Source organism: Erwinia sp. 009765445, from assembly GCF_058137865.1.
The window spans coordinates 140387-248828 of the sequence record NZ_JBYUWC010000008.1; the positions used below are offsets into that span (position 1 = coordinate 140387).

122 protein-coding genes and 1 pseudogene are annotated in these 108442 nt (G+C 54.9%); 90 read left to right on the forward strand and 33 right to left on the reverse strand.

Annotated elements, in window-relative coordinates:
- Positions 1–342: 342 nt before the first annotated feature.
- Entirely contained in the window at positions 343–2742 is a 2400-nt protein-coding gene (gene malP, locus AC3Y5R_RS10755) for a maltodextrin phosphorylase (RefSeq protein ID WP_489921335.1), read from the forward strand.
- Positions 2743–2751: 9 nt separating this feature from the next.
- Entirely contained in the window at positions 2752–4839 is a 2088-nt protein-coding gene (malQ, locus tag AC3Y5R_RS10760) for a 4-alpha-glucanotransferase (RefSeq protein WP_489921336.1), read from the forward strand.
- 55 nt (positions 4840–4894) lie between these two features.
- Here malQ and nfuA read toward each other — a convergent pair whose 3' ends face one another.
- Both nfuA and gntX read right to left on the reverse strand, forming a co-directional pair.
- A complete protein-coding gene (nfuA, locus tag AC3Y5R_RS10765; protein WP_489921337.1) occupies positions 4895–5470 on the reverse strand; it encodes a Fe-S biogenesis protein NfuA in 576 nt (191 codons plus the stop codon).
- Between the two features lie 58 nt (positions 5471–5528).
- On the reverse strand, positions 5529–6212 hold the full coding sequence (gene gntX, locus AC3Y5R_RS10770; protein ID WP_489921338.1) for a DNA utilization protein GntX: 684 nt from the start codon (positions 6210–6212) through the stop codon (positions 5529–5531).
- Positions 6213–6246: 34 nt separating this feature from the next.
- On the opposite strand from gntX, the gene bioH reads away from it, so the two are divergent.
- On the forward strand, positions 6247–7023 hold the full coding sequence (gene bioH / locus AC3Y5R_RS10775) for a pimeloyl-ACP methyl ester esterase BioH (RefSeq protein WP_489921339.1): 777 nt from the start codon (positions 6247–6249) through the stop codon (positions 7021–7023).
- Between the two features lie 174 nt (positions 7024–7197).
- Positions 7198–7467: a YdgH/BhsA/McbA-like domain containing protein gene (locus AC3Y5R_RS10780; protein ID WP_158780996.1), complete on the forward strand. Its 270-nt coding sequence runs from the start codon at positions 7198–7200 to the stop codon at positions 7465–7467.
- A gap of 60 nt (positions 7468–7527) precedes the next feature.
- Here AC3Y5R_RS10780 and AC3Y5R_RS10785 read toward each other — a convergent pair whose 3' ends face one another.
- From AC3Y5R_RS10785 to greB, 6 genes are all read right to left on the reverse strand, one after another.
- Positions 7528–8073 carry a YagU family protein gene (locus AC3Y5R_RS10785; RefSeq protein WP_489921340.1) on the reverse strand — a complete coding sequence of 182 codons (546 nt, stop codon included), beginning with the start codon at positions 8071–8073 and terminating at the stop codon, positions 7528–7530.
- Positions 8074–8182: 109 nt separating this feature from the next.
- Positions 8183–9874 carry an alpha-amylase family glycosyl hydrolase gene (locus AC3Y5R_RS10790; RefSeq protein WP_489921341.1) on the reverse strand — a complete coding sequence of 564 codons (1692 nt, stop codon included), beginning with the start codon at positions 9872–9874 and terminating at the stop codon, positions 8183–8185.
- Between the two features lie 77 nt (positions 9875–9951).
- Entirely contained in the window at positions 9952–12255 is a 2304-nt protein-coding gene (feoB, locus tag AC3Y5R_RS10795; protein WP_489921342.1) for a Fe(2+) transporter permease subunit FeoB, read from the reverse strand.
- A 13-nt stretch (positions 12256–12268) separates the two neighbouring features.
- Positions 12269–12493 carry a ferrous iron transporter A gene (feoA, locus tag AC3Y5R_RS10800; protein ID WP_158780990.1) on the reverse strand — a complete coding sequence of 75 codons (225 nt, stop codon included), beginning with the start codon at positions 12491–12493 and terminating at the stop codon, positions 12269–12271.
- A gap of 144 nt (positions 12494–12637) precedes the next feature.
- Positions 12638–14965: a Tex family protein gene (locus AC3Y5R_RS10805; protein ID WP_489921343.1), complete on the reverse strand. Its 2328-nt coding sequence runs from the start codon at positions 14963–14965 to the stop codon at positions 12638–12640.
- 94 nt (positions 14966–15059) lie between these two features.
- Positions 15060–15539: a transcription elongation factor GreB gene (gene greB / locus AC3Y5R_RS10810; protein WP_158785183.1), complete on the reverse strand. Its 480-nt coding sequence runs from the start codon at positions 15537–15539 to the stop codon at positions 15060–15062.
- A 303-nt stretch (positions 15540–15842) separates the two neighbouring features.
- Between greB and ompR the strand changes: the two genes are divergently transcribed.
- Positions 15843–16562 (forward strand): osmolarity response regulator transcription factor OmpR, encoded by a 720-nt coding sequence (gene ompR / locus AC3Y5R_RS10815; protein ID WP_001157751.1) that lies wholly within the window; start codon positions 15843–15845, stop codon positions 16560–16562.
- On the forward strand, positions 16559–17908 hold the full coding sequence (gene envZ, locus AC3Y5R_RS10820) for a two-component system sensor histidine kinase EnvZ (RefSeq protein ID WP_489921344.1): 1350 nt from the start codon (positions 16559–16561) through the stop codon (positions 17906–17908). The genes ompR and envZ overlap by 4 nt, the downstream gene beginning before the upstream one ends.
- Positions 17909–17983: 75 nt before the next feature.
- Here the strand turns inward: envZ and dcuC are convergent.
- From dcuC to AC3Y5R_RS10845, 5 genes and pseudogenes are all read right to left on the reverse strand, one after another.
- Positions 17984–19404, reverse strand: a pseudogene (gene dcuC / locus AC3Y5R_RS10825) (anaerobic C4-dicarboxylate transporter DcuC).
- Positions 19405–19659: 255 nt separating this feature from the next.
- On the reverse strand, positions 19660–21276 hold the full coding sequence (gene pckA, locus AC3Y5R_RS10830) for a phosphoenolpyruvate carboxykinase (ATP) (RefSeq protein ID WP_489921345.1): 1617 nt from the start codon (positions 21274–21276) through the stop codon (positions 19660–19662).
- Positions 21277–21636: 360 nt separating this feature from the next.
- Entirely contained in the window at positions 21637–22515 is an 879-nt protein-coding gene (gene hslO, locus AC3Y5R_RS10835) for an Hsp33 family molecular chaperone HslO (RefSeq protein WP_489921346.1), read from the reverse strand.
- Positions 22516–22537: 22 nt separating this feature from the next.
- On the reverse strand, positions 22538–22939 hold the full coding sequence (gene hslR, locus AC3Y5R_RS10840) for a ribosome-associated heat shock protein Hsp15 (protein ID WP_489921347.1): 402 nt from the start codon (positions 22937–22939) through the stop codon (positions 22538–22540).
- A gap of 140 nt (positions 22940–23079) precedes the next feature.
- Positions 23080–25221 carry an intracellular growth attenuator family protein gene (locus AC3Y5R_RS10845; RefSeq protein ID WP_489921348.1) on the reverse strand — a complete coding sequence of 714 codons (2142 nt, stop codon included), beginning with the start codon at positions 25219–25221 and terminating at the stop codon, positions 23080–23082.
- 409 nt (positions 25222–25630) lie between these two features.
- On the opposite strand from AC3Y5R_RS10845, the gene nudE reads away from it, so the two are divergent.
- Entirely contained in the window at positions 25631–26197 is a 567-nt protein-coding gene (gene nudE, locus AC3Y5R_RS10850; protein ID WP_489921349.1) for an ADP compounds hydrolase NudE, read from the forward strand.
- Positions 26198–26291: 94 nt separating this feature from the next.
- Here nudE and mrcA read toward each other — a convergent pair whose 3' ends face one another.
- Positions 26292–28847, reverse strand: a complete 2556-nt coding sequence (gene mrcA, locus AC3Y5R_RS10855) for a peptidoglycan glycosyltransferase/peptidoglycan DD-transpeptidase MrcA (protein ID WP_489921350.1) — start codon at positions 28845–28847, stop codon at positions 26292–26294.
- A 151-nt stretch (positions 28848–28998) separates the two neighbouring features.
- Here mrcA and pilM point away from each other — a divergent pair, with 151 nt between their 5' ends.
- The 12 genes from pilM (at position 28999) to trpS (ending at position 39181) form a co-directional block, all read left to right on the forward strand.
- A complete protein-coding gene (gene pilM, locus AC3Y5R_RS10860; protein ID WP_489921351.1) occupies positions 28999–29823 on the forward strand; it encodes a type IV pilus biogenesis protein PilM in 825 nt (274 codons plus the stop codon).
- On the forward strand, positions 29823–30404 hold the full coding sequence (locus AC3Y5R_RS10865) for a PilN domain-containing protein (protein ID WP_489921352.1): 582 nt from the start codon (positions 29823–29825) through the stop codon (positions 30402–30404). Before pilM ends, AC3Y5R_RS10865 begins: the two co-directional genes overlap by 1 nt.
- On the forward strand, positions 30404–30910 hold the full coding sequence (locus tag AC3Y5R_RS10870) for a HofO family protein (RefSeq protein ID WP_489921353.1): 507 nt from the start codon (positions 30404–30406) through the stop codon (positions 30908–30910). Before AC3Y5R_RS10865 ends, AC3Y5R_RS10870 begins: the two co-directional genes overlap by 1 nt.
- Positions 30900–31478 (forward strand): HofP DNA utilization family protein, encoded by a 579-nt coding sequence (locus tag AC3Y5R_RS10875; RefSeq protein ID WP_489921354.1) that lies wholly within the window; start codon positions 30900–30902, stop codon positions 31476–31478. Before AC3Y5R_RS10870 ends, AC3Y5R_RS10875 begins: the two co-directional genes overlap by 11 nt.
- Positions 31375–32640: a DNA uptake porin HofQ gene (gene hofQ, locus AC3Y5R_RS10880; protein ID WP_489921409.1), complete on the forward strand. Its 1266-nt coding sequence runs from the start codon at positions 31375–31377 to the stop codon at positions 32638–32640. The genes AC3Y5R_RS10875 and hofQ overlap by 104 nt, the downstream gene beginning before the upstream one ends.
- Before the next feature lie 389 nt (positions 32641–33029).
- Positions 33030–33551 carry a shikimate kinase AroK gene (gene aroK, locus AC3Y5R_RS10885; protein ID WP_158780954.1) on the forward strand — a complete coding sequence of 174 codons (522 nt, stop codon included), beginning with the start codon at positions 33030–33032 and terminating at the stop codon, positions 33549–33551.
- A 50-nt stretch (positions 33552–33601) separates the two neighbouring features.
- On the forward strand, positions 33602–34690 hold the full coding sequence (gene aroB, locus AC3Y5R_RS10890; protein WP_158780952.1) for a 3-dehydroquinate synthase: 1089 nt from the start codon (positions 33602–33604) through the stop codon (positions 34688–34690).
- A 95-nt stretch (positions 34691–34785) separates the two neighbouring features.
- Positions 34786–35814, forward strand: coding sequence for an SPOR domain-containing protein (locus tag AC3Y5R_RS10895; RefSeq protein WP_489921355.1), 1029 nt, complete (start codon positions 34786–34788; stop codon positions 35812–35814).
- Positions 35815–35937: 123 nt separating this feature from the next.
- Positions 35938–36759 (forward strand): adenine-specific DNA-methyltransferase, encoded by an 822-nt coding sequence (dam, locus tag AC3Y5R_RS10900; RefSeq protein WP_489921356.1) that lies wholly within the window; start codon positions 35938–35940, stop codon positions 36757–36759.
- 52 nt (positions 36760–36811) lie between these two features.
- Complete coding sequence (rpe, locus tag AC3Y5R_RS10905) at positions 36812–37498, forward strand: ribulose-phosphate 3-epimerase (protein ID WP_158780946.1); 687 nt, start codon at positions 36812–36814, stop codon at positions 37496–37498.
- Complete coding sequence (locus AC3Y5R_RS10910) at positions 37482–38159, forward strand: phosphoglycolate phosphatase (protein WP_489921357.1); 678 nt, start codon at positions 37482–37484, stop codon at positions 38157–38159. Before rpe ends, AC3Y5R_RS10910 begins: the two co-directional genes overlap by 17 nt.
- A gap of 17 nt (positions 38160–38176) precedes the next feature.
- Positions 38177–39181, forward strand: a complete 1005-nt coding sequence (gene trpS / locus AC3Y5R_RS10915; protein ID WP_489921358.1) for a tryptophan--tRNA ligase — start codon at positions 38177–38179, stop codon at positions 39179–39181.
- Between the two features lie 54 nt (positions 39182–39235).
- On the opposite strand, the gene AC3Y5R_RS10920 is transcribed toward trpS, so the two are convergent.
- From AC3Y5R_RS10920 to nirB, 4 genes are read right to left on the reverse strand one after another with little or no spacing between them, the layout of a single operon-like run.
- Positions 39236–39676, reverse strand: a complete 441-nt coding sequence (locus tag AC3Y5R_RS10920; protein ID WP_489921359.1) for a hypothetical protein — start codon at positions 39674–39676, stop codon at positions 39236–39238.
- Positions 39677–39725: 49 nt separating this feature from the next.
- A complete protein-coding gene (gene cysG / locus AC3Y5R_RS10925; protein ID WP_489921360.1) occupies positions 39726–41090 on the reverse strand; it encodes a siroheme synthase CysG in 1365 nt (454 codons plus the stop codon).
- Between the two features lie 58 nt (positions 41091–41148).
- Positions 41149–41475: a nitrite reductase small subunit NirD gene (gene nirD / locus AC3Y5R_RS10930; RefSeq protein ID WP_489921361.1), complete on the reverse strand. Its 327-nt coding sequence runs from the start codon at positions 41473–41475 to the stop codon at positions 41149–41151.
- A complete protein-coding gene (nirB, locus tag AC3Y5R_RS10935) occupies positions 41472–44006 on the reverse strand; it encodes a nitrite reductase large subunit NirB (RefSeq protein WP_489921362.1) in 2535 nt (844 codons plus the stop codon). Before nirB ends, nirD begins: the two co-directional genes overlap by 4 nt.
- Before the next feature lie 250 nt (positions 44007–44256).
- Between nirB and AC3Y5R_RS10940 the strand changes: the two genes are divergently transcribed.
- On the forward strand, positions 44257–45537 hold the full coding sequence (locus AC3Y5R_RS10940; protein WP_489921363.1) for a cytosine deaminase: 1281 nt from the start codon (positions 44257–44259) through the stop codon (positions 45535–45537).
- Between the two features lie 52 nt (positions 45538–45589).
- On the opposite strand, the gene tsgA is transcribed toward AC3Y5R_RS10940, so the two are convergent.
- Positions 45590–46774, reverse strand: coding sequence for an MFS transporter TsgA (tsgA, locus tag AC3Y5R_RS10945; RefSeq protein ID WP_489921364.1), 1185 nt, complete (start codon positions 46772–46774; stop codon positions 45590–45592).
- A gap of 272 nt (positions 46775–47046) precedes the next feature.
- Between tsgA and ppiA the strand changes: the two genes are divergently transcribed.
- From ppiA to argD, 4 genes are all read left to right on the forward strand, one after another.
- Positions 47047–47619: a peptidylprolyl isomerase A gene (ppiA, locus tag AC3Y5R_RS10950; protein WP_158780928.1), complete on the forward strand. Its 573-nt coding sequence runs from the start codon at positions 47047–47049 to the stop codon at positions 47617–47619.
- Between the two features lie 82 nt (positions 47620–47701).
- Positions 47702–48262, forward strand: a complete 561-nt coding sequence (locus AC3Y5R_RS10955; protein WP_158780926.1) for a putative adenosine monophosphate-protein transferase Fic — start codon at positions 47702–47704, stop codon at positions 48260–48262.
- Between the two features lie 33 nt (positions 48263–48295).
- A complete protein-coding gene (locus tag AC3Y5R_RS10960) occupies positions 48296–48871 on the forward strand; it encodes an aminodeoxychorismate synthase component II (protein ID WP_489921365.1) in 576 nt (191 codons plus the stop codon).
- Between the two features lie 87 nt (positions 48872–48958).
- Positions 48959–50179, forward strand: coding sequence for a bifunctional acetylornithine/succinyldiaminopimelate transaminase (gene argD, locus AC3Y5R_RS10965; protein WP_489921366.1), 1221 nt, complete (start codon positions 48959–48961; stop codon positions 50177–50179).
- A 77-nt stretch (positions 50180–50256) separates the two neighbouring features.
- Here the strand turns inward: argD and AC3Y5R_RS10970 are convergent, their stop codons facing one another.
- Both AC3Y5R_RS10970 and crp read right to left on the reverse strand, forming a co-directional pair.
- A complete protein-coding gene (locus AC3Y5R_RS10970; protein ID WP_489921367.1) occupies positions 50257–52329 on the reverse strand; it encodes a YccS/YhfK family putative transporter in 2073 nt (690 codons plus the stop codon).
- Between the two features lie 58 nt (positions 52330–52387).
- Positions 52388–53020, reverse strand: coding sequence for a cAMP-activated global transcriptional regulator CRP (gene crp, locus AC3Y5R_RS10975; RefSeq protein WP_017803012.1), 633 nt, complete (start codon positions 53018–53020; stop codon positions 52388–52390).
- 310 nt (positions 53021–53330) lie between these two features.
- Between crp and AC3Y5R_RS10980 the strand changes: the two genes are divergently transcribed.
- Entirely contained in the window at positions 53331–53735 is a 405-nt protein-coding gene (locus AC3Y5R_RS10980) for an OsmC family protein (protein WP_158780918.1), read from the forward strand.
- A 29-nt stretch (positions 53736–53764) separates the two neighbouring features.
- On the opposite strand, the gene AC3Y5R_RS10985 is transcribed toward AC3Y5R_RS10980, so the two are convergent.
- The gene (locus AC3Y5R_RS10985) at positions 53765–54634 is read right to left on the reverse strand and encodes a phosphoribulokinase (RefSeq protein ID WP_158780916.1); all 870 of its coding nucleotides are present in this window, start codon (positions 54632–54634) and stop codon (positions 53765–53767) included.
- A gap of 175 nt (positions 54635–54809) precedes the next feature.
- Here AC3Y5R_RS10985 and AC3Y5R_RS10990 point away from each other — a divergent pair, with 175 nt between their 5' ends.
- A complete protein-coding gene (locus tag AC3Y5R_RS10990) occupies positions 54810–55610 on the forward strand; it encodes a creatininase family protein (RefSeq protein ID WP_489921368.1) in 801 nt (266 codons plus the stop codon).
- A gap of 100 nt (positions 55611–55710) precedes the next feature.
- On the opposite strand, the gene AC3Y5R_RS10995 is transcribed toward AC3Y5R_RS10990, so the two are convergent.
- On the reverse strand, positions 55711–56610 hold the full coding sequence (locus AC3Y5R_RS10995; RefSeq protein ID WP_489921369.1) for a LysR family transcriptional regulator: 900 nt from the start codon (positions 56608–56610) through the stop codon (positions 55711–55713).
- A gap of 111 nt (positions 56611–56721) precedes the next feature.
- On the opposite strand from AC3Y5R_RS10995, the gene AC3Y5R_RS11000 reads away from it, so the two are divergent.
- From AC3Y5R_RS11000 to AC3Y5R_RS11030, 7 genes are read left to right on the forward strand one after another with little or no spacing between them, the layout of a single operon-like run.
- Positions 56722–57729: a BMP family protein gene (locus AC3Y5R_RS11000; protein WP_489921370.1), complete on the forward strand. Its 1008-nt coding sequence runs from the start codon at positions 56722–56724 to the stop codon at positions 57727–57729.
- A complete protein-coding gene (locus AC3Y5R_RS11005; protein ID WP_489921371.1) occupies positions 57726–59288 on the forward strand; it encodes an ABC transporter ATP-binding protein in 1563 nt (520 codons plus the stop codon). The genes AC3Y5R_RS11000 and AC3Y5R_RS11005 overlap by 4 nt, the downstream gene beginning before the upstream one ends.
- Positions 59272–60384 (forward strand): ABC transporter permease, encoded by a 1113-nt coding sequence (locus tag AC3Y5R_RS11010; RefSeq protein WP_489921372.1) that lies wholly within the window; start codon positions 59272–59274, stop codon positions 60382–60384. Before AC3Y5R_RS11005 ends, AC3Y5R_RS11010 begins: the two co-directional genes overlap by 17 nt.
- On the forward strand, positions 60381–61319 hold the full coding sequence (locus tag AC3Y5R_RS11015) for an ABC transporter permease (protein ID WP_489921373.1): 939 nt from the start codon (positions 60381–60383) through the stop codon (positions 61317–61319). Before AC3Y5R_RS11010 ends, AC3Y5R_RS11015 begins: the two co-directional genes overlap by 4 nt.
- A 3-nt stretch (positions 61320–61322) precedes the next feature.
- Positions 61323–61745 carry a cupin domain-containing protein gene (locus AC3Y5R_RS11020; protein ID WP_158780898.1) on the forward strand — a complete coding sequence of 141 codons (423 nt, stop codon included), beginning with the start codon at positions 61323–61325 and terminating at the stop codon, positions 61743–61745.
- Position 61746: 1 nt separating this feature from the next.
- Complete coding sequence (locus tag AC3Y5R_RS11025) at positions 61747–62508, forward strand: cysteine hydrolase family protein (protein WP_489921374.1); 762 nt, start codon at positions 61747–61749, stop codon at positions 62506–62508.
- Between the two features lie 9 nt (positions 62509–62517).
- Positions 62518–63903 (forward strand): amidohydrolase family protein, encoded by a 1386-nt coding sequence (locus AC3Y5R_RS11030; RefSeq protein WP_489921375.1) that lies wholly within the window; start codon positions 62518–62520, stop codon positions 63901–63903.
- On the opposite strand, the gene AC3Y5R_RS11035 is transcribed toward AC3Y5R_RS11030, so the two are convergent.
- Together AC3Y5R_RS11035 and AC3Y5R_RS11040 are read right to left on the reverse strand one after the other, a co-directional pair.
- Positions 63900–64118, reverse strand: coding sequence for a YheU family protein (locus tag AC3Y5R_RS11035; RefSeq protein WP_158780892.1), 219 nt, complete (start codon positions 64116–64118; stop codon positions 63900–63902). The two genes, AC3Y5R_RS11030 and AC3Y5R_RS11035, sit on opposite strands and share 4 nt — an antisense overlap.
- A gap of 1 nt (position 64119) precedes the next feature.
- A complete protein-coding gene (locus AC3Y5R_RS11040) occupies positions 64120–65112 on the reverse strand; it encodes a hydrolase (protein WP_489921376.1) in 993 nt (330 codons plus the stop codon).
- A gap of 85 nt (positions 65113–65197) precedes the next feature.
- Between AC3Y5R_RS11040 and AC3Y5R_RS11045 the strand changes: the two genes are divergently transcribed.
- The 5 genes from AC3Y5R_RS11045 (at position 65198) to tauD (ending at position 69427) form a co-directional block, all read left to right on the forward strand.
- Positions 65198–65800, forward strand: coding sequence for a LysE family translocator (locus tag AC3Y5R_RS11045; protein WP_158780888.1), 603 nt, complete (start codon positions 65198–65200; stop codon positions 65798–65800).
- 198 nt (positions 65801–65998) lie between these two features.
- The gene (tauA, locus tag AC3Y5R_RS11050) at positions 65999–66976 is read left to right on the forward strand and encodes a taurine ABC transporter substrate-binding protein (RefSeq protein ID WP_489921377.1); all 978 of its coding nucleotides are present in this window, start codon (positions 65999–66001) and stop codon (positions 66974–66976) included.
- An 11-nt stretch (positions 66977–66987) separates the two neighbouring features.
- Complete coding sequence (tauB, locus tag AC3Y5R_RS11055) at positions 66988–67755, forward strand: taurine ABC transporter ATP-binding subunit (protein ID WP_489921378.1); 768 nt, start codon at positions 66988–66990, stop codon at positions 67753–67755.
- Positions 67752–68582 (forward strand): taurine ABC transporter permease TauC, encoded by an 831-nt coding sequence (tauC, locus tag AC3Y5R_RS11060; protein ID WP_489921379.1) that lies wholly within the window; start codon positions 67752–67754, stop codon positions 68580–68582. Before tauB ends, tauC begins: the two co-directional genes overlap by 4 nt.
- A complete protein-coding gene (tauD, locus tag AC3Y5R_RS11065) occupies positions 68579–69427 on the forward strand; it encodes a taurine dioxygenase (protein WP_489921380.1) in 849 nt (282 codons plus the stop codon). The genes tauC and tauD overlap by 4 nt, the downstream gene beginning before the upstream one ends.
- Before the next feature lie 21 nt (positions 69428–69448).
- On the opposite strand, the gene AC3Y5R_RS11070 is transcribed toward tauD, so the two are convergent.
- Entirely contained in the window at positions 69449–71350 is a 1902-nt protein-coding gene (locus AC3Y5R_RS11070) for an ABC transporter ATP-binding protein (protein WP_489921381.1), read from the reverse strand.
- Between the two features lie 125 nt (positions 71351–71475).
- On the opposite strand from AC3Y5R_RS11070, the gene kefG reads away from it, so the two are divergent.
- From kefG to slyD, 4 genes are all read left to right on the forward strand, one after another.
- Positions 71476–72027 carry a glutathione-regulated potassium-efflux system ancillary protein KefG gene (gene kefG / locus AC3Y5R_RS11075; RefSeq protein WP_489921410.1) on the forward strand — a complete coding sequence of 184 codons (552 nt, stop codon included), beginning with the start codon at positions 71476–71478 and terminating at the stop codon, positions 72025–72027.
- A complete protein-coding gene (gene kefB / locus AC3Y5R_RS11080; RefSeq protein ID WP_489921382.1) occupies positions 72028–73833 on the forward strand; it encodes a glutathione-regulated potassium-efflux system protein KefB in 1806 nt (601 codons plus the stop codon).
- An 8-nt stretch (positions 73834–73841) separates the two neighbouring features.
- Positions 73842–74036: a YheV family putative zinc ribbon protein gene (locus AC3Y5R_RS11085; protein WP_158780873.1), complete on the forward strand. Its 195-nt coding sequence runs from the start codon at positions 73842–73844 to the stop codon at positions 74034–74036.
- 136 nt (positions 74037–74172) lie between these two features.
- Entirely contained in the window at positions 74173–74721 is a 549-nt protein-coding gene (gene slyD, locus AC3Y5R_RS11090; RefSeq protein ID WP_489921383.1) for a peptidylprolyl isomerase, read from the forward strand.
- Positions 74722–74784: 63 nt separating this feature from the next.
- Here slyD and AC3Y5R_RS11095 read toward each other — a convergent pair whose 3' ends face one another.
- Complete coding sequence (locus AC3Y5R_RS11095; protein WP_158780869.1) at positions 74785–75003, reverse strand: protein SlyX; 219 nt, start codon at positions 75001–75003, stop codon at positions 74785–74787.
- A 286-nt stretch (positions 75004–75289) separates the two neighbouring features.
- On the opposite strand from AC3Y5R_RS11095, the gene fkpA reads away from it, so the two are divergent.
- From fkpA to AC3Y5R_RS11305, 42 genes are all read left to right on the forward strand, one after another.
- The gene (fkpA, locus tag AC3Y5R_RS11100) at positions 75290–76129 is read left to right on the forward strand and encodes an FKBP-type peptidyl-prolyl cis-trans isomerase (protein WP_489921384.1); all 840 of its coding nucleotides are present in this window, start codon (positions 75290–75292) and stop codon (positions 76127–76129) included.
- 201 nt (positions 76130–76330) lie between these two features.
- Positions 76331–77053: a helix-turn-helix transcriptional regulator gene (locus AC3Y5R_RS11105; protein ID WP_158780866.1), complete on the forward strand. Its 723-nt coding sequence runs from the start codon at positions 76331–76333 to the stop codon at positions 77051–77053.
- Positions 77053–77439, forward strand: coding sequence for a sulfurtransferase complex subunit TusD (tusD, locus tag AC3Y5R_RS11110; RefSeq protein WP_489921385.1), 387 nt, complete (start codon positions 77053–77055; stop codon positions 77437–77439). Before AC3Y5R_RS11105 ends, tusD begins: the two co-directional genes overlap by 1 nt.
- Positions 77439–77798, forward strand: a complete 360-nt coding sequence (tusC, locus tag AC3Y5R_RS11115) for a sulfurtransferase complex subunit TusC (RefSeq protein WP_489921386.1) — start codon at positions 77439–77441, stop codon at positions 77796–77798. Before tusD ends, tusC begins: the two co-directional genes overlap by 1 nt.
- A gap of 7 nt (positions 77799–77805) precedes the next feature.
- A complete protein-coding gene (tusB, locus tag AC3Y5R_RS11120; protein WP_489921387.1) occupies positions 77806–78093 on the forward strand; it encodes a sulfurtransferase complex subunit TusB in 288 nt (95 codons plus the stop codon).
- A 124-nt stretch (positions 78094–78217) separates the two neighbouring features.
- Entirely contained in the window at positions 78218–78592 is a 375-nt protein-coding gene (gene rpsL / locus AC3Y5R_RS11125) for a 30S ribosomal protein S12 (protein WP_013204141.1), read from the forward strand.
- A gap of 96 nt (positions 78593–78688) precedes the next feature.
- On the forward strand, positions 78689–79159 hold the full coding sequence (gene rpsG / locus AC3Y5R_RS11130) for a 30S ribosomal protein S7 (RefSeq protein WP_008457106.1): 471 nt from the start codon (positions 78689–78691) through the stop codon (positions 79157–79159).
- A gap of 93 nt (positions 79160–79252) precedes the next feature.
- Entirely contained in the window at positions 79253–81367 is a 2115-nt protein-coding gene (gene fusA / locus AC3Y5R_RS11135) for an elongation factor G (RefSeq protein WP_158780855.1), read from the forward strand.
- 66 nt (positions 81368–81433) lie between these two features.
- Positions 81434–82618 (forward strand): elongation factor Tu, encoded by a 1185-nt coding sequence (gene tuf, locus AC3Y5R_RS11140; RefSeq protein ID WP_489921388.1) that lies wholly within the window; start codon positions 81434–81436, stop codon positions 82616–82618.
- Between the two features lie 165 nt (positions 82619–82783).
- A complete protein-coding gene (gene bfd, locus AC3Y5R_RS11145) occupies positions 82784–82978 on the forward strand; it encodes a bacterioferritin-associated ferredoxin (RefSeq protein WP_489921389.1) in 195 nt (64 codons plus the stop codon).
- An 84-nt stretch (positions 82979–83062) separates the two neighbouring features.
- Positions 83063–83539, forward strand: coding sequence for a bacterioferritin (gene bfr / locus AC3Y5R_RS11150; protein ID WP_158782208.1), 477 nt, complete (start codon positions 83063–83065; stop codon positions 83537–83539).
- 333 nt (positions 83540–83872) lie between these two features.
- Positions 83873–84184, forward strand: coding sequence for a 30S ribosomal protein S10 (rpsJ, locus tag AC3Y5R_RS11155; protein WP_001181005.1), 312 nt, complete (start codon positions 83873–83875; stop codon positions 84182–84184).
- Positions 84185–84216: 32 nt separating this feature from the next.
- Entirely contained in the window at positions 84217–84846 is a 630-nt protein-coding gene (gene rplC / locus AC3Y5R_RS11160; RefSeq protein ID WP_158782207.1) for a 50S ribosomal protein L3, read from the forward strand.
- Between the two features lie 10 nt (positions 84847–84856).
- Complete coding sequence (gene rplD, locus AC3Y5R_RS11165) at positions 84857–85462, forward strand: 50S ribosomal protein L4 (RefSeq protein ID WP_034899616.1); 606 nt, start codon at positions 84857–84859, stop codon at positions 85460–85462.
- Entirely contained in the window at positions 85459–85761 is a 303-nt protein-coding gene (rplW, locus tag AC3Y5R_RS11170; RefSeq protein WP_105595770.1) for a 50S ribosomal protein L23, read from the forward strand. The genes rplD and rplW overlap by 4 nt, the downstream gene beginning before the upstream one ends.
- Before the next feature lie 17 nt (positions 85762–85778).
- Entirely contained in the window at positions 85779–86600 is an 822-nt protein-coding gene (gene rplB / locus AC3Y5R_RS11175; protein WP_158782206.1) for a 50S ribosomal protein L2, read from the forward strand.
- A gap of 16 nt (positions 86601–86616) precedes the next feature.
- Positions 86617–86895, forward strand: coding sequence for a 30S ribosomal protein S19 (rpsS, locus tag AC3Y5R_RS11180; RefSeq protein WP_013204132.1), 279 nt, complete (start codon positions 86617–86619; stop codon positions 86893–86895).
- Positions 86896–86909: 14 nt separating this feature from the next.
- Positions 86910–87242, forward strand: coding sequence for a 50S ribosomal protein L22 (rplV, locus tag AC3Y5R_RS11185; protein ID WP_000447532.1), 333 nt, complete (start codon positions 86910–86912; stop codon positions 87240–87242).
- A 17-nt stretch (positions 87243–87259) separates the two neighbouring features.
- Positions 87260–87958: a 30S ribosomal protein S3 gene (rpsC, locus tag AC3Y5R_RS11190; protein ID WP_002919766.1), complete on the forward strand. Its 699-nt coding sequence runs from the start codon at positions 87260–87262 to the stop codon at positions 87956–87958.
- A gap of 12 nt (positions 87959–87970) precedes the next feature.
- Positions 87971–88381, forward strand: coding sequence for a 50S ribosomal protein L16 (rplP, locus tag AC3Y5R_RS11195; RefSeq protein ID WP_002438716.1), 411 nt, complete (start codon positions 87971–87973; stop codon positions 88379–88381).
- Positions 88381–88572: a 50S ribosomal protein L29 gene (rpmC, locus tag AC3Y5R_RS11200; protein WP_489921390.1), complete on the forward strand. Its 192-nt coding sequence runs from the start codon at positions 88381–88383 to the stop codon at positions 88570–88572. Before rplP ends, rpmC begins: the two co-directional genes overlap by 1 nt.
- Positions 88572–88826 (forward strand): 30S ribosomal protein S17, encoded by a 255-nt coding sequence (rpsQ, locus tag AC3Y5R_RS11205; protein ID WP_489921391.1) that lies wholly within the window; start codon positions 88572–88574, stop codon positions 88824–88826. Before rpmC ends, rpsQ begins: the two co-directional genes overlap by 1 nt.
- Before the next feature lie 284 nt (positions 88827–89110).
- On the forward strand, positions 89111–89482 hold the full coding sequence (gene rplN / locus AC3Y5R_RS11210; RefSeq protein WP_002919748.1) for a 50S ribosomal protein L14: 372 nt from the start codon (positions 89111–89113) through the stop codon (positions 89480–89482).
- A gap of 10 nt (positions 89483–89492) precedes the next feature.
- Entirely contained in the window at positions 89493–89807 is a 315-nt protein-coding gene (gene rplX, locus AC3Y5R_RS11215; RefSeq protein WP_020322770.1) for a 50S ribosomal protein L24, read from the forward strand.
- 14 nt (positions 89808–89821) lie between these two features.
- Positions 89822–90361 carry a 50S ribosomal protein L5 gene (gene rplE / locus AC3Y5R_RS11220; protein ID WP_013204126.1) on the forward strand — a complete coding sequence of 180 codons (540 nt, stop codon included), beginning with the start codon at positions 89822–89824 and terminating at the stop codon, positions 90359–90361.
- 13 nt (positions 90362–90374) lie between these two features.
- Entirely contained in the window at positions 90375–90680 is a 306-nt protein-coding gene (gene rpsN, locus AC3Y5R_RS11225) for a 30S ribosomal protein S14 (RefSeq protein ID WP_004160578.1), read from the forward strand.
- A gap of 30 nt (positions 90681–90710) precedes the next feature.
- Positions 90711–91103 (forward strand): 30S ribosomal protein S8, encoded by a 393-nt coding sequence (rpsH, locus tag AC3Y5R_RS11230; RefSeq protein WP_020322766.1) that lies wholly within the window; start codon positions 90711–90713, stop codon positions 91101–91103.
- A gap of 11 nt (positions 91104–91114) precedes the next feature.
- Positions 91115–91648 carry a 50S ribosomal protein L6 gene (gene rplF, locus AC3Y5R_RS11235; RefSeq protein WP_158782204.1) on the forward strand — a complete coding sequence of 178 codons (534 nt, stop codon included), beginning with the start codon at positions 91115–91117 and terminating at the stop codon, positions 91646–91648.
- Between the two features lie 9 nt (positions 91649–91657).
- A complete protein-coding gene (gene rplR / locus AC3Y5R_RS11240) occupies positions 91658–92011 on the forward strand; it encodes a 50S ribosomal protein L18 (RefSeq protein ID WP_004160572.1) in 354 nt (117 codons plus the stop codon).
- A gap of 14 nt (positions 92012–92025) precedes the next feature.
- Positions 92026–92526, forward strand: a complete 501-nt coding sequence (rpsE, locus tag AC3Y5R_RS11245; RefSeq protein WP_020322763.1) for a 30S ribosomal protein S5 — start codon at positions 92026–92028, stop codon at positions 92524–92526.
- A 5-nt stretch (positions 92527–92531) separates the two neighbouring features.
- Positions 92532–92711 (forward strand): 50S ribosomal protein L30, encoded by a 180-nt coding sequence (gene rpmD / locus AC3Y5R_RS11250; RefSeq protein WP_004160569.1) that lies wholly within the window; start codon positions 92532–92534, stop codon positions 92709–92711.
- Between the two features lie 3 nt (positions 92712–92714).
- Entirely contained in the window at positions 92715–93149 is a 435-nt protein-coding gene (gene rplO, locus AC3Y5R_RS11255; RefSeq protein WP_158782203.1) for a 50S ribosomal protein L15, read from the forward strand.
- 7 nt (positions 93150–93156) lie between these two features.
- On the forward strand, positions 93157–94488 hold the full coding sequence (gene secY, locus AC3Y5R_RS11260; RefSeq protein WP_124233601.1) for a preprotein translocase subunit SecY: 1332 nt from the start codon (positions 93157–93159) through the stop codon (positions 94486–94488).
- Between the two features lie 31 nt (positions 94489–94519).
- Positions 94520–94636, forward strand: a complete 117-nt coding sequence (gene rpmJ / locus AC3Y5R_RS11265; protein ID WP_020322760.1) for a 50S ribosomal protein L36 — start codon at positions 94520–94522, stop codon at positions 94634–94636.
- A gap of 136 nt (positions 94637–94772) precedes the next feature.
- Positions 94773–95129 (forward strand): 30S ribosomal protein S13, encoded by a 357-nt coding sequence (gene rpsM / locus AC3Y5R_RS11270; RefSeq protein ID WP_048917626.1) that lies wholly within the window; start codon positions 94773–94775, stop codon positions 95127–95129.
- Between the two features lie 16 nt (positions 95130–95145).
- Positions 95146–95535 (forward strand): 30S ribosomal protein S11, encoded by a 390-nt coding sequence (gene rpsK / locus AC3Y5R_RS11275; protein ID WP_034899652.1) that lies wholly within the window; start codon positions 95146–95148, stop codon positions 95533–95535.
- A 32-nt stretch (positions 95536–95567) separates the two neighbouring features.
- The gene (gene rpsD, locus AC3Y5R_RS11280; RefSeq protein WP_024966594.1) at positions 95568–96188 is read left to right on the forward strand and encodes a 30S ribosomal protein S4; all 621 of its coding nucleotides are present in this window, start codon (positions 95568–95570) and stop codon (positions 96186–96188) included.
- Positions 96189–96213: 25 nt separating this feature from the next.
- Entirely contained in the window at positions 96214–97203 is a 990-nt protein-coding gene (locus tag AC3Y5R_RS11285; protein WP_002919219.1) for a DNA-directed RNA polymerase subunit alpha, read from the forward strand.
- A gap of 40 nt (positions 97204–97243) precedes the next feature.
- Positions 97244–97630, forward strand: a complete 387-nt coding sequence (rplQ, locus tag AC3Y5R_RS11290; RefSeq protein ID WP_003850180.1) for a 50S ribosomal protein L17 — start codon at positions 97244–97246, stop codon at positions 97628–97630.
- Between the two features lie 111 nt (positions 97631–97741).
- Entirely contained in the window at positions 97742–98113 is a 372-nt protein-coding gene (locus tag AC3Y5R_RS11295; protein ID WP_489921392.1) for a DnaJ family domain-containing protein, read from the forward strand.
- Positions 98113–98535: a Zn(2+)-responsive transcriptional regulator gene (zntR, locus tag AC3Y5R_RS11300; RefSeq protein ID WP_489921393.1), complete on the forward strand. Its 423-nt coding sequence runs from the start codon at positions 98113–98115 to the stop codon at positions 98533–98535. The genes AC3Y5R_RS11295 and zntR overlap by 1 nt, the downstream gene beginning before the upstream one ends.
- Positions 98536–98590: 55 nt before the next feature.
- Positions 98591–98797, forward strand: a complete 207-nt coding sequence (locus tag AC3Y5R_RS11305; RefSeq protein WP_489921394.1) for an alternative ribosome-rescue factor A — start codon at positions 98591–98593, stop codon at positions 98795–98797.
- Positions 98798–98846: 49 nt separating this feature from the next.
- Here AC3Y5R_RS11305 and mscL read toward each other — a convergent pair whose 3' ends face one another.
- The 5 genes from mscL to def all read right to left on the reverse strand — a co-directional run bounded on the left by mscL (position 98847) and on the right by def (position 103626).
- Positions 98847–99257 (reverse strand): large-conductance mechanosensitive channel protein MscL, encoded by a 411-nt coding sequence (gene mscL, locus AC3Y5R_RS11310; protein WP_489921395.1) that lies wholly within the window; start codon positions 99255–99257, stop codon positions 98847–98849.
- 127 nt (positions 99258–99384) lie between these two features.
- Positions 99385–100761, reverse strand: a complete 1377-nt coding sequence (trkA, locus tag AC3Y5R_RS11315; protein WP_489921396.1) for a Trk system potassium transporter TrkA — start codon at positions 100759–100761, stop codon at positions 99385–99387.
- A gap of 51 nt (positions 100762–100812) precedes the next feature.
- On the reverse strand, positions 100813–102102 hold the full coding sequence (rsmB, locus tag AC3Y5R_RS11320; RefSeq protein ID WP_489921397.1) for a 16S rRNA (cytosine(967)-C(5))-methyltransferase RsmB: 1290 nt from the start codon (positions 102100–102102) through the stop codon (positions 100813–100815).
- 48 nt (positions 102103–102150) lie between these two features.
- On the reverse strand, positions 102151–103092 hold the full coding sequence (gene fmt / locus AC3Y5R_RS11325; RefSeq protein ID WP_489921398.1) for a methionyl-tRNA formyltransferase: 942 nt from the start codon (positions 103090–103092) through the stop codon (positions 102151–102153).
- Between the two features lie 24 nt (positions 103093–103116).
- Positions 103117–103626 carry a peptide deformylase gene (gene def / locus AC3Y5R_RS11330; RefSeq protein WP_489921399.1) on the reverse strand — a complete coding sequence of 170 codons (510 nt, stop codon included), beginning with the start codon at positions 103624–103626 and terminating at the stop codon, positions 103117–103119.
- A gap of 118 nt (positions 103627–103744) precedes the next feature.
- Between def and dprA the strand changes: the two genes are divergently transcribed.
- The 6 genes from dprA to AC3Y5R_RS11360 are packed head-to-tail and all read left to right on the forward strand — an operon-like array spanning position 103745 to position 107535.
- On the forward strand, positions 103745–104869 hold the full coding sequence (gene dprA, locus AC3Y5R_RS11335; protein ID WP_489921411.1) for a DNA-protecting protein DprA: 1125 nt from the start codon (positions 103745–103747) through the stop codon (positions 104867–104869).
- On the forward strand, positions 104841–105314 hold the full coding sequence (gene smg / locus AC3Y5R_RS11340; RefSeq protein WP_158782194.1) for a DUF494 family protein Smg: 474 nt from the start codon (positions 104841–104843) through the stop codon (positions 105312–105314). The genes dprA and smg overlap by 29 nt, the downstream gene beginning before the upstream one ends.
- Before the next feature lie 26 nt (positions 105315–105340).
- The gene (locus AC3Y5R_RS11345) at positions 105341–105898 is read left to right on the forward strand and encodes a DNA topoisomerase family protein (RefSeq protein ID WP_489921400.1); all 558 of its coding nucleotides are present in this window, start codon (positions 105341–105343) and stop codon (positions 105896–105898) included.
- On the forward strand, positions 105888–106460 hold the full coding sequence (gene tsaC, locus AC3Y5R_RS11350) for an L-threonylcarbamoyladenylate synthase type 1 TsaC (protein ID WP_489921401.1): 573 nt from the start codon (positions 105888–105890) through the stop codon (positions 106458–106460). The genes AC3Y5R_RS11345 and tsaC overlap by 11 nt, the downstream gene beginning before the upstream one ends.
- 5 nt (positions 106461–106465) lie before the next feature.
- Positions 106466–107287 (forward strand): shikimate dehydrogenase, encoded by an 822-nt coding sequence (gene aroE / locus AC3Y5R_RS11355; protein ID WP_489921402.1) that lies wholly within the window; start codon positions 106466–106468, stop codon positions 107285–107287.
- Positions 107284–107535, forward strand: coding sequence for a DUF1488 family protein (locus AC3Y5R_RS11360; RefSeq protein WP_489921403.1), 252 nt, complete (start codon positions 107284–107286; stop codon positions 107533–107535). Before aroE ends, AC3Y5R_RS11360 begins: the two co-directional genes overlap by 4 nt.
- Here the strand turns inward: AC3Y5R_RS11360 and AC3Y5R_RS11365 are convergent.
- Entirely contained in the window at positions 107511–108065 is a 555-nt protein-coding gene (locus tag AC3Y5R_RS11365; RefSeq protein WP_489921404.1) for a gamma carbonic anhydrase family protein, read from the reverse strand. The genes AC3Y5R_RS11360 and AC3Y5R_RS11365 overlap by 25 nt on opposite strands.
- Between the last annotated feature and the right edge of the window lie 377 nt (positions 108066–108442).

Here is a 108442-nt window from a genome sequence, read left to right on the forward strand (position 1 = left end):
TGTTATTGTTATTGTTATTGTTATTGTTATTGTTATTGTTATTGTTATTGTTATTGTTATTGTTATTGTTATTGTTACAGGCTTTCTATTTTTCTAATTAATTTTAACTATAGACTTATATGTCTTATTGATTTTTTTCTTTTTTTTATAGTGGGTTGTAATTTAGTTAATGGCCTATGAAAATGTTTTTTTATATGATAAGACATGAATTCAAAGGTTTCTCACGTTCAAAATTGAACTTTATCACTCTGCTGCGTGAGCATTTTTTTCTGTTCGGGTCTTAACTGTAAGTGTCCCAGCCCGTTTGCAATTCCCTTTCCCCTTTACGCAGAAGGAAGCGGTATGTCGCAGCAGAAATTTAACCCGGCACGATTTGAGGCGGCCCTGACGCGCCAGTGGCAGCATCTTGGATTATCTTCAGCCAGTGAAATGACTTATCACCAGTGGTGGCAGGCGCTCAGCGGCGCACTGGCTGAGCTACTGGCGGCGCTGCCAGTGGCCAAAGCGGCAAAGAAGCAGCGCCACGTAAACTACATTTCGATGGAGTTTTTGATCGGCAGGTTAACCGGTAACAATCTGCTCAACCTGGGCTGGTACAACGAGGTGAAAGCCGTGCTGGCTCAGCATCAGGTCGAGCTGAGCGAGCTGCTGGAAGAGGAGGTCGATCCGGCGCTGGGCAATGGGGGGCTGGGGCGGCTGGCGGCCTGCTTTCTGGACTCGATGGCGACGGTCGGACAATCTGCCACCGGCTACGGGCTGAACTATCAGTATGGCCTTTTCCGCCAGTCCTTTAATGATGGTCAGCAACGCGAGGCACCGGATGACTGGCACCGCAACAGCTATCCGTGGTTCCGTCACAATGCCGCGCTGGATGTGAATGTCGGCCTGGGCGGTAAGGTGGTCAAAAATGGCACCGGTTTTCGCTGGGATCCTGCGGTGACCCTGCGTGGCGAAGCATGGGATTTGCCGGTAACCGGCTATCACAACGGCGTTGCTCAGCCGCTGCGGCTCTGGCAGGCCACTCATGCGCATCCTTTTAATCTGACGCTTTTTAACGACGGCAAGTTTTTGCAGTCTGAACAGCAGGGGATCGATGCGGCGAAGCTGACGAAGGTGCTGTATCCCAATGATAACCATCAGGAAGGCAAGCGTCTCCGGCTGATGCAGCAATATTTCCAGTGTGCCTGTTCAGTGGCCGATATCCTGCGCCGCCACCATCTGGCCGGGCGAAAAATCGGCGAACTGCCCGACTATGAAGTGATTCAGCTGAATGACACTCACCCGACTATCGCCATTCCGGAGATGCTGCGCGTGCTGCTGGATGAGCATCAGATGGGCTGGGATGAGGCCTGGGCTGTCACCAGTAAAACCTTCGCCTACACCAACCACACGCTGATGCCGGAAGCGCTGGAGCGCTGGGATCAAAAGCTGGTGCGTTCTTTGTTGCCGCGCCACTATATGATCGTGAAAGAGATCAACAAGCGCTTCAAAAAGCTGGTGGATAAGCACTGGCCAGGCGATGAAGCTAAGTGGGAAAAGCTGGCAGTGCTGTATGACCATCAGTTGCGCATGGCTAACCTGTGCGTGGTCAGCGGTTTTGCGGTGAACGGGGTTGCCGCACTGCATTCTGAGCTGGTAGTGAAGGATCTGTTCCCGGAATACCATCAGCTGTGGCCGACCAAATTCCATAACGTCACCAACGGTATCACGCCACGCCGCTGGCTGAAGCAGTGCAATCCGGCGCTGGCTGGTTTGATCGACGAGACGCTGAACGTGGAGTGGGCTAACAACCTTGACGCGCTGAAAGGGTTAGAACCGTATGCGGAAGATGAGCACTTCCGCCAGCGTTATCGCCAGATCAAACATGACAATAAAGTCCGCCTTGCTGACTACATCAGGCTTCTGACCGGGATTGTGGTCAATCCTGATGCGATTTTCGACGTGCAGATCAAACGCCTGCATGAATACAAACGTCAGCACCTTGGTCTGCTGCACATTCTCTCCTGCTATAAACAGCTGCGCGATAATCCGGAGACGGACTTTGTGCCACGGGTCTTCCTGTTTGGTGCCAAGGCGGCTCCCGGTTATTACCTCGCCAAAAACATCATCTACGCCATCAATAAAGTGGCGGAGAAAATCAATAATGACCCGCTGATCGGCGACAGGCTGAAGGTGGTGTTTATTCCTGACTACCGCATTACGGCGGCGGAGCTGATGATCCCGGCGGCCGATATCTCCGAACAGATCTCCACCGCAGGCTACGAGGCCTCCGGCACCGGCAACATGAAGCTGGCGCTGAACGGGGCGCTGACTGTCGGTACGCTCGACGGGGCAAACGTGGAGATCGCAGAGCAGGTGGGACCGGAGAATATCTTTATCTTCGGCAATACCGTCGATGAGGTGAAAGCGCTGAAGGCCAGTGGCTATGCGCCGCTCAGGCTGCGCAAAAAGGACAAACATCTGGATGCCATTCTTAAAGAGATGGAGAAAGGTTTCTTCAGCGGCGGCGACAAACACGCTTTTGATCTGATGCTGAACAGCCTGGGCAAGGGCGGCGATCCCTGGCTGGTGCTGGCCGACTTCGCCAGCTACTGCGAAGCGCAGAAACAGGTGGAAGTGCTGTACCGCGATGAAGAAGCCTGGACCCGTGCGGCGATCCTAAATACTGCCCGCACCGGAATGTTCAGCTCCGATCGCTCAATCCGTGATTATCAGCAACGCATCTGGCAGGCAAAACGCTAGGGAGAGGCGATGGACAGAAAGAAGTTTGAACGGGAAGCCGCAACGGCGGGAATTGCCTCTGAGTACATTAATGCCAGAGGACAACCGGAAGAGGTCAGCGTCGAAGTTCGCCAGCGCCTGCTCGCCACGATGTCGGATGCCCGTAAGGCAAAACCCGGGCCGATCCCGCCCTGTAAGGTTTATCAGCGCAAGCGTTCGCTAAAGCTGGAAGTGGCGGGCAAAGGCGATTATCAGTGGCAACTGGTAACTGAGAACGGCCGTGAATACAGCGGTAAGGTGAACGCAGGCAGCGGGATCTCCCTGCCGTCAAACCTGCCGCTGGGCTACCATCAGCTGCAGCTCAGCCAGGCTAAAAAGCAGTGGAATTGCCGGGTTATCATCGCGCCAAAACGCTGTTACGAGCCGGAGCCGTTGCGGCAGGGAAAAAAACTGTGGGGCAGCTGCGTGCAGCTTTATAGCGTCCGCTCGCAAAGTAACTGGGGGATGGGCGACTTTGGCGATTTGAAACGTATGCTGGCGGAAGTGGCCGACCGGGGCGGGGCTTTTATCGGCCTCAATCCGATCCACTCTCTTTATCCCGCCAGCCCGGAGAATGCCAGCCCGTACAGCCCTTCCTCCCGGCGCTGGCTGAACGTGATGTATATCGACGTGGCAGCCGTGCCGGACTTCGGACACAGCAAGGCAGCGCAGCGCTGGTGGCAGCAGAAAAATACGCAGAAGCGGTTGCAGCAGGCACGTGATAGCGAATGGGTGAATTACGCGCTGGTCGGCGAGCTGAAAATGTCCGGGCTGCGCCACGCCTGGCAACACTTCAGTCTGCGTAAAAGTGACGATCCCACCCGCCAGCATTTTGAGGCTTTTATCGTCGGAGGTGGTGGCAGCCTCTACTGGCAGGCGGCTTTTGATGCCCTGCACGGGGCGATGCTGAAGGAAGATCCTGCACGCTGGGGCTGGCCGGTGTGGCCGCAGGCATTACAGGATGTGCACAGTGAAGAGGTGCAGCAGTTCTGCCGGCAGCATCAGGAGGAAGTGCGCTTCTGGCTATGGTTGCAGTGGCTGGCGAACCGGCAGTTTAATGAGTGCTGGCAGCTCAGCCAGCAGCGGGAGATGCCGGTAGGCTTATATCGTGATCTTGCGGTAGGCGTGGCGGAAGGCGGGGCGGAAACCTGGTGTGACCGTGAGTTGTACTGTCTGCGGGCTTCCGTCGGTGCGCCGCCGGATATCCTCGGGCCGCTGGGGCAGAACTGGGGACTTCCGCCGATGGATCCGCATGTGATGAACGTGCGGGCTTACCAGCCGTTTATTGACCTGCTGCGGGCCAACATGGCCAGCTGTGGCGCATTACGTATCGACCACGTGATGTCGTTGCTGCGCCTGTGGTGGATACCTTATGGTGAAACCGCCAATTATGGCGCTTACATCTACTATCCGGTGGATGATTTGCTGGCGATCCTGGCGCTGGAGAGCCAGCGGACTCAGTGCATGGTGATCGGTGAAGATCTTGGCACCGTGCCGGTGGAGATCGTCTCAAAACTGCGGGAAAGCGGCATCTATTCATGGAAGGTGCTCTATTTTGAACAGGAAAACGCTGACCGTTACCGTCCGCCCGCTGCATGGCCGCGCCAGTCAATGGCCAGCGCCACGACACACGATTTGCCCACCCTGCGGGGATTCTGGAGCGCTGGCGATCTGGCGCTGGGTGAACGGCTTGGCATCTATCCGGATAAGGCCGTGCTGCACTCGCTGTATCAGGACCGGGCAAGACAAAAGCAGGCGCTGTTGAAAGCGCTGCATCAGTATAGCTGCCTGCCGAAAAGCATCGGCAAAAAGGCCAGCCTGATGAAAATGACCCCGGATCTGAATCGGGGTATGCAGCGGTTTATCGCTGACAGCAACAGCGCACTGCTGGGATTACAGCCGGAAGACTGGATGGATATGGAAAAACCGGTCAACGTGCCGGGCACCACGGATCAGTATCCCAACTGGCGGAGAAAGCTAAGCCTGACGCTGGAAGAGATATTTGTGGATCAGAGGATTAACCGGTTGATCAAGGACTTAAACCATCGGCGTAAAGCAGGGGAAAAACAGAAGAAATAAGCGGGAAAAACGCCCGGTCAGGGAAATCCTCACCGGGCGCTGTATGGGCTTGCACTCAGTAGAATGAGTGCTCGCCGCGCTGGTGTTCCGTCAGGTCACGCACGCCTTTCAGTTCAGGGAAGGCGACCAGCAGCTCTTTCTCAATGCCTTCCTTCAGGGTGACATCGACCATCGAACAACCGTTACAGCCGCCGCCAAACTGCAGAATGGCGAAGCCGTCATCGGTGATTTCCATCAGCGACACTTTACCGCCGTGGCTGGCCAGCTGTGGGTTGATGGTGGCCTGCAGCTGATACTCAACGCGCTCAATCAGCGGTGCATCATCGCTGACCTTACGCATTTTGGCGTTAGGCGCTTTCAGCGTCAGCTGTGAACCGAGGTTATCGGTGACAAAATCAATTTCGGCGTCTTCCAGATAAGGCGCGCTCAGCTCATCCACAAAAGCAGACAGCTTCGCGAATTTCAGTTCGGTATCGGTGGCTTCTACCGCATCGGGTGGGCAGTAGGAGACGCCGCATTCCGCGGTAGGGGTACCCGGATTGATAACGAATACGCGAATCTGAGTGCCATCTTCCTGTTTTGACAGCAGTTTTGAGAAGTGCTCTTGCGCAGAATCAGTAATTCGGATCATGGCGATTGCTCAATAGTTGACTAATTTAGTTGGTTATAATACGCCCATCGCCGACGCTCTACAAGGTTCGGCACAGGCTCCATACCTGCACGCTCGCCGCGCCTGCGGCCAGCAAAATGCGGCTGATTTCTCCCACGGTGCTGCCGGTGGTGATCACATCGTCTACAAGCGCGATATGCCTCCCCTTCACCGCAATTTCAACCCTGAAGGCGCCCCGCAGGTTTCTTTTTCGTGCACTGGCCCGCAGGCTGTGCTGGATCCGCGTCCGCCGCTGACGCTTTAAGCCTGCGGCGGCGTAGGAGCAACCAATCCAGCGTGACAGATGCCGGGTAACGTCGTCCATTTGGTTGTAGCCCCGCAGCCAGGCGCGTTTGCGGTGCAATGGTACGCAGAGCAGCAGATCGGGCTTATCCAGCAAGAACTGACGTCTTGCAGCTAACCAACTTAACAAAACCAGCCGTGCAAGCATCACCGAGAGTGCTGTTGCGCCAAAAAATTTCAGCTGTTTGACCCAGTCGCGCAGGGGCGGTTGCCAGCCGGTAACAAACATCATCCGTTGCCAGGGCGGCGGTTTTAGCTGACAGCGGCCGCATTCCTGCCGGATGTGCAGAGCGGGCAAGCCGCAGCGGGGACAGCAGGGGGGAGCGATGGGGAGCTGGCGCAGGCACAGGCTGCAAATGCCCTGAGCGGGCAGGGCAAGTGGCATCCGGCATAGCCAACAGGCGGTGGGCATTGATAGCATAGCGGCCTCCATGGCAAATACAGGATATTAAAGGATGGCTCAGCTTTACTGGCAGACAATTGGCAGCGGAGATCGCGATCTTGTGATGCTGCACGGCTGGGGACTGAATGCGGGTGTCTGGCACAGCATCGTTGATCGACTCAGCCCGTATTTCCGCCTGCACCTTGTCGATCTGCCCGGCTATGGACGCAGCCAGGGATTCCCGGCTATGAGCGTGGAAGAGATGGTGGCGATCCTGAAGTTACAGGCTCCCGCCAGAGCGCTGTGGCTGGGCTGGTCTCTGGGTGGCCTGGTAGCCAGCCGCATGGCGCTGCAATATCCGGAACAGGTCAGCGGGCTGATCAGCGTTGCCTCTTCTCCGTGCTTCACAGCCGGTGAAGGCTGGCCGGGCATCAAACCAGAAACGCTGAGCGGTTTTCAGCGTCAGCTGAGTGAGGATTTCCAGCGCACCGTGGAACGCTTCCTCGCGCTGCAGACATTGGGCACCGAAACGGCCCGCCAGGATGCCCGGCTGCTGAAAAGCGTGGTGCTGTCGCTGCCCGTGCCAGAAGTTGAGGTGCTGAACGGCGGTCTTGAAATTTTACGCACTGTCGATCTGCGTGAAGAGATGACTTCGTTAATATTGCCTCTGCTGCGGATTTACGGCGCGTTGGATGGCCTTGTGCCGCGCAAAGTCGCGCCATTACTGGATGCTTTATGGCCTGAGAGTGAGTCAGCGATCATCGAAAAAGCCGCTCACGCCCCGTTTATTTCCCATCCGGACGCATTCTGCCAACAACTTATTGATTTCGGACTAAAAATTATCAATTAATTTTGCGTTAAAAACTGGCGAATTGGTCATAACGGGTAATAATTATTTGGGTAATCAAGGTCGCTTACCTTTTTTACCTCTGAGTTGTCCAGGGAGTCGGGCGTTATTTCCTTCCTGCAAGCTCCTCAAGCGACTGCTTATTCCTGAAAACAACACTAATGCGGAGTGTCTTTGATGAAAATTTTTCAAACTGTAGCAATCGCTCTTCTGGTGGGTTCGGTTTCTTTTGGTGCGCTGGCGGCCAAAGAAGTGACCAAAGAAGAAGTGAAAACCATGAATCTGGAGAAAATCGGCACGGTGAACACCACCGCTGAAACCACTTCGCCAATGGATGCCAAACGTGAGCTTTCCAAACTGGCAGATGAAAAGGGGGGTAAATATTTTCTGGTGATTGCTGGCCGTGAACACGGTAAGTTCAGCGCGACTGCGGATGTATATAAATAATCTTTGTCACACAGGCAGAGTTTACTCTGCCTGATATAACACTGGTGGATTCTGAATAATTTACTTCGTCCAACAGCCCGTTATAGGTTTCGAAAGCATTGCCAGGACGGCAATAAGACAGACCTCAATGGAAACAGACCAGCAAATATGTCCAATGAGTTCGCTCCAGAATTCGTAGCCGTTCAGATTCCATAACCAGCCAGCCTCTCCGTTAAGATACGCGGGATGCCTGAAACCTAATGCCGGGATCAGTAAACCGTGCATGAACAATGTTATCGCTATCCCATAAGCTGCACCGAACCCAAATCTTATTTTGGGTGTTACCGCAGAGATAAACACGTATAAGAATGCAAAGGCAAAACTGAACAGCCAGTGGTAAAGCATGACTGCACCGGGAACCGTCACCCCCTGATAAACGTAATCATGCGAATGAGAATTAAACCCTGACCATCCAAGCCAGGCGTCAATATTAGCTGCAGGCGGGGATATTTCATCGGCGATTCGTGGGGGCATGTTTGACTCAGTGCCTGATTTAACTAATGAACTGATCACGCCGCCAATGAATGTTGTCAGTGCAAGCACCCGTCTGTTGATCCTGCTAAACATAATTTCTTCCCTGTAGATAAAATAACCTGATAGCTCTTCTGGCACAGCCAAAGAGCACGAGGCATAACACACCAAAAATAGCGGACTGTCATTCTTATAAAGTGCGCTTTCAGGTATTTTTCAGCCACAGGTAGCGCCAGGGGCGCAATGTCAGCGGCAGCTCTCCGGCGATAACTTCGTTGCCAATAATATCGTGGTAATTCCGGTTGTCCGGCAGGAGCCAACAGATATCTTTGCTGCTGAGGTTATAAACGCACAGTAGCTCTTCATGCACCTTCTCTGACTGACGGCGTATTACCAGCAGCGCATTATCGCTTTCCAGCACCTCCATCGGGCTGTCCGGATGGAAGGCGGGCTGGCGCGTGCGTAGCTGAATCAACCCACTCAACTGGTGGAAAACCTTGTGACGCAGCGTCTGCTCGTCGCTCAGCGCGGCTTCAATCTCGCTCAGTGCATATTTCTCACGGTTAATGGCGCGATTATGCCCGGCCACTTTCACTCCTTCTGAATCGTTACGGGAACCCAGGATACTTTGTACGTAGATGGCGGGCACACCGGGAAAAGCCAACAGCAGGGCATGAGCCAGCATAAAGCGTTGCAGGCGCACCTGGTCATCGTCGTCCTTTTTGTTCAGAGCATCCATGTAGGTAACGTTGATTTCGTAAGGGCTGGTGGTGCCGTCTGGGTTGTTTTTATAGGAGACCAGCGCGCCTTCGATGGCCAGATCCCTGACCAGCGAGACGATTTCGGTCTCCGGCAAAATACCGCGCAATGGATTCAGGCCGATACCGTCGTGCGAGGCGAGAAAGTTAAACCAGGTGGTGGTTCCCTCGCCCGGATCCAGTGAGGCCGCCCAGTTTTTCAGCGCGCGGGAAGAGCCATAGTGAATGGCATGCAGCACCAGCGGCGGCAGTGAGAATTGATAAACCATCTGCGCCTCATCCCGGCCGTTGCCCAGATAGCTGATGTTGTCCTTATGCGGCACGTTGGTTTCGGTGATGATCACCGTACCCGGAGCCACCTCGTCAGCAATGGCACGGAACAGCTTCACCAGCAGGTGGGTTTTCTCCAGATGAATACAGGAGGTGCCGGGCGTTTTCCACATATAGCCCACCGCATCCAGCCGCACGTAATCGGCCCCTTTCGCCAGGTAATCCAGCAGCACGTCCACCATCCTCAGCAGCACGGTCGGGCTGGCAAAGTTCAGGTCGATTTGATCGGCGCTGAAGGTGGTCCAGATAAACTTCGTTTCGCCATCCGCCCTCTCAAACGGCGTCAACAGCGGTGAGGTGCGCGGCCGGGTCACTGCGCTGAGATCGGTAGAAGGCACGATGCTGATAAAAAAGTCGTCCCAGCCTGGGTCCCGGGCGAGAAAGTGTTTAAACCAGGCGCTGTGTGCGGACATATGGTTGCAGACAAAATCGAACATCAGCCGCGCGTGCTGGTGCAGCTCCGCCACATCCGACCATTCGCCGCAGATGGCGTTAACCCGATGGTAGTCAATGACCGAAAAGCCGTCGTCAGAAGACCAGGGAAAGAAGGGGAGCAGGTGCACAAGGCTGAAGCTGGACTGAAGGTATTGCTGGTAAAAACGGGAGAAGGTTTGCAGCGTCGGGGTTTCACTTTCACGGAACTGATCGGCATAGGAGATCAGCACTACGTCCTTTTCATCCCAGTGGGTCTTGCGCTGATGATCCAGCGCAAGACGGGTCTGCAAAATTGCTTCTGTCAGCCTGTCCCGGCACTCTGTGGGAAAGGTGCTGTCATAGATCTTATCGAGTAAGTTATTGATAATTTCCATTTTTAAACAGTGAGCCACCGCATTCAGTTGCCGCCACGATAGTTTTCACTGTAGACCGTTGAAACAAAATCGCAAATTCAGTGGCAGCCACCGCTTTTGGCGCAGCCTGAACAACCTTTCGGCGTGGTGGTCATCATAATCAGCCTTTCTGGCGGTAAGGTGATGTTTTTCAACACCAGCCACAGCAGGCCGTTAAAGGCGACGACCGCCATCAGCGTGATGGCGCTGGACTGAGGATGCTCCGTGAACGTTGCCAACTGGTAAAACACCGTCGCCAGTGAGTAAGCCAGATTGGTGCCCCAGAGGATCGAGAACAGCATCCAGCGGCGGCTGCTTTCGCGGGCGATGGCCCCCATTACCGACACGCAGGGTACATACAACAGCACGAAGATCAGGTAGCTGTAAGCCGCTGCATCGCTGGCGAACTTACTGTGCATCACGCCCATCGAGCCGCTGCCCATATCGCCGTCGCCTTTGCTGGCTTCGATTGGATGAAACAGCACGCTGAGGCTGAAGGTGCTTTTCACGCCGTCCCAGGTTTCCTGCACGGCATCACCCAGTTCGGCGAGCAGGCTGAAGCTGCTGGCATCAAACTCTTCCTGATGCAGTGCTTCAGCGGTGTACAGCGTGTTGAGAGTGCCGACCACCACCTCTTTTGCCATTGCTCCGGTGACCAGCCCGACCGTTGCCTGCCAGTTACTGCTATCCACACCCATTGGGTTCAGCAAGGGGGTGATTGAGCGGCTGACCGTCGCCAGCGCCGAATCGTTGATGCTGGACACCGGCTGGCCGCTGAAGGAGAAGCTGTTCAGTGCGCCAATCAGCACGCTTACGGCCACAATCACCTTACCGGCGCGGATCACAAAGCTTTTCAGTCGCTGCCAGGTTTGCAGCAGCAGGCTCTTAACGTGCGGCACGTGCCAGGTCGGCAGCTCCATCACAAACGGTGCCGCCTCGCCGCGCATCAGCGTGTGCCGCAGGATCAGGCCAGTGAGGATTGCTGCAGTGATGCCGAGCAGATACAGGCTGAAAACGACCAGCGCACCGCTCTTGCCGAAGAAGGCCGAGGCAAACACCGCGAAAATCGCCAGACGGGCACCACAGGACATAAACGGGGCCATCAATACGGTGATCAGCCTTTCACGTGGCGCATCCAGCGTTCTTGCCCCCATCACCGACGGGACATTACAGCCAAACCCGACGATCAGCGGCACAAAAGATTTCCCCGGCAGGCCCAGCGCCTGCATCAGCCGGTCGACCACGAAGGCCGCCCTCGCCATATAGCCGGAATCTTCCATTACCGACAGGAACAGGTACATCAGGCCAATTTGCGGCACCAGCGGCATCACGGTGTTGATACCGCCGCCAATCCCCTGGGCAAGGAACAGCGTGAGGATCGTCGGGAAATGCAAAGTCGCGCCCAGCCACTGCATACCATCAATAAAGATGGCTGCCGAGCTTTTATCGAACAGCGGCTGCAACGCACCCCCAAGGTTAATCGCGAGGAAAAACATCAAATACATCACGGCCAGAAATATCGGGATACCCAGCCAGCGATTCAGCGCCAGCGCATCCAGCCGGGCAGAAAGGCGGTGCGGCGTGGCTTCCTGCATGGCGGTTGCGCTCTGGCACAGGGTTTCAATTGCCCGGTAACGAGCCTGGGCAATCTCCAGAGGGCAGGCCTCCAGGTCTGGCAGTCCGGATAGCAGGTCTGCTGCTTCACCGCACTGCGAACGGCAGTAAATATCCCCTTCCAGCGTTTGCAGCGCCAGCCAGCGCCGACGATCCGCAGCAAGCTGTTCAGGCATGGCAGCCGTCAGAGCGGCGACGTTGGCTTCCACTTCCTGCGGATAGTCCACAACGAACTGGCTGGCGGTGTGGGGAGGGGTGTCGATAGCTTGTTTCAGCTCGGTCAGACCTTTACCCCGGTTAGACACCAGCGGGATTACCGGGCAGCCGAGTTTTTCAGCCAGCGCGGCCACATCGATATGAATATGCTGGCTGCGGGCGATATCCAGCATGTTCAGCGCGACGATGCAGGGAATGCCCAACTCCTGCAACTGCAGGGTCAGGTAGAGATTACGCTCCAGATTGCTGGCATCGACCACGTTAATCACCAGGTCAGCTTCCCCGCTCAGCATGTAGTGGCAGGCAATCTGCTCATCCAGCGAGGTCTGCTCAGAGATGGTGGTCAGAGAGTAGGTGCCGGGCAGGTCAACCAGCCGCACTTTGTACTGCTCTGTGATGAAACTGCCTTCCTTGCGCTCAACCGTGACCCCGGCCCAGTTACCGACGTGCTGCCTTGCACCGGTCAGCTGATTAAACAGCGTGGTTTTGCCTGAATTGGGATTACCAATCAGCCCGATAGTGAATGCTTTCATCTTTAAGCTCGCTTTATTCAGGAGTGGCAAGTTGCAGGAAGGAGAGATCTTTTTTGCGCAGCATCAGGCTGAAGCGGCGGGTTTCAATCTGGATGGGATCGCCCAGCGGTGCCACGCGCCTGACCTTAAAGATGGCGCCCGGCAGCAGGCCGAGAGAGAGCAGCTTCTGCCGGAAGGCGGCGCTGACCTCTGGGGAGTAACAAAGGATCTGATAATCTTGCCCTGGAATATATTGCATAAATAATTACCCTTACCGGCGCAATTTTGCACCGTTATTATTAACCAGGGGGATTATAATGAGAATGATTCTCGCTCTTATTGACTCAGGACAAGTTTAATTTGGTCAAATAAGGAGCGGATCGGGCGATCCGCTCCACAGGGCTTAACGCTTTTTGCCGAATGCCGCCGCCAGGGCGTCGCCCATTGCGCTGTTGCCAGCAGGCTGTGATGCCGCCGGACGAGGGCTCTGGGCCGGACGCGCATTGTCGCGACCGCCAGCGTTGCCACCGCCGCCGCGACGGGCATTGGTTTCACCCGGCTGCTCATCAAGACGCATGGTCAGGGCGACGCGCTTACGCTGCAGATCCACTTCCATCACCTTCACCTTGACGATATCGCCTGCTTTCACCACTTTGTGTGGATCATCGACGAACTTGTCAGAAAGCGAAGAGATATGCACCAGACCATCCTGATGCACGCCGATATCGACAAAAGCACCAAAGTTGGTGACGTTGGTGACCGAGCCTTCCAGCACCATCCCCGGTAGCAGATCGTTCAGGGTTTCGACCCCTTCGGCGAACTGGGCGGTTTTGAACTCCGGACGCGGATCGCGGCCCGGCTTTTCCAGCTCTTTGATGATATCGGTGACGGTTGGTACCCCGAAGCGCTCATCGGTGAAGTCCACCGCCCGCAGGTTGCGTAGCCCGGCGGGATTCCCCATCAGCTCATCCAGCGCCTGCTGAGTGGCCGCCAGGATACGCTGCACCACCGGATAGGCTTCCGGGTGAACCGTTGAAGCATCCAGAGGGTTGTCACCGTGGTTGATACGCAGGAAGCCCGCGCACTGCTCAAAGGCTTTTGGCCCCAGACGGCTGACTTTCAGCAGCTGCTGGCGGTCCTGGAAGCGACCGTTTTCGTCACGCCAGCTGACGATATTCTGCGCCATCATTTTGGTCAGCCCGGCCACGCGGGTCAGCAACGGCACGGAGGCGGTGTTCAGATCCACCCCCACGCCGTTCACACAGTCTTCCACTACTGCATCCAGCTTTTTCGCCAGCTGGCTCTGACTGACGTCATGCTGATACTGGCCAACGCCGATGGATTTAGGATCGATTTTCACCAGCTCGGACAACGGGTCTTGCAGACGACGTGCGATGGAAACCGCACCACGGATGGAAACGTCGAGGTCCGGGAACTCCAGCGCTGCCAGCTCGGAAGCGGAATACACCGAAGCACCGGCTTCACTGACAATCACCTTCTGCGCGTTCACCTGTGGGAACTGCTTCTGAATATCGAGGAAGAAGCGCTCGGTCTCGCGTGAGGCGGTGCCGTTACCAATTGCCACCAGTTCGACCTGATGTTTGGTGCAGAGCGCAGCCACAGCGGCGGCGGCTTTGGCAGTCTGGCCGGTGTGCGGGTAAATGGTATCAGTAGCGACCAGCTTGCCGGTGGCATCCACCACGGCAACCTTCACGCCGGTACGCAGGCCCGGATCGAGACCCATGGTGGCTCGCATACCCGCAGGAGCAGCCATTAGCAGGTCGTGCAGGTTACGGGCGAATACATTGATTGCTTCGTCTTCTGCGCGCTCACGCACGGTGCCCATCAGCTCGGTTTCCAGGTGCAGCAGCACCTTGATGCGCCAGGTCCAGCTGACCACGGCTTTGCGCCAGCTGTCTGCCGGAGCATTGTTCAGGCGCAGGCCCAGATGGTCGGTAATAATCTGTTCGCCGTGGCTTTCACGCGGCGGCTCGTCGAACTGCGGGTCAGCATTCAGCGCCAGCTGCAGCACGCCTTCGTTGCGGCCGCGGAACATCGCCAGCGCACGGTGAGAAGGCACGCTGGAGAGCGCTTCATGGTGGTCGAAGTAGTCGCGGAATTTCGCCCCTTCTTCTTCTTTGCCTTCCAGCACGCGGGATACCAGGTGGGCATTTTTCCACAGATATTCACGCACTTTCGCCAGCAGTGAAGCATCTTCGGCAAAGCGCTCCATCAGGATATAGCGTGCGCCGTCGAGGGCGGCTTTGGTATCGGCAACGCCTTTATCAGCGTCGACAAAAGTTGCAGCCAACTGCTCCGGCTCGTGGGACGGATCCTGCCAAAGCGTGTCGGCCAGCGGCTCAAGGCCTGCTTCAATAGCAATCTGACCCCGGGTGCGGCGCTTCGGTTTATAAGGCAGGTAAAGATCTTCAAGCTCGGTTTTGCTCAGGGTACTGCGGATGGCGTCAGCCAGCTCATCGCTGAGCTTGCCCTGATCGTCGATTGATTTGAGAATTGACTGGCGGCGCTCTTCAAGCTCCCTGAGGTAGCCCAGGCGTGTTTCCAGCTGGCGCAACTGGGTATCGTCCAGTCCGCCGGTCACTTCCTTACGATAACGTGCGATAAACGGCACGGTGTTCCCTTCATCCAGCAGACGGACAGCAGCATCAACCTGTTCTGCTCGCGCCTGCAGCTCACTTGCAATTATGCGGCTCAGCGAATCTTTCATCATCGGTTACTTGGTAGCTATAAACAGCGGACAGTTATACGGATTGCGGGCGAGAATTGCCAGTCGCCGGGCAACCTCAGGCGCAAGATCCGCGTGATTAGGATTGTTTAACGTAGTCGATCTCATTGACGTACCAGGTGGCTTCACCGGCTGGCGTGTGGACCGTTGCCACGTCACCAACTTCCTTTTTCAACAGCGCACGGGCCATTGGCGAGTCGATTGAGATATAATCTTTGCGGCCAAAGATCTCGTCATAGCCGACGATACGAAAACGTTTAAGCTCGCCGTCGTCGTTTTCCACTTCGACCCAGGCACCAAAGAACACCTTGCCGTCCTGCTGCGGCGAATAATCGACAATGCGCAGTTGCTCCAGACATTTGGTGAGGTAGCGAACGCGACGGTCAATTTCGCGCAGGCGTTTTTTGTTGTACTGATAGTCGGCATTTTCACTGCGATCACCGAGGCTGGCCGCCCAGGTCACCTTTTTTGTCACTTCCGGCCGCTCTTCCCGCCAGAGAAAGTCCAGCTCATCCTTCAGCTTGTTATACCCTTCACGGGTGATCAGTTTGGTTTTCATCATCTGCCCATTTCTTTCTCTGGAATGCTGCCGCTATTTTGTTGTGAAGCGTGCGGTGATGCAAATCCGATCGGCAATTTTTCTGACCGTCGTTACTGCTTGTTTGTCATGACTATTCGCGGAGAAAATTAACTTTCTGAGCTTTGCGGCAGCGCAGGTTTTTCAGCCTTAATTAAAGATAAGCTGCTGTTTAATATGCTTTGTAACAATTTCGGCTAGAATATAAACCATTATTGACTGTTACATTCAGGCATCTTTTTTAAAAATATTGACTCAGGCAATAGCGCCTTTGGGAGTATCGAAATGCAAGAAAACTACAAAATTCTGGTCGTGGATGATGACATGCGTTTGCGTGCGTTGCTGGAACGTTATCTGACCGAACAGGGCTTCCAGGTGCGCAGCGTGGCGAACGCCGAGCAGATGGATCGCCTGCTGACCCGTGAATCTTTCCACCTGATGGTGCTGGATTTGATGCTACCTGGCGAAGATGGTCTTTCTATCTGCCGCCGCCTGCGCAGCCAGAGCAACCCGATGCCGATCATTATGGTGACGGCCAAAGGCGAAGAAGTAGACCGCATCGTCGGGCTGGAAATTGGCGCGGATGACTACATTCCAAAACCATTCAACCCGCGTGAGCTGCTGGCCCGTATCCGCGCTGTGCTGCGCCGTCAGGCCAATGAGCTGCCAGGGGCACCTTCTCAGGAAGAAGCGGTGATCGCCTTCGGTAAGTTCAAGTTGAACCTCGGCACGCGCGAGATGTTTCGTGAAGACGAGCCAATGCCGCTGACCAGCGGTGAGTTCGCCGTGCTGAAAGCGCTGGTGAGCCACCCCCGTGAGCCGCTGTCCCGCGACAAGCTGATGAATCTGGCCCGTGGCCGTGAGTACAGTGCGATGGAGCGTTCTATCGACGTACAGATCTCCCGCCTGCGCCGCATGGTGGAAGAAGATCCGGCTCATCCGCGTTATATCCAGACTGTCTGGGGCCTGGGCTACGTCTTCGTACCGGACGGCAGCAAGGCATGAGGCGGATCCGCTTCTCTCCCCGCAGTTCGTTTGCCCGCACATTGTTGTTGATCGTGACCCTGCTGTTCGTCAGCCTGGTCACGACCTACCTGGTGGTGCTGAATTTCGCCATTCTGCCCAGCCTGCAGCAGTTCAACAAAGTGCTGGCGTACGAAGTGCGTATGCTGATGACCGATCGGCTGCAGTTGGAAGATGGCACACAGCTTGAAGTGCCTCCGGCATTTCGCCGCGAGATTTATCGCGAGCTGGGCATTTCGCTGTATACCAATGCGGCGGCGGAAGAGAGCGGATTACGCTGGGCGCAGCACTACGAATTTCTCAGCCAGCAGATGGCGCAACAGTTGGGCGGCCCGACCGATGTCCGCGTGGAGGTTAACAAAAACTCCCCGGTGGTCTGGCTGAAGACCTGGCTCTCGCCGGATATCTGGGTGCGGGTGCCGCTGACCGAAATTCATCAGGGCGACTTCTCGCCGCTGTTCCGCTACACGCTGGCGATTATGCTGCTGGCGATCGGCGGAGCCTGGCTGTTTATCCGTATCCAGAACCGACCCCTTGTGGAGCTGGAACACGCGGCTCTGCAGGTCGGTAAAGGCATTATCCCGCCGCCACTGCGGGAGTACGGTGCTTCGGAGGTCCGTTCAGTAACCCGTGCATTCAATCAGATGTCGGCGGGGGTTAAACAGCTGGCAGACGACCGCACGCTGCTAATGGCCGGTGTCAGCCATGATTTGCGCACGCCGCTGACGCGCATTCGTCTGGCGACTGAAATGATGGCGCAGGAAGACGGCTATCTGGCTGAGTCGATCAATAAGGACATTGAAGAGTGTAATGCCATCATCGAGCAGTTCCTCGACTATCTGCGCACCGGCCAGGAGATGCAGACCGAAAAAACGGATCTTAACGGCGTGCTGGGTGAAGTGGTGGCTGCGGAAAGTGGCTACGAGAGGGAAATTGAAAACGCGGTGATGCCTGCGGAGCTGATGCTGGATATCGACCCGCTGTCGATCAAACGTGCTGCGGCCAATATGGTGGTGAACGCTGCCCGCTATGGCAACGGCTGGATCAAAGTCAGCAGTGGCAGAGAGCTGCAGCGTGCCTGGTTCCAGGTGGAAGATGACGGTCCGGGGATTAAACCCGATCAGTTGAAGCATCTGTTCCAGCCATTTGTGCGGGGTGACAGCGCCCGCAGTACCAGCGGAACCGGTCTGGGCCTGGCCATTGTGCAGCGTATCATTGATGCCCACCAGGGCTCGCTGGAGATTGGTGACAGCGAGCGCGGCGGATTACGTATCCGTGCTTATCTGCCACTGCCTGCCAGTGAAAGTAGCCAGGCAGCACTGACCTGACAGACGGCCGGTAAACAGAGAAGTGCTGGCAGGTTGCTTCAACCCGCCAGCATTGCAGCTTGTCGAAGCTAATGTTTAGCCCACAACGGTTGCAGGCACCAAAACTTCTGTCGCAATAATCACGATGATCAGCCCGACCAGCACCGGCACCGAGGTTCGTTTGACCACCTCAAACGGCGAGATTTTTGCCATCCCGGCGACGGCAACCACCCCCCCCGAAACCGGAGAAATAGTGCGGCCCAGGTTGGAAGCCTGCAGCATTGGAATGGAGAGATAGGCCGGATTAATGGCGGAAGAGTGTGCCAGTTTTGGGATCATCTCGACAAAGGCGTAAAATGGTGCATTACCGGAGCCGGTGGTCATTGCCGCCAGCATAGTCAGAATAACCAGCACCAGCACCAGCACCAGCACCAGCACCAGCACCAGCATCAGCACCAGCACCAGCACCAGCATGATACTGGCTGAACCGAACGAGGTGGCAATGGAAATCAGGCTCTGAATAAAGCCGATAGTGCTGAGGCCCTGAGCAAATACGCCCGCCGCGACAAGCAGCATCACCACGCTGGCAAAAGCATCCGCCATTCCGCGATAAGCCACGTCAAGCCCCGCAAACACCTTCTGCGTGTTAAATCCGCGAACAAATTCCAGCACCGCCGCCAGCAGCATGCAGATCACCAGAATGGTGATGATGTGCAGTTGTGGTCCCCATTTGCCGTCAAAAATCAGCACCCCGATAATAGGCGCAAAAGGCAGGATGGCGTAGAACGACGGCGCACTGGTGGTTATCTCGCTGATGTCCAACATCTCATGGCTGATGTTCTCTTTTTTGTCGAGATACTTCTGCCAGAAATAGTGCGTAACCGCCATACCCAGAATGGCGACGATTGAGATAGGAAGCGTGGTTTTAAACGCGAAGTCGATCAGCGGCATTTCCGCCGCTTTAGCAGCCAGCACCACGTCACCGGAGGTTGGCTAGAGGATAATGGCGGCAGGAGAGGCGCAAATGGCTGCTGCTGCGCCGCGGCTGATGCCGACATTAACCATCACCGGGAACAGGGTTGCCATCACCAATACACCAAGGCCGGTTGCTGAGGAGACTGCCAGCGACATCAGGCAGGTAACAAAATAGGCTGCAATCATCAAAATGTACGGCGAATTAATGTACTGCAGCGGTTTTGATGCCAGCTTTACCACCATATCGTTTGCGCCAATATGGGTCATATAGGCGGCAAAACCACACAGCATCATTATCATCATGCCAAGGTCGCCGCCCCGGCTCATCAACAGGATCTTGATATATTCCACTATGTCTGTGGCGCTGTAACCGGTACTGGTTTCACTGGCAGGCAAAACTTTATGGCCCATCAGCGCGCTGATAATCAGCAGCGTCAGCCCCCTACAAATAACACGCCGGTGGCTGAGTAGCCTTTAATGATGTAGCGGGCAACGCCGCCAATGACGACAACGCCAATGAGAAGTTCGATAAACGTAAGCATGATTTCCCTTCTCCCTTCTCCCTTCTCCCTTGTGCTCTTCAGAGAGCAGGGGGTTAGCAAAAAAAGAAGGGGGGGGATGTGCCTAATAATTGGACAGTCGCTGATGATTGAAATCAATAAACCAACGACTAAAAGCCGTTCATCGCGCTTTTTCGTCGACGCACCCGCCAGGCATATTGATTCACGCTGGCTTTGAGAATGGCGGGATCAAGAGAGGCTGCAACGTGGGTTACAGCCTCTACTGATTAACAGCGATTAGGTCAGAGCGGGGCCTGCCGGGATCAGTGCTTCCCCGGCTGGGGTATCAGTGTATTTATCGAAGTTAGCGATAAACTGCCCTGCCAGGTCGCGGGCTTTATTCTCCCATTCGGCTTCGTCTGCATAGGTGTTGCGCGGGTCAAGGATATGGCTGTCCACGCCCGGCAGCGAGGTTGGCATCGCAAGGTTAAAGATCGGCAGCGTTACCGTCTCCGCGCTGGCAATATCGCCATTGAGGATGGCATTGATAATCGCCCTCGTATCCCTGATTGAAATCCGTTTTCCGCTGCCGTTCCAGCCGGTGTTGACCAGATAGGCTTCTGCGCCAGCCGCCTCCATTCTCTTCACCAGTACCTCTGCATACTGCGTCGGGTGCAGCGTCAGGAACGCCGCGCCAAAGCAGGCTGAGAAGGTTGGCGTTGGCTGAGTGACGCCGCGCTCGGTGCCTGCCAGCTTGGCGGTGAAACCGGAGAGAAAGTGATACTGCGTCTGGTCAGGCGTCAGGCGTGAAACCGGTGGCAGCACACCAAAGGCATCCGCTGTCAGGAAAATCACCTTACGCGCATGACCAGCCTTCGACACTGGCTTAACGATGTTATCGATATGGTCGATAGGATACGACACACGGGTGTTTTCGGTTTTACTGTCATCATCGTAATCCACCGAGCCATCGGCCCGCACCACGACGTTTTCCAGCAGCGCATCTCGGCGGATGGCATGATAAATCTCCGGCTCCGCCTGTTCAGAAAGCTTGATCGTTTTGGCGTAGCAGCCACCTTCAAAGTTAAATACCCCGTCGTCATCCCAGCCGTGCTCATCATCACCAATCAGCTTGCGTAGCGGATCGGTGGAGAGGGTGGTTTTGCCGGTGCCGGACAGGCCGAAAAACACCGCCACATCGCCAGCCGGGCCGACATTGGCTGAGCAGTGCATCGCCGCAATGCCCTTCAGCGGGAGCAGATAGTTCATGATGGCGAACAGTCCCTTTTTCATCTCGCCGCCGTACCAGGTTCCGCCAATCAGCTGGATACGCTCGGTCAGGTTGAAGGCAACAAAGTTTTCGGAGTGCAGTCCCTGCTGTTGCCAGTTGGGGTTAGTGCATTTGGCGCCATTCATCACCACAAAGTCGGGATCAAACTCTGCCAGTGCTGTGGCGTCAGGGCGGATAAACATGTTCTTCACGAAATGGGCCTGCCAGGCCACTTCGGTAATAAAACGCACGCTGAGGCGTGTATCCGGATTCGCGCCGCACCAGGCATCGACCACAAACAGGCGCTTATGGGACAGCTGCTGCGTGACCAGTGACTTCAGCTGCTGCCAGGTTTCCTGTGACAGAGGCTGATTATCATTTTTTCCCTTACCCTGATCGTTCCACCACAGCGTGTCGCGTGTGGTGTCATCGCGAACGATGTACTTATCTTTGGGTGAACGGCCGGTAAAAATGCCCGTATCGACGGCGATAGCCCCTGAGCGGGTTTCTGTACCGCGCTCAAAGCCGGTCAGGCCAGGGCGGGTTTCTTCCCGGTAAAGGGTGTCAAAATCGGGATTATAAATAATCTCAATCGTGTCCGTGATGCCATAAGCGACGAGGTCCTGCGGGGTCAGGTCACGCATATTGCTGCTCCTTTATCGGCTCTGTTCTGCCACTGAGTGTAATGAGATGGCGCTCTCTTTACCGTGATGCTCCGCATATCCATCACTCTGCGGTATTCACGATCGCGCGCAGTTTACACTGCCGGAAGCGGAGGGGAAGGGATAAGCGGCAGAAATGAGAAGCAGCGCGTAATTCGGTAAGCAAGGCTGAAATTCTGGTGGGTTAATACTCTTTTCAGAGAGGGTATGCTAGTGGGTAAATTGTTTATTAAGGGTATTGTTAGCGAGTTATTTTGTAGGGAAGGGATGTAGTGGAGAATTGGTTTGGCGATAAATACGAAAGCCATCAGACCCTGAGCAGGTCTGATGACGTGAAAAGCATTAGTGAACCTGATCGTTACCGGCGGTGGAATCCTTACGGATTGCCGCAATATCCACAGCATCAAAAATGTAGTGGCTGCCGCAGTAGTCGCAGTGCATATCAATTTTGCCATCTTCAGAAATGATCTGATCGACCTCCTCTTCCGGCAGCGTGCGCAGCACTTCACCGCAGCGCTCCTGCGAGCAGGTACAGTGGAAACGTACGCCCTGCGGCTCGTAGACGGTCACTTCTTCCTGATGATACAGGCGCCACAGCACGTCGTTGGCTGGCAGGCCAAGCAGCTCTTCCGTTTTGATGGTCTCGGTCAGCGTCGCAAGGTGGTTAAAGTCTTCCGGGTCGGCGTCCTCGGCAGGCAGAACCTGCAGCAAGATCCCTCCGGCGCCGGGCTTACCTGCGTTTTCTCCAGTGCGAATAAACAGGCGGGTTGGCAGCTGCTCTGAGCGCATAAAGTAGTCTTCCAGACATTCAGCCAGCGTCTCGCCTTCCAGACCGACCACGCCCTGATAGCGTTCGCCTTCAAGAGGGGAAATGGTGATCACCAGATAACCATTGCCGACCATCTCTTTCAGGCTGCTGCCTTCAGCGATGTCACCCTGCATGCGTGCCACGCCGCGCATTTCCTGATGATTGTTGCCATTGATCACCGCCAGCTTCAGCGGGCCATCGCCCTGCAGCTGAACGGTGATGTCGCCGTCAAATTTCAGCGTGGCAGTCAGCAAGCTGGTGGCAACCAGCAGCTCGCCCAGCACCTGCTGAACCGGCTGTGGATAGTCGTGGCCGCTGATGATTTCCTGCCAGGTGTCGGATACGGTAACCAGTTCACCACGCACGGCATGGTTTTCGAACAGGTAACGGTGCATTTGGTCTTGATGAGCCATGATTCTCTCTCGTTAAGGCGGGTTACTCGTCGCCAGAATTTTTAAATTTCATTAAGTCCCGCCGCTCTTTTTTGTCAGGGCGCCGGTCGGGATGTGGCATACTTAGCGCGTTCATTTTACGCGCCAGCGCGATCTTCTCCCGTTTCTCAATACTTTGAGCCGTTTCGGTATACATCTGCTGCGCTTCAACCGCCGGACCTCGCCTGTCGCTGACGGATTTAACAATGACTGTGCGTTCGTCATTGCCCTGGCGTAGCGTCAGTTCTGCGTGCAGCTCCACAATTTTGCTCGGCTTGCTGCGCTGACCGTTGTAGTGAACCTTGCCACCCTCGATCATCTCGCGCGCCGCCGAACGGGTTTTATAGAAGCGAGCGGCCCACAGCCACTTATCGAGCCGAACCGCTTCCGCGGATTTCTCTTTCATCGCTGCTCCTTTTTGGGAATACCCCTATGTATGGGTTACGCGCCAGAAATCAAGGTGCCTTTTCCGGGGGGAGACAATCAGGGGTGTTTTAAGAGGACGGTAGCCTTGTCAGCCTTAAAAATAGCATAAAACTGACAGGCTCAGAACAGCGGACGGATACTCTGGGTGGTGGCACCAAGCGTCGGGCTGAAGCACTTATCGTAATAGTTCTGAATCGCGCTGGTGCGCATACGGTTACGATGGATACGTCTGAGTGCCAGCAGGCTGTTGATGATAAAACTCAGCGTGACAATCAGCAGCAGCAGGCTGGTGCCAAGATAGCGGCCCAGGGTGATGGCATCCGGCGCACTGTGCAACGCAATATGGCGTGTGCCGTTGGCATCGGTGGTGATATTGGTGACGATACCGCTGGCGGAGAACTGGGTGTGCAGCAGCATCCCTGCCAGCCGCTGCAGTTCCGGCCACTGGTCAGGGGCATTGAAGCCAAACAGCGAAACAGTCGGGGCTGGCTGGCTGACCAGCTGACGGCCTTCATCGCTGAGGATCAGGAAGCCGCCCGGCGGTGGGCTGTTCAGCGCCTCAGCCGCGCGACGTGTCTCGCGATAGAAGAAAGAAGAGGTGGCGGTGTTAACCAGGTTTTCCAGCGCTTCAGCACTGACCGGGCGCAGCAGCACATTCATCCCGTTTAGCGCCCCGGAATTGGCACGGCGCACCAGCGTCTCCCAGTCTTTGGCATTTCCCAGATTAACCAGCGCGTTCTTCAGCCTGACGCAGTCCTGCTCCTGGCTGCAGAGATCCTGAGTTCTCTGCACGATATCGGAGAAATCATCCAGCAGGATCATGCCGGACTTCTGAATTGCGGTCGCCAGCTGCGGGTTCAGCTTCGGATCGGTGGTGCTCTGCGGGTGCAGCTGCTGGCTGATGGTGGTCAGCAGCGCTGTCGCTTTATCGATAATATCCGACTGCGGCTGGGGCAGGGGAGCGGCGTTGTTCCAGTACACTGCCGAGCAGTCGAAAGGCATAAATGCATAGGAGCGATTTCCCTGATAAGTCGTCGGGATCGAGCACATCCCTTCGCCAGTCACTTTCAGGCTGTCGCCGACGCGCAGCGGAATTTTTCCCAGTTCGTTAACGGAATGCACCTGCACGCTTTCCGTGCCTTTCAGCCAGGCCATACTCAGCTTCAGCGGCATGCTCAGAGGGATCCAGGCGATCAGCAGGGCCATCACCAGCAGCGAACCGGCGGCCAGCACCATGTTCTTTCTCCAGCGCTGGATAGGGAAATTACGCACTTCATCCTGCAGTGACAGGAAGCGACCCTGACGAACCACCTGGCGATTCAGGTAGATATCCACTTCCGTGGACTGCCCGAGATCGTGAGCAACATAAGGCTGCCAGTGCGGGGGATAAATCAGATCGATAATGCCCAGAGAGATGTTGCTGATTTGCCCCTGATTCGATTCTCCGAACAGCCCCCAGCGTTTTGGGGCTCCCCGCAGGCAGTGGATTTCACGCAGATCGTTTTTACCCGGACGGCGATACAGCGACCAACAGCTCACCAGAATGATCACCCCGGCGGCAGAAACCAGCCATGGCATCAGCATGATTGGACCGATCAGGCTGAAGAACAGCAACAGCAAGGCGATACCCACAGCACAGGCTTCGCGGGTGCCGTCGGGACGGCTGAGGGCATACTCCTCCACCGTTTCCTTGCGCACGCTGAGTAGCTCAATATTTTCGCTTTCTTCTTTGCGGATTGAGGCTTTCTGTCCCATTGGCCTGACCACCGGTGCCAGCGCGGGCTGCTCGTAAACGTAGTTCACCAGCGAATGACCGTTAAGCGAGATCACCAGCGGGATGGTTTGCGTTTTGATTAATTCAACGTAGTTCTCATCCGCAATGTATTGCTCCCACAGCGGTGGCAGATGCACTTCAACGGCATCAAGATAGTAGCGCCATTTGTGCGGGTCATCGGTGGAGAGGCCATAGCGGGTGATGGAACGGGTGACCGGATAGACGTTGCTGCTCTGAGTGTTCAGAACCAGATGATCGGTAGCGCTGCTGGCACCGCTGGGCAGCGTATTCTGACGGTGTCTTTCCAGCGAGTCGATATAGCGCTCGACGGCTTTGCGCTCATCCTCGCTCAGTTTGCGAAAAGGGGGACTGATGAATGGCAGTGGTTTCGCCAACGGCGGACGATGCCGCATAGCGTACCAAAAGAAACAACCCGCCCCAATCGAGCAGGCCAGCATTACAGCCAATATGATGACTATTGTGCTCATGCTTCCCTCATTCCTGCCACCCTGCTCCCGTCGTTATGCTGGAGAATACCTGCCCTGATCATATCGTTACCGACATTGTGGCGGGTTTAGACGGCGCTGGCAATCCGCTGTGTGTTCTAAAATAGCGCACAAAATCATAAAATTAGAATAATTGTATATGAGCCCCGACTAAAATGGTATCAACCTTACCCTGATTTCAGTATCGGCATATTCCTATTTTAATCATGGCGGATTGACTTTTTTAAAACTTTTCAGCCGCTAATCCCCTGATTTGTTATAAGTGCGTAAAATAATCTGTGCGATGATTGGCTTCCCCTCGCGGCTATCGCACAATGGGGATATTATCGGTAAAAGTACCGTAACTGGCGGGCTATCACGCTCATTTATTTGGTTTTTCCCTGGGGCCCCTATGACCAGACAAATGCAGAAACCCAACATTCTTAAAGTTGAAGCTGTCGCACGTTCGCAACTGTTTACCGTTGAAGCTGTCGATCTTGAGTTCAGTAATGGCGCTAAGCGTGTCTACGAGCGCATGAAGCCTTCCAACCGCGAGGCGGTGATGATTGTGCCGATCATCGATAATCATCTTATCCTGATCCAGGAATATGCTGTGGGGTTGGAAGACTATGAGCTGGGGTTCCCTAAAGGGTTGATTGATCCGGGCGAGACGCCTTTTGAGGCGGCCAACCGTGAGCTGAAAGAAGAGGCGGGTTTTGGCGCGGAGAAGCTGGAAGCGCTGGGTAAACTGACGCTGGCTCCCTCTTACTTCTCCAGCAAAATGAACATTCTGGTGGCGGAAGGGCTGTATGAAGAGCGGCTTGAAGGGGATGAGCCGGAGCCGTTGCCTCAGCTGCGCTGGCCGCTTGATAACCTGCTGGCCCTGCTGCAGGAACCCGATTTTCGTGAGGCGCGCAATGTCAGTGCCTTGTTCCTGGTAAGGGAGTGGCTGGTTAAGCAGGGACGGCTGAGTTACTGAGTCAGTAAATCCACCGCGCGGCAATAAAAAAGGGATGAACCACTTCGGTTCATCCCTTTTTTGTTAAGCCACCGGGAAGCCCGGCGCTTAATTTTTAGAACAGCTCATGACTCTGGCCGTTATCCATCAGCGTGGTGCCCACGTCATGCACGGAATATTCCGTTGGCTGGGTGCCGTTGATGAAGAACTCCTGGCGGGCGTTGCCACCGCCGTTAGCCAGTTTGCCGGTGCTGCGGTCGATGGTCACGGTAACCACGCCGTCCGGCGGTGTCAGTGGCTGAACCGGCACGCCATCCAGTGCCGTTTTCATGTACTCATCCCAGGCTGGCTGAGCACTCTTCGCGCCGCCTTCATAACCGGAAATCTGATCCTTAATCGCGCCGGATGCGGTAGTGCGGCCCAGATCGCGACGATGATCATCGAAGCCAATCCACACGGAAGTCACCACGCCAGGGCCGTAACCGGAGAACCAGGCATCTTTCGAGCTGTTGGTGGTCCCGGTTTTACCGCCGATGTCGTTACGCTTCAGGTCGCGGCCTGCACGCCAGCCTGTACCCATCCAGCCCGGCTCGCCGAATATGTTTGAGTTAAGTGCGCTTTTGATCAGGAATGACAGTGGAGTGTTGATCACGTGGGGCGCATACTGCTGCTGGCCATCCTGCTGAGCCTGCTGCTGGGTAACCTGCTCCAGCTGTGGCTGTGGTACGGCAGTGTTCGCACCTTCCTGTGAAACTGCCGGGTTTTCCACGCTGTCTTCACTCAGCGCCACGGCTTTCTTCGTTTCACCGTAGATCACTGGCAGATTGCATTCCGGGCAGGCAACTTTAGGTTTCTCTTCAAACACGGTATTGCCCTGTTCATCCTGGATCTTGCTGATGAAGTAAGGGTCAACCAGGAAGCCACCGTTTGCCATTACCGAATAACCGCGCACCATCTGCAGTGGAGTGAACGAGGCAGAACCCAGCGCCAGCGATTCGGTATGCACAATATTTTGTGCCGGGAAGCCGAAACGCTGCAGGTATTCCGCCGCATAGTCGACCCCCATTGCACGCATGGCGCGAACCATCACCACGTTCTTGGACTGGCCCAGACCCTGACGTAAACGGATTGGTCCATCATAGGTTGGTGGGGAGTTCTTCGGACGCCAGTCGGCACCGGCACCGGCATCCCAGCGGGAGATCGGCACGTCGTTCAGAATCGAAGCCAGCGTCAGCCCGCGATCCATTGCCGCCGTGTACAGGAACGGTTTGATGTTCGAGCCGACCTGACGCAGCGCCTGAGTGGCACGGTTAAACTTGCTGAGGTTAAAGTTGAATCCACCGACCAGTGCGCGAACCGCGCCGTCATGCGGATCGAGGGAAACCAGTGAAGAGTTAACGTCCGGTACCTGACCCAGCCACCAGTCATTTTCCACCTGACGCACCCAGACCTGCTGGCCTGCCTGCACCACTTCGGTCACCGACTTCGGCGTGCGGCCCTGGACGGTGTCTGATTTGTACGGACGCGCCCAGCGCATTCCCGCCAGGTTCAGCGTCACATTACTGCCATCACGTAGCAGGGCTGTGGCCTGGTCGTTGTTGGCTTCGGTAATCACCGCCGGGATCAGCGGGCCGTATACTGGCAGCGCCTTCAGAGTCTTCAGGATTGCCGTCTGATTCCATGGGTATTCACCGCTTTTCCACAGCACGTTCGACGGGCCGCGATAGCCATGACGCATGTCATAGTTCATCACATTATCCTGCACGGATTGCTGTGCTGCCAGCTGCAGCTTGCGGGTGATGGTGGTGGTTACCTTAAAGCCATCGTTATAGGCATTGTCACCATAACGTTTGACCATTTCCTGACGAACCATCTCGGTCAGATACGGTGCAGAGAAGGCAATCTTCGGCGCGTGGTAGTTGGCGACCAGCGGTGAACTGCGTGCGTCATCGTACTGCGACTGGGTGATGTAGTGCTGATCCAGCATACGGCTGAGCACCACATTACGACGCTGCAATGCCCGCTCGTGAGAGTAGAGCGGATTGAATGTTGACGGCGCTTTTGGCAGACCAGCAATCATCGCCATTTCGCTCAGTGACAGCTGATCGACATTCTTACCGAAGTAGACCTGCGCCGCTGCGCCAACGCCATAAGCGCGGTAGCCGAGGTAAATCTTATTCAGATAGAGCTCAAGGATTTCGTCCTTGCTCATCATCTGCTCAATGCGGATGGCGAGGAAGGCTTCCTTGATTTTACGCATCAGCGTGCGCTCAGGGCTGAGAAAGAAGTTTCGGGCCAGCTGCTGCGTGATGGTACTGGCTCCCTGTGAAGCATGACCGGATACCAGCGCGATACTTGCTGCACGGAAAATACCGATTGGATCGATACCGTGATGCTCATAGAAACGGCTGTCTTCGGTAGCGATGAACGCCTTGGTCAGTTCCGGGGGGATTTCCTGCAGTTTCAGCGGGATGCGGCGCTTTTCACCGTACTGAGCAATCAGCTCATTATCGGCGCTGTAGACCTGCATGGGGGTCTGCAGTCGCACGTCTTTCAGCGTGGCAACGTCGGGCAGCTGTGGCTCTATATATTTGTAAAGGCCATAGATCGAGCCTGCTCCCAGCAAAATGCAACACACTGTAAGGATCAAAAGATACTTTACGAACTTCACCTGATATTTTCCATTTTAAGTCGCCAGGACAGTTTATAAACAATCGCGCGGTAGTATAAAGGCAAGCCAGAAGCCTGGATACCTCAATTTCTGAGAGGCATGTTCCCGGCACTTTCAATCTCTGGCATTGACGATAGGGAGATCGCGATAAATGGCATTTCAGACATGGCAAGTCGGCCTGGATATTCAGAATGGGCAACTCTGTGCCCTTGGCATCCAGCGCCGCCGGAACGGCTGGCAACTTCGCCACTGGTGGCAACATGCGCTGCCGCACGATACGTTAACCCATGGGCTACTTCAACGGCCCGGGATCGTCATCGCTATTCTGCAGCGTTGGCGAAAGCAGTTGCCCTATCGTGTTTCATTACGGGTTGGCTTTCCGCCTCAGCTGGTGCTGCAACAGCAGATCGAGCTGCCGCGCCAGCAGTTACGCGAACCAGAGCGTAGCAGCTATATCGTAGCAGCGGCGAGGCGATTTTTCCCAATTGAGCCGGAGACGCTGGCGCTGGATTACCGCCAGGCACAGGAACCCGGCAGCCAGCTGTGGCTCACCGCCACCCGACGCGAGGCACTGCTGAGCTGGCTAAACTGTCTGCAGGAAGTCCGCCTGACGCCGCAGGTGCTTGAGCTGACGCCTGCTGCGCTGTATGCGATGGCGAACACCCTGCGGCTCGATCCAACGGCGGCGCTGGTTCATCGTCTGCACGATCACTGGTTGTGGTTTTCTCCTTTAAAACCGCAGATCTGGGGCTGGTGTGCTGCGGAAGACGCCCCGGATTTCTCCACGTTGCGCCAGCAGCACCTGGCTGGCGCTTCCTCATTTTATTACAGCTCAATCAGAGAAGAAGCGTTGCCAGAGGGCACGCAATGGCTCAATCCGCTGGACGCTTTTGCCATGAAGCAGCCGCCGCTGCCGCGGATGCCGGGTGCATTCACTCTGGCGGCGGGGCTGGCGCTGCGGCCGGGGGATCGCTGATGGTCTGGGTCAATTTGTTGCCGTGGCGTGCCCGGCAACTGCAGGCGCGAATGCACCGCTGGCTGCTGGTTTTGCTGGTGCTGCTGGCGGCCTTTCTGACTGCACTGCTGCTGGTTGCTGGTCAGCAGGCGGTTAACGCCCGGCAGCAGTTGATGGTGCTGCGGCAGGAGGAGAGCAGCCAGCAGATTAACGAGCTGAAAACTCGCCTGGCCGCACGTATCCGTCAGCGTGAGGTTCTTGAGCAGCAGCTGGCCGCCCGTCAGCAGGTGCAGCAGCGTCTGGAGCAGTGGGTTGATTTTTCCCTGCGGTTGGCGGAGCAACTGCCTGAAATGCTGTGGCTTAGTGAACTGACCAAAACGCCGGAGCGGCTGACGCTAACGGGCTTTTGCCAGACGATGACCGATGTGCAGGATTTTCGTCAGCGCCTGCAGCAGCTCCCGCTATTTGGCCAGGTCACCACCGGCAGGCTCAGCCGCCGTCGGGACGGAATGATCCACTTCAGCCTGCTGGCAATTTTGAGCGGCGCGGAGGGCACCGGCGTGGTGTCTCAGACCGGGCGGCCTTTAAAAGGAGCCGGGTGATGAGCGGTCAGGGATGGTTGATTCGCTGGCTGCACCAACCGTTGTGGCTGAGGCTGTCCAGCGTGGCTTTCGGCAGTGTCCTGCTGGCGCTGGCGCTCTGGCATTTTGGGGTGCGGCCGCTGTGGCGTGAGGCTGAAGCGCTTGCCAGCCAGCGTCGGCAGCAGGAACAACGATATCAGAGCAGCCTGCGTGCCCTGCTGCATCAGCCCCCGCTTCAGAGCATCGATGCTGACATTGTCAGACTGCAACAGGCATTGCTGCCCGATAAACGCCAGATCCTTTCATTGCCGGTGCTGATTGCCAGGGCCGGAGGCGAGCTGGAACTCTGGCAGCCTGCCGGTCAGGGTGGAGAACTGACGATCAAGCTGCGCTGGCAGGGTGTGCAGGCTGTTTTGCATTATCTGAGCAGGCTTCAGTCCGGCGTCATTCTGCCCCAGTTCACTCTTAAGGCTGAACAGGAACAGCTGCACTTCAGATTAATACTGGGGCTGGCTCATGAAGACTGACCGATGGCGATGGCGGGGTAGTTTACTGCTGCTGACGTTATTCTGCTGGCGGGGCCAGGCGGAGCGGGACCCTTTTCAGCCCCCGCAGTCAGTGAGTTGCCTTAGTTCGCCAGCAGCGGTGCCGTTGTGGCAGCTACGCGGGATAGTGGGCCGGGCTGAAAATTATCGGGCGTGGCTGGTCTCCCCGCAGGGAAAAGGAGCGCTTTGGGCGCAGCAGCAATGGCCTGACGAACACTGGCAACTGCTGAAAGTAGAGGCGCTGAGTATTACCGCGGCGTCAGGACTGGAGTGCCAGACCCCGTTACGAATAATGTTAAAAGGAAGCATTTATGCCAGGGATGCAAAGAACGTCGACAGCCTGCATAAGGCGATACCTGCTGAGGGCAGGCGTGATGCCACGGACGCTGTTGGCCGGGATCGGACGCAAGCTGATGATGCCGGGGCTGAAGCCGTGGACCGGCGCACTGATTCTGCTGCTGACTTTGCTACCGCAGCAAATCAGCCAGGCGGCACTGCCTCCGGCTCTTCCGCTCGTCAATCCGGTTCCGTTGTCCCTGGCGTTCGATAACGCGCCGGTTGGAGAAATCCTGCAGGCGCTTGCGGATTATCAGCAGTTGAATCTGGTGGTGGCTCCCGACGTGGAGGGCACATTGTCGATCAGGCTGAAAGAGGTGCCCTGGCCGCAGGCGCTGGCGCTGGTTGCCCGGCTCGGACGGCTTACTGTCGAGCAGGAGGATGGCATTCTGCTGGTCTGGCCGCACAGCTTGCAGGAGGAGCGCGAGCGCCAGCAGGTGCTGCGCAGGGAGGAGGCCGAAAAGTCATTGCCATTGCACACGCTCTCTCTGACGCTGCTGCATGCCGACGCGGCCAGAGTCAACGTCAGCCTGCAGGCCGAACGTGCAAAGTTAATGACGCCGAGAGGGAGCGTGACGGTAGATGCACGAACTAACAGTCTGCTGTTACGTGACACCCGGCCAGCACTGGAGCAAACCCGCCATTGGGTAGCCGCGCTCGACGTGCCGCTGGAGCAAATCGAGATGGCGGCCCATATTGTGACTATCACCGAAGGGAGCCTGCGTGAGCTGGGCGTCAGTTGGGGAATGAGCGGTGAAGAGCAGGTGACCCGCGCGTTACGGGCCAGCCAGCTGCGGGTGGATTTGGCCGCGACCAGTCCGGCACTGGCCGCAGGGTTCACCTTTGCCCGGCTCGACGGGAGGTTGCTGGATCTGGAGCTGAGTGCGCTGGAGCAGGAAAACAAACTGGAGATCATCGCCAGTCCACGTCTGCTCACCTCTCACCAACAAACCGCCAGTATTAAGCAGGGCACCGAAATTCCATATGAAGTTTCCAGCGGCAGCAGTGGCAGCACCTCGGTGGAGTTTAAGGAGGCGGTACTGGGAATGGAGGTCACGCCGGTGGTGCAGCCGAATGGGCGGATAATGCTGAAATTGCACATCAGCCAGAACCTGCCGGGCAGCACCCTGCGCAGTGGTGACGGTGAGTACATTGCTATCGACAAACAGGAGATCCAGACCCAGGTGACGGTCAAAGATGGACAAACGCTGGCGCTGGGGGGCATTTTCCAGCAGCACAACGCGCAGAGTAAAAGCCAGGTGCTGCTGCTGGGCGATCTCCCGTTGATCGGCACACTGTTTCGTCACTCAACGTCAGAACAGAATCGGCGGGAATTAGTGATCTTTATCACACCGAGACTGATTCGTGAGGAGTAATGCGTTTTTTAGTCCAAACTGAGGAGCCAGGTGCTTTTTTGGCGGATTGCGACCATATGCGTTTGACGCAAGGGCGGAATTAGCTTACAAGGTTTAGCGATTTTTGATTTATGGGCCTCGGTTTGGCTTCAGAGAATGCATTTAACCCGTTTTTTATCGTGCGCAACCGGCGTAGCCGATGCAGTGACATCGGGCTGATAAATGAAGCGGACTGAAACGCGCCCGATGAGTGCGCAATGGGCAAGGTCAATTTAATCGGTTGCCAAAACACCTTCAGTGTTGAGATAATTTTCATCTGACTCTCGCACTATCGCTCATGAGGTTTCAGTTCATGTCCTGTCCGGTTGGACGGGGTATCATTAACGAATTGTCTTAGTAATACCGAAAAAATGGCAGAGAAACGCAATATCTTTCTGGTTGGGCCTATGGGTGCCGGCAAAAGCACTATTGGGCGTCAGTTAGCTCAGCAACTCAATATGGAATTTTTCGATTCCGATCAAGAAATTGAGCGACGTACCGGAGCGGATGTGGGTTGGGTGTTCGACGTCGAAGGCGAAGAAGGCTTCCGCGATCGCGAAGAGAAAATTATCAATGAACTCACCGAGAAGCAGGGCATTGTGCTGGCTACCGGTGGCGGTTCCGTTAAATCCCGTGAAACGCGCAATCGTCTTTCTGCTCGCGGTGTAGTGGTGTATCTGGAAACCACGATCGAGAAGCAGCTGGCGCGTACTCAGCGTGATAAAAAGCGTCCTCTGCTGCAGGTGGAATCCCCACCGCGCGAGGTGCTGGAAGCGCTGGCAGATGAACGTAATCCGCTGTACGAAGAGATTGCTGACGTCACTATCCGTACCGACGATCAGAGCGCGAAAGTTGTCGCGAATCAGATTATCAACGTGTTGGAAAAGAGCTGAATCAGCTCAAAACCCGCCTGCGGGCCAAAGTAATAAGGTGATACAGCTTCATGGAGAAGATTACCGTCACTTTGGGGGAGCGTAGTTACCCCATTACGATTGCTGCCGGACTGTTCAACGATCCGGCTTCTTTTTGGCCGCTCAAGGCGGGCGACCGGGCCATGCTGGTGACCAACCAGACTCTGGCCCCGCTCTATCTTGATCCTCTGCGCCAGCGGCTGGAAAGCGCCGGTGTGAAGGTTGACCAGGTCATTCTGCCTGACGGCGAGCAGTATAAAACGCTGGAAGTAATGGATCAGGTCTTTACCGCTCTGCTGGAAAAACCCCACGGTCGCGACACCACCCTGATCGCTTTAGGTGGCGGGGTGATTGGCGATCTGACCGGATTTGCTGCGGCAAGCTACCAGCGCGGCGTGCGTTTTATTCAGGTTCCTACCACGCTTCTTTCCCAGGTTGACTCATCCGTAGGCGGCAAAACTGCCGTAAACCACCCGTTAGGTAAGAACATGATCGGCGCGTTCTATCAGCCAGCGTCGGTGGTGATCGATCTTGACTGCCTGAACAGCCTGCCCGCTCGCGAGCTGGCTTCTGGCCTGGCGGAAGTGATCAAGTACGGCATTATCCTCGACGGTGAGTTCTTCAACTGGCTGGAAGCTAACCTTGATGCGCTGCTGGCGCTTGACGGCAAGGCCATGGCGTACTGCATTCGCCGCTGCTGCGAGCTGAAAGCCGAAGTGGTGGCTGCCGATGAGCGTGAAATGGGCCAGCGTGCCCTGCTGAATCTGGGCCATACCTATGGCCACGCTATCGAAGCGCACATGGGCTACGGGAACTGGTTGCACGGTGAAGCCGTGGCGGCAGGGATGGTGATGGCTGCCCGAACCGCTGAGCGTCTTGGACAGTTCAGCGCTGAAGATACCGACCGGATCATCTCGCTGCTGCAACGTGCCGGGTTACCGGTCAATGGTCCTGCAAGCATGGTGGCAGAAGATTATCTGCCGCACATGATGCGCGATAAAAAAGTCCTGGCTGGTGAACTGCGTCTGGTTCTGCCGCTGGCAATCGGCAAAGCCGAAGTGCGCAGCGGAGTAGGGCATGATACGGTTCTGGCTGCGATTAATGATTGTCAGACGGCCTGAAGCCGCCTAAACGGGCGCAGGCCCCCTTAATTTGATGAAGTAACTGCCGCTCAAAGGGTATGGGGTGGCGTCCGCGCTCTACTGGAGGAGGTTGAATGGACGAGTTTAAACCGGAAGACGAGTTAAAACCTGACACCAGCGACCGCCGCCCGCAGCGGTCCCGCAAAACGTCTTCAGTCCCTAAAGTGCCTGTTTCCCGTCAGCACATGATGATGGGGATCGGTATTCTGGTTTTGCTGTTGCTGGTACTCGGTATTGGCTCCGCGCTGAATACCACGGGTAACAGCAGTAGCAGCCAGCAGCCTTCTTCCCAGCCTGGCACATCCGGCAGCGGCGGTGATAAAAGCATCGATCTCTCTGGCTCATCGTCCATGAGTGGTCAGAATGTGGGCCAGCAACCTGCACCTGATGCGACGGCCGCGAATCAGGCTCCGGGCAGTACGTCGGCTCCGGCGGCCAATGGTCCACAGGAGCTGAGTGCGCCTCCGGTTTCCCCAACGCCAACTCAGGCTGCACCGGTACAGACGCCGGCGAACCAGCAGCGCGTTGAGCTGCCGGGGGATCTCAATAGTGCTCTGGCTAATCAGCAGGGTCAGGTTGATAACGCGGCGCAGGGTGCGCAGGATAACGGCAGTTCACTCCCAACGGCTCCGGCTACCGTGGCTCCTGGTGCTCATACCAGCGCAGCGAAACCGGCAGCAGGTCAGCCTCATCAGGCCACCCAACGCCCGGCTACGCAGCATCACAGCAAACCGGCTGCCAGCCACAAGCCTGCTGCCTCTCAGCCAGTGAAAGAAAGCAAGCCACAGAGCACGGCCAGCCATACGGCTTCCGCTCCGGCGAAATCCGCTTCAACCTCCGTACCGGGCGGCAGCTATACGCTGCAGCTGAGCAGCGCTTCGCGCTCTGATACGCTGAATGCCTGGGCGAAGAAGCAGAACCTGAGCAGCTACCACGTCTATAAAACCACCCGTAATGGTCAGCCATGGTTTGTGCTGGTCAGTGGTTCCTATGCAACGCCAGCCGATGCCAAACGCGCGGTTTCCTCTCTGCCAGCCGAAGTCCGGGCGCAGAACCCGTGGGTGAAGCCGGTCAGTCAGGTGAAGAAAGAAGCGTCAAACTAACGGCGGCCGGATTGCCCGGTCGCAGGATGAAAGTCAGTCTGCCAGCGGCAGGCTGACCCTTAAAGCGCAGATATGCTGTCGGTGTAACCGCAGCCAGAAGAGTAATTGTAATAAAACGACGGCATGAAAAAAAATCGCGCTTTTTTGAAATGGGCGGGCGGTAAATTCCCGCTGCTTGACGATATCCAGCGTCATCTGCCTGCAGGCGACTGTCTGATAGAGCCTTTTGTTGGCGCGGGATCGGTGTTTCTCAACACTGACTTTCCAAACTACATTCTGGCGGATATCAACAGCGACCTGATCAATCTTTATGACATCGTAAAAACCCGCGTTGACGAGTTTGTCACTGACGCGCGTGAACTGTTCACCAGCGAAACCAACGACGCGGAGTTCTACTACGCCCGCCGTCAGGAGTTCAACCGCTGCACGGATGCCTATCGCCGCGGCGTGCTGTTTTTATATCTTAACCGCCACTGCTACAACGGGCTTTGCCGCTACAACCTGAGCGGTGAGTTTAACGTGCCGTTTGGCAGCTACCGCAGACCTTATTTCCCTCAGGATGAGCTCTACTGGTTCTCCGAACGCTCGCAGAATGCGATCTTTGTCTGTGAATCGTACGATGTTACCCTGAATAGGGCGCAAAAGGGCGCGGTGGTGTATTGCGATCCCCCTTATGCGCCGTTGTCGGCCACGGCGAATTTTACCGCTTACCACACCAACAGCTTCAGCCTGCGGCAACAGCAGCACCTGGCGGAGCTGGCGGAGAAGCTGTCAATTGAGAGCCGCATTCCGGTGTTGATCTCCAACCACGATACCCCGCTGACCCGCGAGTGGTATCAGGCCGCGCAGCAACTGCATCAGATCAAGGCCCGACGTTCTATCAGCCGCAGCGGTACCGGTCGCATTCAGGTGAATGAGCTGCTGGCGTTGTTTACCGGCGGCTGAACCTCAACTGCTGTACGTGCCTGTCGTCAGGCGCGCTAATTGGGAGAAATGGATGAAACAGTTTTTACTAGCCCCATCAATTTTGTCTGCAGATTTTGCCCGCCTGGGTGAAGACACGGCCAAAGCGCTGGCTGCCGGTGGCGATGTTGTGCATTTCGACGTGATGGATAATCACTACGTTCCCAACCTGACGATGGGGCCAATGGTGCTGAAAGCACTGCGTGATTACGGCATTACCGCCCCGATTGACGTGCACCTGATGGTAAAGCCGGTCGACCGTCTGATCCCGGACTTCGCCAAAGCGGGTGCAAGCTATATCACTTTCCATCCCGAAGCCACAGAGCACGTTGACCGCTCGCTGCAGCTGATCAAAGAGCACGGCTGCAAAGCCGGTCTGGTGTTCAACCCGGCCACCTCGCTCAGCTATCTGGATTACGTCATGGATAAAGTCGACGTGATCCTGCTGATGTCGGTGAATCCCGGCTTCGGCGGTCAGTCTTTCATTCCCGGCACGCTGGATAAATTGCGTCAGGCTCGTAAGCTCATCGATCAGAGCGGCTACGACATTCGTCTGGAAGTGGATGGCGGCGTGAAAGTCGACAACATAGGCGAGATCGCTGCGGCAGGTGCGGACATGTTTGTTGCCGGTTCGGCCATATTTGGTCAGGCTGATTACAAAAAAGTGATCGATGATATGCGCACAGAACTGGAGAAATCTCGCCATGGCTCATTTCACTGAGGTTCGCGGACTGGCATTCGATCTCGACGGGACGCTGATTGACAGTGCTCCAGGACTGGCCAGTGCGGTGGATGCCGCGCTGGCTGCGCTGAATTTACCGGTAGCAGGTGTTGAGCGTGTCTCCACCTGGATCGGTAACGGCGCGGATGTGTTGATTGAGCGGGCGCTGACGTGGGCACTCGGCCATCAGCCATCAGACGATCGGGTGCGGGATGCCCGCGTGCTGCTGGATAAGCATTATGCCACCTCGGTGGAAAGCGGCAGCAAGCTGTTTCCGGAAGTGAAAGAGGGGCTGGCTGCCCTGGCCGCCACCGGCGTGCCAATGGCAATCGTTACCAACAAACCGACGCCGTTTGTCGAACCGTTGCTGACCGCGCTGGGCATCGCTCAGTACTTCTCGCTGATTATCGGCGGTGATGATGTGGTGGCGAAAAAGCCACATCCTGCACCGCTGTTCATGGTGCTGGGTAAGTTTGGCCTGCTGCCGGGCGAGTTAGTGTTTGTGGGGGATTCCCGCAATGATATTATGGCTTCTCAGGCGGCAGGCTGCCCCAGCGTGGGGATGACCTACGGTTATAACTACGGTGAGCCGATTGCCACCAGTAACCCGACCCTCGTACTCGATCATTTTAACGATTTGTTGCCCGCTCTCGGGCTGTAATAACCAGGACGAAAATCATGAGCAAACCCATCGTATTTAGCGGCGCACAGCCTTCCGGCGAACTGACCATCGGTAACTATATGGGTGCGCTCCGTCAGTGGGTCAACATGCAGGACGACTACGACTGCATCTACTGCATCGTTGATTTACATGCGATTACCGTCCGCCAGGATCCGAGCGCGCTGCGTAAAGCGACGCTGGACACGCTGGCGCTGTATCTGGCCTGCGGCATCGACCCAAAAAAGAGCACCATTTTCGTTCAGTCGCACGTGCCTGAACACACTCAGTTGGGCTGGATCCTGAACTGCTACACCTACTTTGGTGAGCTGAGCCGTATGACCCAGTTCAAGGACAAGTCGACGCGCTATGAAGAGAACATCAACGCCGGTCTGTTTGATTATCCGGTGCTGATGGCGGCCGATATTCTGCTGTATCAGACTACTCAGGTGCCGGTAGGCGAAGATCAGAAGCAGCATCTGGAGCTGAGCCGCGATGTGGCTTCCCGCTTTAATGCCGTGTATGGCGACATCTTCAAAGTTCCTGAGCCATTTATTCCAAAATCCGGCGCGCGCGTGATGTCTCTGCTGGAGCCGACCAGGAAGATGTCCAAGTCTGACGATAACCGTAACAACGTCATTGGCCTGCTGGAAGATCCAAAATCGGTAGTGAAGAAGATCAAACGCGCAATGACCGATGGCGATGAGCCAGCGGTCGTCCGTTACGACATCAAAGAGAAGGCGGGTGTTTCAAACCTGCTGGATATTCTCTCCGGTGTGACCGGCCAGAGCATTCCTGAGCTGGAGAAGCGGTTTGAAGGCCAGATGTACGGCCACCTGAAGGGCGCCGTGGCGGATGCTGTTTCCGGTATGCTGACCGACCTGCAGGAGCGCTATCACCGCTACCGTAACGATGAAGCCTTCCTGGAGCAGGTGATGCGTGATGGTGCTACTAAGGCCCGTTCACTGGCTCAGGAAACGCTGAAGAAGGTGTATGAAGCCGTTGGATTTGTTGCCCAGCCATAAGCACCGAACTTTACACCAGAAGCGGAGCCTTTCTGCTTCTGGTGATCCCGCCACTCAGCCTGCCTTTTTCAGCGCCAGAATTGCCCCGTCATACCAGTACAGCGTCATCTTGCCTTTCACTGGTACCGTCACCACTGCGCCCGGTCCCCAGGGTTGTTTGCCACAGAGCACGTTAAATCCTCCTGCAACCTGGTAGCTCTGTTCAGGATCGTTCTTATCGGCTGGAGTCAGTTCAGGCGTGCTGGTGCAGTTATCCGTAGCAGGATCGATGGCCCGATCTTGGGTGCCTTTGGTCCAGACGATCTTGCCGGAGGAGAAGGTGACTTCTGCACCCATATATTGCGGATCGTTAACCACCACGGCCTGAATGCCACTGCTGTCCACCTGCACACCTTCCACCTGCCAGTGCCCCTTCAGGACGGAATAGTCGGGCGTGGCGGCGGAACTCAGCTGGCTTAACCCGGCCAGCAATACGGCAATCCAGAGGCGATTCATGCAATTTCCCTGCGGCTGAAAGGTGTTAAAAATCAGTATAGGTAAGAATTCAGAACCAGCGTAGCCGTTCGCGCAGGGCTACCACCCGGCCAACGATAATCAGCGCCGGACTGCTGACCTCTGTGGCAAGCGTGCTCAATTCTGCCAGCGTGCCGCTGACCACGCGCTGCTGCGTGGAAGTGCCTCTTTCCACCAGCGCTACTGGCATGGTGCTTTCCATGCCATGAGCGATCAGCTGCTGCTGAATTTCTCCGGCCTGCGACAGGCCCATATAAAACACCAGTGTTTGCTTCTCTGCGGCGAGGTTTTCCCAGTTCAGTGAGCCGTTATTCTGCACGTGGCCGGTGACCAGCCTGACGCTCTGGGCATAATCCCGGTGGGTCAGTGGGATGCCGCTGTAGGCCGAACAGCCGGAAGCTGCAGTAATGCCTGGCACTACGGAGAAAGGAATATCCGCATCCAGCAGCGCCTCCAGCTCTTCTGCACCGCGGCCAAAGATAAAGGGATCGCCGCCTTTCAGCCGCACCACACGTTTACCGCGCTGTGCCTGTTCCCGCAGGATCTGATTAATAGATTCCTGCGGCACACAGTGGAAGCCCGCCCGTTTCCCCACAAAGATCCGCTCAGCATCGCGGCGGACCAGCTCCATCACCTCATCGGAAACCAGCCGGTCATACACCACAATATCGGCCTGCTGGATCTGCTGCAGCCCTTTCAGCGTCAGTAAACCGGCATCGCCCGGCCCGGCGCCAACCAGCACCACTTCGCCTTTATGCTCCAGCGGCTCACTAAACAGGGCTTCGGTCAGTTTTGCCGCCTGTAATGTATCCTGGTTAGCCAGCGTCTGCGCCAGACGATCGTGGTTGAAGACTTTCTCCCAGAAGCGTCTGCGTTGCCCCATCTCGCTGAACTGATCTTTCACCCGCTGGCGCAGGGAACCCGCCCATGCGGCCATTTTTCCCAGATGCTGAGGCAGTATCGCCTCAATTTTTTCGCGCAGCAGACGGGCCATCACTGGTGCAGCACCGCCGCTGGAGATGGCGATCATCAACGGCGAGCGGTCAACGATGGAGGGCATAATCACGCTGGCACCTTCAGGAGCATCAACCACATTGCAGAATATGCGTTGTGCTTCGGCTGCCTCGCTGACCTGCTGATTGACCCGTTCATTATCCGTGGCGGCGATAACCAGCCAGCACTCATCGATCATCTCTGCTGAAAAGGGCGCTTCCGTCAGCGTCACTTCTCCTGTCTGCTGCCACAGCTGAAACTGCGGCGAAAAATGCGTTGCACAAACCCGCAGATCCGCACCGGTTTTCAGTAACAGCCGGGCCTTGCGCTCGGCAACCTCGCCACCGCCAACCAGCAGACAGGCTTTGCCACGCAGTTGGCAGAATAACGGGAGATAATCCATACGACGCTCACAGTAATAAAAAAGGGCCGCTAAGCGCGGCCACAAGAGAAGTCAGGAGTCAGACGGCCACTTCAACCTGGCCATCCCGCACTCTGGCGGGCCATGCCGCAATCGAGCGGTCGGCATCCTCCATGCACAGGCCATCGCTCAGGCGAAAGCGCTGCTTTTTCAGCGGGCTGGCAACCCACAGTGCATCCTGATGTTCGGCGATGATGCCGCGTGATAGTACGCTGGCCTGAGCAAAGGGATCAATATTACTCAGGGCATAAACCGTTTCCTCTGCTGAGGGACGGAAGAGAGCGACCTGACGGCCTGCCACCAATGCACAGACGCCGGTGGCGGGCAGGATGCTCTCTAAGGCACAGACGGAATGCCATTTGCTCATGGTTGCTCCTCCAGCAGGACCACAGGAATACGCTCATCCGGGCGGGCCGGACGGTGCTGATCGCGCTCGGTCACTACCTGTACCAGCGGGTCACGCTGCGTATTGTTGATAAAGTGCGAGAAGCGGGCCAGCTGGCTGCTGTCGCTGACGGTTGCCTGCCATTCGCAGGTGAAACCTTCGCGCAGGCGGGAAACTTCAGCTTCCAGCTGTGCGTTAAGGCCCAGTTTGTCGTGAATAATCACCTGCTGCAGGTAGCCGATGCCGCCTTCCAGGCTCTCCAGCCACAGCGAGGTGCGCTGGAGCTTATCGGCAGTGCGGATATAAAGCATCATAAAACGGTCGAGATAGCGGATCAGGGTTTCACGATCCAGATCGGCCGCCAGCAGGTCTGCATGGCGCGGCTTCATCCCGCCATTGCCGCAGACGTAAAGGTTCCAGCCCTTTTCGGTAGCAATCACGCCGACATCTTTACCCTGTGCTTCGGCACATTCACGGGTGCAGCCAGATACGCCGAACTTCATCTTGTGTGGCGTACGGATGCCTTTGTAACGGTTTTCCAGCTCCACGCCCAGACCAACGCTGTCACCCACGCCAAAGCGGCACCAGCTGCTGCCCACGCAGGTTTTTGCCATGCGCAGTGCTTTGGCATAGGCATGGCCGGTTTCAAAGCCTGCGGCAATCAGCTGCTTCCAGATAGCGGGCAGGTCATCTTTCTGCGCGCCAAACAGGCCGATACGCTGTGAGCCGGTGATTTTGGTGTAGAGGTTGTAGCGACGGCCAATTTCGCCAATCGCCATCAGACCTTCCGGCGTAATTTCGCCGCCCGCAGATCGTGGGATCACTGAGTAGGTGCCATCTTTCTGGATATTGCCCAGGAAGTTGTCATTACTGTCCTGCAGGGCAGTGTGCTGTGGCTTCAACACGTATTCATTCCAGCAGGAGGCCAGCAGGGAACCGACCGTGGGCTTACAGACCTCGCAGCCGTAACCTTTGCCGTATTTCGCCAGTAGCTGGTCGAATGTTTTGATCTCTTCAACGCGGATCAGGTGATACAGCTCCTGACGGGAGTAGCTGAAATGCTCACAAAGATTGTGATTCACTTCGATGCCCTGGCTGCTCAGCTCGGCGTTCAGCACCTGGGTCATCAACGGCACGCAGCCGCCGCAGCCGGTGCCCGCTTTGGTTTCCGCCTTGAGTGCTGCCACGGTGTGGCAACCGTTCTGAATGGCTTTGACCAGGTCGCCTTTGGTCACGTCGAAGCATGAGCAAATCTGTGCTGTTTCAGGCAGTGATTCAACGCCGATGGCCGGTTTGCTGCCCGCATGTACCGGGAGGATCAGCGTGTCCGGGTGCTCCGGCAGCTCAATGGCATTGAGCATCAGCTGCAGCAGATTGCCGTAGTCACTGGTATCGCCAACCAGCACCGCGCCAAGCAGGGTCTTGTTGTCGGCGCTGACCACCAGACGCTTGTACACCTCTTTGTTCTCATCGAGATAAACATAGCTGCGCGCGCCTTCGGTGCGGCCATGGGCATCACCTATCCCGCCGACATCCACACCCATCAGCTTCAGTTTGGCGCTCATATCCGCCCCAACGAAAGCATTGTCGTTGCCCAGCAGCTTGTCTGCGGTCACCTGCGCCATCTTATAGCCCGGAGCCACCAGACCATAGATGCGGTTCTGCCAGGCGGCGCATTCGCCGATGGCATAGATGTCCGGGTCTTCAGTCTGGCACTGATCGTTGATCAGCACGCCGCCGCGCTGGCCTAACGGCAGCTCTGACTGGCGGGCGAGTTTATCCTGCGGGCGAATACCGGTAGAGAAGACAATAAAATCGATCTCCAGCTCGCTGCCGTCGGCAAACTCCATGGTTTTGCCCCCACCGGGGCGGTCGACGATCTGCTGAGTGTTTTTGCTGGTATGAACGAACACGCCCATCCGTTCGATTTTCTGTCGCAGCTGCTGTCCACCCATGGGATCCAGCTGTTCGGCCATCAGCACCGGGGCAAATTCGATCACATGGGTTTCAATGCCGAGGTTCTTCAGCGCGCCCGCCGCTTCCAGCCCCAGCAAGCCACCGCCCACCACAGCGCCACGTTTGCTGCGGCGTGCGCAGGCTTCAATCGCGTTGAGGTCTTCAATGGTGCGATAAACGAAGCAGTCCTGACCTTCAGCCCCTTTAATCGGCGGAACCCACGGATAGGAGCCAGTAGCCAGCACCAGTTTGTCGTAGTAGACGGCGCGGCCGGTGCTGGAGTAGATCACCTTTTCCTTGCGGTTCAGGGTGATGGCGCGTTCACCAACCAGCACTTCTATATTGTGCTTCTGGTAAAAGCCTTCAGAAACCAGCGACAGCTCTTCAGCAGTATGATGGGAGAAATAGGCGGAGAGGTGCACGCGGTCGTAGGCCACGCGGGGTTCTTCGCAAAAAACGGTGATGGCAAACTGGCCTGGAACGGCTTTCTCAACCAGTTCTTCGATCAGACGATGTCCAACCATGCCGTTGCCAATAATGACGAGTCGGGTGCTCATTTTTGCCTCACATTGCAAAATTATGCCGCTACAATAGCGCGCAAAGCAGAGGGGGTATTGATGTACATCAATACGTTTTTTAAATACTCCTTTATGGGTAGATTGCTGATTTCCCGATGTTTTTACTAACCTGCGGATATTCTTCGGCTTTACTTTGCGAGGCCAAATCAGCATCCAGACCAATCAGCCGTGCACGGCCTCAAAACAGTGGTATGGTTAACAGAGACTACTGACGTTGAGGAGCGTTTCCATGCAGGCTGTTCATTTGAAATGGATTAATCACGTTCGTTTACCCTGGCGCGAAGGGTTATGGCAGATCGCTATCCGCGACGGCAAAATAGCCTCTCTCTCGCCACAGCCGCAAAATGCGTCCGTTGAGGGCTCGCTGGATGCGGAAGGGGGCCTGGCCTTCCCACCCTATATAGAACCCCATATCCATCTTGATACTACGCAGACGGCGGGTGAACCGGCCTGGAACGAATCCGGCACGCTGTTTGAAGGGATTGAACGCTGGGCCGAGCGCAAGGCTCTCCTGAGCCATGAAGACGTGAAGATGCGCGCCCGGCAGACGCTGAAGTGGCAGATTGCTAACGGTATTCAGCATGTTCGTACCCACGTTGACGTTTCCGATCCCTCGCTGATAGCGCTGCGGGCGATGCTGGAGGTGAAAGAGGAGATGGCGCCGTGGGTCGATATCCAGCTGGTCGCTTTTCCACAGGAGGGTATTCTCTCCTATCCGGACGGCGAAGCGCTGCTGGAAGAGGCGTTAAAGTTAGGAGCGGATGTGGTCGGGGCCATTCCACATTTTGAATTTACCCGCGAATACGGTGTCGAGTCACTGCACAAAACCTTCGCGCTGGCGCAGAAGTATCAACGCATGGTCGATGTGCATTGTGACGAAATTGACGATGAGCAGTCACGCTTTGTGGAAACCGTCGCCGCTCTGGCGCTGCGCGAGAAAATGGGTGCGCGAGTAACCGCCAGCCATACCACCGCCATGCACTCCTATAACGGGGCTTATACTTCACGCCTGTTCCGTCTGCTGAAGCTGTCCGGTATTAATTTCGTTGCCAACCCGCTGGTGAATATCCACCTGCAGGGCCGTTTTGATACCTATCCGAAACGCCGTGGTATCACGCGAGTGAAGGAGATGCTGGAGGCCGATATCAACGTCTGCTTCGGGCATGACGACGTGTTCGATCCCTGGTATCCGCTGGGGACCGCCAATATGCTTCAGGTATTGCAGATGGGGATGCATGTCTGCCAGCTGATGGGCTACGGCCAGCTGGATGAGGGGATCAAGCTGATCACCGATAACAGTGCCAGAACAATGCAGCTGAAGGATTACGGCATCCAGACTGGCAACAGCGCCAACCTGATTATTTTACCTGCTGAAAATGGCTTTGATGCGCTGCGCCGCCAGGTACCAACCCGCTATTCAATCCGCCACGGCAGGGTGATTGCGGAAACTAAACCGGCGGAGACCACCATCCATCTGGCTGAAAGCGAGTACGTAGATTTTAAAAGGTAGCCGGGAATGGAGGAAAAAAGCCGGGAAATCCCGGCTTTTTCGTCTGCAACTGTCAGTGCAAGGACATATGTCCGGGCTGTTTATGCTTGCTGACGAAGCCCAGCAACAGACACATCACGAACACCACCGCGTACAGTCCGGTGGTAGTCATCAGCGCCGCGTGCGGCCCACTTTTTTCCACAATCGGGCCGGTGACCACGAAGGTCAGCATGGTGCCCACGGTGCCGCAGGTCAGAATAAAGTTCACCAGCTTCGGCGAGGAAACTTTGGTCTGCAGCGAGCCCAGCGTGATGATGGTGGTGTAGATAGCGCTGGAGCAGAAGCCCAGGCTGATCATAATCCACTTCAGCATGGAAGCATCGCTGCTGCTGACAAACCAGTACATCAGTACGGTCGCCAGCAGAGCCAGCACGGTCACGATGCGCTGCGGATCGAAGAAGCGCAGAATGGCGCTGAACGCCCACATACCGATCATGTAAGAGGTCCAGAAGTTGCCCACCAGCCCACCGGCCTGAGTCAGGTCCATGCCCATATTTTTAGTGGCATACTGCGGCACCCAGCCGATAAAGCCCAGCTGACCAAGGATGTAGCACAGGGCGGCAATCGACAGGAACAGCACGCCAACCCCCCATTTTTCCTTTTCAGCCGTCTGCTGGCTCGCGGCCTTTTTGCCCAGCATCGGGAACTCAAAACATAACGCCAGCACGAAAATCGCCACATAAATCACGCCAATGCAGGCATACACCCAGTACCATGGCAGAGAACGTGCGAGGATAGCCGCGGCGATGATCGGGAAAATGGTTCCTGCCATACTGAAGAAGGAGTCGGTGAACAGCAGGCGCGAGCCGCGTTGCCGTCCTTCATACAGATGGGTGATCAGGAAGGTGCCGATCGACATGGTGATACCACTGACCACGCCCAGCACGAACATACACAGCGAGAAGACGCTCAGGCTGTGGCTGGTCATCAGCCCCAGCACCGCCAGCACCATCAGCACAAAGCCGAATATCAGCTGGCGCTTCATCGGGATGATCTCCATCAGCCAGGCATTCAGGAACACTGCCACCAGAATACCGGCGTTAAGGAAGGTAAAGGTATTGCTCATCTGCGCGACTGGCAGGTGGAAATAATCCGCAATATTTTCCAGCACCATGCCGGTAACAATCACAACTGCGCCGGTCAGCGCATAGGAGAAAAAGCTGATCCAGGTAAGCCCGATTCGATCGCGATTAGTCATAGTGGAACCTGTGAGTCTGAGGGATCGTGAAGCATGACGCTCATGGTAAGCGTCGGCAGTTTAGCGATTTTAGTGATCGCCATAAATAAATAATGAAACATTTCGTTTCATATTCATGAGTTTCGTGATGAGTATCACCATTTTCGCTGCAGGGAATCGGTTGCGGTCAAAATGTGACAAGTAAATTAAGGTAAAACGCTGGCGCGTTGGTAAGCGCCTCTTTAGAATCAACTTTGTTTTTCTGGCCTGTAGCCCTAAGTAAGGAATCTTTCATGTTAAAACGTACTTTGACAGCGGTTGCCACTGTTTTCGCGCTGTCCACGATTTCCGCTTCCGCGATGGCTGCGAAGGGAGATACTCACGTATTGCTGACCACGTCAGCCGGCAATATTGAGCTGGAACTCAATAATCAGAAGGCCCCGGTTTCAACAAAAAACTTCGTTGATTACGTCAACAGTGGATTCTACAACAACACCACTTTTCATCGCGTAATCCCTGGTTTTATGGTGCAGGGCGGCGGTTTTACCGCTGACATGCAGCAGAAACCGACCAACGCGCCGATTAAAAACGAAGCGGACAACGGTTTACTGAACAAGCGCGGCACTATCTCTATGGCCCGCACCGCCGACAAAGACAGCGCCACCAGCCAGTTCTTTATCAACGTTGCGGATAACGCCTTCCTTGACCACGGTCAGCGTGACTTCGGCTATGCCGTGTTCGGTAAAGTTGTCAAAGGACAGGATGTGGCAGACAAAATTTCTCAGGTTCAGTCGCAGAACGTCGGCCCTTACCAGAATGTCCCGGTGAAGCCGGTAGTGATCCTTTCCGCGAAAGTCCTGCCATAAATCCTCCTGACGGGGGATTGCTGCTTATAATTAGTGCAGAAAGTCTGCACAACGCAGTGATGACCCCGTCAAAGGAGGCAGCATGTCCGGAAAGCTAACCGATAAGCAAAAAACTTCCCTCTGGCAGCAACGTCAGGACGCAAATTTCCTCGCCAGTTTCCTGCTGGGCGGTACCACTCTCGATCTCGGCGCACCCAATCCGGGGCTGCCACATCTGCGAGCTTTGCACCGCGCACTGTTCCATGATGTTCTCGATCGGGCGGGCGAACTTCGCAGCGTCGATATTCAACTGGGCGACACACCCTGTTGCCACTTCGAATATATCGAGAAAGAGGGTAATGCGCTGATGCAGGCGCTGGAAGAGGAGATCGGCGTGGCTGACCTGCCGGTAAACCAGCTGGTGGAGAGGCTGGCATGGTATTACTGCGAACTGACGGTTTTACATCCTTTCCTGCGCGGTAACGGCCGTGCGCTACGGCTGTTCTTTGAGCAGCTGATCATCCATGGCGGTTACGATATCCAGTGGCGGCAAATTGACCCCGCAAGCTGGCATACGGCGGTTGAAACCAGCCTGGCGGGCGATCTCGCTTTACTCACGGCGGCGTTTGGCAAAGTGGTAAGCGAACGGCCGGAAAATGCGTAGAATAGCGGCCTTCCAAACCGGTCCGGAGTGCCGATGCTGCTGCTTATTGATAACTATGACTCTTTTACCTGGAACCTCTGTCAGTACTTCTGTGAGCTGGGGGAAGAGGTGCTGGTCCGGCGTAATGACGAGCTGACGTTGGATAAAATTGCCACCCTGCGGCCGGAAAAGCTGGTGATCTCTCCCGGTCCCTGTACGCCGGACGAGGCGGGTATTTCACTGGCGGCGATTGCGGAGTTCGCCGGAAAACTGCCAATCCTCGGCGTCTGCCTGGGTCACCAGGCTATCGCGCAGGCTTTTGGTGCGCGGGTGATACGGGCCAGGGAAGTGATGCACGGCAAAACGTCGGCGATTGAGCATAATGATGGGGGCGTCTTTTCCGGCCTGAAACATCCGCTGACGGTGACGCGCTACCATTCGCTGATTGTGGAGAAAGAGTCCCTTCCGGCGGAATTTGAAATGACCGCCTGGACACTGCGCGATGGCAAGCCTGACGAGATTATGGGGTTCCGCCATCGTCATCTGCCGCTGGAAGGGGTGCAGTTCCATCCGGAAAGCATTCTCAGCGAGCAGGGACACCAGCTGCTGGAAAATTTCCTCCGGCAGTGAAAAAGTTTCCTTTGATTGATTTTTTATGCATATTTTGTGATTATAATTTCACTTCCTGCAACGTAAAAAAAACAGATGAGGTAGTCAATGGCAGCGGATAAATTAGCGGTAACGCGGGCGACGTTCGATGAGGTGATCCTGCCTGTTTATGCACCAGCTCAGTTTGTGCCGGTGAAGGGCAAAGGCAGCCGGGTCTGGGACCAGCAGGGGAAAGAGTATATCGACTTTTCCGGCGGTATCGCGGTGACTGCGCTGGGCCACTGCCATCCGGCGCTGGTGGAAGCCTTAAAAAGCCAGGGAGAGACGCTGTGGCACACCAGCAACGTCTTCACCAACGAACCTGCGCTGCGCCTCGCCAGCAAACTGATTGCAGCGACTTTTGCCGATCGCGTGTTTTTTGCTAACTCCGGCGGTGAAGCGAACGAAGCCGCTTTCAAGCTGGCCCGCTATTACGCCTCAAAACGCCATTCGCCTTACAAGAGCAAAATCATCGCTTTCCACAACGCCTTCCACGGGCGGACGCTGTTTACCGTTTCCGTTGGTGGGCAGCCGAAATACTCGGACGGCTTCGGTCCGAAACCGGCGGATATCCTCCACGTGCCGTTTAACGATCTGGCTGCGGTCAAAGCGGTTATCGATGATCACACCTGCGCCATCGTGGTGGAGCCAATCCAGGGTGAAGGCGGTATTATGCCTGCCACGCCGGAGTTTATGCAGGGCCTGCGCCAGTTGTGTGATGAGCATCAGGCACTGCTGGTGCTGGATGAAGTGCAGAGCGGCATGGGCCGCAGCGGCAAACTGTTTGCTTACGAGCATTACGGCGTGGAGCCGGACATTCTGACCACCGCAAAAGCGCTGGGCGGCGGCTTCCCGGTCAGTGCGATGCTGACCACTAATGCAATTGCCTCCACCATGTCACCGGGCGTGCATGGCACCACTTACGGCGGTAACCCACTGGCCTGTGCGGTGGCCGAAGCAGCATTGGATATCATCAACACCGAAGAAGTGCTGAGCGGCGTGGAAACCCGTCGCCAGCAGTTTGTCACTGCGCTGAAAGCAATCGACGCGAAGCTGGATCTGTTCAGTGAAATCCGTGGCAAAGGCTTGCTGATTGGCGCGGCTCTCAAGCCACAGTATGCCGGTAAGGCTCGTGACATTTTGAATGCTGCAGCGGCGGAAGGGGTGATGATCCTTAACGCAGGAACGGATGTGATCCGCTTTGCGCCTTCACTGGTGATCGAACCGGCTGATATTGAAGAGGGGATGGGGCGCTTTGCCGTCGCGGTGGAGAAAGTGCTGGCCGGTTAAGGCACGCAAACGGCGAGGTTGTTAACATACTCCCTGCGCCTTGAGTTTGTAGCAAACAGGGGCCTGAGCGATCGGGTCTATTTTCTCAAGCGCCGCGACAGCCAGCGCCCGTGATGTGGGCGATTGAACCATGCCAGTGATGAGATGGTGTGCATCACGCTGAGATGTCCCAATATGCGCTGCACGTGCCTTTCCAGAATGGTCACCGGACCCTGCTGAATTTCTCCCTGGCCATCCAGCACGTTAGTGTCAGAGCTGGGGCCGTCATATTCCAGTCGCTGCTGGCAGCGCTGTAACGCAATCTCACAGGACTGCAAATACCGCTCCGCCAGCGATGACGTCAGCATGGTATGCTCACGCGCGAGGATGGTCATCGCGTTGATGTGCTCAACGATAAACTGGCTGTGCGTCACCCACAGCTTCATGTCTGCCAGATAACTCGAATCGAAACCGGGCTCCTGCATCGCCTGATTCAGCGAGTTAAAGAGGGCGTTATGAGCCTGATTGACCCGCATACGCTGGTAAGCCAGCTTTACCGGGTCCTGCTCGTTGCCCAGCAGCATCTGCAGCGCTCCCTGATAGGCTTCCAGCGCATCGTGCGCATTCTGCCGCAGCAGCCCGCTTTGCCACTGCGGCCACAGCCAGATCATGCCGCCAAAGGCAATCAGGCAGCCCATCAGCGTATCCATCAGGCGCGGCAGCAGGAAATCAGCCCCGTTCAGTGACAGCAGTTGAAGGGAGTAAACCGCCGTGACGGTAAAGCCAATCATCGCCCAGCCGTAGAACTTACGGATAAACAGGTAGCTGATCAGGGTGATTGCCAGCATCACCAGCAGCACCAGAGGCTCCGGGGCCTGCAGCCGCAGAGTAACGGCAGCGATAATCAGCCCGGCAAGGGTCCCCAGCGCTCTGTGCTGGATCCGGACTCTGGTGGCGCTGTAACCGTTCTGACTGACAAACATCACCGTCATCAAAATCCAGTAGGGCTTGGGCAGGTTAAAGAACAGCGCCAGCGAGCTGGCAAAGGTCAGCATCACCGCAAAACGGGCGGCGGTGCGCAGCGCGGCGGACGTCAGCGACAGATAACTTCTTATGGCCGGGAGCAGCGGCAGACGGCGCTGGCGGTCGGCCATCAGGTCGCGCTGATAAAGTGGGCGCTGAGTGCGCAGGACGCGGGCAATGCGGCTGAAGTGGTAATAACAGAAGTTGCCGACCGGATTGTCCCGGTGCTGGCGGGAAATTTTTTCCAGCGCCTGAAGCTGCTTATCCATGGTAAATCGCTCAGGCAGCTTATGATAAAGGATATCGTCTGCCAGCTCGCGCAGCCTGGCCGCAATGGTCTGGGCGTTCCAGCGGATCACCGCTTCGGCGTGGCTCTGTTCCACCAGCTTCTGCACCTCTTCCGGCTGATGCAGGCTGACGGAGATATGCTCCTGCAAATCCAGCGCCACCTGAAAGGCGCGGGTCAGCCGCTTGTGATGATTATCGTTATTGGCGGCCAGCATGTGCATTTGCTGGTAGCAGGTGGTGATCAGATCGACCGCTTTCTGCTGACGGGCCAGCAGCGGCGGCAGGGCTTTTTCCGGATCGGTGAGTTTAGTCAGCAGGGTATATTTAGCTTCACAGTAACCGGCCAGCTCCCGATACAGCAGGCTCAGCGTTTCGCGCATCGGCTGCTCTTTCCACAGCCAGAACCAGAACCAGTTGAAGACGCCGTACCAGACCGTGCCCAGTACGTAGAGCATCGGCGGCTGCCAGATTGGCATCCTTCCCGCCAGGCTGAGGGTGAAGATCGCCGCAATCAGCGAGCCGGGCAGCAGTCGTCCGTGCAGCGGGCTGATCTCTCCGGTCACGCCGAGCAGCATCGCCATCACGAACAAAATAGCGGGCAGGGGAACCTGGTGTGCACCCAGGTACTGGATCAGAAAGCTGCTGGAGGCAAACAGGCTACCGCCCACGATCAGGCGTTTGAAAAAGCGTTTATGCGGGGTATCAAGACCGGCGATGTTGCAGCAGGCCGGGACTAAGGAGAACAGCAATCCCTTTTGCAAATCGCCCAGCAGCCATCCGATAGCAACCGGTAAACAGAGCACCAGCGTCTGGCGCAGTGCGTAGTTGACTTCAGGGTGATAAATGATTCGACGCCACATCACTCCGTACCAAATAAAAAGGCGCAACAGAGACTGTTGCGCCGAGGATCAGAGCCGGTTAGCGTGTGCCGTAGACAACGATAGTTTTACCGTGCGCCGAGATCAGGTTCTGATCTTCCAGCATTTTCAAAATACGCCCAACGGTTTCACGGGAGCAGCCAACAATCTGGCCGATCTCCTGACGGGTGATTTTGATCTGCATTCCGTCAGGGTGAGTCATGGCATCCGGCTGTTTAGCCAGATTGAGCAGGGTTTGCGCGATGCGACCAGTCACATCGAGGAAAGCTAAATTGCCCACTTTCTCGGACGTTACCTGCAGGCGGCGCGCCATCTGCGAAGAGAGACGCATCAGAATGTCGGGGTTCACCTGGATCAGCTGGCGGAATTTCTTATAGGAAATTTCAGCGACTTCGCACGCGGTTTTTGCCCGTACCCACGCACTGCGCTCCTGACCCTCTTCGAACAGGCCAAGCTCGCCAATAAAATCGCCCTGATTGAGGTAAGAGAGGATCATCTCTTTGCCTTCTTCATCCTTGATCAGCACCGCTACCGCGCCTTTGACGATGTAGTAGAGGGTTTCCGCTTTCTCACCCTGGTGAATCAGCGTGCTTTTGGATGGATACTTATGAATATGGCAATGTGACAGGAACCATTCAAGTGTCGGGTCTGTTTGCGGTTTGCCGAGAACCATTCGCTGTTATCCTCTGTTGTCATCGTGCCTTAAATACAGGGGCAGAGTTCCCTGTCAGGCGTTGAAATAGTCAAGCGTTTCCCTGTCAGGAAATTTATTCGGCTTCTGTGGGAAGCCAGGCTCGTTATGTCGTTCCGTTTCGTCAAAGCTTGTAGAGTACTGACGAAAGTATTACAGCCTTGTTTGTAGCACAGCTTTGCACGAGTGTCTTCTGTTGTCTCGCTTCAGCATAGTGCGAAATCTGCTGCATTGCCGTTTTTGTTGCTAAAGCGTAATCTGGTGTTAACTGAATGAATTAGAGGAGTTTGTTATGCAGGCACGTGTCAAATGGGTGGAAGGGCTGACCTTTTTGGGAGAATCCTCATCAGGACATCAGGTGCTGATGGATGGCAACTCAGGGGATAAAGCACCCAGCCCGATGGAGATGGTGTTGATGGCAGCGGGCGGTTGTAGCGCGATTGACGTGGTTTCAATCCTGCAAAAAGGCCGTCACGATGTTAAAGACTGTGAGGTTAAGTTGACCTCCGAACGGCGTGAAGAGGCTCCGCGTCTCTTCACCCATATCAATCTGCATTTTATCGTAACGGGTAACGCATTGGGCGATAAAGCTGTGTCCCGCGCTGTCGATCTCTCAGCAGAAAAATATTGCTCCGTTGCGCTGATGCTGGGCAAAGGTGTGGAGATCACTCACAGCTATGAAGTGATTGAGCTGTAAAATATCCCGAGCCCCGCACTGTCGGGGCACTACTCTATCTTCTTCCCTTCGATTAACCGTTGCACCAGCGGCCCCATGATCAGCTCCATCGCCAGCCCCATTTTGCCGCCAGGTACCACCAGCGTGTTGATGTGAGAGATAAAAGAACCCTGCAGCATCGCCAGCAGATAGGGGAAGTCGATATCTTCCAGTCCCTGAAAGTGGATCACCACAAAACTTTCATCCAGCGACGGGATGCCCCGTGCGGCGAACGGATTGGAGGTATCAACGGTCGGGACGCGCTGGAAGTTAATGTGCGTGCGCGAGAACTGCGGAGTGATGAAGTTGATGTAATCCTCCATAGAACGCACTACCGAGTCCATTACCGCTTCACGCGAGTGGCCGCGTTCACTGGTATCACGCACCAGCTTCTGGATCCACTCCAGGTTAACGATAGGCACCACGCCAACCAGCAGATCCACATGCTGTGACACATTGTTCTGCGGTGTTACCACCCCGCCGTGCAGCCCTTCATAGAACAACACATCAGTCGGCTCCGGCAGCGGCTGCCACGGCGTGAAGGTTCCCGGCACCTGGTTCCACGGCACCGCCTCATCATAGGTATGCAGATACTTGCGCGACTTGCCGCTGCCGCTTTTGCCGTATTCCTGGAAGGTTTGCTCCAGCAGCGCGAAGTCGTTGGCATCAGGGCCAAAATAACTGATGTGTCGGCCCATATCGCGCGCTTTGCGGATTGCCATATCCATCTCAGGCCGGGTATAGCGGTGAAAGCTGTCCCCCTCCACTTCGGCGGCATGCAGGTTAAGCTGCTGAAAAATTTTGCGGAAGGCCAGGCTGGTTGTGGTGGTTCCCGCGCCGCTGGAACCGGTCACGGCAATCACCGGATGTTTGGCAGACATGTTAGCTCCCTGAGAAAGATCATATCGATCCAGCATTGGTATCATGTTTAGCGCACGGGTGTCACCTTTGCCCCTCTCCGATGCCAAAAAAGCAACGCGCCGCCGCATTTTTGCTGCTTCATTTAGCGCACCAAATTGCTCAGACTGTACAAAACAGTGCAGGAGATAACTTTCAATGAATATGCCTTCGTCACGCTGGTGGTGGGATCTCTCGACCCGTGAATTCAGCGAGCTGGAGATGGACAAGATTGTTGCGGTGCTGCCGATTGGCGCAGTGGAGCAGCATGGCCCGCATCTGCCAGTCAGGGTGGATGCCGCGATTAATGCCGGGATCGTTGCCGAAGCGGTCGGCATGATGCCTGCAGATCTCCCGGTGCTGATCCTTCCCGCACTGCCGGTCGGCAAATCTGATGAGCATCTCAATTACCCTGGCACGCTGACCCTTCCTTATGATGTGCTGGGCAAAGTGTGGTTTGAAGTGGCAAAAAGCGCCTGGCGCGCCGGGATCCGCAAGCTGATTTTCTGGAATTCGCATGGCGGCCAGCCGCAGCTGATGGAGATTGTCTGCCGCCAGCTGCGCATTGAACTGGGAGTATTTGCCGTCGGAGCCAGCTGGTTCCGTACCATCGACTCCAGCGATCTGTTCAGTGAACACGAGCGGCAGCACGGTATTCATGGCGGTGAGTCGGAAACCAGTGTGATGCTGCATCTTCATCCGGATCTGGTGCAGATGAAATATGCAGAGGATTTTGTATCCGCCTCGGTGGCACTAGCGGAAACTGGCGGCATCCTTACCCCGGAAGGGGGCGTGGGCTTTGGCTGGATGGCGGAGGATCTGCATCCTTCCGGCACCACCGGTAACGCCGCAGCTGCGGATGCCGAACGCGGCAAAATCGAAACCCGGCGGGCGGCTGAGGCGCTGATTAAGCTGATCCGTGAGGTGCAGGCTTACCGGCCACCTTACCAGTCAAAATAGAGTATGCCTTCAGCAGGCGGCATGCCACGCATTTCAGCATGCCGTATTGCCCGCTTTCCTTACCGTGAGATTTAAGGCCGCTCCGGCACGCTGAAGTCCGCTAAGCCATCTGGCTCATCATTGCCTTGATGGTCTCCGCCAGCACGCTGCCAATCGCACTGGTGCCCCGATCATGCCCAATCAGCATCAGATTCTGTGTGCGCTGCGCCAGCTCGCGCACCGGAATATAGATCAGCCTGCCGCTGCGCAGATCGAACTCAATATCAAACGGCGTCAGGAAGGTCAGCGCCTGGTCGACCATCGCCGCCTGACGCATCACCTCGATCGAATTGGTTTCAATGACCGGGTGCACGGTCACTGATGCCCGAGAGAACAGATCGTTCAGATAAGGGCGGATCACCATCGACTTGTCGGCAATCACCAGCGAATGGGGCACGCAGTCGCTCAGGCGCAGGCTGGTTTTATCCGCCAGTGGATGGCCGGGTGCCACCACCGCCCCAAGCCTTCCGACCGCACTGCCCAGCGTACGGAGGGAAGGGGGTAAATCAAAATCGAATCCCAGCCCTAAATCTGCCTCGCCCGACTCCACCGCGCTGGTAATGTCGTGACCGGTGGTCATCTGCCGCAGGACTAATTTTACCCTGGGATTTGCCCGCCGGAATTCAGCGGCCACGCGGGGGATCAGATTGGCCGCCAGCCCGCTCATCATCGCTACCGTGACTTCGCCACGCCGCAGCCCCTTCAGCTCCTCAATCTTAATCTGCGCCCATTCCAGCTCTTTAAATGTCTGGCGGACGTGGTGGATCAACACTTCTCCGGCGGCCGTCAGCACCATTTTGCGTGGCAGGCGTTGGAACAACGGGGTGCCGAGTTCTTCTTCCAGCGCGAGGATTTGCCGGTTAATGGCGGAAGCTGAAATATGCAGTCTGCTGGCCGCTTTACGGATTGACCCGCTGCGCGCCACTTCATCCAGATAGGTCCACAGGCGATGCTGAAGCATGACGACTCCGTAGTGTTGCCTTTAAGGCATCGTTGAGTACGAAAAACTGTGCTTTTAAGGTAACGAAAATCGCGGCATAACTGAACAATCTTCAGTTGAGGGGGCATAAAAATGGCAGGTGTAAGTCGCAGGGGATTTGCAAAGATGCTGGCGGGCGCGGTGATGTTACCGGCTCTGGCGCCGTTACTTTCTCGTAAAGCGCTGGCCGCGGATAAGAGCATCAAAATCGCATTGTTGTTGCCGGGTTCCGTTGCCGATGGCGGCTGGAGCATGCTGGCGTATCAGGGGCTCCAGGCGCTGAAAAAAGAAGGTTTCACCGTGGCTTACAGCGAAAGCGTGCCGCAGGCGCAGATGGAGCAGGTGATCCGCGGCTATGCCGACGACGGTTACTCGCTGATTATCGGCCACAGCTTTGAATACGGCTCGGCGTTTGCCGAAATTGCCCCTGACTACCCGGATACCCACTTCTTCGCTTCAACCTTTAAGCCGGATGAAACCGCGCCGGGCAATGTGGAATACGTCAATCTTGCCTATCTGCAGGCGGCTTATGCCGCAGGCGCTCTGGCAGCTCTGATTTCCGATAAAGGTAAAGCGGTCGGTTTTGTCGGCGGCGGTGATAATCCAACACAACAGGCGATGATGCGTGCCTTTATTGCCGGTGCCGAGAAAACCCGCCCAGGCGTGAAAGGGCTGGGCGTGGTCACTGGTGATTACGATAACGCAGCGAAGGGCCGGGAAGCGGCAACTACCATGATCGGCAACGGAGCCGACGTGATCTGGCATGCCGCTGATGTGACCGGGCTGGGTGCGCTGCAGGGTGCTGCCGCCGCGAAAGTTAAAGCCATCGGCTGCTATGCCGATCAGATGGATGTTTCCCCGGCGTACATTGCCTGCAGCCTGAAGCAGAACCTTGACTGGATGGTGGAAGAAGTCGGCCATTCCGTGGCGAATAACGCCTTCCTCGGTGGCAAAGAGTGGGCACCGACGGTGGCAAAAGCCTGGTCTGTGGTGCACGGTAAAGAGCAGTACAACAGCAAGCTGGTCAGCGCTGAGGTATGGCAGAAATTCACTGCCATCTGGCAGCAGCTGGATAATGGCACCATCGTGCCGAAAGTGTGAGCAAACCTGAGGTGATGGTAGCGATGCAGCCCCGCGTAGCGTTAAACAAAGTGACCAAGCGATTTGCGCGCGTCACGGCGAATGACTGCGTGTCGATGAATGTCGCCGCAGGGGAAATCCATGCGCTGCTCGGTGAGAACGGCGCGGGGAAAAGTACCCTGATGCAGATCCTGTACGGGCTGTATCAACCCGACGAGGGCGAAATTGTTATCGACGGGCAGCCGGTGATCCTCCGCGATCCGGGGGATGCCATCGCGCACGGCATTGGCATGGTCCATCAGGAATTTATGCTGGTCCAGCCGATGACCGTGGTGGAGAACGTGATCCTTGGCCTGAAGGAAACCCGCAGCTGCCGCCTGGACTTGCAGGCGGCAGCGCTACGGTTACAGGCGCTTTCCGATCGCCACGGACTGGCGGTCGATCCCTGGGCAAAAATTCAGCATTTGCCAATCGGGGTCCAGCAGCGGGTAGAAATCCTCAAGTTGCTGTATCGCGATGCGCAAGTATTGATCCTCGATGAACCTACCGCCGTGCTGACGCCGCAGGAAAAAGAGGGGCTGTTTGCCACGCTTCACTCGCTACGGGAAGAAGGACGCTCGGTGGTGATAGTGACGCATAAGCTCTATGAAATTATGGCCGTGGCGGATCGCGTTTCCGTGATGCGCGGTGGCAGGATGATTGAAACGGTGGCGGTGGACGACACATCCGAAACCGATCTGGCTCGCCGCATGGTGGGGCGTGATGTGGTGCTGCGGGTGGAGAAAACCCCGTGCCAGCGTGGCGAGGAGATCCTGCATGTGGACAGCATCGCGCTGCGGGATGAAACCGGTCAGCAAAAAATCTGGCGCGCCTCGCTGAAAGTCGCCGCCGGAGAAATACTCGGCATTGCCGGAGTGGATGGCAACGGCCAGTCTGAGCTGGCGGATGCGCTGCTTAATCTGCGGGAAATTGAGGCGGGACGAATTTTACTCGCCGGGGAAGATATTTCAGCGCTCTCACCAGCCGCACGCCGGGCGAAGGGGATCGGTTTTATTCCCGCTGACCGTCGCGGAGTCGGTTCGGTCACCTCGTTGTCGATAGCGGACAATGCCATGCTCGGTGCCCAGCAGTCGTTCACGCATGCCCGTGGCTGGCTGCTGGACCGCAAAAAGATTGTCCGTCACGCCCGTGCCATCATCGACCACTTCAAAGTCCGCACGCCGGATACTGATTTCGAGGCGGGCAAACTCTCCGGCGGCAACCTGCAAAAACTTATCCTGGGACGTGAAGTCGCCCGCAAACCCCGTTTGCTGGTGGTTGAGCAACCTACCCGAGGGCTGGATGTCGGCGCTGTGGAAGCGGTCTGGCAGGGGCTGCTGGCTGCCCGTGACAGCGGTTGTGCGATTGTGATGATCTCCGCCGAACTGGAAGAAATTCTCAACCTTTCCGACCGCATCGCGGTGATGTATGGCGGCCAGGTAGCTGGCGTGCTGGATGCCTCTGACGCCACGGCGGAAAAGCTGGGTGAACTGATGGCGGGCGGCACATTAACAGGAGCAGACGATGAGCAGGCTGCTTGAAAAACGACTCGCCCCTGTGGACTCTTCCACCGCCGTGATCGCCACCACCTCAGGCGCGATGCTGGCGGCATTTGTTATTGCCGGGCTGCTGTTTATACCCTTTGGCGGCAACCCTTTCAGCGCTTATCAATTTTTGTTCAGTGAGGCTTTTGGCTCGCTGCGGGGCTTTGGGCAAACGCTGGTGCAGGCCACACCATTAATCCTGATTGCGCTGGGAACCATCGTTATCTGGCGCGCCGGGTTGGGTTATATCGGCTTTGAAGGCTGTTTCCTGGTAGGCGCTGCGGCAGCCAGCTGGGTTGCGCTGGCCGGAACGCCACAGAGCATGCCGTGGGCGCTGCCTGGCTGGGGTTATTGGCCTGCGGTGATCTGTGCCGCTTTTGTCGCCGGGGCATTGTGGGCGGGATGGGTAGGCTTCCTGCGCGTGCGGTTTGGCGGTAATGACGTGCTGATTTCGCTGATGGCGAACTACGTGGCGGTTTTTCTCATTCAGTATCTGGTCTCCGGCCCGATGCGTGCGGTGGGTGACCTGCCACAAACGCCACGCTTGCCACATGATAGCTGGCTGCCTTTCATCATGGAGGGGATGCGTGCGCACTGGGGACTGGGCATTGCGCTGGTCGCCACGGTTTACGTCTGGTGGCTGATCCGCGCCACGCCAGCAGGGTTTGAAATCATCGTCAGCGGGCTGAATCCAAAAGCAGCCCGCTATGGCGGCATCGCCGTCGGCAAAAGGCAGATGAGCGCGGTGCTGCTGGGCGGCGGTCTTGCTGCGCTGGCCGGACTTTGCACCGTGCTTGGCGTGCAGCACCGCCTGATGGAAGGGTTGTCCGGCGGCGTGGGCTTTATTGGCGTGGTGGTGGCGCTACTCGCCAGGCTGAATCCGCTGCTGGTGATCCCAACTGCCGTGCTGTATGGCGGCCTTGAAGTGGGTGGCAGCGCGATGCAGCGTCAAACCGGCCTGCCAACTTCAGTGGTGCTGATCCTGCAGAGCCTGGTGGTGATCCTGATCCTCGCCGGAGACATCCTGCGCTATTACCGGCTGCGCTGGCCAGGCCGTACTCCTGCGCAGCAGCTGTCGGGGGAGAAATCATGAGCGCGCTGATGAATATCGATACGGCTTTTATCATCACCTGGCTTGCTGCTGCTGTGCGTCTGGCAGGGCCGGTGCTGCTGGCCGCTTTGGGCGAAATCTATGCCGAGCGGGCTGGCGTACTGAATATTGGCATTGAGGGCACCATCCTGATGGGAGCGCTCGCCAGTTATATGACGGCTGTTTACAGCGGATCGACGGCGCTGGGCTTTATTGCTGGCGGCGTGGCCGGGCTGACGGTGGGCGTGTTGCTGGCAGCTCTGTATCTGCGGGCCCATGCCAGTCAGATCGTGATTGGTATTGTCTTTAATATCCTCGCTGGCGGTGTGGCGACCTGGATCTATTCGCTGGTAATGGGCGATGCTTCTTCCCCAACCATCACCATGCTTAACCCAATTCATGTGCCGCTACTGTCGGAAATTCCCGGGATCGGACCGGTGCTGTTCACTCAGCCTCTGCCCCTCTACCTCACTTTGCTGCTGGTGGCGGTGGCGCACTTTGGCCTGTTCCATACGCGCTTTGGCCTCTCGCTGCGTTCAGTGGGCGAAAACCCGCGTGCGGCACATGCTGCCGGGCTTAACGTGCTGCGCATCCGCACCTGGGGCGTGCTGCTCTCCTGCCTTGGCGCGGGGCTGGCTGGCAGCTATCTGGTCACCGCCCAGATTGGCCTGTTCCGCGACAACATCGTCAGCGGCCAGGGCTTTATCGCCCTCGCCATCGTTATTTTTGGCCGCTGGAGCCCGGTGAAAGCGATGATTGCGGCATTTATATTTGGGGCTGCCGATGCGCTACAGCTCTCACTGCAGCTTTTCGAAAGCAGCCTGCCGCCGCAGGTCTTACTGGCACTGCCCTATCTGCTGACCATTCTCGCCATGTCCGGCGCGGTCGGAAGGACGGTGCAGCCTGCGGCGTTAACCCAGCCTTACCGGAAGGAGTAAAGGATGAAAAATTTCCGCTTAACCAACCCCGCGGAGGCTCAGGTCTTCCGCATCAGTCCGCAGGACACTAACTACTTTGCCGTGCTGTTCGACAAGCAACAGGACGGAATTGAGAACATCTTCGTGGTGGAGATCTTCACCGTTGGCGGTGCCACACCGCCGAATGAACATGCCCATGCGCACGAGTTCTTCTTCGTCTTACACGGTGAAGGCATCGCGCGTTGTAACGGCGATGAAGTGACTATTCGCCAGGGTGATGCGCTGCTGCTGCATCCGGGCAATGAGCATCTGATCAAGAACACCGGTAAGAGCAAGCTCTACACCCTGACGGTGATGACGCCGAACGAAGGCTTTGCCGAGCTGATCCGTGGCGGTCAGCCGGTGACGCTGGACGAAGAAGATCTGCGCGTGCTGAGCGGGGGCTGATATGGCAGGGAATCCTCTGGGCAGTTCCGCGCATAACCAGTGGCGGGTGTCAGTCGGGCAGGTGGATATGGTACGTGCGCCGGTGCTGTCCAACCCGGTGACGCTGACCAGCCGTGGCCGGGAGGTCACTTTCGATCTTAACCGCACGGCGCTGCTGGTGATTGATATGCAGAATGACTTCTGCCATCCCGAAGGCTGGCTGGGACATATTGGCGTGGATGTCACCCCTGCGCGAGCGCCGATCGCACCGTTGCAATCTCTGTTGCCCGGCCTGCGGGAAGCGGAAGTGCCGGTGATCTGGCTGAACTGGGGCAACCGCCCTGACCGGCTGAACCTCAGCCCGGCGCTGCTGCACGTCTACAACGCGGATGGCGAAAGCGTGGGGCTGGGCGATCCTTTACCTGTATCAGGCGCGCCAGTGCTTGAGGCAGGAAGCTGGGCCGCCGAGGTGGTTGATGAACTCAGACCCGCGGCAAGTGATATCCGCGTCAATAAATACCGCATGTCTGGCTTTCAGGACACCGAGCTGGATAGCATCCTGCGCAATCTGGGAGTAACCACGCTGCTGTTTGCCGGGGTGAACATCGATCAGTGCGTACTGTGCACGCTGCAGGATGCCAACTTCCACGGCTATGACTGCCTGCTGCTGGAAGATTGCAGCGCCACCACTTCGCCTGCATTTTGCCTGGATGCCACGCTGTACAATGTGCAGCAGTGTTTTGGCTTTGTCGTTGGATCGGGCGGGCTGCTGCCGCAACTGTAAGGAATCGCCGTGTCTTACCTTCTTGCCGACGGCTGGATCATCACCATGAATCCGGACCGTGACATTCTCCATCAGGCCAGTTTGCTGATAGCCGGTGACCGGATTACGGCTATCGGCACGCGGCAGAGTCTGCAGACCGCCAACCCGGAAGCTGAGGTGATTGACTGCCGAGACAGCATCATCATGCCGGGCATGGTGAACACCCATACCCACCTTTTCCAGACGCTGCTGAAAGGGCTGGGGGATGACATGGTGCTGAAGAAGTGGTTCACCTGCATGACCGGACCGAGCGCAGTGGCACTGACCGAAGAGGATGTGTTTGCCGCCGCGCTGCACGGTTGCGTGGAATCGATTCGCTCCGGGGTGACCTCGCTGGTTGATTTTATGTATGCCCATCCGCGGCCGGGTCTGACGGCGAAAGTGATCGAAGCATTTGAGCTGAGCGGCGTCCGTGGGCATGTCTGCCGTGGATTTCTGACCACCGGTGCGGAGCATGGTATCCCGCAGGAGCTGATTGAAACGCCGGAAGCGGCGCTGGCCGATGCGCGACAGGTTATTCAACGCTATCACCGCCCGGATGGCAGGGTGAAAGTCGGGCTGGCACCCAGCATGATCTGGGCGCTGGATGAAAAGGTGCTGCGCGGAACCCGTGCGCTGGCTGACGAAACCGGTGTGCTGATCACCACCCACGTGGCGGAGACTGACTTTGAAATCGCTCAGGCGCAGTTGCGTTTTCAGGGCAGTGATACCGAATTTTTAAGCGATATCGGCTTTCTCGGGCCGGATGTGCTGGCGGTGCATTGCGTGCAGTGCAGTTCGCGAGATATCCGCGCCCTGAAACATCATGATGTGCGCGTTTCGCACAATCCCTGCAGCAATCTCTACCTGGCATCCGGCATTCCGCCAATTCCGGAAATGCTGGCGGCTGGCATTACCGTTGGCCTGGGGTCGGATGGTCCGGCCAGCAGCAACAACCACAACCTGTTCCAGGCGATGAAAACTGCCGCGCTGATGCAGAAGGGGGTGCATCGCGATCCGACCATTATGACGGCGGAGAAGGTGATTGAAATGGCTACCATCGACGGAGCGAGGGCGATTGGCCTCGATCACCTGGTGGGATCGCTGGAGGTGGGGAAAAAAGCCGACGTGATTGTGATTGGCACTGACCATCCGGCAATGACACCGGTCCACCATCCGGTTTCGGCGCTGGTCTACTCTGCGCTGGGGCATGAAGTGACGGATGTGTTCATTGACGGGCAGCCGGTGATGCGTGATGGCACTTTAACCCGCGTTAATCAGCGTGAGGTGCTGCAGCGTTCAGCCAGAGCGGCCACTTCTCTGGCTGCGCGAACCGGTAACAATAAGCCGCGCCGCTGGCGTTCCGCTGCTTTTTAACCGGTAACCTGCCCGCGAGGCATGATGTTGACCGTTTCGTGCAGTTCCGACCAGACCAGAACCGCTTCGCCGCTGCTTAACTGGCGGCGAACGTCTTTGACTTTTTGCTCCAGCGACCGCTCCTGCTCGCCGTAGTCGGTGCCTTCGCGCAGTACAAAGGATTCAATCAGATTATCGAGCGTTTCCGCTTCCAGGTCTTTCCAGGGAATTATCACGTCAGTTGTCCAGCCAGGTTGAGAGCCATTGCGGAATGCGCTGTTCCAGCCACATTTGTGGTCTGAAGAGGGTTCCACCGACAAATCCCACATGCCCGCCGTACTGCGTCAGTTGATACTCCACGCTGGAGGGCAACTGCGCCGGGTCAGGAATGACCTCGTCGGTCATAAAGGGGTCGTCTTTGGCATGAATGATCAGTAAAGGTTTACGCACGCCGGGTAGTAGCGGCATGGCGCTGCAGCGCCGATAGTAATCGGTGGCATCCGTAAAGCCGTGGGCGCGGGCGGTTATGGCATCATCAAAGTCGCGCAGCTTTTTCACCCCCCGCAGCTGGGCTAAATCCACTGGCAGCGTGCCCGGCCAGGCAATCAGCTTGCGCGCGGCATTCTGCTTCAGCAGGTTTAAAAGATAGTGCTGATAGACGCGGGAAAAACCCTGTTCCAGCCTGAAGCTGCAGGGCTCCAGCATCAGCGGCGCTGAGACCACCACCCCGGCATCCAGCAGACAGCGGTCGCCCTGTTCGCCCATCAGATAAGCCAACATATTGCCGCCCAGCGAAAAGCCGACGGCGGCAGTGGGCACTGTGCCCCATTCGTCACGCAGCCACTGCAAAAAGAACGTCGCATCGCTGGTTTCACCGGAATGATAGATGCGATTCAGCCGGTTGGGTTCGCCGCTGCATCCGCGAAAGTGCATCACCACGCCGAGCCAGTCGTGCGCTTTGCACACCTGCAGCAGGCCATGGGCATAAGGGCTGTGGAAACTTCCCTCAAGGCCATGAAAAAGCACTACCCGTGGCTTGTGGCTGGCCTGAGCGGGGTCTTCACTCCACGCTAAATCGACAAAATCACTGTCCGGCAGCGTCAGGCGCTGCCAGTGCGGCTGCAGGGAAATGCGGCGGCGCACCAGGCGGGGAAGAATGGTTTGCAGATGCGCGTTGCTCATGCCCGGGATGGGCTGAAAGGCCGTCTCCGGGGTTTGACTAAAATTCATGTTCAAAATGCTTGTAGGATCCCTGTCACATTGCTAGCTTCGTCTGGTTCGTTTCTGGTCAGGGGGTGAGGAGCACCCGTTTCATATGGAACTGAGTTTGTTTTTGTCTATGCTGGGCTTTCTGTGGGTCGCTGCGATCACGCCAGGCCCTAATAATATGTTACTCACCGCCTCGGGCGCCAACTTTGGTTTTCTGCGTTCGCTGTGGTTGCTGATTGGCATCATGATGGGCATGCAGGTGATGCTACTGATGGTGGCTTTCGGCGTGGGTGGGTTAATCCTGCTTTATCCTTCCCTCCATCTGTTCCTGAAAATCGCCGGGAGTGCTTACCTGCTATGGCTGGCGTGGAAAATTGCCACTGCGGAATATGAAAAGCTGGAGACCGGCGATGCCCCGGCTAAGCCGATGCCACCCTGGCAGGGTGGGCTGTTGCAGCTGATCAACCCGAAAGCGTGGCTGATGGCGCTGGGGGCCGTGGCCAGCTTCAGCCTGGCGGGCGATGCCTACCGTGGTTCGGTGGTGGCGATCAGCGTGGGCATGGCGCTGGTGAACCTGGTGGCCGGTTTTATCTGGCTGGGCTTTGGCTCGCTGATCGGCCGTATTCTGCGCAGCCGCCGTGCCTGGACCCTCTTTAATGTTGCCATGGGGCTGCTCACCGCCGCCTGCGTATTGCTGATCTGGCACTGATTGTTTCTCCGTTTTTGAATCAACCACCGTTCTGCGGTGGTTTTTTTATGCCTGAACCAGAAATCCAACTTAACAATCCCGGTTTTCTTCTAAGGATTTATGGTTATAAACGATAATTTTTAATTACTTTATTGCGATGATTGCTCTCGGTTACAAAGAGGTTGTTCACCTCATAACAATGATAACCGGAGCAGCATTATGGCGCGTAAATTCACACTTTCTCTGCTGGCAGCAACGCTTTCACTTTCCGCGCTCAGCGCACAGGCGGTGGATGTCACCATCGCTTACCAGACCTCTGCGGAACCGGCCAAGGTCGCACAGGCCGATAACACTTTTGCTAAAGAGAGTGGCGCAAAAGTCGACTGGCGTAAATTCGACAGCGGCTCCAGCGTGGTCAGGGCGCTGGCTTCCGGTGACGTGCAAATTGGTAATATTGGCTCCAGTCCGTTAGCGGTGGCGGCCAGCCAGCAGGTGCCGATTGAGGTGTTCCTGCTGGCTTCCCAGCTTGGCAATTCTGAAGCGCTGGTGGTCAAAAAGGGCATTAAAAACCCCAAAGATCTGATCGGCAAACGCATTGCCGTGCCCTTTATCTCCACCACCCATTACAGCCTGCTGGCCGCGCTGAAGCACTGGGGCATCAAACCCGATCAGGTTCAAATCCTTAACCTGCAGCCACCGGCCATTATTGCAGCCTGGCAGCGCGGGGATATCGACGGTGCTTACGTCTGGGCTCCGGCAGTCAACGAGCTGGAGAAAGACGGCAACGTGCTGACGGATTCCGCGCAGGTAGGCATTTGGGGCTCACCAACGCTGGATGTGTGGGTGGTACGCAAAGACTTTGCCGAAAAGCATCCAGACGTGGTGACCGCTTTTGCCCGCAGCGCAATTGAAGCGCAAAAAGGCTACATCGATAACCCTGACCAGTGGCTGAAAAACGGCGACAACCTCAGCAAGCTGTCGCGCCTGAGCGGCGTGCCGGAACAGCAGGTTCCGGGACTGGTCAGGGGCAATACCTATCTGACCGCGCAGCAGCAGGTTGAGCAACTGGCTAAGCCCGTCGACAAAGCGATTATCGACACCGCGCAGTTCCTGAAAGAGCAGGGCAAAGTGCCGCAGGTCGCCACCGACTACAGCAGCTATGTCACTGACCGCTTCGTTAAGCCACTCGCTAAGTAACCGGAGGAAGCATGCTTGCAGTCTCACATCTGACGGCCCGCTATGACGGCCATCTCGCGCTGGAAGACATCAACCTGTCGATCGCTGCCGGAGAGCTGGTGGTGGTGCTGGGGCCTTCAGGCTGTGGGAAAACCACGCTGCTGAATCTGGTCGCCGGATTTCTGCCCGCGGAGTCCGGCAGCATCACTCTGGATGGTAAAACCGTATCCGGGCCAGGCGCTGAACGCGGCGTGGTGTTCCAGCATGAGGGGCTGCTGCCGTGGCGCAACGTGCTGGACAACGTGGCATTTGGCTTGCAGCTGGCAGGTGTGGCGAAAGAGCAGCGCAGAGAAACTGCCCGACAAATGCTGAAAAAGGTCGGGCTGTCCGGCGCGGAAAAAAAGTTTATCTGGCAACTTTCCGGCGGGATGCGCCAGCGGGTGGGAATAGCGAGAGCGCTGGCGGCCGATCCGCAGCTGTTGTTGCTGGATGAACCCTTTGGCGCGCTGGATGCTTTTACCCGCGAGCAGATGCAGGAGCTGCTGCTGACGCTGTGGCGGGAAAGTGGCAAACAGGTGCTCTTAATTACCCACGATATTGAGGAAGCGGTGTTTCTGGCCAGCGAACTGATCCTCCTGTCGCCGGGGCCGGGTCGCATTATTGAGCGGCTTTCGCTGGGCTTCGGTCGTCGCTATGCCGCCGGCGAATCCTGCCGGGCCATCAAGTCCGATCCTGAATTTATCGCCCGGCGCGAGCACGTGCTGAGCCGGGTCTTCCAGCAACGCGAGGTCTTTTCATGAGCCAGTTATCTTCGGAAAAAGCGTGGGTGTCGCGGCGCCCTAACCTCCGCTGGCCGTTCAGACGTCAGCTGACTCTTAGTGCCGCCACGCTGCTGGTGCTATTGGCCATCTGGTGGGCCGTCACCGCGCTTGATTTGATTGCGCCGCTGTTTTTACCGGCTCCGCAGCAGGTGCTGCATCAGTTGCTGACCATTGCCAGCCCGAAAGGTTTTATGGATGCCACGCTGTGGCAGCATCTTGCCGCCAGCCTGAGCCGGATCCTGATTGCCCTGCTGGCTGCGGTGGTGATTGGCGTGCCGGTTGGCATCCTGATGGGACTGAATGAAACGGCGCGCGGCATCCTCGATCCGCTGATCGAACTTTATCGTCCGGTGCCGCCGCTGGCCTATCTGCCGCTGATGGTCATCTGGTTTGGCATCGGCGAAACCTCGAAAATATTACTGATTTATCTGGCTATTTTCGCCCCGGTTGCCATGTCGGCACTGGCGGGCGTGAAAAGCGCCCAGCAGGTTCGCCTGCGGGCAGCCAAGTCACTCGGCGCTAACCGCTGGCAGGTGCTGTGGTATGTGGTCCTGCCGGGTGCTCTGCCGGAAATCCTGACCGGAGTGCGCATTGGTCTGGGCGTGGGCTGGTCCACTCTGGTCGCCGCCGAGCTGATTGCTGCCACCCGCGGGCTGGGCTTTATGGTGCAGTCCGCCGGTGAATTCCTGGCAACGGATGTGGTGCTGGCTGGCATCGTGGTGATCGCCCTGATCGCTTTCACTCTTGAACTGGGGTTGCGCGCGCTGCAACGCCGCTTAACCCCCTGGCATGGAGAACACTCATGAAAGAACGTCTGACTATCACGCCACTGGGGCCGTATATCGGTGCTCAGATCTCTGACATTAACCTCAGCCGTCCGCTGAGCGACGCCCAGTTTGAGCAGCTTTATCACGCGCTGATCCGTCATCAGGTGCTGTTCTTCCGCGACCAGCCGGTAACCCCTCAGCAACAGCGTGCGCTGGCTGCCCGCTTCGGCGACCTGCACACCCACCCGGTGTATCCTCATGCCCCTGGAGTGGAAGAAGTTATCGTGCTGGATACACATGATAATAATCCGCCGGACAATGATAACTGGCACACCGATGTGACCTTTATCGAAACGCCACCGGCAGGCGCAATTCTCGCCGCGAAACAGCTGCCGGAAACCGGAGGCGACACGCTGTGGACCAGCGGTATTGCAGCTTATGAAGCGCTGTCTGAACCGTTCAAAGTCCTGCTCAGCGGTTTGCAGGCGGAGCATGACTTCACCAAATCATTTCAGGAATTTAAATACCGTGGCAGCGAAGAGGAACACGCGCGCTGGAAGCTGGCGGTAGAAAAGAATCCACCACTGCTGCATCCGGTGATCCGCACTCACCCGGTCAGCGGTAAACAGGCACTGTTTGTCAATGAAGGGTTCACCACGAGAATTGTGGATCTCAGTCAGAAAGAGAGCGACGCGCTGCTGAACTTCCTGTTCGCTCATATCACCAAACCGGAGTTTCAGGTGCGCTGGCGCTGGCAGGAAAACGATCTGGCAATCTGGGATAACCGCGTGACGCAGCATTATGCTAATGCGGATTATTTGCCGGCGCGGCGCATTATGCACCGCGCGACAATTCTTGGGGATAAGCCTTACTACCGGGCCTGATTAAACACAAGGCCACGCCAGCTACGAGTTGAGCATGGCCTCTAACTGCTCCTGGGCATCCAGCCATTCCATCTCGCACTCTTCCAGAGCGGATTTTGCTTCTGCCTGTTGCTTTAGCGCAGCGGTGAGATCCGCTTTATGATTTTGCTCGTAGATCGCTGATTCAGCCAGTTTTTCTTCCGCTGCGGTCAGTTGGGTGTTCAGCTTTTCCATCTGCTTTTCCAGCTTTTCAATTTGCTTGCGCAGCGGCTGCGTCTGGGTACGCAGTTCAGCCTCGCGTCGCTTCTGATCCTTTCTGGCCTGGGCGCTGTTGGAGTTGTCCTGTTTTGGCTCAGCGCTGCTGACAATTTGCTTCTGCAGGTCGCTCAGCCACTGCTGATAGTCTTCCAGGTCACCGTCAAAGGCTTCCACCTTGCCGTCATGAACCAGGTAGAGATCGTCGGTGGTGGACCGCAGCAGATGACGATCGTGCGAGACCACAACCAGTGCGCCTTCGAAGCCGATAAGCGCTTCGGTCAGCGCCTGGCGCATATCCAGATCGAGGTGGTTGGTGGGTTCATCAAGCAGCAGCAGGTTAGGGCGCTGCCAGACGATCAGCGCCAGTACCAGACGCGCTTTTTCACCGCCGGAGAAGCGCTCTGTATTTTCGGTGACCTTATCGCCCTGGAAGCCGAAGCCGCCCAGGTAGTCGCGCAGCTGCTGCTCCAGCACTTTTGGGGCCAGGCGGACCAGATGCTGCAGGGGAGATTCATCTGCCCGTAAGAATTCCAGCTGATGCTGGGCGAAGTAACCCAGCTTAATGCCCTTCGCCAGGCCGATATCGCCCTTCAGCGGAGCCAGCTCACCGGCCAGCAGCTTGATCAACGTGGATTTTCCTGCGCCATTACGGCCCAGCAGGCCAATTCGCGAGCCGGGGACCAGGTTGAGCTTGATCGAATTCAGAATGATGCGATCTGAATAGCCTGCGCTGACTTTTTCCATATTCAGCAGTGGGTTCGGCAGGCTTTCTGGTTCGCGGAAGCTGAAGGTAAACGGGTTATCGACATGCGCGGGAGCAATCAGCTCCATGCGCTCCAGCATTTTGATACGGCTTTGCGCCTGCCTGGCTTTGCTGGCTTTGGCCTTAAAGCGGTCGATAAAACTTTGCAGGTGCGCCACTTTCTGCTGCTGGTTTTCAAACATTGACTGCTGCTGCGACAGTTTGGTCGCGCGCTGAATTTCGAACGAACTGTAGTTACCGGTGTATTCAAACATCGACTGCTGCTCAATATGCAGGATCTTGTCCACCACAGGATCGAGGAAGTCGCGGTCATGGGAAATCAGGATCAGCGTGCCCTGATAGCTTTTCAGCCAGCGCTCCAGCCAGATCACCGCATCCAGGTCGAGGTGGTTAGTCGGTTCATCGAGCAGCAGCAGGTCCGAGCGGCAAATCAGCGCCTGCGCGAGGTTGAGTCGCATACGCCAGCCCCCCGAGAAGTCGCTCACCGGGCGCTGCAGCTGTTCCTGAGAAAAGCCCAAACCGTTAAGCAGGCTGGCCGCGCGTGACTGTATTGTCCATGCCTGAATGGCATCGAGCTTGCCGTGCAGCGTGGCGATGGCGTGGCCGTCGTTGATCTCGTTGGCGTGGGCTAATCCCGCTTCGAGCTGGCGGAATTCGCGGTCGCCATCGATAACATACTCAATGGCCGGGACAGAGAGCGCAGGCGTCTCCTGGTTGACCCAGGCCAGCGACCAGTTTCCGGGATAGTTAAAGCTGCCACCATCGGCGCTTATCTCGTTCTTAAGCAGCGACAACAGCGTGGATTTGCCGCAGCCATTTTTCCCCACCAGGCCGACTTTCTGCCCGGGGTTAATGGTGGCGGTGGCGTTATCCAGCAGTACGCGGACACCGCGTCGAATTTGTAACGAGGAGAAGACAATCATAAGCGCCGTAATAGTCAGAATATGTTAAATTAAATCATCATAATTGCTTTTCGGAATTCACAATTCCGTTGCGTCGAGCATGGTAGCGGAATTTCCCCGCTATGACGACGATTTGGAGGGGAATGATGTCGCAGCCGCCCAAAGTTTTGCTGCTTTACGCTCACCCGGAGTCGCAAGATTCGATTGCCAATCGGGTTTTGCTGCAGCCGGCGAAAGATCTGCCCAATGTGACCGTGCACGATCTGTACGCGCATTATCCTGACTTTTTCATTGATATTCATCACGAACAGCAGTTGCTGCGTGAGCATGACATCATCGTTTTTCAGCACCCGTTATACACCTACAGCTGCCCGGCATTGCTGAAAGAGTGGCTGGACCGCGTGCTGTCCCGTGGTTTTGCCAGCGGACCCGGTGGCAACGTGCTGGAAGGTAAATACTGGCGAAGCGTGATCACCACCGGAGAACCCGAGGCGGCCTATCATCAGGAGGGGCTGAACCGTTATCCAATGTCAGAAATTATGCGCCCCTTTGAGCTGACCGCCCAGATGTGCCGGATGCACTGGCTGACGCCGATGATTATCTATTGGGCACGGCGTCAGACTCCAGAGGTGATGAAAAACTTTGCCCGGGCCTATGCTGACTGGCTGGCTTCCCCGTTGCCCTATGGAGGTGTCTGAATGGAAGGGCCAACTCTGCTGACGGCTGGCGTCGTCTATCTTTTCGCTGCGGTGATTGCGGTGCCGATTGCGGCACGACTGGGTATCGGTGCCGTGCTGGGTTACCTGCTGGCCGGTATCGCTATCGGGCCGTGGGGACTGGGTTTTATCAGCGACGTTGACGAAATCCTGCACTTCTCTGAGCTTGGTGTGGTGTTCCTGATGTTTATCATCGGGCTGGAGCTGAAGCCTTCAAAACTTTGGGAATTGCGCCGTTCCATTTTCGGGGTCGGCGCGGCTCAGGTCATTCTCAGCGCGGCGATCCTCGGCGGGTTGTTACTGCTGACGGATTTTTCGTGGCAGGCCGCAGCCATTGGGGGGATTGGCCTGGCGATGTCCTCTACCGCCATGGCACTGCAGCTGATGCGCGATAAGGGCATGAACCGCAATGAGGCCGGGCAGCTTGGCTTCTCGGTGCTGCTGTTCCAGGATCTGGCAGTGATCCCAGCACTGGCGCTGGTTCCGCTGCTGGCCGGTGGTGACAGCGGTCATACTGACTGGATCAAAGTGGGGATGAAGGTGCTGGCCTTCGCCGGGATGCTGATCGGCGGGCGCTACCTGCTCAGACCCATTTTTCGCTTTATCGCGGCTTCCGGCGTGCGTGAAGTCTTTACCGCCGCGGCACTGCTGCTGGTGCTTGGCTCAGCGTTGTTTATGGATGCGCTGGGGCTTTCAATGGCATTGGGGACGTTTATTGCCGGTATCCTGCTGGCGGAAAGTGAGTATCGCCACGAACTGGAAATCGCCATAGATCCGTTTAAAGGGCTGCTGCTTGGGCTGTTCTTTATTTCGGTGGGAATGGCGCTGAACCTGGGAGTGCTTTACACCCATATCGCTGAAATTCTTATCGGTGTGGTGGCGCTGGTTGCCATTAAAGCTGGTGTGCTCTATCTGCTTTCGCGCATTTTTGGCCTGCGCAGTTCAGAGCGGCTGCAATTTTCAGGCGTGCTCAGCCAGGGCGGTGAGTTTGCCTTCGTGCTGTTCTCGGCGGCTTCTTCGGCGAAGCTGTTTAGCGGCGATCAGATGCCCCTGCTGATGGTGACGGTGACGCTGTCGATGATGACCACACCGTTGCTGATGCAGGGTGTTGATAAGATTCTTGAAAGGCGCTTTAACGATGGTGACGAAAACGAAGAAAAGCCGTTTGTTGAGGATGACAAACCTGAAGTTATCGTGGTCGGTTTTGGCCGTTTTGGTCAGGTGGTGGCGCGTTTGCTGATGGCAAACGAAAAGCGTATTACGGTGCTGGAGCGTGACATCAGTGCGGTAAGCCTGATGCGAAAGTATGGATACAAAGTATACTATGGTGATGCCACCGAGCTGGAATTATTGCGGGCCGCCGGTGCCGAAACGGCACAGTCGATAGTGATAACTTGCAACGCCCCGGAAGATGCGATGGAGATTGTGCACCTCTGCCAGCATCATTTCCCGCACTTGCAGATTCTGGCACGGGCAAGGGGCCGCGTGGAAGCGCACGAGCTGATTCAGGCAGGCGTATCGCAGTTCTCGCGTGAAACATTCTCCAGTGCGCTGGAGCTGGGCCGCAAGGCGCTGATGACGCTGGGGATGCATCCCCACCAGGCCTTCCGGGCGCAGCAGCACTTCCGACGCCTGGATATGCGCATGCTGCGCGAGCTGATGCCGAACCATTCTGACAGTCAGCAAATTTCGCGAGTGAAAGAAGCCCGCCGCGAGCTGGAAGACATTTTTCAGGCTGAGATGCAGCATGAGAAGCGGCAGTTTGACGGGTGGGATGAATTTGAATAGGAACAGATATGCGTAAAAGATTTATTGCCGGTGCGACCTGCCCCAGCTGTCAGGCACAAGATACGCTGGCGCTGTGGAAAGAAAATAATATTGATGTGGTTGAATGTGTTAAGTGTGGCCACCAGATGAGAGAGGCGGATAAACAGGTTCGCGATCGGGTTCGGACCAACGAGCAAGTGATCGGAATTTTTCATCCTGAGTAGCGTTATGGCTCAGCTTTTTTTAAGCTGTACCGTACAGCGGCGTTGAAATTCAGTACACTCGACGCAATTTAGAGCCATTCACGTTGGCAAAAGGCCAACAGATAAGGGCTCAAGCTCTCAACGGTTAGGAGTAATCATGAAAGTAGCAAAAGACCTGGTGGTCAGCCTGGCATACCAGGTACGTACAGAAGACGGTGTGTTGGTTGATGAGTCTCCGGTGAGCGCACCGTTGGACTATCTGCACGGTCATGGTTCCCTGATTGCCGGTCTGGAAAAAGCACTGGAAGACCATGAAGCGGGTGACAAGTTCGAAGTGAACATCACCGCCAACGACGCTTATGGTCAGTACGATGACAATCTGGTGCAGCGTGTACCGAAAGACGTATTCATGGGCGTTGACGAACTACAGGTAGGCATGCGCTTCCTGGCAGAAACCGATCAGGGTCCGGTTCCGGTTGAAATCACCGAAGTCGAAGACGACCACGTGGTGGTTGACGGTAACCACATGCTGGCGGGTCAGAACCTGAACTTCAATGTTGAAGTTGTGGCGATCCGTGAAGCGACTCCGGAAGAACTGGCTCACGGTCACGTTCACGGTGAGCACGATGAACACCATGACCACGATCATGATCACGACCACGGTAAAGGTGGTTGCGGTACCGGCGGATGTGGCTGCAGCCATTAATCTCCGCAGGATCAAAAAAGGCCACCAGTGATGGTGGCCTTTTTTATTTGCCTGCAGCAGTTATTAATAATGCGGAGGCGGTGTCTCTTCCGATTGTGAAGCAATCATAGACGGGGCCGCAGATTTCAGCTTATCGGTCAACAGACGCATCTGCTCCCGCAGGCGGGCCATCTCCAGCTGATGGTGGATCACCGTTTGGTTTAGCTCTTCAATGGTGTGTTCCTGAAAGGCCAGTCGGCTCTCCAGCATCTCCATTCGCTGTTCAAACAATGATTGTTGCATACTCTTTCCCCTTGTTACCGCGCGAGCCGCTATAATGGCCGGATTGCTCCGATTCTAACGGTAAAGCCCGCAGCGAAACAGGAATATACGCCTTAATTTCATGCGGACAGTTGAAAAAAGAGTTTGGCGTCTGCATTTCAGTGGTGAAACTTTCGGGTGGACAAGCGGTCGGAAGTTAACTTAGTTTTCATTGCGAGATTGTGTAGTTTTCTCGCGCACAGTTATAGTACAGGCCCTGGTCTGTAAACGATTTCCGAGGTGAGAGGCTTCGGTTTTGGAGAAATGGATGAAATCACTGTTTAAAGTCACACTGTTAGCCACCACCATGGCCGTTGCCCTGAATGCACCTCTGGTGATGGCTGCCGGGACCGCACCGGCAGCAGCACCAGCAGCCGCTCCAGCCGAACAGGCTCCGAAGAATGCCGCGTTTAAAACTGAGGACGAACAGTCCGCCTACGCGCTGGGCGCTTCTCTGGGTCGCTACATGGAGAACTCCCTGAAAGAACAGGAAAAACTGGGCATCAAGCTGGACAAACAGCAGCTGATCTCCGGCGTGCAGGATGCGTTCGCTGGTAAGAGCAAACTCTCTGACCAGGAAATCGAACAGACTCTGCAGTCCTTCGAAGGCCGCGTGAAAGGCGCAGCTCAGGCGAAGATGGAAAAAGACTCGAAAGAGAACACCGAAAAAGGTGAAGCTTTCGCGGCTAAATTCGCCAAAGAAAAAGGCGTGAAGAAAACTGAATCCGGCCTGCTTTATCAGGTTGAGAAAGAAGGGACTGGTAGCGCACCCACAGACAGTGACACCGTGGTAGTGAACTACAAAGGCACGCTGATTGACGGTACCGAGTTCGATAACTCTTACACCCGTGGCGAGCCACTGTCCTTCCGCCTTGACGGTGTGATCCCGGGATGGACCGAAGGTCTGAAGCACGTGAAGAAAGGTGGTAAAATCAAGCTGGTCATCCCACCAGCGCTGGCTTACGGCAAAAATGGCGTTCCGGGAATTCCGGCTAACTCCACACTGGTCTTTGATGTTGAACTGCTCGACATCAAACCAGCAGCGAAAGCTGAAGCGGCCCCGTCAGCTCCGGCTCCAGCTGAAGCGCCAGCGACCAAATCTGAATAAGTCTCTCCACCGCCACACTTGTTGTGGCGGTGTTCTTATCTGCCCCTCAATACTCTCCGCTTTTTTTGCTGTGCCCTGCAATTCATAACAAAGGTCAGGACAGGCGTTTCAGATTTTTGCTAAACTAGCCACCGCGCATTTTCTTCAGAACGAGTCTGCCCTGATAGCGTGCGACAGGCTCTTTTCAAGGGTGGTGTCTTAATGTCTGGTTCAATTTTTACCGGTGATGTGGCCGATCTGGAACTCCTGGAACAGCACCCCTTCGGGCAAACCGACTTCGAAATCCTGAAATCCTATGAAGCGGTGGTGGATGGCCTGGCGATGCTGATTGGCTCCCATTGCGAAATCGTTCTTCATTCTCTGGAAGATCTGAAGTGTTCCGCCGTGCGTATTGCTAACGGCGAACATACCGGCCGTAAAATCGGTTCACCTATTACCGATCTCGCTCTGCGCATGCTGCATGATATGAACGGAGCGGACAGCAATGTCTCCAAAGCCTACTTCACCCGCGCCAAAAGCGGTGTTCTGATGAAGTCGGTGACCATCGCTATCCGCAACGGCAATCATCGGGTGATTGGCCTGTTGTGTATCAACATGAACCTCGATGTGCCGTTTTCGCAAATTATGGCGACTTTTATGCCGCCGGAAACGCAGGAAGTTGCCTCTTCGGTTAACTTTGCTTCGTCAGTGGAAGACCTGGTCATGCAGACGCTGGAGTTCACCATTGAGGAAGTCAGCGGCGACCGCAACGTCTCCAACAACGCCAAGAATCGGCAGATTGTGCTCAACCTGTATGAGAAAGGGATCTTTGATATCAAGGATGCCATCAACCAGGTGGCCGATCGCCTGAATATCTCCAAGCACACGGTTTATCTCTATATCCGCCAGTTTAAAAGTGGAGATTTCCAGGGGCAGGATCGCTGATGCGTTACACCTTGCTGGTCACCGGACCGTCATACGGAACTCAGCAGGCCAGCAGCGCCTGGCTGTTTGCACAGGCTTTACTGACGCAGGGGCATACCCTGGAAAGCGTGTTTTTTTATCGCGAAGGGGTGCTTAACGCCAGTGCGCTGAGCTCTCCCGCCAGCGATGAGTTTGATCTGACTCGTGGCTGGCAGCAGCTTCATCAGGAACAGGGCGTGGCGCTGAATATCTGTGTGGCGGCAGCTTTACGCCGTGGGGTGACGGACGAACAGGAAGCGAAGAACCTTGGCCTGCCCGCAGCAAATCTTGCGCAGGGTTTCCAGCTCTCTGGTCTTGGAGCACTGGCTGAAGCAGCACTTAGCTGTGAAAGGATGGTGCAGTTCTGATGAATCGTGTCGCCATTGTTTTTACCCAGTCTCCTCATGGCAGCAGTGCCGGCAGGGAAGGGCTGGATGCCGTGCTGGCCATTTCCGCCTTGAGCGAAGAGATTGCGCTGTTTTTTATCAGCGATGGCGTCTTGCAATTGACTCCCGATCAACAGCCTGAGCAGATACTGGTGCGCAATTATGCCGCCACCTTTGGCGTGCTGCCTCTTTACGATATTGACAAGCTGTACGTCTGCGCTGCGTCGCTGGCTGAACGTGGGCTGGCTGCCGATGGGCAGAAAGTGCTGCCGGTTGAAGTGCTGGAACCTGCCGCGCTCCGTGCAGAGCTTGAAAGTTACGACCGGGTTATCACGTTCTGAGGATATTATGCTGCATACCCTGATTAACTCCCCTTTTAAATGCGATTTCGCTGCGCTGCTGCGTCTGCTGGCAGAAGGGGACGACGTTTTGCTGATGCAGGACGGCGTGCTGGCCGCGCTGCAGGGTAGTCAGGCTCTTGAATCTCTGCTCAACGCCCCCATCTCTCTGTACGTGCTGCAGGAGGATGTTATTGCCCGCGGGCTTTCTGCTCAAATTTCAATCAATGTGGCGACGGTAAGCTATAATGACTTCGTCGCGCTGACGGTAAAAAATTCGCAACAAATGACCTGGTAGAGACGATATCCTGGTTATTTCTTGACACCTTTTCTGCTCAGCCCTAAAATTCCGCGTCCTCGTTATACCATGAGGCGATTTATCACGTGTTTACGAAGCAAAAGCAAATCCCAGGAGCTATTTAATGGCAACAGTTAACCAGCTGGTTCGCAAACCACGCGCACGCAAAGTTGCAAAGAGCAACGTGCCTGCGCTGGAAGCCTGCCCGCAGAAACGTGGTGTATGTACTCGCGTATATACTACTACTCCTAAAAAACCGAACTCCGCACTGCGTAAAGTATGTCGTGTTCGCTTAACCAATGGTTTTGAAGTTACCTCCTACATCGGCGGTGAAGGTCATAACCTGCAGGAACACTCCGTGATCCTGATCCGTGGCGGTCGTGTTAAAGACCTGCCAGGTGTGCGTTACCACACCGTTCGTGGCGCGCTGGACTGCTCAGGTGTTAAAGACCGTAAGCAGTCACGCTCCAAGTACGGCGTGAAGAAGCCAAAGGCTTAATGGTTCTCCGTTAAGTAAGGCCAAACGTTTTATCTTAAATGTCATAATAAACTCGTAGAGTTTTGGACAATCCTGAATTAACAACGGAGTATTTCCATGCCACGTCGTCGCGTAATTGGCCAGCGTAAAATTCTGCCGGATCCTAAGTTCGGATCAGAGCTGCTGGCTAAATTTGTAAACATCCTGATGGTAGACGGTAAAAAATCTACTGCTGAATCAATCGTCTATACCGCGCTTGAGACCCTGGCTCAGCGTTCAGGTAAAAACGAACTGGAAGCATTTGAAGTAGCCCTGGACAACGTCCGCCCAACCGTGGAAGTTAAATCCCGCCGCGTTGGTGGTTCTACTTATCAGGTACCAGTTGAAGTCCGTCCGGTTCGTCGTAATGCTCTGGCAATGCGTTGGATCGTTGAAGCTGCTCGTAAACGCGGTGATAAATCAATGGCTCTGCGCCTGGCGAACGAACTTTCTGATGCTGCAGAGAACAAAGGTACTGCAGTTAAGAAACGTGAAGACGTTCACCGTATGGCCGAAGCCAACAAGGCGTTCGCTCACTACCGCTGGTAACAGCTTCGTAGTTGTTATTAACCCAGCGGGCGTCTAAGTCGACCACTCGCTGGGCTTTACTAACTTAGAACGTCCGAGAATCAGAGGAATCAAATGGCTCGTACAACACCCATTACACGCTACCGTAACATCGGTATCAGTGCACACATCGACGCCGGTAAGACAACTACTACCGAACGTATTCTGTTCTACACCGGTGTAAACCACAAAATCGGTGAAGTTCATGATGGCGCAGCCACCATGGACTGGATGGCGCAGGAGCAGGAGCGTGGTATTACCATTACCTCCGCAGCGACTACCGCTTTCTGGTCTGGTATGGCTAAGCAGTTCGAGCCGCACCGCGTAAACATCATCGACACCCCGGGACACGTTGACTTCACAATCGAAGTAGAACGTTCCATGCGTGTGCTTGACGGCGCAGTAATGGTTTACTGTGCAGTTGGTGGTGTTCAGCCACAGTCTGAGACCGTATGGCGTCAGGCTAACAAATATAAAGTTCCACGCATCGCGTTCGTTAACAAAATGGACCGTATGGGTGCTAACTTCCTGAAAGTTGTCGGCCAGATCGAAACTCGTCTGGGTGCAACTCCGGTTCCTCTGCAGCTGGCTATCGGCGCGGAAGAGAAATTCACCGGCGTTGTTGACCTGATCAAGATGAAAGCGATCAACTGGAACGACGACGACGCAGGCGTGACCTTCGTCTACGAAGAGATCCCAGCTGATATGCAGGAACTGGCAGAAGAATGGCGCCAGAAACTGATCGAAGCCGCAGCTGAAGGTTCTGATGAGCTGATGGAGAAATTCTTTGGTGGCGAAGAGCTGTCTGAAGAAGAGATCAAAGCTTCTCTGCGTAAGCGCGTACTGAATAACGAAATCATCCTGGTAACCTGTGGTTCTGCATTTAAGAACAAAGGTGTCCAGGCGATGCTGGATGCGGTTATCGAATACCTGCCGTCTCCAACTGACGTTACCGCGATCAACGGTATCCTGGATGATGGCAAAGACACTCCGGCCGTTCGTCACTCTGATGATGAAGAGCCGTTTGCAGCGCTGGCGTTCAAAATCGCAACCGACCCGTTTGTGGGTAACCTGACGTTCTTCCGCGTTTACTCCGGTATCGTGAACTCTGGCGACACCGTGTTCAACCCGGTTAAGTCTGCTCGTGAGCGTCTGGGCCGTATCGTACAGATGCACGCCAACAAACGTGAAGAGATCAAAGAAGTTCGCGCAGGTGACATCGCTGCTGCAATCGGTCTGAAAGACGTAACTACTGGTGACACCCTATGTGACCCGGACAACGTCATCATTCTGGAGCGCATGGAGTTCCCTGAGCCAGTAATCTCTATCGCCGTAGAACCAAAAACCAAAGCTGACCAGGAAAAAATGGGTCTGGCTCTGGGCCGTCTGGCTAAAGAAGACCCATCATTCCGCGTATGGACTGATGAGGAAAGCAACCAGACTATCATCGCCGGTATGGGTGAGCTGCACCTCGACATCATCGTTGACCGTATGAAGCGTGAATTCAACGTTGAAGCGAACGTCGGTAAACCTCAGGTTGCTTATCGTGAAGCGATTCGCAGCAAAGTTACCGATATCGAAGGTAAACACGCCAAGCAGTCTGGTGGTCGTGGTCAGTACGGTCATGTCATTATCGATATGTACCCTCTGGAGCCGGGCGTTAACCCGAAAGGTTACGAGTTCGTCAACGACATCAAAGGTGGTGTGATTCCTGGTGAATACATCCCTGCGGTTGATAAAGGTATCCAGGAGCAGCTGAAATCAGGTCCTCTGGCTGGTTATCCAGTAGTTGATCTGGGTGTTCGTCTGCACTTTGGTTCTTACCATGACGTTGACTCCTCTGAGCTGGCGTTTAAACTGGCAGCTTCTATCGCGTTCAAAGACGGCTTTAAGAAAGCAAGCCCAGTTCTGCTTGAGCCGATCATGAAGGTTGAAGTAGAGACTCCGGAAGAGAACACCGGTGACGTTATCGGTGACCTTAGCCGTCGTCGTGGTATGCTCAAAGGACAAGAATCTAACGCTACTGGTGTTCAGATTCACGCTGAAGTTCCGCTGTCTGAAATGTTCGGATATGCAACTCAGCTGCGTTCTCTGACTAAAGGCCGTGCTTCATACTCGATGGAGTTCCTGAAGTATGATGATGCGCCGAACAACGTCGCTCAGGCCGTTATTGAAGCTCGTGGCAAATAAGCTACAGTTTTAAAATATTGATCATATGCTCTCCAGCGTGAGAGCATTAAAGTAAGGAATATCGTCGTGGCTAAAGAGAAATTTGAACGTAACAAACCGCACGTCAACGTTGGTACTATCGGACACGTTGACCACGGTAAAACTACCCTGACTGCTGCTATCACCACCGTTCTGGCTAAAACCTACGGCGGTTCTGCACGTGCTTTCGACCAGATCGATAACGCGCCAGAAGAAAAAGCTCGTGGTATCACCATCAACACTTCACACGTTGAATATGACACCCCAACTCGCCACTATGCGCACGTTGACTGCCCGGGCCACGCCGACTATGTGAAAAACATGATCACCGGTGCTGCTCAGATGGACGGCGCAATCCTGGTTGTTGCTGCAACTGACGGCCCAATGCCTCAGACTCGTGAGCACATCCTGCTGGGTCGTCAGGTTGGCGTTCCTTACATCATCGTGTTCCTGAACAAGTGCGACATGGTTGATGACGAAGAGCTGCTGGAACTGGTAGAAATGGAAGTTCGTGACCTGCTGTCACAGTACGACTTCCCGGGTGACGATACTCCAATCGTTCACGGTTCTGCTCTGAAAGCGCTGGAAGGCGACGCTGAGTGGGAAGCGAAAATCATCGAACTGGCTGGTTACCTGGATAGCTACATCCCAGAGCCAGAGCGTGCGATTGATAAGCCATTCCTGCTGCCAATCGAAGACGTGTTCTCAATCTCTGGCCGTGGTACCGTTGTTACCGGTCGTGTTGAGCGCGGCATCGTGAAAGTGGGTGAAGAAGTTGAAATCGTTGGTATCAAAGATACCGTGAAATCAACCTGTACTGGCGTTGAAATGTTCCGCAAACTGCTGGACGAAGGCCGTGCTGGTGAGAACTGCGGTATCCTGCTGCGCGGTATCAAGCGTGAAGAGATCCAGCGTGGACAGGTTCTGGCTAAGCCAGGCTCAATCAAGCCACACACCAAGTTCGAGTCAGAAGTTTATATTCTGTCTAAAGACGAAGGCGGCCGTCATACTCCGTTCTTCAAAGGCTACCGTCCTCAGTTCTACTTCCGTACTACTGACGTGACCGGTACTATCGAACTGCCAGAAGGCGTTGAGATGGTGATGCCTGGTGATAACATCAAAATGGTTGTTACCCTGATCCACCCAATCGCGATGGACGACGGTCTGCGTTTCGCAATCCGTGAAGGCGGCCGTACTGTTGGTGCGGGCGTTGTTGCTAAAGTTATCGCTTAATTGCCGATGATTTGAAGTGGCGAAGTTCGCTTCGCCACAGCAAAGAAGAAGAGCACTCCGGTGCTCTTTTTTTTCGCCCGGATTTTCGCAAGCAATTGCAGCATGGATTGAAATAAAAACGATTCGCATTTACAATAGCATTCAGAAACTGTACGGGGTGGTATAATGTACGTCTGTTTGTGCAATGCAGTCAGTGATAAAACAATCCGCGAAGTGGTTCGCCGCTATCAGCCAAAATCGATCCAGCATCTGCGTCAGTTGGTGCCCGTTGGCAAACAATGTGGTAAATGTATCCGTGCCGCTCGCGAAATTATGGATCAAGAACTGCAGCACGCTCCGCAGTACAAAGAGATCGCCTGATAATCTCCCTGCTTTTTGTCATGGTTTTTTGACTTCCCTCATTCCGCGTCTACGATCTGAGTAACTGGAAGCGGAGGAAGCAAAATGAAGGGCGATGCAAAAATCATTAATCACTTAAATAAACTACTTGGAAATGAGCTGGTTGCGATTAACCAGTATTTCCTGCATGCGCGAATGTTCAAGAACTGGGGACTGATGCGCCTGAACGATATCGAGTATCACGAATCCATTGATGAAATGAAGCATGCGGACAAATACATTGAACGTATTCTGTTTCTCGAAGGCATACCAAATCTTCAGGATCTGGGCCGGTTGCGGATCGGTGAAGATGTCGAGGAGATGCTGAAATCGGATTTAGTGCTGGAGCTGGAAGGAGCCAAAGATCTGCGTGAGGCTATCGCTTACGCCGATAAGGTTCATGACTACGTCAGCCGGGATATGATGATAGTCATTCTTGAGGATGAAGAGCACCATATCGATTTTCTTGAAACCGAACTCGATCTGATCGGTAAAATTGGTATCCAGAACTACCTGCAGTCGCAAATAAAAGTAGAAGATTAGAAGGCAGTAGCAATGTCGTTGTCCAAATTTACGCCGCTGAAACAGTTACTTCAGCGGCGTTGTCATTTCTGGAGCCGTTAAGCTTCCTTCCCGCCTTTGCCGCATTCCCCTGTTATTCGGATAAACAGGTTGCAATACCAGCACAGGCACGTATAATGCGCGGGCTTGTCAGAAATGACGGCCCGGTTCAATCTGAACCGCAGGCGGGCAATAAGCTCACCTGACAATACTCCCAATCGGGGAGTTATGTGCAGACGATTACACTCCCCCATCAATCGTAATGGGTGCGAGTAGTAATTTTTTTCGTTTATAAATAATTGGAGCTCTGGTCTCATGCAGAACCAAAGAATCCGTATCCGTCTTAAAGCGTTTGATCATCGTCTGATCGATCAATCAACTGCGGAAATCGTTGAGACTGCCAAGCGCACTGGTGCGCAGGTTCGTGGTCCAATCCCGCTGCCGACCCGCAAAGAGCGCTTTACCGTTCTGATCTCTCCGCACGTCAACAAAGACGCGCGCGATCAGTATGAAATTCGCACTCACAAGCGTCTGGTTGACATCGTTGAGCCAACTGAAAAAACGGTTGATGCTCTGATGCGTCTGGATCTGGCTGCAGGTGTTGACGTGCAGATCAGCCTGGGTTAATCAGGTCATTGAGCGATTGAGAGGTTGAAACAATGATTGGTTTAGTCGGTAAAAAAGTGGGCATGACTCGTATCTTCACTGAAGATGGCGTTTCTATCCCAGTAACCGTGATTGAAATTGAAGCAAACCGCGTGACTCAGGTTAAGAGCCTGGAAAACGACGGCTACACTGCTATCCAGGTAACTGCCGGCGCTAAAAAAGCTAACCGCGTCACTAAACCTGAAGCTGGCCATTTTGCTAAAGCTGGTGTTGAAGCTGGCCGTGGTCTGTGGGAATTCCGTACCGCCGAAGGCGAAGAATTCACCGTAGGTCAGAGCATTAACGTTGATATTTTCGCTGAAGTGAAAAAAGTTGACGTTACTGGTACATCTAAAGGTAAAGGTTTTGCCGGTACTGTTAAGCGCTGGAATTTCCGTACTCAGGATGCTACCCACGGTAACTCCTTGTCTCACCGCGTTCCGGGTTCTATCGGTCAGAACCAGACTCCGGGCAAAGTGTTCAAAGGCAAGAAAATGGCAGGCCAGCTGGGTAATGAGCGCGTAACCGTTCAGAGCCTGGACGTAGTACGTGTTGACGCTGAGCGCAACCTGCTGCTGGTTAAAGGTGCAGTTCCCGGTGCTACCGGTAGCGACCTGATCGTTAAACCAGCTGTGAAGGCGTAAGGGGATAGCAATGGAATTAGTATTGAAAGACGCGCAAAGCGCGCTGACTGTTTCCGAAACTACCTTCGGTCGTGATTTCAACGAAGCGCTGGTACATCAGGTTGTTGTTGCTTATGCAGCAGGTGCCCGTCAAGGTACCCGTGCTCAGAAGACCCGTGCTGAAGTTACTGGTTCCGGCAAAAAGCCGTGGCGCCAGAAAGGTACCGGCCGTGCGCGTTCTGGTTCTGTTAAGAGCCCGATCTGGCGTTCCGGTGGCGTGACCTTCGCTGCGAAGCCTCAGGACCACAGTCAAAAAGTAAACAAAAAGATGTACCGCGGCGCGCTGAAAAGCATCCTGTCCGAACTGGTACGTCAAGATCGTCTGATCGTTGTCGAGCAGTTCTCTCTGGAAGCACCTAAAACTAAGCTGCTGGTAGAGAAACTGAAAGACATGGCGCTGGAAGACGTGCTGATCATCACTGGCGAACTGGAAGAGAACCTGTTCCTGGCCGCTCGCAACCTGTACAAGGTTGACGTACGTGATGCAGCGGGTATCGACCCAGTTAGCCTGATCGCCTTCGACAAAGTCGTTATGACTGCTGACGCAGTTAAGCAAGTTGAGGAGATGCTGGCATGATCCGTGAAGAACGTCTGCTGAAAGTACTGCGCGCGCCGCACGTATCTGAAAAAGCGTCTGCTGCGATGGAAAAAACCAATACCATCGTTCTCAAAGTTGCTAAAGACGCGACCAAAGCAGAAATCAAAGCCGCTGTACAGAAGCTTTTCGAAGTGGAAGTAGAGGTCGTTAACACCCTGGTTGTTAAAGGGAAAGTTAAACGTTCCGGTCAGCGTATTGGTCGTCGTAACGACTGGAAAAAAGCTTACGTCACCCTGAAAGAAGGCCAGAATCTGGACTTCGTCGGCGGCGCTGAGTAAGTCGGAGGAGAAGAACAATGGCAGTTGTTAAATGTAAACCGACATCTCCGGGTCGTCGCCATGTAGTTAAAGTGGTAAACGCGGAGCTGCACAAGGGCAAACCATTTGCCCCGCTGGTAGAGAAAAACAGCAAATCCGGTGGCCGTAACAACAATGGTCGTATCACTACCCGTCATATCGGTGGTGGTCACAAGCAGGCTTACCGTATTATTGACTTCAAACGCAATAAAGACGGTATTCCGGCAACCGTTGAACGTCTTGAGTACGATCCGAACCGCTCTGCGAACATCGCACTGGTTCTGTACAAAGACGGCGAGCGCCGTTACATCCTGGCCCCTAAAGGCCTGAAAGCTGGCGACCAGATTCAGTCTGGCGTTGATGCTGCGATCAAAGCAGGTAACACCCTGCCGATGCGTAACATCCCAGTGGGTTCCACTGTGCACAACGTAGAAATGAAACCAGGCAAAGGCGGTCAGATTGCTCGCTCAGCTGGTGCTTACGTGCAGATCGTTGCTCGTGAAGGTTCCTACGTTACCCTGCGTCTGCGTTCAGGTGAAATGCGTAAAGTCGAACTCGACTGCCGCGCGACCCTGGGTGAAGTCGGTAACGCTGAGCACATGCTTCGCGTTCTGGGTAAAGCCGGTGCTGCTCGTTGGCGTGGTGTTCGTCCTACCGTTCGCGGTACTGCGATGAACCCAGTCGACCACCCACACGGTGGTGGTGAAGGTCGTAACTTTGGTAAGCACCCGGTTTCACCGTGGGGCGTTCAGACCAAAGGTAAGAAGACCCGCAGCAACAAGCGTACTGATAAATTTATCGTACGTCGCCGTAGCAAATAATTTTAGAGGATAAGCCATGCCACGTTCTCTCAAGAAAGGTCCTTTTATTGACCTGCACTTGCTGAAGAAGGTAGAGAAAGCGGTGGAAAGCGGAGACAAGAAGCCTTTGCGCACTTGGTCCCGTCGTTCAACGATCTTCCCTAACATGATCGGTTTGACCATCGCTGTCCATAATGGTCGTCAGCACGTTCCTGTCTTTGTTTCCGACGAAATGGTCGGTCACAAACTGGGTGAATTTGCACCGACCCGTACTTATCGCGGCCACACGGCTGATAAAAAAGCCAAGAAACGCTAAGGTAGGAGGAAGAGATGGAAACTATCGCTAAACATCGCCACGCTCGTTCTTCTGCTCAGAAGGTTCGCCTGGTAGCGGATCTTGTACGCGGTAAGAAAGTGTCGCAGGCTCTGGACATTCTGACCTACACCAATAAGAAAGCGGCTGTACTGGTCAAGAAGGTTCTGGAATCTGCCATTGCTAACGCCGAACACAACGATGGCGCTGACATTGATGATCTGAAAGTGACGAAAATCTTCGTCGACGAAGGCCCTAGCATGAAGCGCATTATGCCGCGTGCAAAAGGTCGTGCAGATCGCATCCTGAAGCGCACCAGCCACATTACTGTGGTTGTGTCCGATCGCTGAGACTCTGGAGACTAGCAATGGGTCAGAAAGTACATCCTAATGGTATTCGCCTGGGTATTGTTAAACCCTGGAACTCTACCTGGTTCGCAAATACCAAAGAATTCGCTGACAACCTGGACAGCGATTTTAAAGTCCGCCAGTTCCTGACTAAAGAACTGGCTAAAGCGTCCGTATCTCGTATCGTTATCGAGCGCCCGGCCAAGAGCATCCGTGTGACCATTCACACCGCTCGTCCTGGTATCGTTATCGGTAAGAAAGGCGAAGACGTAGAAAAACTGCGCAAGGTCGTAGCGGATATCGCTGGTGTTCCTGCACAGATCAATATCGCCGAAGTCCGTAAACCGGAACTGGACGCTAAATTGGTTGCTGACAGCATCACTTCACAGCTGGAGCGTCGTGTGATGTTCCGTCGTGCTATGAAGCGTGCTGTACAGAACGCAATGCGTCTGGGCGCTAAAGGGATCAAAGTTGAAGTTAGTGGCCGTCTGGGCGGTGCTGAAATCGCGCGTACCGAATGGTACCGTGAAGGCCGCGTGCCGTTGCACACCCTGCGTGCTGACATTGACTACAACACCTCTGAAGCGCACACCACTTATGGTGTAATCGGCGTTAAGGTATGGATCTTCAAAGGTGAGATCCTGGGTGGTATGGCTGCTGTTGAACAACCGGAACCGGCTGCTCAACCTAAAAAGCAGCAGCGTAAAGGCCGTAAGTAAGGAGAGTCGCTGATGTTACAACCAAAGCGTACAAAATTCCGTAAAGTGCACAAAGGCCGCAACCGTGGTCTGGCGCAGGGTACGGATGTTAGCTTCGGTACTTTCGGTCTGAAAGCTGTTGGCCGTGGTCGTCTGACTGCACGTCAGATCGAAGCAGCACGTCGTGCTATGACCCGTGCAGTTAAGCGTCAAGGTAAAATTTGGATCCGTGTATTCCCGGACAAACCAATTACCGAGAAGCCGCTGGAAGTGCGTATGGGTAAAGGTAAAGGTAACGTGGAGTATTGGGTTGCCTTGATCCAGCCGGGTAAAGTCCTGTATGAAATGGACGGCGTTCCGGAAGAACTGGCCCGTGAAGCATTCAAGCTGGCAGCAGCAAAACTGCCTATCAAAACCACCTTTGTAACTAAGACGGTGATGTAATGAAAGCAACTGAGCTGCGTGAAAAAAGCGTTGAAGAGCTGAACACTGAGCTGCTTAACCTGCTGCGTGAGCAGTTTAACCTGCGCATGCAGGCTGCATCCGGCCAGCTGCAACAGTCTCATCTGTTGAAGCAAGTGCGTCGTGATGTTGCACGCGTTAAGACTTTAATGACTGAGAAGGCGGGTGCGTAATGACCGATAAAATCCGTACTCTGCAAGGTCGTGTGACTGGCGACAAAATGGAGAAATCCATTGTTGTAGCTATCGAACGTTTCGTGAAACACCCAATCTACGGTAAGTTCATTAAGCGTACGACCAAACTGCACGTACATGACGAGAACAATGAATGTGGGATCGGCGACAAGGTAGAAATCCGCGAGTGCCGTCCACTGTCCAAGACTAAGTCCTGGACCCTGGTTCGCGTTATCGAGAAAGCCGTTCTGTAAGAAGAACTTTTTCTCTGCAAAAAACCCCCGCTTGTCGGGGGTTTTTTCTTTTCCGGCCCAGAAAGCGGAGAAAGTGTGCAGATAGCGATTGCTACGGGATGAACAATTCCTTAGAATGTCGCGTTCCTCATTTTAGAGGTTCAAATATCGGCTCGATATGAGCCGTTTATTTTTTCTACCCATATGCGAGATGCGGTGTTATAATACTGCGCCCTCAATAATGGGGCTTTTATACGACCTGAATCAGGTCCCGAAGTAGTAGTTGACATTAGCGGAGCACTAAAATGATCCAAGAACAGACTATGCTGAACGTCGCCGACAACTCCGGTGCACGTCGCGTAATGTGTATCAAGGTTCTGGGTGGCTCGCACCGTCGCTACGCAGGCGTAGGCGATATCATCAAAATTACCATCAAGGAAGCAATTCCTCGCGGTAAGGTTAAGAAAGGTGATGTGCTGAAAGCGGTAGTGGTGCGCACCAAGAAGGGTGTTCGTCGCCCGGACGGTTCTGTCATTCGCTTCGATGGTAATGCATGCGTTATTTTAAACAATAACAGCGAGCAGCCTATCGGAACGCGTATTTTTGGGCCGGTAACTCGTGAACTTCGTACTGAAAAGTTCATGAAAATTATCTCTCTGGCACCAGAAGTACTCTAAGGAGCGAAAAATGGCAGCTAAAATCCGTCGCGATGACGAAGTTATCGTGCTGACCGGCAAAGATAAAGGTAAGCGCGGTAAAGTAAAAAATGTCCTGTCTTCTGGCAAGGTCATTGTTGAAGGTATCAACCTGGTTAAGAAACATCAGAAGCCGGTTCCGGCCCTGAACCAACCAGGTGGCATCGTTGAAAAAGAAGCTGCTATTCAGGTTTCTAACGTTGCACTTTACAACACTGCCACCGGCAAGGCTGACCGTGTAGGCTTTAGATTCGAAGACGGCAAAAAAGTCCGTTTCTTCAAGTCTAACAGCGAAACTATCAAGTAATTTGGAGTAGTACGATGGCGAAACTGCATGATTACTACAAAGACGAAGTAGTTAAACAACTCATGACTGAGTTTAGCTACAATTCTGTCATGCAAGTCCCTCGGGTCGAGAAGATCACCCTGAACATGGGTGTTGGTGAAGCGATCGCTGACAAGAAACTGCTGGATAACGCAGCAGCCGATCTGGCAGCAATCTCCGGTCAAAAACCGTTTATCACCAAAGCACGCAAATCAGTTGCAGGCTTCAAAATCCGTCAGGGCTATCCGATCGGCTGTAAAGTGACTCTGCGTGGTGAACGCATGTGGGAGTTCTTTGAGCGTCTGATTTCTATTGCTGTTCCACGTATCCGTGACTTCCGTGGCCTGTCCGCTAAGTCATTCGATGGCCGTGGAAACTACAGCATGGGCGTTCGTGAGCAGATCATCTTCCCAGAGATCGACTATGACAAAGTCGACCGCGTTCGTGGTTTGGATATCACCATTACCACTACTGCGAAATCTGATGATGAAGGCCGCGCACTGTTGGCTGCTTTTAACTTCCCGTTCCGCAAGTAAGGCAGGGTTACTGATGGCTAAGCAATCAATGAAAGCACGCGAAGTCGTTCGCGTGAAACTGGCTGACAAGTACCGCGCTAAGCGCGAGGAACTGAAAGCTATCATTTCAAGTGTGAACTCATCCGACGAAGATCGTTGGAATGCTGTTCTCAAGCTGCAAACTCTGCCGCGTGATTCCAGCCCGTCTCGTCAGCGCAAGCGCTGCCGCCAAACTGGCCGTCCACATGGTTATGTGGGCAAATTCGGGTTGAGCCGTATCAAGTTACGTGAAGCCGCTATGCGCGGTGAAGTACCAGGCTTGAAAAAGGCTAGCTGGTAATTACCAATTGAATCACGGGAGTAAAGACAGATGAGCATGCAAGATCCGATCGCGGATATGCTGACCCGTATCCGTAACGGTCAAGCCGCGAACAAAGTTGCGGTCACCATGCCTTCCTCCAAGCTGAAAGTGGCAATTGCCAACGTGCTGAAGGAAGAAGGCTATATTGAAGAATTTAAAATCGAAGGCGACACCAAGCCAGAACTGGAACTGACTCTTAAGTATTTCCAGGGCAAGGCAGTGGTAGAAAGCATTCAGCGTGTAAGCCGTCCAGGTCTGCGTATCTACAAACGCAAAGACGAACTGCCAAAAGTTATGGCTGGACTGGGTATCGCTGTTATTTCTACCTCTAAAGGTGTTATGACCGATCGTGCAGCGCGCCAGGCTGGTCTTGGTGGCGAAATTATCTGCTACGTAGCTTAACGGAGGAAAGAATGTCTCGTGTTGCTAAAGCACCTGTCGTCATTCCTGCCGGCGTAGAGGTAAAACTCAACGGTCAGGTTATTTCGATTAAAGGTAAAAACGGCGAGCTGACTCGTACCATCAACGCTGCTGTAGAAGTTAAGCATGCTGACAACGCCCTGACTTTCGCTCCGCGCGAAGGCTTCACGGATGGTTGGGCGCAGGCTGGTACTTCTCGTGCACTGCTGAACGGTATGGTTATCGGTGTTACCGAAGGCTTCACTAAGAAGCTGCAGCTGGTTGGTGTAGGTTATCGTGCAGCCGTTAAAGGCAACTCCGTGAGTCTGGCCCTGGGCTTTTCTCACCCGGTTGACCACGCGCTGCCAGCGGGAATCACTGCTGAATGTCCAACTCAGACTGAAATCGTGCTGAAAGGCGCTGATAAACAGCTGATTGGTCAGGTAGCAGCCGATCTGCGCGCCTACCGTCGTCCTGAGCCTTATAAAGGCAAGGGTGTTCGTTACGCCGACGAAGTCGTGCGTACCAAAGAGGCTAAGAAGAAGTAAGGTAACACTATGGATAAGAAATCTGCTCGTATCCGTCGTGCGACCCGCGCACGCCGCAAGCTCAAAGAGCTGGGTGCAACTCGCCTGGTGGTACATCGTACCCCGCGTCATATTTACGCACAGGTGATTGCTCCTAACGGTTCTGAAGTTCTGGTTGCTGCTTCTACAGTAGAAAAAGCAATCAGTGAGCAACTGAAGTACACCGGAAACAAAGACGCCGCCGCAGCTGTTGGTAAAGCAGTCGCTGAGCGCGCAATCGAAAAAGGCATCACTGGTGTTTCTTTCGACCGCTCTGGTTTCCAATATCATGGTCGTGTCCAGGCACTGGCAGATGCTGCCCGTGAAGCTGGCCTACAGTTCTAAGGTAGAGGTGTAAGATGGCACACATCGAAAAACAAGCTGGCGAACTGCAGGAAAAGCTGATCGCGGTAAATCGCGTATCGAAAACCGTTAAAGGTGGTCGTATTTTCTCCTTCACTGCTCTGACAGTGGTAGGTGACGGTAACGGTCGCATCGGTTTTGGTTACGGTAAAGCGCGTGAAGTTCCAGCAGCGATCCAGAAAGCGATGGAAAAAGCCCGTCGCAATATGATTAATGTCGCGCTGAACGACGGCACCCTGCAGCACCCTGTTAAAGGTGTGCACACAGGTTCTCGTGTGTTCATGATGCCGGCTTCTCAAGGTACCGGTATCATCGCCGGCGGTGCAATGCGCGCCGTACTGGAAGTCGCTGGGGTTCATAACGTTCTGGCTAAAGCCTACGGTTCCACTAACCCGATTAACGTGGTTCGTGCAACGCTGGATGGCCTGGCCAACATGAATTCTCCAGAAATGGTCGCTGCCAAGCGTGGCAAATCCGTTGAAGACATTCTGGGGTAATGACCATGGCTAAGACTATTAAGATTACACAAACCCGCAGCTCGATCGGACGTTTGCCGAAACACAAGGCAACGCTGCTTGGCCTGGGTCTGCGTCGTATTAACCACACCGTAGAGCGTGAAGACACGCCAGCTGTACGCGGTATGGTTAACGCGATTTCCTACATGGTTAAAGTGGAGGAGTAACAGATGCGTTTAAATACTCTGTCTCCGGCCGAAGGGTCTAAGCACGCGACTAAACGTCTGGGTCGTGGTATCGGTTCTGGCCTCGGTAAAACCGGTGGTCGTGGTCACAAAGGTCAGAACTCTCGTTCTGGCGGTGGCGTACGTCGCGGGTTCGAAGGTGGTCAGATGCCTCTGTACCGTCGTCTACCGAAATTCGGTTTCACCTCTCGCAAAGCAGCAGTAACCGCAGAAGTGCGTCTGTCTGACCTGGCGAAAGTTGAAGGCGGTATCGTCGACCTGAACACGCTGAAAGCAGCCAACATTATCGGTATTCAGATTGAATTCGCTAAAGTTATTCTGTCTGGCGAAGTCTCTGCACCGGTAACGGTTCGCGGTCTGCGTGTCACTAAAGGCGCTCGTGCTGCAATCGAAGCTGCTGGCGGTAAAATTGAGGAATAAGTAGCAGATGGCTAAGCAACCGGGATTAGATTTTCAAAGTGCCAAGGGTGGTTTTGGCGAACTGAAACGCAGACTTTTGTTTGTTATTGGTGCGCTGATTGTTTTCCGCATTGGTTCTTTTATTCCAATCCCTGGTATCGATGCCACTGTACTTGCCAAACTGCTTGAGCAACAGCGTGGCACCATCATTGAAATGTTTAACATGTTCTCTGGTGGTGCACTGAGCCGTGCTTCTATCTTTGCCCTGGGTATTATGCCGTATATTTCGGCCTCTATTATTATCCAGCTGCTGACGGTGGTTCATCCAGCGTTAGCAGAAATTAAGAAAGAAGGGGAGGCTGGCCGTCGTAAGATTAGCCAGTACACCCGTTACGGTACTCTGGTACTGGGTATTTTTCAGTCTATCGGTATTGCTACCGGTTTACCGAATATGCCTGGAATGCAGGGCCTGGTGTTAAATCCAGGCTTTGCCTTCTACTTTACCGCTGTTGTCAGCCTTGTCACCGGAACCATGTTCCTGATGTGGCTGGGTGAACAGATTACTGAGCGAGGTATCGGTAACGGTATCTCAATCATTATCTTCGCTGGTATTGTTGCGGGTCTGCCGCCGGCCATTGGCCATACTATCGAGCAAGCGCGGCAAGGCGACCTGCACTTCCTCCTGTTACTGTTGGTTGCAGTTCTCGTATTTGCAGTGACCTTCTTCGTTGTTTTCGTTGAGCGTGGTCAACGCCGCATTGTGGTGAACTATGCGAAACGTCAGCAAGGCCGTCGTGTCTATGCTGCGCAGAGCACACATTTACCGTTGAAAGTGAACATGGCCGGGGTTATCCCAGCAATCTTTGCTTCCAGCATCATTCTGTTCCCGGCGACCATCGCGTCATGGTTCGGGGGCGGTACCGGTTGGAACTGGCTGACTACAATTTCAATGTATTTGCAGCCCGGACAACCGCTTTATGTGCTACTCTATGCGACTGCAATCATCTTCTTCTGTTTCTTCTACACGGCGTTGGTCTTCAACCCGCGTGAAACAGCAGATAACCTGAAGAAGTCTGGTGCATTTGTACCAGGTATTCGTCCGGGAGAACAGACGGCGAAGTATATCGATAAAGTAATGACCCGCCTGACTTTAGTTGGTGCGCTATACATTACCTTTATTTGCCTGATCCCGGAGTTCATGCGTGATGCGATGAAAGTTCCATTCTACTTCGGCGGTACCTCACTGCTGATCGTAGTCGTTGTCATCATGGACTTTATGGCTCAAGTGCAAACTCTGATGATGTCCAGTCAATATGAGTCTGCATTGAAGAAAGCAAACCTGAAAGGCTACGGCCGTTAATCAGGCGCTTGAGAAGTTACGGAGAGTAAAAATGAAAGTTCGTGCTTCCGTCAAGAAATTATGTCGTAACTGCAAAATCGTCCGTCGTGATGGTGTCGTACGTGTGATTTGCAGCGCCGAGCCTAAGCATAAACAGCGCCAGGGCTAATATTTTTCTTGCAAAGTCGGGTTGAGCTGGCTAGATTAGCCAGCCAATCTTTTGTATGTCTATGCGTTTCCATTTGAGTATCCTGAAAACGGGCTTTTCGGCATGGGACGCATAAGTAATTAAATAGGAGTGCATAGTGGCCCGTATAGCAGGCATTAACATTCCTGATCATAAACATACCGTAATTGCATTAACTGCTATTTTCGGTATCGGCAAAACCCGTTCACAGGCTATCTGTGCATCAACGGGCATCGCTGAAAATGTTAAGATCAGTGAGCTGTCTGAAGAACAAATCGACATTCTGCGTGATGCAGTTGCAAAGTTTGTTGTTGAAGGCGATCTGCGTCGTGAAGTCACCCTGAGCATCAAGCGTCTGATGGACCTTGGCTGCTATCGTGGTTTACGTCATCGTCGTGGTCTTCCAGTGCGCGGTCAGCGTACCAAGACCAACGCACGTACCCGCAAGGGTCCGCGTAAACCGATCAAGAAATAATCGGGGTGATTGAATAATGGCAAAGGCACCAGTTCGTGCACGTAAGCGTGTAAGAAAGCAAGTCTCTGATGGCGTGGCTCATGTCCATGCGTCTTTCAACAACACCATCGTAACTATTACCGATCGTCAGGGTAATGCGCTGGGTTGGGCAACAGCCGGTGGTTCCGGTTTCCGTGGTTCTCGTAAATCTACGCCGTTCGCTGCACAGGTTGCTGCAGAACGTTGCGCAGACGCCGTGAAAGAGTACGGTATTAAGAACCTGGAAGTTATGGTTAAGGGTCCAGGTCCAGGCCGCGAATCAACGATTCGTGCTCTGAACGCTGCTGGTTTCCGCATCACGAATATTACTGATGTGACTCCGATCCCTCACAACGGTTGTCGTCCGCCGAAAAAACGTCGCGTATAACGCCCGTTTTTTAGGAATGTTGGAGAAAGAAAATGGCAAGATATTTGGGTCCTAAGCTCAAGCTGAGCCGTCGCGAAGGTACAGACCTCTTCCTGAAGTCTGGCGTTCGCGCGATTGATACCAAGTGTAAGATTGAACAAGCTCCTGGCCAGCACGGTGCGCGTAAACCGCGTCTGTCTGACTATGGCGTACAGTTACGTGAAAAGCAAAAAGTTCGTCGTATGTACGGCGTGCTGGAGCGTCAGTTCCGTAACTATTACAAAGAAGCTGCACGTCTGAAAGGCAACACCGGTGAAAACCTGTTAGCTCTGCTGGAAGGTCGTCTGGATAACGTAGTTTATCGTATGGGCTTTGGTGCCACTCGTGCAGAAGCACGTCAGCTGGTTAGCCACAAATCCATCATGGTAAATGGCCGCGTTGTTAGCATCGCTTCTTATCAGGTAACTCCGAATGACGTTGTTAGCATCCGTGAGAAAGCCAAAAAGCAGTCTCGCGTGAAAGCCGCTCTGGAGCTGGCTGAACAGCGTGAAAAGCCAACCTGGCTGGAAGTTGATGCAACTAAGATGGAAGGTGTGTTCAAACGTATTCCTGAACGTACCGATCTGTCTGCGGACATTAACGAACACCTGATCGTCGAGCTTTACTCCAAGTAAAGCTTAGTACCAAAGAGAGGACACAATGCAGGGTTCTGTGACAGAGTTTCTAAAACCGCGCCTGGTAGATATCGAGCAAGTGAGTTCGACGCACGCCAAGGTGACCCTTGAGCCTTTAGAGCGTGGCTTTGGCCATACTCTTGGTAACGCACTGCGCCGTATTCTGCTTTCATCAATGCCGGGTTGCGCGGTGACCGAGGTTGAAATTGATGGTGTACTGCACGAGTACAGCACCAAAGAGGGCGTACAGGAAGATATCCTGGAAATCCTGCTCAACCTGAAAGGGCTGGCGGTAAGAGTTCAGGGGAAAGACGAAGTTATTCTTACTCTGAATAAATCTGGCATTGGCCCTGTGACTGCAGCCGATATCACCCATGATGGTGATGTCGAAATCGTCAAGCCGCAGCACGTGATCTGCCACCTGACCGATGAGAACGCGGCTATCAGCATGCGTATCAAAGTTCAGCGAGGTCGTGGTTATGTGCCGGCTTCTGCCCGAATTCATTCGGAAGAAGATGAGCGCCCGATCGGTCGTCTGTTGGTCGACGCCTGTTACAGCCCTGTAGAGCGTATTGCCTACAATGTTGAAGCAGCGCGTGTAGAACAGCGTACCGACCTGGACAAGCTGGTCATCGAAATGGAAACCAACGGCACTATCGATCCTGAAGAAGCGATCCGCCGTGCGGCTACTATCCTGGCAGAACAACTGGAAGCTTTCGTTGACTTACGTGATGTACGTCAGCCGGAAGTGAAAGAAGAGAAACCAGAATTCGATCCGATCCTGCTGCGCCCTGTTGACGATCTGGAATTGACTGTCCGCTCTGCTAACTGCCTTAAGGCAGAAGCTATCCACTACATCGGTGATCTGGTACAGCGTACCGAGGTTGAGCTGCTTAAAACGCCTAACCTTGGTAAAAAATCTCTTACCGAGATTAAAGACGTGCTGGCTTCTCGTGGTCTGTCTCTGGGCATGCGCCTGGAAAACTGGCCGCCCGCTAGCATCGCTGATGAATAACCCGATCACAGGTTAAGGTTTCACTGAGAAGGATAAGGTCATGCGCCATCGTAAGAGTGGTCGTCAACTGAACCGCAACAGCAGCCATCGTCAGGCTATGTTCCGCAACATGGCTGGCTCTTTGGTTCGTCATGAGATCATCAAGACGACCCTGCCAAAAGCGAAAGAGCTGCGTCGTGTAGTTGAGCCGCTGATTACTCTTGCCAAGACCGACAGCGTAGCTAATCGTCGTCTGGCATTCGCCCGTACTCGTGATAACGAGATCGTGGCAAAACTGTTTAACGAGCTGGGCCCGCGTTTCGCGAGCCGTGCCGGTGGTTACACTCGCATTTTGAAGTGTGGCTTCCGCGCTGGTGACAACGCTCCGATGGCTTACATCGAGCTGGTTGATCGTCCAGAAGCTCAAGCAGAAGCTGCAGCAGAGTAATCTGTTGCACTTTGGAAAAACCGGGCTCAGCCCGGTTTTTTTATCTCTGAAATTCCCCTCTCCTCCTCTTCGCGCTATCCTGTTTTCTCCCGTCCCTTCCGTGAGGTCGCTATGTGGTTAATTGACCAACTGGTAGAACAGCATATTTCCGAAGCGCAAAAAAACGGTGAGTTCAATAACCTGCCCGGCAGCGGAAAAAAGCTCAAACTGGATGACGACAGTCATGTTCCAGAGGAGCTGCGTGCCGCCTACAGGTTAATGAAAAACTCTGGCTTTCTTCCCCCTGAACTGGAGATGAGGCGCGAAGCTATTGAGCTGAACGAGCTGCTGGCCGGTATCGATCCGCAGGATGAACAGTATGCTCTGCAGTCAAAGCGTCTTACCCTGCTGACGATTAAGTTACGACAGGCCGGAATGAGCACCGATTTTCTGCAGGGTGGATATGCCTCTCGCCTGCACCAGCGCTTCAGCGGAGAAGAGTAATGTATAAAATTGGCCAGCTGGCTAAACTTGCAGACGTCACGCCTGATACCATCCGCTACTATGAAAAGCAGCAGATGATGGAGCATGAGTTCCGTACCGAAGGTGGCTTTCGTCTTTACAGCGACAACGATCTGCAGCGACTTAAATTTATCCGTTATGGCAGACAACTTGGATTCAGCCTTGAGGCTATTCGTGAACTGCTGTCGATACGAGTCGATCCGGAACATCACACCTGTCAGGAATCTAAAACGATTGTTCAGGAGCGGCTGCTTGAAGTGGAGAGCATGATTGCTGAATTGCAGCATATGCAGCGTTCGCTACGCAGGCTGAATGATGCCTGTTGTGGCACTGCTCACAGCAGCGTTTACTGTTCCATTCTTGAAGCTCTGGAAAAAGGAGCCCTTGCCCCGGCAGCAGATTGATCTTTGGCAGATTCAGTTCTATATTCATCGCGACCATCAACCACAGGAAGCTATCATGTCAGGTTACCAACACAAGAAAGGCATTATCCGGGATAATGCGATCGAAGCACTGTTGCACGATCCGCTGTTCAAAGTCAGGATCGAAGCGAATGTAAAAGGTAAGGGCAGCTACCGACGGAAAGATAAACACGCTAAGAAAAGCAACCTGGAGGCCAGTGGTAAAGACAGCTTTACTACTGGCCTTCTTCTTTTAATAGCATAAAAAAAACCGCCTCCGGGGCGGTTTTCTGTATCAGTTCTGAAGAGATTGATTAAGGTTGGCCGTTCTGCTGCTTTAGCAGATCGCGGATTTCGGTCAACAATGTCTCTTCGGCAGTAGGTTTTGGCGCTGGTTTTTCCACTTCTTTTTTCTTGTAGAGCTTGTTCATCAGTTTGATCGCCATGAAGATGGCGAAGGCCACGATAACAAAGTCAAAAATGGTCTGAATAAATACACCATACTGCATTACCACTGCCGGAGTGGTACCTTCAGCTGGTTTTAGTACCCAACTGAAAGATTTAAAGTCTACGCCCCCGATCAATAATCCCAGGGGTGGCATAATAATATTTGCCACCAGGGAAGACACGATTTTACCGAATGCTGCCCCGATAATGACACCGACCGCCAGGTCGACAACATTGCCGCGCATCGCGAAATCGCGAAACTCTTTGAATAAACTCATTGTTATCTCCTTTCCTGTGCCAATTGCTAAGTTTAACAAACGATCGGGCTTTTTCCATTGGGTTTGCGGAATAATTCAAATTATCGGGGGGTAAAGTCATGGGCGTGTAAAGGCCGCCCATGGCTAATTAAAGGAAGAAAGGACTTGGCTGGAACAGGCGTTCAACATCGGGAACGAATTTTTTATCCGTCAGGAACATGATGACGTGATCTCCCTGCTCAATGCGCAGATTGTCATTGGCGATCATGACATCATCACCGCGCACTACTGCACCGATAATCGTGCCTGGCGGTAGTTTAATATCATCAATCTGCCTGCCCACCACGCGGGAGGTCGTTTCATCACCATGAGCAATGGCCTCAATGGCTTCTGCCACTCCGCGACGCAGAGAAGATACGCCAACAATATCAGCCTTACGGACGTGGCCCAGCAGGGCAGAAATGGTGGCCTGCTGCGGCGAAATAGCGATATCAATCACGCTGCCCTGAACAAGATCAACATAGGCTTTACGCTGGATCAATACCATCACCTTCTTGGCCCCCATCTTCTTGGCCAGCATTGCTGACATGATGTTGGCTTCATCATCGTTGGTGATGGCAATAAACAGATCGATTTGATCGATATGCTCCTCCGCCAGCAACTCCTGATCCGAGGCATCGCCGTAAAATACAATGGTATTCTGCAGCACTTCTGCCAGCTCGGCGGCACGTTGTTGATCGCGCTCGATCAGCTTCACGCTGTAGTTCTTTTCCAACCGCTGCGCAAGGCCGGAACCAATATTGCCTCCGCCGACAATCATGATGCGTTTGTAAGGTCTCTCAAGACGCTGGTATTCACTCATGACGGCCCTGATATGCTGGCTGGCCGCAATAAAGAACACTTCATCGCCAGCTTCAACAATGGTCGATCCTTGCGGGCGTATCGGACGATCCTGACGGAATATGGCGGCGACGCGGGTATCAATATGCGGCATATGCTCGCGCATGACCGACAGGGCATTACCCACCAGTGGGCCGCCATAATAGGCCTTTACTACCGCGAGGCTGACTTTACCTTCAGCAAAATTAACGACCTGCAGCGCCCCAGGATATTCGATCAGGCGATAAATGTTATCGATAACCAGCTGCTCAGGAGAGATCAGATGGTCAATCGGTACGGCTTCAGGGATAAACAGCTTTTCCGCATCGCGGATATAGTCGGGAGCACGGATACGGGCAATGCGGTTCGGTGTATTGAATAAGGAATAGGCAACCTGGCAGGCCACCATGTTGGTTTCATCGGAATTGGTGACCGCGACCAGCATATCCGCATCTTCTGCACCGGCTTCCCGTAGCACACGCGGGTGTGAACCATGTCCCTGTACCACGCGCAAATCGAATTTGTCCTGCAACTGACGCAGACGAATAGCATTCGTGTCGACTACGGTAATGTCGTTGTTTTCACCAACCAGGTTTTCGGCAAGCGTGCCGCCCACCTGGCCAGCGCCAAGAATGATTATTTTCATCGGCAGCCTGCTTTAAGGGTTCAGAAAAGGCCGGAAGACTGGCCTGAGCATCTATTTTTTTACCAGTTTCGCGTAATAGAAACCATCACCGCCTTTCGGATCGGGGAAGACCTGCAGGCCTGGTTTTACGGCGTTGCCTGTTTCCTGCAGATTCGCATCACCATGGCGCTGCAGGAAAGCAGCAATCTGCAGATGGTTCTCTTCCGGCAGAATTGAGCATGTGGCATACAGTAGCGTGCCGCCCGGCTTAAGGTGTGGCCAGATAGCCTCGAGGATCTGCTGCTGAAGCGATGCAAGTTCGGCAATATCACGGTCGCGGCGCAGCCATTTAATATCAGGGTGGCGACGAATCACCCCCGTTGCGGAGCAGGGGGCATCCAGCAGAATACGGTCAAACTGAGTGTCACCACACCATTTCTCAGGAGTAGTGCCATCGCCCAGTTTTACTTCTGCACTCATGTTCAGGCGCTGAAGATTTTCGCCGATTCGCGACAGGCGCTGAGCATCAATATCAACTGCCATCACACGTGCCTTAGGTGCAGCTTCAAGGATATGAGTTGTTTTCCCACCGGGAGCAGCACATAAGTCGAGGATCGATTCGTTATCCTGTGGAGAGAGCAGAGCCACGCAGCCCTGGGCAGAGGCATCCTGCACCGTCACCCAGCCCTGATCGAAACCGGGAAGCTGAGTGACCGCGCACGGAACTTCCAGCCTCAGAGCATCAGGGTGGACCGGATGGGGCTCTGCATTTTTCCTCACTGCTTCAAGCAGTTCCATCCACGCATCGCGGGTATGGTGTTGGCGATTGACGCGCAGCCACATTGGAGGGCGCTGGTTGTTGGCATCCACAATGTGTTGCCACTGTTCTGGCCAGGCACGCTTAAGGCGCTCAAGCAGCCATTTGGGATGCAGGTGTTTCTGGTCGCCTTCGTTCATTGCCTGCATCAACTCTTCCTGCTTACGCTGGAACTGACGCAGTACGCCGTTGATTAAACCTTTCAACTGCGGGCGCTTAAGGGCAACGGCACCTTCCACCGTTTCTGCCAATGCGGCATGGGCTGGAATGCGGGTGAACATCAGCTGATACAGGCCGACCATAATCAGGAAATGGATCGAGCGCTGCTTGCCGGTCATCGGCCGCTCCATCAGCTGGCTGATGATCCATTCCAGCTGGGGCAGCGTGCGGAGAACGCCATAACAAAGTTCCTGCAGCAGGGAGGAATCTTTATCTGCCAGGAGTTTCTGTGCCGCAGGCAGCACGTTGCTCAGCGACTGTCCCTGTTCGACCACTTTCTCAATAGTCTGGGCTGCCAGAGCGCGCAAGTTGGTATTTTTTTTCATTGAGCTATCGCAAGTCAAAAGTCACCCGGCGTTACGCCGGGCAAAATATCAGGCAAGAATATTGCCGGGGATGAACCAGTCACGGCGGGAATTAAGCAGGTCCTGGGCCTTCATGGCCTTTTTGCCTGCAGGCTGTAGCTCTTCAAGCACCAGCACGCCATTTGCGGTGGCCACCTGAATACCGCGCTTGTCAGCCTGCACGATTTCACCTTGCTCGCTGTCAACATGGGGCTGGACGGAGGCTTTCCAGACCTTGACCGGCTGATCTTCAACAGTGAAATAGCTGACCGGCCACGGATTGAACGCCCGGATGCAGCGTTCAAGCTGTGCAGCAGAAAGCGACCAGTCGAGCTTCGCTTCTTCTTTACTGAGTTTTTCCGCGTAGCTGACCAGTGCTTCATCCTGCACTTCAGGCTTCGCCGTCCCGGCCGCAAGTTGCTCCAGCGTAGCCAGCATGCCCGCCGGTCCTAACTCCGCCAGTTTGTTATACAAAGAGGCGCTGGTGTCTTCCGGTTCTATCGGGCAAGCCAGTTTGTGCAGCATGTCGCCGGTATCCAGACCGACATCCATCTGCATGATAGTAACGCCGGTTTCGCTGTCCCCCGCCCAGAGCGAACGCTGGATAGGTGCAGCACCCCGCCATTTCGGCAGCAGGGACCCATGCACATTGATGCAGCCCAGGCGCGGCATAGCCAGCACCGGAGCAGGGAGGATTAACCCGTAGGCGACAACCACCATTACATCGGCATTCAGACTGGCAATCAGCTGCTGGTTTTCTTCCGGACGCAAAGATTTAGGCTGGAAAACGGGGATGTTGTGCTGTTCTGCCAACTGCTTGACCGGGCTTGCCGTCAGCTTATTCCCGCGACCGGCGGGCCGGTCTGGCTGGGTAAATACCCCTACCACATTGTGGCTGGATGACAACAGCGCGTCCAGATGACGCGCTGCAAAGTCAGGAGTGCCGGCAAAGATAATATTTAAGTCGGACACGCTGTTCCCTTATTTAGAGGCTCATCAGTCCCGAGCATTCTGGCGATAGAGTTTTTCCAGCTTCTGACGAATGCGCTGACGTTTCATAGGCGACAGGTAATCGATAAAGAGTTTACCAACCAGGTGATCCATCTCGTGCTGAATACAAATAGCCAGCAGGCCATCGGCTTCCAGCTCGTAAGTGTTGCCTTCGCGATCCAAAGCGCGGATTTTAACTTTCTCTGCGCGAGGAACCAGCGCACGTTGCTCAGGAATAGACAGACAACCTTCTTCAATACCGGTTTCACCGCTTTTTTCGAGCATTTCCGGATTGATAAGAACCAGGCGTTCGTCGCGATTTTCAGAAACGTCAATCACGATAATGCGCTGATGAATATCGACCTGCGTTGCCGCCAGCCCGATACCCTCTTCGGCGTACATGGTTTCGAACATATCATCGACGATACGCTGAATTCCGGCATTCACTTCTTTTACGGGTTTCGCGACGATGCGCAAGCGATCGTCAGGAAAATGTAATACCTGCAAAACTGACATAACTTTCCAGATCTGTGTTCAAGGGATGAGATATTTATTTCTCTTATTGTAGACATTTCGGGCCGCGATTGACAGCATTCCCGCTACGTTAGCCATGGGCCACCACAAGGATTGTATGATGACGCCAGCGGAGATTTGGTTACGCCTGTCAGGGGTAAAAAAATTACAAAGTCAGCACTATTTGCAGATCGTCAGCTCGCTGGAGCAATTGGACCGCGTGGGGGCGAAAGAGCTGAAATATGTCGGGCTGAATCCGGAACAGGCGACAGCCTTCCTGCAGAGTGATAGCGAAGTTATTGCCCGGACGTTACTTTGGCTTGAACACCCTCAACATCATCTGTTGACTTTTGCCAGCCCGTCTTACCCGGAGCGGCTGAGAAGCATCTCCCAATTTCCCATTCTCCTTTTTGTTGATGGCGACCCCGACCAGCTGCTCACGCCGCAAATTGCCATCGTGGGCAGCAGGGATTGTTCTCACTATGGTCGGAATTGGGGAACCTTCTTCGCACAAGCGTTGGCCCTGAATGGAATAACCATCACCAGCGGCCTGGCGACCGGCATCGACGGTATTGCACATCGGGCTGCGCTGGAGGTTGGGGGGAAAACGCTGGCAGTTTTAGGCAGTGGACTGGACCATATCTATCCACGGCGGCACTGTTCATTAGCAGAGGAGATCGTTGCCAGTGGTGGCGCGGTGATTTCTGAATTTGCCCTACAGGCCCGGCCGCTGGCAGGGAATTTCCCACATCGCAACCGGATCATTAGTGGCCTGAGTATGGGCGTATTGGTGGTGGAAGCGGCCTTGAAGAGCGGTTCGCTGGTGACAGCCAAACTGGCACTGGAGCAGAATCGCGATGTCTATGCCTTGCCTGGCGCAATAGGTAACCCGGGCAGTGAAGGAACCCACTGGTTGATTCAGCAGGGGGCTTTATTAACTGCACACCCCAATTCTATCCTTGAACAGTTGCAAAGTGACCTCAAATGGCTTCCCGCCTCGCAAAAATCAACAATATATTCTGCCTCGCAGGGCAATACTCCATTGCCATTTGCCGAGGTGTTGGCTAACGTAGGAGATGAGGTTACACCTGTTGACGTCGTCGCTGAACGTGCCGGCCAACCTGTGCCAGCCATCGTAGCTAAGCTGCTTGAGTTGGAGTTAGCAGGATGGATCGCAGCTGTACCCGGCGGCTATGTCCGATTGAGGAGGGCAAGCCATGTTCGACGTACTAATGTACTTATTTGAAACGTATATCCACAACGAAGCAGAAATGCGGGTTGATCAGGATAAATTGACTGATGACTTAACCGATGCCGGTTTTCATCGTGAAGATATCTATAATGCGTTGAACTGGTTGGAAAAACTGGCAGATTATCAGGACGGCCTCGTCGCTCCGATCTTGCTGGCTACCGATCCGCTGTCTATGCGTATCTACACCGAGGAAGAGAGTCAGCGTTTAGATGCTAACTGTCGGGGCTTTATTCTGTTCCTGGAGCAAATTCAGGTGCTGAATCTGGAAACCCGTGAAATGGTCATCGAACGTATTATGGCTCTGGATACCCTCGAGTTTGATCTGGAAGATCTCAAATGGGTCGTGCTGATGGTGCTGTTCAACATCCCCGGATGTGAAAACGCCTACCAGCAAATGGAAGAGCTTCTTTTCGACGTCAATGAAGGAATAGTGCACTGAAGAATCCCTTCGTGTAATGAAAGCATATGAATAAAACAGCGCTTTTCGCTGTGCGAAAAAATGAACCCTGCCCCCAATGTGGGGCAGAATTGGTTATTCGCTCCGGGAAACACGGCGCTTTTCTTGGATGCTCAAATTATCCCGAGTGTGACTACATTCGGCCGCTTAAAAATCAGTCCGATGGACATATCGTTAAGATCCTGGAAGGCCAGCACTGTCCTGAATGCCAGGCTGAGTTGGTTCTGCGCCAGGGGCGATATGGGATGTTTATCGCCTGCAGTAATTACCCCGGTTGTGAACATACGGAGCTGATCGACAAGCCGGATGAAACCACGCTTGCCTGCCCGCAGTGTCAGCAGGGCAAACTCGTGCAGCGTCGTTCACGTTATGGCAAAAATTTTCACGCCTGCGATCGCTATCCAGACTGCCAGTTTGCTGTCAATTTTACGCCGATCGAGGGTGAGTGTGAGTTTTGCCATTTCCCCCTATTGATTGAGAAAAAAACGGCGCGCGGAGCCAGGCGTTTTTGCGCCAGCAAGGCCTGCGGTAAGCCAGTAACAGCAGGAAACAGCAGTGAAGAATGAGTGTTTACCAGGTTCTCTGGATTTTTGTGTCGAGCAAGTCAGGCAGGGGGGGGTTATCGCCTATCCTACTGAGGCTGTTTTTGGTCTGGGATGCGATCCTGATAATGAATCAGCCGTGATGGCACTGCTGGCATTAAAGCAGCGCCCGGTGGAGAAAGGGTTGATCCTGATTGCCGCCGATTATCAGCAGCTGCAGCCCTATCTCGACGATGCTCAGCTTTCTGAGCAGCAAAAAGAGCGCATGTTTGGCTGCTGGCCGGGGCCGGTGACCTGGGTAGTGCCCGCTCGTGCAACCACTCCCCGCTGGTTGACCGGGCAGTTTAATTCTCTGGCGGTCCGGGTCAGCGATCATTCTGATGTCCGGCAACTCTGTCAGGCCGTCAATAAGCCGCTGGTTTCAACCAGTGCTAATCTGACTACTTTACCCCCCTGCCGGACCGCGGCAGAAGTTCACCAGCAGTTTGGGGAAGCTTTCCCTGTTTTGCTGGCAGAAACAGGAGGGCGGACCAATCCGTCTGAAATTCGCGATGCTTTAACCGGCGAACTCATCCGTCAGGGATAACCATAATGACTCAACAATTTGCGGTGTTCGGTAATCCGATCGGCCACAGTAAATCGCCACGCATCCATCAGTTGTTTGCTGAGCAGATGGGGATCGCTCATCCTTATGACCGAATCTGTGCACCGGTCGACGCTTTTGCCCGGTCAGTTGCCGGTTTTTTCGCTCAGGGCGGTGGCGGTGCCAATGTAACTCTGCCTTTTAAAGAACAAGCCTGGGAGCTGGTCGACGAACTGACCCAACGGGCATCAATGGCTGGCGCAGTAAATACACTGAAGAAGCTGGAAGATGGCCGCCTGCTGGGGGATAACACCGATGGAATTGGCTTGCTGACGGATCTTGAGAGACTGAAGTTGATCAAACCAAGCGATCGGATCCTGCTTGTAGGAGCTGGTGGCGCCGCGCGCGGTGTGATCCTGCCATTACTTTCTTTCGGCTGTTCCCTGACGATCACCAACCGAACCCTCCATAAGGCCCAGCTACTGGCGGATGTTTTTCAGCATGCCGGAGGGATCCATGCCTGCGCTATGGATCAGTTGGAGGGAGAGCACTTTGATTTGATCATCAATGCGACATCCAGCGGTGTGGGCGGGGATATACCTGCGTTGCCTGCAACACTTATCGGCCAGCATTCCCGTTGCTACGATATGTTTTATCAGGCCGGTCCAACACCGTTCCTCAGTTGGTGCAGGCAGCAAGGCGCAACCCAGTTTGCTGATGGTCTGGGGATGCTGGTGGGGCAGGCCGCCCACTCTTTCTCTTTATGGCATGGTCAACTTCCTGATATCACCCCGGTGATAGCGATCCTGAAGGCGGAACTCAGCGCGTGAACCAGGCGATTCAGTTCCCCGATCGGGAAGAGTGGGGAGAGGTGGTCGGGGCGGTCTGTTTCCCTGCGCTGGTAAACGGTTTTCAGGTTACCTGTGCTGTCAGCGGCGAATCATTGATTCGCCGTTTTGGGGGAGAAGGAACAATGCTGGATCTTTTCCGCCAGCATCGCTGGGATCTGGAAGAGGAAGCTGAAGCAGTGATTAAAGCAGGTCAGGAAGACGATCAGGGGCGGTTCTGGCTTTCCTGAGCCAGATAGTCGTTCTTCCAGCCGACATAGTTGTTGGACGAGTAGAGCAGACCGCTTATTTCTTCTTCTGTCAGCGGGCGTACCTGTTTAACCGGGCTGCCTAAATAGAGGTAGCCGCTTGCCAGGCGTTTGCCCGGTGGAACCAGGCTACCGGCACCAATCATCACATCATCTTCTACGATTACGCCATCCAGCAGAATTGATCCCATACCGACCAGCACGCGATTGCCGATCCTGCAACCGTGGAGCATGGCTTTATGTCCTACTGTCACGTCCTCTCCCACAATTAGCGGATTTCCTTCGGGGTTAGCCGCCGATTTGTGGGTCACGTGAAGAACGCTTCCATCCTGGATATTGCTGCGCTTGCCAATGATTACCTGGTTCACATCACCGCGAATGGCGACCAGGGGCCAGATGCTGACGTCATCATCTAACCGGACATCGCCTACCACCACGCTGGAACTATCAACCATCACCCGCAGACCTTGCTGCGGATATGTATTTTTATAAGGACGTAAATTCACGGACATAACTACCTCTTTATGAGACATGATCCCTGAAGCGTAGTGCTGGAGGGGAGTAGCGATCAATATCTGCGATGAAAGATGCGGTAATTTTGTGCGGATCGTCTGAGATCTCAACGTAAAGAGTGAAAATCCAGCAACCGAATGGAAAGATCGAAAAAATGGCTTGTGCTCTCAAACCGGATCCCTATAATGCGCCTCCATCGACACGGAACAACGGCTTACAGGCCACCGGGTTGAGAGGTTCAGGAAGCTGAAACTCCGGAGAAAAACTTCTGAAAAAGAGGTTGACTCTGAAAGAGGAAAGCGTAATATACGCCACCTCGCGACAGGCAGCCACGCTGCGTCGCACCGCTCTTTAACAATTTATCAGACAATCTGTG

Coding starts and splice junctions, on each gene's coding strand:
- AC3Y5R_RS10875 (WP_489921354.1), top strand. CDS start 30,900: ATGAAGACTGACCGATGGCGATGGCGGGGTAGTTTACTGCTGCTGACG.
- dam (WP_489921356.1), top strand. CDS start 35,938: ATGAAAAAAAATCGCGCTTTTTTGAAATGGGCGGGCGGTAAATTCCCG.
- AC3Y5R_RS11070 (WP_489921381.1), bottom strand. CDS start 71,350: ATGATTGTCTTCTCCTCGTTACAAATTCGACGCGGTGTCCGCGTACTG.
- AC3Y5R_RS11010 (WP_489921372.1), top strand. CDS start 59,272: ATGAGCAGGCTGCTTGAAAAACGACTCGCCCCTGTGGACTCTTCCACC.
- AC3Y5R_RS10970 (WP_489921367.1), bottom strand. CDS start 52,329: ATGTGGCGTCGAATCATTTATCACCCTGAAGTCAACTACGCACTGCGC.
- trpS (WP_489921358.1), top strand. CDS start 38,177: ATGAGCAAACCCATCGTATTTAGCGGCGCACAGCCTTCCGGCGAACTG.
- AC3Y5R_RS11095 (WP_158780869.1), bottom strand. CDS start 75,003: ATGCAACAATCATTGTTTGAACAGCGAATGGAGATGCTGGAGAGCCGA.
- AC3Y5R_RS11000 (WP_489921370.1), top strand. CDS start 56,722: ATGGCAGGTGTAAGTCGCAGGGGATTTGCAAAGATGCTGGCGGGCGCG.
- AC3Y5R_RS10865 (WP_489921352.1), top strand. CDS start 29,823: ATGGTCTGGGTCAATTTGTTGCCGTGGCGTGCCCGGCAACTGCAGGCG.
- AC3Y5R_RS11365 (WP_489921404.1), bottom strand. CDS start 108,065: ATGTCCGTGAATTTACGTCCTTATAAAAATACATATCCGCAGCAAGGT.
- greB (WP_158785183.1), bottom strand. CDS start 15,539: ATGAAAACCAAACTGATCACCCGTGAAGGGTATAACAAGCTGAAGGAT.
- AC3Y5R_RS10870 (WP_489921353.1), top strand. CDS start 30,404: ATGAGCGGTCAGGGATGGTTGATTCGCTGGCTGCACCAACCGTTGTGG.
- rplQ (WP_003850180.1), top strand. CDS start 97,244: ATGCGCCATCGTAAGAGTGGTCGTCAACTGAACCGCAACAGCAGCCAT.
- rpsN (WP_004160578.1), top strand. CDS start 90,375: ATGGCTAAGCAATCAATGAAAGCACGCGAAGTCGTTCGCGTGAAACTG.
- tusD (WP_489921385.1), top strand. CDS start 77,053: ATGCGTTACACCTTGCTGGTCACCGGACCGTCATACGGAACTCAGCAG.
- fusA (WP_158780855.1), top strand. CDS start 79,253: ATGGCTCGTACAACACCCATTACACGCTACCGTAACATCGGTATCAGT.
- AC3Y5R_RS10995 (WP_489921369.1), bottom strand. CDS start 56,610: ATGCTTCAGCATCGCCTGTGGACCTATCTGGATGAAGTGGCGCGCAGC.
- tusB (WP_489921387.1), top strand. CDS start 77,806: ATGCTGCATACCCTGATTAACTCCCCTTTTAAATGCGATTTCGCTGCG.
- rpsD (WP_024966594.1), top strand. CDS start 95,568: ATGGCAAGATATTTGGGTCCTAAGCTCAAGCTGAGCCGTCGCGAAGGT.
- kefB (WP_489921382.1), top strand. CDS start 72,028: ATGGAAGGGCCAACTCTGCTGACGGCTGGCGTCGTCTATCTTTTCGCT.
- AC3Y5R_RS10980 (WP_158780918.1), top strand. CDS start 53,331: ATGCAGGCACGTGTCAAATGGGTGGAAGGGCTGACCTTTTTGGGAGAA.
- AC3Y5R_RS11345 (WP_489921400.1), top strand. CDS start 105,341: ATGAATAAAACAGCGCTTTTCGCTGTGCGAAAAAATGAACCCTGCCCC.
- dprA (WP_489921411.1), top strand. CDS start 103,745: ATGACGCCAGCGGAGATTTGGTTACGCCTGTCAGGGGTAAAAAAATTA.
- malQ (WP_489921336.1), top strand. CDS start 2,752: ATGGACAGAAAGAAGTTTGAACGGGAAGCCGCAACGGCGGGAATTGCC.
- bioH (WP_489921339.1), top strand. CDS start 6,247: ATGGCTCAGCTTTACTGGCAGACAATTGGCAGCGGAGATCGCGATCTT.
- rsmB (WP_489921397.1), bottom strand. CDS start 102,102: ATGAAAAAAAATACCAACTTGCGCGCTCTGGCAGCCCAGACTATTGAG.
- AC3Y5R_RS11085 (WP_158780873.1), top strand. CDS start 73,842: ATGCGTAAAAGATTTATTGCCGGTGCGACCTGCCCCAGCTGTCAGGCA.
- AC3Y5R_RS11305 (WP_489921394.1), top strand. CDS start 98,591: ATGTCAGGTTACCAACACAAGAAAGGCATTATCCGGGATAATGCGATC.
- aroE (WP_489921402.1), top strand. CDS start 106,466: ATGACTCAACAATTTGCGGTGTTCGGTAATCCGATCGGCCACAGTAAA.
- rpsH (WP_020322766.1), top strand. CDS start 90,711: ATGAGCATGCAAGATCCGATCGCGGATATGCTGACCCGTATCCGTAAC.
- tauB (WP_489921378.1), top strand. CDS start 66,988: ATGCTTGCAGTCTCACATCTGACGGCCCGCTATGACGGCCATCTCGCG.
- kefG (WP_489921410.1), top strand. CDS start 71,476: ATGTCGCAGCCGCCCAAAGTTTTGCTGCTTTACGCTCACCCGGAGTCG.
- cysG (WP_489921360.1), bottom strand. CDS start 41,090: ATGGATTATCTCCCGTTATTCTGCCAACTGCGTGGCAAAGCCTGTCTG.
- rplD (WP_034899616.1), top strand. CDS start 84,857: ATGGAATTAGTATTGAAAGACGCGCAAAGCGCGCTGACTGTTTCCGAA.
- AC3Y5R_RS11285 (WP_002919219.1), top strand. CDS start 96,214: ATGCAGGGTTCTGTGACAGAGTTTCTAAAACCGCGCCTGGTAGATATC.
- AC3Y5R_RS10955 (WP_158780926.1), top strand. CDS start 47,702: ATGTCCGGAAAGCTAACCGATAAGCAAAAAACTTCCCTCTGGCAGCAA.
- nfuA (WP_489921337.1), bottom strand. CDS start 5,470: ATGATCCGAATTACTGATTCTGCGCAAGAGCACTTCTCAAAACTGCTG.
- nudE (WP_489921349.1), top strand. CDS start 25,631: ATGACCAGACAAATGCAGAAACCCAACATTCTTAAAGTTGAAGCTGTC.
- bfd (WP_489921389.1), top strand. CDS start 82,784: ATGTACGTCTGTTTGTGCAATGCAGTCAGTGATAAAACAATCCGCGAA.
- tauC (WP_489921379.1), top strand. CDS start 67,752: ATGAGCCAGTTATCTTCGGAAAAAGCGTGGGTGTCGCGGCGCCCTAAC.
- hslR (WP_489921347.1), bottom strand. CDS start 22,939: ATGAAAGAGAAATCCGCGGAAGCGGTTCGGCTCGATAAGTGGCTGTGG.
- rplN (WP_002919748.1), top strand. CDS start 89,111: ATGATCCAAGAACAGACTATGCTGAACGTCGCCGACAACTCCGGTGCA.
- feoA (WP_158780990.1), bottom strand. CDS start 12,493: ATGCAATATATTCCAGGGCAAGATTATCAGATCCTTTGTTACTCCCCA.
- rpsQ (WP_489921391.1), top strand. CDS start 88,572: ATGACCGATAAAATCCGTACTCTGCAAGGTCGTGTGACTGGCGACAAA.
- slyD (WP_489921383.1), top strand. CDS start 74,173: ATGAAAGTAGCAAAAGACCTGGTGGTCAGCCTGGCATACCAGGTACGT.
- rpsS (WP_013204132.1), top strand. CDS start 86,617: ATGCCACGTTCTCTCAAGAAAGGTCCTTTTATTGACCTGCACTTGCTG.
- rplR (WP_004160572.1), top strand. CDS start 91,658: ATGGATAAGAAATCTGCTCGTATCCGTCGTGCGACCCGCGCACGCCGC.
- secY (WP_124233601.1), top strand. CDS start 93,157: ATGGCTAAGCAACCGGGATTAGATTTTCAAAGTGCCAAGGGTGGTTTT.
- tauA (WP_489921377.1), top strand. CDS start 65,999: ATGGCGCGTAAATTCACACTTTCTCTGCTGGCAGCAACGCTTTCACTT.
- malP (WP_489921335.1), top strand. CDS start 343: ATGTCGCAGCAGAAATTTAACCCGGCACGATTTGAGGCGGCCCTGACG.
- AC3Y5R_RS11025 (WP_489921374.1), top strand. CDS start 61,747: ATGGCAGGGAATCCTCTGGGCAGTTCCGCGCATAACCAGTGGCGGGTG.
- AC3Y5R_RS10990 (WP_489921368.1), top strand. CDS start 54,810: ATGAATATGCCTTCGTCACGCTGGTGGTGGGATCTCTCGACCCGTGAA.
- AC3Y5R_RS11105 (WP_158780866.1), top strand. CDS start 76,331: ATGTCTGGTTCAATTTTTACCGGTGATGTGGCCGATCTGGAACTCCTG.
- rplV (WP_000447532.1), top strand. CDS start 86,910: ATGGAAACTATCGCTAAACATCGCCACGCTCGTTCTTCTGCTCAGAAG.
- AC3Y5R_RS10960 (WP_489921365.1), top strand. CDS start 48,296: ATGCTGCTGCTTATTGATAACTATGACTCTTTTACCTGGAACCTCTGT.
- pckA (WP_489921345.1), bottom strand. CDS start 21,276: ATGCGTGACCTGACCCCGCAGGACCTCGTCGCTTATGGCATCACGGAC.
- rplB (WP_158782206.1), top strand. CDS start 85,779: ATGGCAGTTGTTAAATGTAAACCGACATCTCCGGGTCGTCGCCATGTA.
- rpmD (WP_004160569.1), top strand. CDS start 92,532: ATGGCTAAGACTATTAAGATTACACAAACCCGCAGCTCGATCGGACGT.
- tusC (WP_489921386.1), top strand. CDS start 77,439: ATGAATCGTGTCGCCATTGTTTTTACCCAGTCTCCTCATGGCAGCAGT.
- AC3Y5R_RS10805 (WP_489921343.1), bottom strand. CDS start 14,965: ATGATGAAAGATTCGCTGAGCCGCATAATTGCAAGTGAGCTGCAGGCG.
- nirB (WP_489921362.1), bottom strand. CDS start 44,006: ATGAGCACCCGACTCGTCATTATTGGCAACGGCATGGTTGGACATCGT.
- rpsJ (WP_001181005.1), top strand. CDS start 83,873: ATGCAGAACCAAAGAATCCGTATCCGTCTTAAAGCGTTTGATCATCGT.
- AC3Y5R_RS11295 (WP_489921392.1), top strand. CDS start 97,742: ATGTGGTTAATTGACCAACTGGTAGAACAGCATATTTCCGAAGCGCAA.
- rpmC (WP_489921390.1), top strand. CDS start 88,381: ATGAAAGCAACTGAGCTGCGTGAAAAAAGCGTTGAAGAGCTGAACACT.
- rpsL (WP_013204141.1), top strand. CDS start 78,218: ATGGCAACAGTTAACCAGCTGGTTCGCAAACCACGCGCACGCAAAGTT.
- aroK (WP_158780954.1), top strand. CDS start 33,030: ATGGCAGAGAAACGCAATATCTTTCTGGTTGGGCCTATGGGTGCCGGC.
- AC3Y5R_RS10940 (WP_489921363.1), top strand. CDS start 44,257: ATGCAGGCTGTTCATTTGAAATGGATTAATCACGTTCGTTTACCCTGG.
- AC3Y5R_RS10845 (WP_489921348.1), bottom strand. CDS start 25,221: ATGAGCACAATAGTCATCATATTGGCTGTAATGCTGGCCTGCTCGATT.
- def (WP_489921399.1), bottom strand. CDS start 103,626: ATGTCAGTTTTGCAGGTATTACATTTTCCTGACGATCGCTTGCGCATC.
- ppiA (WP_158780928.1), top strand. CDS start 47,047: ATGTTAAAACGTACTTTGACAGCGGTTGCCACTGTTTTCGCGCTGTCC.
- argD (WP_489921366.1), top strand. CDS start 48,959: ATGGCAGCGGATAAATTAGCGGTAACGCGGGCGACGTTCGATGAGGTG.
- rpsC (WP_002919766.1), top strand. CDS start 87,260: ATGGGTCAGAAAGTACATCCTAATGGTATTCGCCTGGGTATTGTTAAA.
- rplW (WP_105595770.1), top strand. CDS start 85,459: ATGATCCGTGAAGAACGTCTGCTGAAAGTACTGCGCGCGCCGCACGTA.
- rplP (WP_002438716.1), top strand. CDS start 87,971: ATGTTACAACCAAAGCGTACAAAATTCCGTAAAGTGCACAAAGGCCGC.
- mscL (WP_489921395.1), bottom strand. CDS start 99,257: ATGAGTTTATTCAAAGAGTTTCGCGATTTCGCGATGCGCGGCAATGTT.
- fkpA (WP_489921384.1), top strand. CDS start 75,290: ATGAAATCACTGTTTAAAGTCACACTGTTAGCCACCACCATGGCCGTT.
- bfr (WP_158782208.1), top strand. CDS start 83,063: ATGAAGGGCGATGCAAAAATCATTAATCACTTAAATAAACTACTTGGA.
- rplX (WP_020322770.1), top strand. CDS start 89,493: ATGGCAGCTAAAATCCGTCGCGATGACGAAGTTATCGTGCTGACCGGC.
- feoB (WP_489921342.1), bottom strand. CDS start 12,255: ATGAAAGCATTCACTATCGGGCTGATTGGTAATCCCAATTCAGGCAAA.
- AC3Y5R_RS10790 (WP_489921341.1), bottom strand. CDS start 9,874: ATGGAAATTATCAATAACTTACTCGATAAGATCTATGACAGCACCTTT.
- AC3Y5R_RS10910 (WP_489921357.1), top strand. CDS start 37,482: ATGGCTCATTTCACTGAGGTTCGCGGACTGGCATTCGATCTCGACGGG.
- AC3Y5R_RS10785 (WP_489921340.1), bottom strand. CDS start 8,073: ATGTTTAGCAGGATCAACAGACGGGTGCTTGCACTGACAACATTCATT.
- AC3Y5R_RS10920 (WP_489921359.1), bottom strand. CDS start 39,676: ATGAATCGCCTCTGGATTGCCGTATTGCTGGCCGGGTTAAGCCAGCTG.
- aroB (WP_158780952.1), top strand. CDS start 33,602: ATGGAGAAGATTACCGTCACTTTGGGGGAGCGTAGTTACCCCATTACG.
- zntR (WP_489921393.1), top strand. CDS start 98,113: ATGTATAAAATTGGCCAGCTGGCTAAACTTGCAGACGTCACGCCTGAT.
- AC3Y5R_RS10780 (WP_158780996.1), top strand. CDS start 7,198: ATGAAAATTTTTCAAACTGTAGCAATCGCTCTTCTGGTGGGTTCGGTT.
- AC3Y5R_RS11015 (WP_489921373.1), top strand. CDS start 60,381: ATGAGCGCGCTGATGAATATCGATACGGCTTTTATCATCACCTGGCTT.
- AC3Y5R_RS11045 (WP_158780888.1), top strand. CDS start 65,198: ATGGAACTGAGTTTGTTTTTGTCTATGCTGGGCTTTCTGTGGGTCGCT.
- rpmJ (WP_020322760.1), top strand. CDS start 94,520: ATGAAAGTTCGTGCTTCCGTCAAGAAATTATGTCGTAACTGCAAAATC.
- AC3Y5R_RS10985 (WP_158780916.1), bottom strand. CDS start 54,634: ATGTCTGCCAAACATCCGGTGATTGCCGTGACCGGTTCCAGCGGCGCG.
- AC3Y5R_RS11020 (WP_158780898.1), top strand. CDS start 61,323: ATGAAAAATTTCCGCTTAACCAACCCCGCGGAGGCTCAGGTCTTCCGC.
- pilM (WP_489921351.1), top strand. CDS start 28,999: ATGGCATTTCAGACATGGCAAGTCGGCCTGGATATTCAGAATGGGCAA.
- rplE (WP_013204126.1), top strand. CDS start 89,822: ATGGCGAAACTGCATGATTACTACAAAGACGAAGTAGTTAAACAACTC.
- tauD (WP_489921380.1), top strand. CDS start 68,579: ATGAAAGAACGTCTGACTATCACGCCACTGGGGCCGTATATCGGTGCT.
- rpsE (WP_020322763.1), top strand. CDS start 92,026: ATGGCACACATCGAAAAACAAGCTGGCGAACTGCAGGAAAAGCTGATC.
- tsgA (WP_489921364.1), bottom strand. CDS start 46,774: ATGACTAATCGCGATCGAATCGGGCTTACCTGGATCAGCTTTTTCTCC.
- AC3Y5R_RS11040 (WP_489921376.1), bottom strand. CDS start 65,112: ATGAATTTTAGTCAAACCCCGGAGACGGCCTTTCAGCCCATCCCGGGC.
- rpsK (WP_034899652.1), top strand. CDS start 95,146: ATGGCAAAGGCACCAGTTCGTGCACGTAAGCGTGTAAGAAAGCAAGTC.
- gntX (WP_489921338.1), bottom strand. CDS start 6,212: ATGCTATCAATGCCCACCGCCTGTTGGCTATGCCGGATGCCACTTGCC.
- trkA (WP_489921396.1), bottom strand. CDS start 100,761: ATGAAAATAATCATTCTTGGCGCTGGCCAGGTGGGCGGCACGCTTGCC.
- rplC (WP_158782207.1), top strand. CDS start 84,217: ATGATTGGTTTAGTCGGTAAAAAAGTGGGCATGACTCGTATCTTCACT.
- smg (WP_158782194.1), top strand. CDS start 104,841: ATGTTCGACGTACTAATGTACTTATTTGAAACGTATATCCACAACGAA.
- rplF (WP_158782204.1), top strand. CDS start 91,115: ATGTCTCGTGTTGCTAAAGCACCTGTCGTCATTCCTGCCGGCGTAGAG.
- AC3Y5R_RS10895 (WP_489921355.1), top strand. CDS start 34,786: ATGGACGAGTTTAAACCGGAAGACGAGTTAAAACCTGACACCAGCGAC.
- hslO (WP_489921346.1), bottom strand. CDS start 22,515: ATGGCTCATCAAGACCAAATGCACCGTTACCTGTTCGAAAACCATGCC.
- nirD (WP_489921361.1), bottom strand. CDS start 41,475: ATGAGCAAATGGCATTCCGTCTGTGCCTTAGAGAGCATCCTGCCCGCC.
- ompR (WP_001157751.1), top strand. CDS start 15,843: ATGCAAGAAAACTACAAAATTCTGGTCGTGGATGATGACATGCGTTTG.
- crp (WP_017803012.1), bottom strand. CDS start 53,020: ATGGTTCTCGGCAAACCGCAAACAGACCCGACACTTGAATGGTTCCTG.
- rplO (WP_158782203.1), top strand. CDS start 92,715: ATGCGTTTAAATACTCTGTCTCCGGCCGAAGGGTCTAAGCACGCGACT.
- rpsG (WP_008457106.1), top strand. CDS start 78,689: ATGCCACGTCGTCGCGTAATTGGCCAGCGTAAAATTCTGCCGGATCCT.
- envZ (WP_489921344.1), top strand. CDS start 16,559: ATGAGGCGGATCCGCTTCTCTCCCCGCAGTTCGTTTGCCCGCACATTG.
- rpe (WP_158780946.1), top strand. CDS start 36,812: ATGAAACAGTTTTTACTAGCCCCATCAATTTTGTCTGCAGATTTTGCC.